This window comes from Streptomyces smyrnaeus (genome assembly GCF_017676345.1).
In the GTDB taxonomy this organism is placed as follows: domain Bacteria; phylum Actinomycetota; class Actinomycetes; order Streptomycetales; family Streptomycetaceae; genus Streptomyces; species Streptomyces smyrnaeus.
In genome coordinates, this window is record NZ_JAFFZM010000016.1 from 53,462 (window position 1) to 168,414 (window position 114,953).

104 protein-coding genes and 4 tRNA genes (1 of these 108 cut by a window edge) are annotated in these 114,953 nt (G+C 70.0%); 30 read left to right on the forward strand and 78 right to left on the reverse strand.

All coding sequences use genetic code 11. The features are described 5' to 3' along the window. Positions 1-28: 28 nt before the first annotated feature. The 4 genes from rplW to rpsJ are packed head-to-tail and all read right to left on the reverse strand — an operon-like array spanning position 29 to position 2,073. Positions 29-451 carry a 50S ribosomal protein L23 gene (rplW, locus tag JW613_RS24560; RefSeq protein ID WP_209213111.1) on the reverse strand — a complete coding sequence of 141 codons (423 nt, stop codon included), beginning with the start codon at positions 449-451 and terminating at the stop codon, positions 29-31. Beyond that, on the reverse strand, positions 451-1,098 hold the full coding sequence (gene rplD, locus JW613_RS24565; RefSeq protein WP_099883471.1) for a 50S ribosomal protein L4: 648 nt from the start codon (positions 1,096-1,098) through the stop codon (positions 451-453). Before rplD ends, rplW begins: the two co-directional genes overlap by 1 nt. Before the next feature lie 7 nt (positions 1,099-1,105). Further along, complete coding sequence (gene rplC / locus JW613_RS24570) at positions 1,106-1,750, reverse strand: 50S ribosomal protein L3 (RefSeq protein WP_099883470.1); 645 nt, start codon at positions 1,748-1,750, stop codon at positions 1,106-1,108. Positions 1,751-1,764: 14 nt separating this feature from the next. Continuing rightward, positions 1,765-2,073 (reverse strand): 30S ribosomal protein S10, encoded by a 309-nt coding sequence (gene rpsJ, locus JW613_RS24575; protein ID WP_016473429.1) that lies wholly within the window; start codon positions 2,071-2,073, stop codon positions 1,765-1,767. 602 nt (positions 2,074-2,675) lie between these two features. Here rpsJ and JW613_RS24580 point away from each other — a divergent pair. From JW613_RS24580 to JW613_RS24605, 7 genes are all read left to right on the forward strand, one after another. After that, positions 2,676-3,107 carry an SseB family protein gene (locus JW613_RS24580; protein ID WP_209213112.1) on the forward strand — a complete coding sequence of 144 codons (432 nt, stop codon included), beginning with the start codon at positions 2,676-2,678 and terminating at the stop codon, positions 3,105-3,107. Then, positions 3,107-3,751 carry a hypothetical protein gene (locus JW613_RS24585; RefSeq protein WP_209213113.1) on the forward strand — a complete coding sequence of 215 codons (645 nt, stop codon included), beginning with the start codon at positions 3,107-3,109 and terminating at the stop codon, positions 3,749-3,751. The genes JW613_RS24580 and JW613_RS24585 overlap by 1 nt, the downstream gene beginning before the upstream one ends. Further along, positions 3,751-8,277 (forward strand): putative T7SS-secreted protein, encoded by a 4,527-nt coding sequence (locus tag JW613_RS24590; protein ID WP_245226232.1) that lies wholly within the window; start codon positions 3,751-3,753, stop codon positions 8,275-8,277. Before JW613_RS24585 ends, JW613_RS24590 begins: the two co-directional genes overlap by 1 nt. Further along, entirely contained in the window at positions 8,274-8,594 is a 321-nt protein-coding gene (locus JW613_RS24595) for a hypothetical protein (RefSeq protein ID WP_209213114.1), read from the forward strand. The genes JW613_RS24590 and JW613_RS24595 overlap by 4 nt, the downstream gene beginning before the upstream one ends. A gap of 259 nt (positions 8,595-8,853) precedes the next feature. After that, the gene (locus tag JW613_RS36900) at positions 8,854-9,024 is read left to right on the forward strand and encodes a DUF6881 domain-containing protein (RefSeq protein ID WP_372447995.1); all 171 of its coding nucleotides are present in this window, start codon (positions 8,854-8,856) and stop codon (positions 9,022-9,024) included. After that, complete coding sequence (locus tag JW613_RS24600; RefSeq protein ID WP_209213115.1) at positions 9,021-9,545, forward strand: hypothetical protein; 525 nt, start codon at positions 9,021-9,023, stop codon at positions 9,543-9,545. Before JW613_RS36900 ends, JW613_RS24600 begins: the two co-directional genes overlap by 4 nt. A 292-nt stretch (positions 9,546-9,837) precedes the next feature. Further along, on the forward strand, positions 9,838-10,047 hold the full coding sequence (locus JW613_RS24605; RefSeq protein WP_209213116.1) for a hypothetical protein: 210 nt from the start codon (positions 9,838-9,840) through the stop codon (positions 10,045-10,047). Positions 10,048-10,568: 521 nt separating this feature from the next. Here the strand turns inward: JW613_RS24605 and JW613_RS24610 are convergent. The 4 genes from JW613_RS24610 to JW613_RS24625 form a co-directional block, all read right to left on the reverse strand. Further along, positions 10,569-11,234, reverse strand: coding sequence for a hypothetical protein (locus JW613_RS24610; RefSeq protein WP_209213117.1), 666 nt, complete (start codon positions 11,232-11,234; stop codon positions 10,569-10,571). A gap of 500 nt (positions 11,235-11,734) precedes the next feature. Then, the gene (locus JW613_RS24615; RefSeq protein WP_209213118.1) at positions 11,735-11,923 is read right to left on the reverse strand and encodes a DUF397 domain-containing protein; all 189 of its coding nucleotides are present in this window, start codon (positions 11,921-11,923) and stop codon (positions 11,735-11,737) included. An 87-nt stretch (positions 11,924-12,010) separates the two neighbouring features. Next, a complete protein-coding gene (locus JW613_RS24620; protein ID WP_209213119.1) occupies positions 12,011-12,217 on the reverse strand; it encodes a DUF397 domain-containing protein in 207 nt (68 codons plus the stop codon). Beyond that, the gene (locus JW613_RS24625; protein ID WP_209213120.1) at positions 12,214-13,053 is read right to left on the reverse strand and encodes a helix-turn-helix domain-containing protein; all 840 of its coding nucleotides are present in this window, start codon (positions 13,051-13,053) and stop codon (positions 12,214-12,216) included. The genes JW613_RS24620 and JW613_RS24625 overlap by 4 nt, the downstream gene beginning before the upstream one ends. A 191-nt stretch (positions 13,054-13,244) precedes the next feature. Here JW613_RS24625 and JW613_RS24630 point away from each other — a divergent pair, with 191 nt between their 5' ends. The 4 genes from JW613_RS24630 (at position 13,245) to JW613_RS24645 (ending at position 16,615) form a co-directional block, all read left to right on the forward strand. Beyond that, complete coding sequence (locus tag JW613_RS24630) at positions 13,245-13,754, forward strand: ATP-binding protein (RefSeq protein ID WP_307866024.1); 510 nt, start codon at positions 13,245-13,247, stop codon at positions 13,752-13,754. 204 nt (positions 13,755-13,958) lie between these two features. After that, a complete protein-coding gene (locus JW613_RS24635) occupies positions 13,959-14,909 on the forward strand; it encodes a hypothetical protein (RefSeq protein ID WP_245226233.1) in 951 nt (316 codons plus the stop codon). 45 nt (positions 14,910-14,954) lie between these two features. Beyond that, positions 14,955-15,545 carry a Uma2 family endonuclease gene (locus JW613_RS24640; RefSeq protein WP_209213121.1) on the forward strand — a complete coding sequence of 197 codons (591 nt, stop codon included), beginning with the start codon at positions 14,955-14,957 and terminating at the stop codon, positions 15,543-15,545. Between the two features lie 119 nt (positions 15,546-15,664). Then, positions 15,665-16,615, forward strand: coding sequence for an NAD(P)H-dependent flavin oxidoreductase (locus JW613_RS24645; RefSeq protein WP_209213122.1), 951 nt, complete (start codon positions 15,665-15,667; stop codon positions 16,613-16,615). A 93-nt stretch (positions 16,616-16,708) separates the two neighbouring features. Here JW613_RS24645 and panD read toward each other — a convergent pair whose 3' ends face one another. The 16 genes from panD to JW613_RS24725 form a co-directional block, all read right to left on the reverse strand. Then, positions 16,709-17,131: an aspartate 1-decarboxylase gene (gene panD / locus JW613_RS24650; RefSeq protein WP_209213123.1), complete on the reverse strand. Its 423-nt coding sequence runs from the start codon at positions 17,129-17,131 to the stop codon at positions 16,709-16,711. A gap of 204 nt (positions 17,132-17,335) precedes the next feature. Next, positions 17,336-18,529 (reverse strand): elongation factor Tu, encoded by a 1,194-nt coding sequence (tuf, locus tag JW613_RS24655; protein ID WP_209213124.1) that lies wholly within the window; start codon positions 18,527-18,529, stop codon positions 17,336-17,338. Positions 18,530-18,800: 271 nt separating this feature from the next. After that, positions 18,801-20,924: an elongation factor G gene (gene fusA, locus JW613_RS24660; protein WP_209213125.1), complete on the reverse strand. Its 2,124-nt coding sequence runs from the start codon at positions 20,922-20,924 to the stop codon at positions 18,801-18,803. A gap of 39 nt (positions 20,925-20,963) precedes the next feature. Continuing rightward, positions 20,964-21,434, reverse strand: coding sequence for a 30S ribosomal protein S7 (gene rpsG / locus JW613_RS24665; protein ID WP_019354980.1), 471 nt, complete (start codon positions 21,432-21,434; stop codon positions 20,964-20,966). 2 nt (positions 21,435-21,436) lie between these two features. Beyond that, positions 21,437-21,808, reverse strand: a complete 372-nt coding sequence (gene rpsL / locus JW613_RS24670) for a 30S ribosomal protein S12 (RefSeq protein WP_003948652.1) — start codon at positions 21,806-21,808, stop codon at positions 21,437-21,439. Between the two features lie 357 nt (positions 21,809-22,165). Next, positions 22,166-22,633 carry a DUF1707 and DUF4190 domain-containing protein gene (locus tag JW613_RS24675; RefSeq protein ID WP_209213216.1) on the reverse strand — a complete coding sequence of 156 codons (468 nt, stop codon included), beginning with the start codon at positions 22,631-22,633 and terminating at the stop codon, positions 22,166-22,168. Positions 22,634-22,908: 275 nt separating this feature from the next. Next, positions 22,909-26,808, reverse strand: a complete 3,900-nt coding sequence (locus tag JW613_RS24680; protein ID WP_209213217.1) for a DNA-directed RNA polymerase subunit beta' — start codon at positions 26,806-26,808, stop codon at positions 22,909-22,911. Positions 26,809-26,900: 92 nt separating this feature from the next. Then, complete coding sequence (gene rpoB / locus JW613_RS24685; RefSeq protein WP_209213126.1) at positions 26,901-30,383, reverse strand: DNA-directed RNA polymerase subunit beta; 3,483 nt, start codon at positions 30,381-30,383, stop codon at positions 26,901-26,903. A 560-nt stretch (positions 30,384-30,943) separates the two neighbouring features. Next, complete coding sequence (rplL, locus tag JW613_RS24690; protein ID WP_099883455.1) at positions 30,944-31,333, reverse strand: 50S ribosomal protein L7/L12; 390 nt, start codon at positions 31,331-31,333, stop codon at positions 30,944-30,946. Between the two features lie 134 nt (positions 31,334-31,467). Continuing rightward, positions 31,468-32,040 (reverse strand): 50S ribosomal protein L10, encoded by a 573-nt coding sequence (rplJ, locus tag JW613_RS24695; RefSeq protein WP_099883454.1) that lies wholly within the window; start codon positions 32,038-32,040, stop codon positions 31,468-31,470. A gap of 328 nt (positions 32,041-32,368) precedes the next feature. Beyond that, the gene (locus JW613_RS24700) at positions 32,369-33,256 is read right to left on the reverse strand and encodes an SCO4651 family lipoprotein (RefSeq protein ID WP_209213127.1); all 888 of its coding nucleotides are present in this window, start codon (positions 33,254-33,256) and stop codon (positions 32,369-32,371) included. Positions 33,257-33,564: 308 nt separating this feature from the next. Continuing rightward, positions 33,565-34,287: a 50S ribosomal protein L1 gene (gene rplA, locus JW613_RS24705; RefSeq protein WP_209213128.1), complete on the reverse strand. Its 723-nt coding sequence runs from the start codon at positions 34,285-34,287 to the stop codon at positions 33,565-33,567. A gap of 79 nt (positions 34,288-34,366) precedes the next feature. Continuing rightward, a complete protein-coding gene (gene rplK, locus JW613_RS24710) occupies positions 34,367-34,801 on the reverse strand; it encodes a 50S ribosomal protein L11 (protein ID WP_099883451.1) in 435 nt (144 codons plus the stop codon). Between the two features lie 180 nt (positions 34,802-34,981). Then, complete coding sequence (gene nusG, locus JW613_RS24715) at positions 34,982-35,869, reverse strand: transcription termination/antitermination protein NusG (RefSeq protein ID WP_209213129.1); 888 nt, start codon at positions 35,867-35,869, stop codon at positions 34,982-34,984. A gap of 73 nt (positions 35,870-35,942) precedes the next feature. Next, positions 35,943-36,224, reverse strand: coding sequence for a preprotein translocase subunit SecE (gene secE, locus JW613_RS24720; RefSeq protein WP_099883449.1), 282 nt, complete (start codon positions 36,222-36,224; stop codon positions 35,943-35,945). Between the two features lie 109 nt (positions 36,225-36,333). Further along, positions 36,334-36,406 (reverse strand) — tRNA-Trp (locus JW613_RS24725). 214 nt (positions 36,407-36,620) lie between these two features. Between JW613_RS24725 and JW613_RS24730 the strand changes: the two genes are divergently transcribed. Together JW613_RS24730 and JW613_RS24735 are read left to right on the forward strand one after the other, a co-directional pair. Further along, a complete protein-coding gene (locus tag JW613_RS24730; protein ID WP_099883448.1) occupies positions 36,621-37,847 on the forward strand; it encodes a pyridoxal phosphate-dependent aminotransferase in 1,227 nt (408 codons plus the stop codon). Between the two features lie 166 nt (positions 37,848-38,013). Further along, a complete protein-coding gene (locus JW613_RS24735; RefSeq protein ID WP_209213130.1) occupies positions 38,014-39,051 on the forward strand; it encodes an adenosine deaminase in 1,038 nt (345 codons plus the stop codon). Here JW613_RS24735 and JW613_RS24740 read toward each other — a convergent pair. Beyond that, entirely contained in the window at positions 39,048-39,695 is a 648-nt protein-coding gene (locus tag JW613_RS24740; RefSeq protein WP_209213131.1) for a TetR/AcrR family transcriptional regulator, read from the reverse strand. The two genes, JW613_RS24735 and JW613_RS24740, sit on opposite strands and share 4 nt — an antisense overlap. 59 nt (positions 39,696-39,754) lie before the next feature. Between JW613_RS24740 and JW613_RS24745 the strand changes: the two genes are divergently transcribed. Further along, the gene (locus JW613_RS24745; protein ID WP_209213132.1) at positions 39,755-40,390 is read left to right on the forward strand and encodes an NAD(P)-dependent oxidoreductase; all 636 of its coding nucleotides are present in this window, start codon (positions 39,755-39,757) and stop codon (positions 40,388-40,390) included. A 31-nt stretch (positions 40,391-40,421) separates the two neighbouring features. On the opposite strand, the gene JW613_RS24750 is transcribed toward JW613_RS24745, so the two are convergent. The 6 genes from JW613_RS24750 to JW613_RS24775 all read right to left on the reverse strand — a co-directional run bounded on the left by JW613_RS24750 (position 40,422) and on the right by JW613_RS24775 (position 43,275). Then, positions 40,422-41,495, reverse strand: a complete 1,074-nt coding sequence (locus tag JW613_RS24750; protein ID WP_209213133.1) for a UDP-N-acetylmuramate dehydrogenase — start codon at positions 41,493-41,495, stop codon at positions 40,422-40,424. Between the two features lie 154 nt (positions 41,496-41,649). Continuing rightward, positions 41,650-42,084 (reverse strand): MaoC family dehydratase, encoded by a 435-nt coding sequence (locus JW613_RS24755; protein WP_209213134.1) that lies wholly within the window; start codon positions 42,082-42,084, stop codon positions 41,650-41,652. 5 nt (positions 42,085-42,089) lie between these two features. Continuing rightward, positions 42,090-42,578: a MaoC family dehydratase N-terminal domain-containing protein gene (locus JW613_RS24760; RefSeq protein WP_209213135.1), complete on the reverse strand. Its 489-nt coding sequence runs from the start codon at positions 42,576-42,578 to the stop codon at positions 42,090-42,092. 256 nt (positions 42,579-42,834) lie between these two features. Beyond that, entirely contained in the window at positions 42,835-42,999 is a 165-nt protein-coding gene (gene rpmG / locus JW613_RS24765) for a 50S ribosomal protein L33 (RefSeq protein WP_019354206.1), read from the reverse strand. A 90-nt stretch (positions 43,000-43,089) separates the two neighbouring features. Continuing rightward, positions 43,090-43,162 (reverse strand) — tRNA-Met (locus JW613_RS24770). Positions 43,163-43,202: 40 nt separating this feature from the next. Next, a tRNA-Thr gene (locus tag JW613_RS24775) sits at positions 43,203-43,275 on the reverse strand. 227 nt (positions 43,276-43,502) lie between these two features. Here JW613_RS24775 and JW613_RS24780 point away from each other — a divergent pair. Both JW613_RS24780 and JW613_RS24785 read left to right on the forward strand, forming a co-directional pair. Next, complete coding sequence (locus JW613_RS24780; RefSeq protein WP_209213136.1) at positions 43,503-44,822, forward strand: amidohydrolase family protein; 1,320 nt, start codon at positions 43,503-43,505, stop codon at positions 44,820-44,822. Positions 44,823-45,064: 242 nt separating this feature from the next. Further along, positions 45,065-45,745 (forward strand): SDR family oxidoreductase, encoded by a 681-nt coding sequence (locus JW613_RS24785; protein ID WP_209213137.1) that lies wholly within the window; start codon positions 45,065-45,067, stop codon positions 45,743-45,745. A gap of 56 nt (positions 45,746-45,801) precedes the next feature. Here the strand turns inward: JW613_RS24785 and JW613_RS24790 are convergent. Continuing rightward, positions 45,802-45,883: transfer RNA gene (locus JW613_RS24790), tRNA-Tyr, on the reverse strand. 261 nt (positions 45,884-46,144) lie between these two features. On the opposite strand from JW613_RS24790, the gene JW613_RS24795 reads away from it, so the two are divergent. Further along, the gene (locus tag JW613_RS24795; RefSeq protein WP_099883441.1) at positions 46,145-46,633 is read left to right on the forward strand and encodes a YajQ family cyclic di-GMP-binding protein; all 489 of its coding nucleotides are present in this window, start codon (positions 46,145-46,147) and stop codon (positions 46,631-46,633) included. A 140-nt stretch (positions 46,634-46,773) separates the two neighbouring features. Here JW613_RS24795 and JW613_RS24800 read toward each other — a convergent pair whose 3' ends face one another. The 12 genes from JW613_RS24800 to JW613_RS24855 form a co-directional block, all read right to left on the reverse strand. After that, on the reverse strand, positions 46,774-47,178 hold the full coding sequence (locus JW613_RS24800; RefSeq protein ID WP_099883440.1) for a YccF domain-containing protein: 405 nt from the start codon (positions 47,176-47,178) through the stop codon (positions 46,774-46,776). Then, positions 47,175-48,041: a zinc metalloprotease HtpX gene (gene htpX / locus JW613_RS24805; RefSeq protein WP_209213138.1), complete on the reverse strand. Its 867-nt coding sequence runs from the start codon at positions 48,039-48,041 to the stop codon at positions 47,175-47,177. The genes JW613_RS24800 and htpX overlap by 4 nt, the downstream gene beginning before the upstream one ends. A 152-nt stretch (positions 48,042-48,193) precedes the next feature. Beyond that, on the reverse strand, positions 48,194-49,750 hold the full coding sequence (locus JW613_RS24810; RefSeq protein ID WP_209213139.1) for an NADH-quinone oxidoreductase subunit N: 1,557 nt from the start codon (positions 49,748-49,750) through the stop codon (positions 48,194-48,196). After that, positions 49,747-51,333 carry a complex I subunit 4 family protein gene (locus JW613_RS24815; RefSeq protein ID WP_209213140.1) on the reverse strand — a complete coding sequence of 529 codons (1,587 nt, stop codon included), beginning with the start codon at positions 51,331-51,333 and terminating at the stop codon, positions 49,747-49,749. Before JW613_RS24815 ends, JW613_RS24810 begins: the two co-directional genes overlap by 4 nt. Position 51,334: 1 nt before the next feature. Further along, on the reverse strand, positions 51,335-53,431 hold the full coding sequence (locus JW613_RS24820) for an NADH-quinone oxidoreductase subunit 5 family protein (protein WP_209213141.1): 2,097 nt from the start codon (positions 53,429-53,431) through the stop codon (positions 51,335-51,337). Continuing rightward, positions 53,428-53,868, reverse strand: coding sequence for an NADH-quinone oxidoreductase subunit NuoK (gene nuoK, locus JW613_RS24825; protein ID WP_209213142.1), 441 nt, complete (start codon positions 53,866-53,868; stop codon positions 53,428-53,430). The genes JW613_RS24820 and nuoK (JW613_RS24825) overlap by 4 nt, the downstream gene beginning before the upstream one ends. Then, positions 53,868-54,551, reverse strand: coding sequence for an NADH-quinone oxidoreductase subunit J family protein (locus JW613_RS24830; protein ID WP_372447996.1), 684 nt, complete (start codon positions 54,549-54,551; stop codon positions 53,868-53,870). The genes nuoK (JW613_RS24825) and JW613_RS24830 overlap by 1 nt, the downstream gene beginning before the upstream one ends. Next, positions 54,548-55,078: a 4Fe-4S binding protein gene (locus tag JW613_RS24835; protein ID WP_209213218.1), complete on the reverse strand. Its 531-nt coding sequence runs from the start codon at positions 55,076-55,078 to the stop codon at positions 54,548-54,550. The genes JW613_RS24830 and JW613_RS24835 overlap by 4 nt, the downstream gene beginning before the upstream one ends. 107 nt (positions 55,079-55,185) lie before the next feature. Beyond that, a complete protein-coding gene (locus tag JW613_RS24840) occupies positions 55,186-56,142 on the reverse strand; it encodes a complex I subunit 1/NuoH family protein (protein ID WP_372447997.1) in 957 nt (318 codons plus the stop codon). Further along, positions 56,142-57,290, reverse strand: a complete 1,149-nt coding sequence (locus JW613_RS24845) for an NADH-quinone oxidoreductase subunit C (RefSeq protein ID WP_209213143.1) — start codon at positions 57,288-57,290, stop codon at positions 56,142-56,144. The genes JW613_RS24840 and JW613_RS24845 overlap by 1 nt, the downstream gene beginning before the upstream one ends. After that, positions 57,287-57,976, reverse strand: coding sequence for an NADH-quinone oxidoreductase subunit B (locus JW613_RS24850; RefSeq protein ID WP_209213144.1), 690 nt, complete (start codon positions 57,974-57,976; stop codon positions 57,287-57,289). The genes JW613_RS24845 and JW613_RS24850 overlap by 4 nt, the downstream gene beginning before the upstream one ends. Beyond that, complete coding sequence (locus JW613_RS24855; RefSeq protein ID WP_099883431.1) at positions 57,967-58,338, reverse strand: NADH-quinone oxidoreductase subunit A; 372 nt, start codon at positions 58,336-58,338, stop codon at positions 57,967-57,969. The genes JW613_RS24850 and JW613_RS24855 overlap by 10 nt, the downstream gene beginning before the upstream one ends. 412 nt (positions 58,339-58,750) lie before the next feature. Between JW613_RS24855 and JW613_RS24860 the strand changes: the two genes are divergently transcribed. The 5 genes from JW613_RS24860 (at position 58,751) to rarD (ending at position 65,374) form a co-directional block, all read left to right on the forward strand. Continuing rightward, positions 58,751-60,052 (forward strand): sensor histidine kinase, encoded by a 1,302-nt coding sequence (locus JW613_RS24860; protein ID WP_245226235.1) that lies wholly within the window; start codon positions 58,751-58,753, stop codon positions 60,050-60,052. 149 nt (positions 60,053-60,201) lie between these two features. Further along, positions 60,202-60,861: a response regulator transcription factor gene (locus JW613_RS24865; RefSeq protein ID WP_209213220.1), complete on the forward strand. Its 660-nt coding sequence runs from the start codon at positions 60,202-60,204 to the stop codon at positions 60,859-60,861. Positions 60,862-61,061: 200 nt separating this feature from the next. Next, positions 61,062-62,987, forward strand: coding sequence for a 2-oxoacid:acceptor oxidoreductase subunit alpha (locus JW613_RS24870; RefSeq protein WP_209213146.1), 1,926 nt, complete (start codon positions 61,062-61,064; stop codon positions 62,985-62,987). A gap of 112 nt (positions 62,988-63,099) precedes the next feature. Then, complete coding sequence (locus tag JW613_RS24875) at positions 63,100-64,116, forward strand: 2-oxoacid:ferredoxin oxidoreductase subunit beta (protein WP_245226260.1); 1,017 nt, start codon at positions 63,100-63,102, stop codon at positions 64,114-64,116. 250 nt (positions 64,117-64,366) lie between these two features. Further along, on the forward strand, positions 64,367-65,374 hold the full coding sequence (rarD, locus tag JW613_RS24880; protein ID WP_209213147.1) for an EamA family transporter RarD: 1,008 nt from the start codon (positions 64,367-64,369) through the stop codon (positions 65,372-65,374). A 23-nt stretch (positions 65,375-65,397) separates the two neighbouring features. Here rarD and JW613_RS24885 read toward each other — a convergent pair whose 3' ends face one another. The 4 genes from JW613_RS24885 to JW613_RS24900 form a co-directional block, all read right to left on the reverse strand. Further along, positions 65,398-66,348, reverse strand: a complete 951-nt coding sequence (locus tag JW613_RS24885; protein WP_209213148.1) for an ABC transporter permease — start codon at positions 66,346-66,348, stop codon at positions 65,398-65,400. Then, positions 66,335-67,297 carry an ABC transporter ATP-binding protein gene (locus tag JW613_RS24890; RefSeq protein WP_209213149.1) on the reverse strand — a complete coding sequence of 321 codons (963 nt, stop codon included), beginning with the start codon at positions 67,295-67,297 and terminating at the stop codon, positions 66,335-66,337. Before JW613_RS24890 ends, JW613_RS24885 begins: the two co-directional genes overlap by 14 nt. 46 nt (positions 67,298-67,343) lie before the next feature. Beyond that, positions 67,344-68,609, reverse strand: coding sequence for a LolA family protein (locus JW613_RS24895; RefSeq protein ID WP_209213150.1), 1,266 nt, complete (start codon positions 68,607-68,609; stop codon positions 67,344-67,346). A gap of 461 nt (positions 68,610-69,070) precedes the next feature. Beyond that, entirely contained in the window at positions 69,071-70,084 is a 1,014-nt protein-coding gene (locus tag JW613_RS24900; RefSeq protein WP_209213151.1) for a polyprenyl synthetase family protein, read from the reverse strand. Positions 70,085-70,522: 438 nt separating this feature from the next. On the opposite strand from JW613_RS24900, the gene fahA reads away from it, so the two are divergent. After that, positions 70,523-71,728: a fumarylacetoacetase gene (gene fahA, locus JW613_RS24905; protein WP_209213152.1), complete on the forward strand. Its 1,206-nt coding sequence runs from the start codon at positions 70,523-70,525 to the stop codon at positions 71,726-71,728. Between the two features lie 244 nt (positions 71,729-71,972). Here fahA and recQ read toward each other — a convergent pair whose 3' ends face one another. Continuing rightward, positions 71,973-73,862: a DNA helicase RecQ gene (recQ, locus tag JW613_RS24910; protein WP_209213153.1), complete on the reverse strand. Its 1,890-nt coding sequence runs from the start codon at positions 73,860-73,862 to the stop codon at positions 71,973-71,975. A gap of 194 nt (positions 73,863-74,056) precedes the next feature. On the opposite strand from recQ, the gene JW613_RS24915 reads away from it, so the two are divergent. Together JW613_RS24915 and JW613_RS24920 are read left to right on the forward strand one after the other, a co-directional pair. Further along, entirely contained in the window at positions 74,057-74,608 is a 552-nt protein-coding gene (locus JW613_RS24915) for a hypothetical protein (protein WP_209213154.1), read from the forward strand. A 101-nt stretch (positions 74,609-74,709) separates the two neighbouring features. Next, positions 74,710-75,276: a hypothetical protein gene (locus JW613_RS24920; RefSeq protein ID WP_209213155.1), complete on the forward strand. Its 567-nt coding sequence runs from the start codon at positions 74,710-74,712 to the stop codon at positions 75,274-75,276. A gap of 97 nt (positions 75,277-75,373) precedes the next feature. On the opposite strand, the gene JW613_RS24925 is transcribed toward JW613_RS24920, so the two are convergent. From JW613_RS24925 to JW613_RS24995, 15 genes are all read right to left on the reverse strand, one after another. Then, a complete protein-coding gene (locus JW613_RS24925) occupies positions 75,374-75,757 on the reverse strand; it encodes a cupin domain-containing protein (RefSeq protein WP_099883419.1) in 384 nt (127 codons plus the stop codon). A gap of 167 nt (positions 75,758-75,924) precedes the next feature. Further along, the gene (gene nuoN / locus JW613_RS24930; protein WP_209213222.1) at positions 75,925-77,604 is read right to left on the reverse strand and encodes an NADH-quinone oxidoreductase subunit NuoN; all 1,680 of its coding nucleotides are present in this window, start codon (positions 77,602-77,604) and stop codon (positions 75,925-75,927) included. 5 nt (positions 77,605-77,609) lie between these two features. Beyond that, a complete protein-coding gene (locus JW613_RS24935) occupies positions 77,610-79,316 on the reverse strand; it encodes an NADH-quinone oxidoreductase subunit M (RefSeq protein ID WP_209213156.1) in 1,707 nt (568 codons plus the stop codon). A gap of 3 nt (positions 79,317-79,319) precedes the next feature. Beyond that, positions 79,320-81,266: an NADH-quinone oxidoreductase subunit L gene (gene nuoL / locus JW613_RS24940; protein WP_209213157.1), complete on the reverse strand. Its 1,947-nt coding sequence runs from the start codon at positions 81,264-81,266 to the stop codon at positions 79,320-79,322. A 13-nt stretch (positions 81,267-81,279) separates the two neighbouring features. Beyond that, on the reverse strand, positions 81,280-81,579 hold the full coding sequence (nuoK, locus tag JW613_RS24945) for an NADH-quinone oxidoreductase subunit NuoK (RefSeq protein WP_019354175.1): 300 nt from the start codon (positions 81,577-81,579) through the stop codon (positions 81,280-81,282). Beyond that, positions 81,576-82,505, reverse strand: a complete 930-nt coding sequence (locus JW613_RS24950; RefSeq protein ID WP_209213223.1) for an NADH-quinone oxidoreductase subunit J — start codon at positions 82,503-82,505, stop codon at positions 81,576-81,578. The genes nuoK (JW613_RS24945) and JW613_RS24950 overlap by 4 nt, the downstream gene beginning before the upstream one ends. Positions 82,506-82,522: 17 nt before the next feature. Then, positions 82,523-83,149 carry an NADH-quinone oxidoreductase subunit NuoI gene (nuoI, locus tag JW613_RS24955; protein WP_221506749.1) on the reverse strand — a complete coding sequence of 209 codons (627 nt, stop codon included), beginning with the start codon at positions 83,147-83,149 and terminating at the stop codon, positions 82,523-82,525. A gap of 37 nt (positions 83,150-83,186) precedes the next feature. Further along, on the reverse strand, positions 83,187-84,623 hold the full coding sequence (nuoH, locus tag JW613_RS24960) for an NADH-quinone oxidoreductase subunit NuoH (RefSeq protein WP_209213158.1): 1,437 nt from the start codon (positions 84,621-84,623) through the stop codon (positions 83,187-83,189). Continuing rightward, positions 84,620-87,130, reverse strand: coding sequence for an NADH-quinone oxidoreductase subunit G (locus JW613_RS24965; protein ID WP_209213159.1), 2,511 nt, complete (start codon positions 87,128-87,130; stop codon positions 84,620-84,622). Before JW613_RS24965 ends, nuoH begins: the two co-directional genes overlap by 4 nt. Further along, entirely contained in the window at positions 87,127-88,524 is a 1,398-nt protein-coding gene (gene nuoF, locus JW613_RS24970; RefSeq protein ID WP_372447998.1) for an NADH-quinone oxidoreductase subunit NuoF, read from the reverse strand. The genes JW613_RS24965 and nuoF overlap by 4 nt, the downstream gene beginning before the upstream one ends. Beyond that, positions 88,521-89,255, reverse strand: coding sequence for an NADH-quinone oxidoreductase subunit NuoE (gene nuoE / locus JW613_RS24975; protein ID WP_209213160.1), 735 nt, complete (start codon positions 89,253-89,255; stop codon positions 88,521-88,523). The genes nuoF and nuoE overlap by 4 nt, the downstream gene beginning before the upstream one ends. Next, positions 89,252-90,580 carry an NADH-quinone oxidoreductase subunit D gene (locus JW613_RS24980; RefSeq protein WP_099883412.1) on the reverse strand — a complete coding sequence of 443 codons (1,329 nt, stop codon included), beginning with the start codon at positions 90,578-90,580 and terminating at the stop codon, positions 89,252-89,254. Before JW613_RS24980 ends, nuoE begins: the two co-directional genes overlap by 4 nt. Then, positions 90,580-91,347: an NADH-quinone oxidoreductase subunit C gene (locus JW613_RS24985; protein ID WP_209213161.1), complete on the reverse strand. Its 768-nt coding sequence runs from the start codon at positions 91,345-91,347 to the stop codon at positions 90,580-90,582. The genes JW613_RS24980 and JW613_RS24985 overlap by 1 nt, the downstream gene beginning before the upstream one ends. Then, a complete protein-coding gene (locus JW613_RS24990; RefSeq protein WP_099883410.1) occupies positions 91,344-91,898 on the reverse strand; it encodes a NuoB/complex I 20 kDa subunit family protein in 555 nt (184 codons plus the stop codon). The genes JW613_RS24985 and JW613_RS24990 overlap by 4 nt, the downstream gene beginning before the upstream one ends. Positions 91,899-91,909: 11 nt before the next feature. After that, the gene (locus JW613_RS24995) at positions 91,910-92,269 is read right to left on the reverse strand and encodes an NADH-quinone oxidoreductase subunit A (RefSeq protein WP_019354165.1); all 360 of its coding nucleotides are present in this window, start codon (positions 92,267-92,269) and stop codon (positions 91,910-91,912) included. Positions 92,270-93,023: 754 nt separating this feature from the next. On the opposite strand from JW613_RS24995, the gene JW613_RS25000 reads away from it, so the two are divergent. Then, the gene (locus tag JW613_RS25000; protein WP_209213162.1) at positions 93,024-93,827 is read left to right on the forward strand and encodes a C40 family peptidase; all 804 of its coding nucleotides are present in this window, start codon (positions 93,024-93,026) and stop codon (positions 93,825-93,827) included. A gap of 147 nt (positions 93,828-93,974) precedes the next feature. Here JW613_RS25000 and JW613_RS25005 read toward each other — a convergent pair whose 3' ends face one another. The 8 genes from JW613_RS25005 to JW613_RS25040 all read right to left on the reverse strand — a co-directional run bounded on the left by JW613_RS25005 (position 93,975) and on the right by JW613_RS25040 (position 105,111). Next, entirely contained in the window at positions 93,975-95,198 is a 1,224-nt protein-coding gene (locus tag JW613_RS25005; RefSeq protein WP_209213163.1) for a hypothetical protein, read from the reverse strand. A 116-nt stretch (positions 95,199-95,314) separates the two neighbouring features. After that, complete coding sequence (locus JW613_RS25010; protein ID WP_209213225.1) at positions 95,315-96,565, reverse strand: geranylgeranyl reductase family protein; 1,251 nt, start codon at positions 96,563-96,565, stop codon at positions 95,315-95,317. Positions 96,566-96,755: 190 nt separating this feature from the next. Then, positions 96,756-99,266: a serine/threonine kinase C-terminal domain-containing protein gene (locus tag JW613_RS25015; RefSeq protein ID WP_209213164.1), complete on the reverse strand. Its 2,511-nt coding sequence runs from the start codon at positions 99,264-99,266 to the stop codon at positions 96,756-96,758. Positions 99,267-99,710: 444 nt separating this feature from the next. Beyond that, complete coding sequence (locus JW613_RS25020; RefSeq protein ID WP_209213165.1) at positions 99,711-100,607, reverse strand: RNA polymerase sigma-70 factor; 897 nt, start codon at positions 100,605-100,607, stop codon at positions 99,711-99,713. Between the two features lie 255 nt (positions 100,608-100,862). Further along, entirely contained in the window at positions 100,863-102,068 is a 1,206-nt protein-coding gene (locus tag JW613_RS25025) for an NAD(P)/FAD-dependent oxidoreductase (RefSeq protein WP_209213166.1), read from the reverse strand. Between the two features lie 92 nt (positions 102,069-102,160). Next, positions 102,161-102,859: a demethylmenaquinone methyltransferase gene (locus JW613_RS25030; RefSeq protein ID WP_209213167.1), complete on the reverse strand. Its 699-nt coding sequence runs from the start codon at positions 102,857-102,859 to the stop codon at positions 102,161-102,163. Positions 102,860-102,900: 41 nt separating this feature from the next. Then, on the reverse strand, positions 102,901-104,106 hold the full coding sequence (gene mqnC / locus JW613_RS25035; protein WP_307843654.1) for a cyclic dehypoxanthinyl futalosine synthase: 1,206 nt from the start codon (positions 104,104-104,106) through the stop codon (positions 102,901-102,903). 153 nt (positions 104,107-104,259) lie between these two features. Beyond that, a complete protein-coding gene (locus JW613_RS25040) occupies positions 104,260-105,111 on the reverse strand; it encodes a menaquinone biosynthetic enzyme MqnA/MqnD family protein (protein WP_209213226.1) in 852 nt (283 codons plus the stop codon). Positions 105,112-105,372: 261 nt separating this feature from the next. On the opposite strand from JW613_RS25040, the gene JW613_RS25045 reads away from it, so the two are divergent. Continuing rightward, on the forward strand, positions 105,373-105,576 hold the full coding sequence (locus JW613_RS25045) for a cold-shock protein (protein ID WP_019354156.1): 204 nt from the start codon (positions 105,373-105,375) through the stop codon (positions 105,574-105,576). Positions 105,577-105,714: 138 nt separating this feature from the next. Here the strand turns inward: JW613_RS25045 and JW613_RS25050 are convergent, their stop codons facing one another. From JW613_RS25050 to JW613_RS25070, 5 genes are all read right to left on the reverse strand, one after another. Further along, a complete protein-coding gene (locus JW613_RS25050; protein ID WP_209213168.1) occupies positions 105,715-106,215 on the reverse strand; it encodes a ribose-5-phosphate isomerase in 501 nt (166 codons plus the stop codon). 24 nt (positions 106,216-106,239) lie between these two features. Further along, positions 106,240-107,988, reverse strand: coding sequence for a dihydroxyacetone kinase family protein (locus tag JW613_RS25055; RefSeq protein WP_209213169.1), 1,749 nt, complete (start codon positions 107,986-107,988; stop codon positions 106,240-106,242). Between the two features lie 165 nt (positions 107,989-108,153). Continuing rightward, positions 108,154-109,608, reverse strand: a complete 1,455-nt coding sequence (locus JW613_RS25060; RefSeq protein WP_209213170.1) for an FGGY-family carbohydrate kinase — start codon at positions 109,606-109,608, stop codon at positions 108,154-108,156. Then, positions 109,605-110,696 (reverse strand): 2-hydroxyacid dehydrogenase, encoded by a 1,092-nt coding sequence (locus JW613_RS25065; protein WP_209213171.1) that lies wholly within the window; start codon positions 110,694-110,696, stop codon positions 109,605-109,607. The genes JW613_RS25060 and JW613_RS25065 overlap by 4 nt, the downstream gene beginning before the upstream one ends. Then, complete coding sequence (locus tag JW613_RS25070) at positions 110,693-111,364, reverse strand: HAD family hydrolase (protein WP_209213172.1); 672 nt, start codon at positions 111,362-111,364, stop codon at positions 110,693-110,695. The genes JW613_RS25065 and JW613_RS25070 overlap by 4 nt, the downstream gene beginning before the upstream one ends. 148 nt (positions 111,365-111,512) lie before the next feature. Between JW613_RS25070 and JW613_RS25075 the strand changes: the two genes are divergently transcribed. Further along, complete coding sequence (locus tag JW613_RS25075) at positions 111,513-112,298, forward strand: DeoR/GlpR family DNA-binding transcription regulator (protein WP_209213173.1); 786 nt, start codon at positions 111,513-111,515, stop codon at positions 112,296-112,298. 158 nt (positions 112,299-112,456) lie between these two features. After that, a complete protein-coding gene (locus JW613_RS25080; protein ID WP_209213174.1) occupies positions 112,457-113,779 on the forward strand; it encodes an MFS transporter in 1,323 nt (440 codons plus the stop codon). Positions 113,780-113,916: 137 nt separating this feature from the next. On the opposite strand, the gene JW613_RS25085 is transcribed toward JW613_RS25080, so the two are convergent. Next, entirely contained in the window at positions 113,917-114,324 is a 408-nt protein-coding gene (locus JW613_RS25085; RefSeq protein WP_209213175.1) for a DUF3224 domain-containing protein, read from the reverse strand. 108 nt (positions 114,325-114,432) lie between these two features. On the opposite strand from JW613_RS25085, the gene JW613_RS25090 reads away from it, so the two are divergent. Beyond that, a protein-coding gene (locus JW613_RS25090; protein WP_209213176.1) for a helix-turn-helix transcriptional regulator crosses the window boundary here: on the forward strand, positions 114,433-114,953 show its 5' portion. It continues 472 nt past the right edge of the window; only the first 521 of its 993 coding nucleotides appear in the window; it begins with the start codon at positions 114,433-114,435; its stop codon lies beyond the right edge, outside the window.

The following is a 114,953-nucleotide window of genomic DNA, read 5'->3' on the forward strand; positions in this document are numbered from 1 at the left end:
TCAGGACTTCTGAACGACCTGGCCCCCGTCAGGAGGCCGGGCCGCCGAAGATGTCGATACGGTCGCCCTCGACAAGGGTCACGATGGCGCGCTTGGTGTCTGCGCGCTTGCCGTAACCGGTGCGGGTGCGCTTGCGCTTGCCCTGGCGGTTGATCGTGTTGACCCCGGCGACCTTGACCGAGAAGACCTCTTCGACGGCCTGCTTGATCTGGGTCTTGTTCGCACGCGGGTCGACGATGAACGTGTACTTGTTCTCGTCCAGCAGCGCGTAGCTCTTCTCCGAGACGACCGGCCGCAGCAGCAGGTCGCGCGGGTCGGAGAAGGTCTTGCTCGGGTCGGCCGGCGCAATCGGGCCCGGACCGTCGGCCGCACGGCGGGCGGCCTTGGCGACGCGGGCGGCCTTCGCGGCCTTCGCTGCCTTGGAGGCAATGCTCGGGTGTCGCGTAGCCATCAGGCGTCGCTCCCTTCGGTGTGGGCCTGCGGGCCAGCAACGAAGGACTCGAGCGCGGCCCGGGTGAAGACCACGTCGTCCGAGACGAGCACGTCGTAGGTGTTGAGCTGGCCCGGCTCCAGGATGTGCACCTGGGGCAGGTTGCGGGCGGACAGCCAGGCGGCCTCGTCGGTGCGCTCGGCGACCAGCAGCAGGTTCTTCCGCTCGCTGATCTTGCCGAACAGGCCCTTCGCGGCCTTGGTCGAGATCTCGCCCTCGACCACGCCGGAGACGACGTGGACGCGGCCGTGGCGGGCCCGGTCGGAGAGGGCACCGCGCAGCGCGGCGGCCTTCATCTTCTTCGGGGTCCGCTGCGAGTAGTCGCGCGGCACTGGGCCGTGCACGACGCCACCGCCGGCGAACTGCGGCGCACGGGTCGAGCCCTGACGGGCGCGCCCGGTGCCCTTCTGGCGGTACGGCTTCTTGCCGCCGCCGCGGACCTCGCCGCGGGTCTTGGTCTTGTGCGTGCCCTGGCGGGCCGCGGCCAGCTGGGCGACGACGACCTGGTGGATCAGCGGAACGCTGACCTGCGCGTCGAAGATCTCCGCGGGGAGCTCGACGGTCCCGGTCTTGTCGCCGGCCGGCGAAAGGATGTCAATGGTGCTCATCGGTTCCTCAAGCCCCCTTGGCCGCGGTACGGACCAGGACGAGGCCGCCGTTCGGACCGGGGACTGCGCCCTTGATGAGCAGCAGGCCCTTCTCCGCGTCAACGGCGTGGACGGTCAGGTTCTGGGTGGTGACCCGCTCGTTGCCCATCCGGCCGGCCATCCGGGTGCCCTTGAAGACACGGCCCGGGGTGGCGCAGCCACCGATGGCGCCCGGCTTGCGGTGCACACGGTGGGCACCGTGCGAGGCCTTGCCGCCGTGGAAGCCGTGGCGCTTCATGCCACCGGCGAAGCCCTTGCCCTTCGACTTGCCGGTCACATCCACCTTGACGCCGGCCTCGAAGGTGTCCGCGTTCAGCTCCTGGCCGAGCGTGTACTCGGACGCGTCGGAGGTGCGCAGTTCCACCAGGTGGCGGCGGGGGGTGACGTCGGCCTTGGCGAAGTGGCCCTTGAGGGGCTTGTTCACCTTGCGCGGGTCGATCTCGCCGAAGGCGATCTGGACGGCCTCGTAGCCGTCCCTGTCTGCGGTGCGGACCTGGGTCACGACGTTCGGCCCGGCCTTGACGACGGTCACGGGGACAACGCGGTTGTTGTCGTCCCAGACCTGGGTCATGCCGAGCTTCTCGCCCAGGACGCCCTTGATCTGCTTAGCCATCTCTACGACACCCCTCAGAGCTTGATCTCGATGTCGACGCCGGCCGGAAGGTCCAGGCGCATCAGCGAGTCAACGGTCTTGGGGGTCGGGTCGAGGATGTCGATCAGACGCTTGTGGGTACGCATCTCGAAGTGCTCGCGCGAGTCCTTGTACTTGTGCGGCGACTTGATGACGCAGTACACGTTCTTCTCTGTGGGCAGCGGCACCGGGCCGGCGACCGACGCGCCAGTACGCGTCACCGTCTCGACGATCTTCTTCGCCGAGTTGTCGATGACCTCGTGGTCGTAGGCCTTGAGCCTGATGCGGATCTTCTGTCCCGCCATGGCTACTTCGTAGTCCTGTCTCTCGTAACGCTCTGGAACCCCGTTGGCTTCACAGCCCCCGACCCTGTACTCGACGCTCGACCCACGCGGTCGGGCGTGTCGGCTTCCTTCTCATACGGATGCGTACGCGCAAAAGTGCGCCCCCTCAGGGCCGTGGCGGACCTCAGGGGTTCCGTGAGAGGAGAAGCCGGGGGAGGAAACCCACCGGGTGCCTGGTTGGAAGCCCCTCCTACGCTTCCCGGAAGATTCCCGTACTTCCGCCCCTGATGAGAGGCGACGAATACCTGGGACTCGCTTCCGGTCCTCCCGGCGGGAGGCGCGCAGCATCGGCACTCAACCGAGCAACCTGGACAGTGTGCCATAGAGGGCAGAGCGGTCGCCAATCGGCCCTCTAGCACACGAGCCGCCCTCACGCACGGACCGATTCACCGATATCTGCTCTCCGCCCCATTATCACAGACACCCCGGCTGACGTGCGCAAATGAGGGAAAGATCACTTACCGGCGCCGCAGCGTGGCGTTGCGTGACGGCCCCGGGTCCTGCTTGAGTGAAAAGACCGGTCGGTATCGAGGGGGAGCGCACACGACGAGGGGGGACCGGGGATGGAGCTTCGGGAAGAGATCGCCGCGACGCGCGAGGGGACCGGGGACCCCGGCGCGCTGGTGGGCGAGTTCCGGCGCGCGGCGGTACTGGTGCCGCGGGCGGGCTCGGACGCGGCTGCGGGGGAAGAAGGCGAGCGGCTGCTGACCCGCTCCTTCGGCGGGGTGCGCTGGATCCTCGCGTTCACCGACGAGGCGGCGCTGGCCCGGTTCACGGCTCAGCCGGGCAGCGGCGGCACACCCGGCCAGGAATGGGAGTACGTCTCCGTGCTCGGCGCCCGGCTGCTCGACGCCGTCGTGCCCGCCTTCGACGGACCCACGGGCGTCGCCGTCGACATCGCGGACGAGGACGGCTCCATGCTCTTCCCGCCCGCGCCGGGCATCGTCCCGGACGAGGCGGCCGTGGGCGGTGCCGACAAGGGGGAGGGCGCCTGATGGGCGACAGCAAGAGCGCAGACGGCATCAAGTGGAACAAGGAGTCCCTCGATCTGATCGAGAAGGGACTCAAGGGCGCCATCGACGAACTCAAGGAGTCCGGCAGCTCGGCCACGTCGTCCCTGCAGGGAGCGGGCTTCGAAGAGCTGTCCCTGACCGGGATGGAGATGGGCCACCACGGCCTGTCGGCCGACTTCGAGGACTTCTGCGAGAAGTGGGAGTGGGGCGTACGCGCCCTGGTGCAGAACGCCAACGCGCTGGCCCAGAAGCTCGGCCTGTCGGCGGGCATGGCGCACGAGGAGGACCAGTACGCGGCCGGAGCGCTCAAGGTCGGCCTCAACTCGCTCACCGGCAACCCGCACGCCACCGAGGAAGAGATCGTCAACAGCGACTGGGGCGACTTGGTGGCGCCGTACAAGCCGGACTACAGCATGGACTCCCTGCGCCAGGCCAAGGAGGACATCGGCCAGGACTGGCAGGACACCGCGCGTGAGCTGACCACCAAGGGCCGCGGCGGCATGTACACGGACATGGCCCAAAGCGCCACCGGAATGAGCGACGAAGAGGTCGAGGCCAAGCGCGACGCGTGGTTCGGCCCCTCACCCGAGGAGCGGGCAGCACAGCAGCAGGGGGGCCAGGGCTGATGGGCTGGCGGGATTTCGTACCCGACTCCATCGAGGAGAAGGGCGAGGACCTCGTCGAGGGCGCGGGCGACCTGGTCGAGGGCGGCGGCAACTGGACCGCCGACCGGATGGACGACATCGGCTGGGAGAGCGGCGCCGACTGGACGCGGGACAAGACCCGCTCCGCGGCGAACGCGATGGGCGCGGAGACGGCCGAGTTCCAGTTGGACGAGACCGAGGACCCCAAGAAACTGATCTTCGGCAGCCCCAGCAAGATCCGCTCCACGGCCAAGCATCTCAAGGACTTCCAGACCGCGTTCGACAACGTCGCCAAGGGGCTCAAGAAGCTGCCCCAGGGCACGTTGAAGGGCAAGGCCGCCGACGCCTTCTGGGAGAAGGTCGGCCTGGAGCCCGCCAAGTGGTCCAAGGCCGCCGACGCCTGCGAGAAGGCAGCCGGAGCGCTGGAGGACTTCGCCCACACCGTCGAGCGGGCCCAGTCCCAAGCCCGCGAGGCGATCGCCAAATACAAGGACGACAAGAAGGACGAGGCCCAAGAACAGCTCTCGCGGGCCCGCACCCAGCGCAACACGGCCGCGGGCGTCGCCCAGAAGGCGGTCCAGGCGGCCCGCGACGCGGCCCCGCCCAAGCCTGACTACTGGGAACAGGCCGGCGACGGCCTCACCGGGCTGCGCCTGGACGCCGTCCACCTCTCGGGCGGCATCGTCAAGGGCACCGCGGGGCTGGTCAGCTTCGTTCGCAGCGTCAACCCGACCGACCCCTACAACATCACCCACCCCGCCGAGTACGTCACCAACCTCAACTCGACCGTCACCGGCATCATGCGCGCCGCCAACGACCCCGTCGGCACGGGCAAGGCCATGCTGGACGCCTTCAAAAAGGACCCCGCCGAGGGATTGGGCCGCCTCATCCCGGAACTGCTGGGCACCAAGGGCGTGGGCGCGGCGACGAAGGCGGGGCGCGCGGGAAAGGTGGCGAAGGAGGCGGCGGAGAGTCGCAGGGCGCTCAAGGAGAAGGGCCCGAACGAGTCCGCCCGGAACGGCGACGAGACGCCCTCCGGCGGGACCGACCCGGTCGACCTCGCCACGGGGCGGATGTATCTGCCGCAGACCGACCTGTCCCTGCCCGGCTCCCTGCCCCTCGCCTTCACCCGCCGCGTCGAGTCCGGCTACCGGCTGGGCCACTGGTTCGGCCCCTCGTGGTCCTCAACGGTGGACCAGCGGCTGGAAGTCGACGCGGAGGGTGCCGTCTTCGTCGCCGAGGACGGCCGCCTGCTGTCGTACGCACATCCGGCTCCCGGTGTCCCCACCCTCCCCTCGGCGGGCTCGTCCCGTATGCCGCTGGAACGCACCCCGGACGGCGGCTACACGCTGACGGAGCCCGATACGGGCTGGGTGCGGCACTTCGCGCCCCCGGAGGGCGGCGCGTCCGAGGACGGTACGGCCCGGATCGAACAGATCACCGACCGCAACGGCAACAGCATCACCTTCGAGTACGACCCGGAGACCGGCGCTCCCTCCCGCCTCGTGCACAGCGGCGGCTATGTGGTGAAGCTGACGGTCGAAGGCGACCGCGTGACAGCACTGACCCTCGCCGGCGCGGACGGCGACACGACAGTGCTGCGCTACGGCTACACGGACGGCAATCTGACCCAGGTCGTCAACTCCTCCGGTCTCCCGCTCAGATTCGAGTACGACGACGAGGACCGGGTCCTCGCCTGGACCGACACCAACGACCGCCGCTACGACTACGTCTACGACAACCTGCACCGCGTCATCGCCGAAGGCGGCACGGCCGGCCATATGCAGGTCCGTATCGACTACGACGGCGTGGACGAGGCGACCGGCCACAAAGTCACCACGGTCACGAGCGCCGCTGGTCATACGACCCGCACCCTCTTCGACGATCGTGGCCTGGTCGTCGGCGAGATCGACCCCCTCGGCCACCGCACCAGCACCGAGCGCGACTCGTACAACCGCCCACTGGCCCACACGGACGCACTGGGCCGTCGTACGACATTCACCTACGACGAGGCGGGGCGCCTGGCATCGGCGACGCGCCCGGACGGTTCAACTGTCGCTGTCGAACGCAATGAGTTGGGTCTGCCGGTCACCACGAGGGACCCCGACGGCGCGGTCTGGCGCCAGGAGTGGGACGACCACGGCAACCGCACCTCACTGACGGACCCCGCAGGCCACACGACGCGCTTCACGTACGTCGGCCAGGGCCACCTGACGGCAGTGACGGACGCCCTCGGCGCGACGACGCGAGTTCGCTGCAACGCTGTGGGCCTCCCGGTGGAGATCACCGACCCGTTGGGCGCGACCACCCGATACGAACGCGACGCGTTCGGCCGCCCGATCCGGGTGATCGACCCGCTGGGCGCTCAGACGACCCTGACCTGGACGCCAGAGGGCCACCTGGCCTCCCGCACCACCCCCGACGGGGCGACGGAGCGCTGGGAGTGGGACGGCGAGGGCAACTGCACCCGCCACATCGACGCCGCCGGGGGCGAAACCCGCTACGAGTACACCCACTTCGACATGGTGGAGGCCCGCACGGGCCCGGACGGCGTCCGCTACGAGTTCACCTACGACGCCGAGCTGCGGATGACGCGGGTGACCAACCCGCAAGGCCTGACGTGGGACTACACCTACGACCCCGCGGGCCGGCTGGTCGCCGAGACGGACTTCGACGACCGCACGCAGCGGTACGAGCTGAACGCGGCGGGCGAGCTGGTCAAACGGACCACCCCGCTGGGCGAGGAGATCACCTACGAGCGAAATGCCCTGGGCCGCACGACCCGCAAGGACGCGGCAGGCGCGGTGACGACGTACGCCTACGACCCGGCAGGCCGCCTGGTGGAGGCCGTCGGCCCCGACGCCGAACTGCGCTACCAGCGCGACAAGCTGGGCCGCGTCAAAACGGAACTGGTCAACGGCCGTGCCCTCACCCACACCTACGACGCGCTGGGCCGCCGCACGCGCCGGGTCACCCCCACGGGAGCCGTCTCCACCAGCACGTACGACGAGGCGGGCAACCGCACCTCGCTGACGGCCTCCGGCCACACGCTCGACTTCACCCACGACGCGGCGGGCCGCGAAACCGAACGCCGGATCGGCGGCGGGGGCCTCACCCTCAGCCAGGTGTGGGATCCAGCAGGCCTCCTGATATCTCAGTGCCTATCGGCGCAAGAAACGATTCAGCAGCGCAGCTACGTGTACCGTTCCGACGGCTGTCTGACGAGCGTTGACGACCTTTTGGCAGGCCGCGCGGCCTTCGACCTCGACACGGTCGGCCGCGTGACCGCCGTCCACGCCCGAGGCTGGACCGAGCGCTACGCCTACGACGAGGCGGGCAACCAGACGGAGGCGAGCTGGCCGACGACTCACGCCTCCCCCGAGGCAATCGGCCCCCGCACCTATGAGGGAACGGCGATCAAGACGGCGGGCAAAGTCCGCTACGAATACGACGACGCCGGCCGCACCACCCTCCGTCAGAAAACGCGCCTCTCCAAGAAACCGGACACCTGGCGCTACACCTGGGATGCGGAAGACCGTCTCACCCAGGTCATCACCCCGGACGGCACCGTCTGGCGCTACGAATACGACCCGTTGGGCCGCCGCACGGCCAAGCACCGCATGTCAGGCGATGAGCCGGCGGAATCTGTCACCTTCACCTGGGACGGCCCCACCCTCATCGAGCAGACAACCGTCGCCCCCAGCCTCCCCCACCCGGTCACCCTCACCTGGGACCACCAGGGCTTCACCCCGCTGTCGCAGACGGAACGCCTCACCAACGCCTCGACTCAGCAGGAGATCGACTCCCGCTTCTACGCCATCGTCACCGACCTCGTCGGCACCCCCACGGAACTGGTCTCGGAAGACGGCGACATCGCCTGGCGAACCCGCTCCACCCTCTGGGGAACCACAGCCTGGCACACCGACAGCACCGCCTACACTCCACTCCGCTTCCCCGGCCAGTACTACGACCCCGAAACCGGCCTCCACTACAACTACTTCCGCCATTACGACCCTCAATCTGCCAGGTACCTGACGCCCGACCCTCTCGGGCTGTCCCCGGCTCCAAACCCGGCTGCTTACGTACCGAACCCCCACACCACTACCGATCTTCTCGGCCTCGCCCCCGGGCCTTGCCCCCCTACAGATGAAGACGCCATGCCTGGCGTCGTCTTCCGCCGGTTGGCACCGAACGAAGACCCCGCCCTCGGCCTGACGGCCCGCGCCCCGGATGTCGATGTCACTGAGGTGGAGCCCCACAACCATGTGGCTGGTAAGCGCGACAGCCCATGGATCTCCACCACCAAGCTCCCCAGCGTGGCCTTCGACAAATACAGCGGCTCAAATGGTGTTGTGGCAATAGACTTGTCAAAGGTCCCCGGCACAGTTGCAGATATATCAGGAGGACTTCCCGGGAAAGGCAGATTCCATTACTATGCGATGCGTGACCAGGAAGTTCTGATACACCGACACATACCAGCAGACGCAATCATTGGGTACTGGCCGTGAAGCATTCATCAGCCGAAGCGCTTGAAGCGCTCGACCTCGCATGGGACCCAGAACGCGGAGTCCTCGGAAAACTACGGGACGGAATCTACGACGCCGAGCTCGCGCAAGAATACATCACACTACTCGAAAGTATCGAAATCGAGGAGGGTGAGCATCTGCACCCGGACTTCGTACGACTCCTGTGGTTTTCACCGATCTTCTCGGAATGGCAAAGCAAAAGAATCGCCGAATTTGGTAGCGAGTCTGACAAATTGGACTCCATGAATTTCGCAAACAAAGTCCTTTCCCGCGTCGAGCGGATCCTCGGAATTCCTTGACAACGGCCGCTACCGGCCGATCTACCACGCCGCTCGGCCGGACAGCGTCGCGCTTCAACAGACTGAGTGTCGCGACAAGCACGGTGCGACGCCGCTGTCCCGGTCTCTTGGAGACGGGGACAGCGGCGCGCAGGGACGGCTGACTCGGTCGATGTGGCGCATCCCGAAGCATGCTGGCCTCCGAATGAGTGGGGGCGAAGAGAGACAGCACAGGACCACAGCGGTGGTTTTCGGTCTCGGAGGGGCATGCCATGCGGGGATGAAGTGCTGGAGAGTTCACTGGCATCACGACTTGGATGACGAGCCGGTGGTCATCTACAGCGAGATCGGGGTCGACGACCACGAGGTGCGGAAAGTGAAAATCCTCCCAGGTGTGCCCAAGGACACCTGGGGAACTGGTCATCATCGGTGGGGAGTCGGAGAAGCATGAGGCTTTTGGACCGCACCGAGATGAAACTCACCGTCGACTACGGCACCTTCGGCATCGTGGACATGGCACCTGTCCCCGATGCCCATGGCCTGGTCGCGTCGGCGGAGGGTAGTTGGCTTCGGACCCGGCGGGGTATGGCCTACCCCGACCTGGTCTCGAACGTCGCCTTCATCCGGCTGCGGCTGGAGAACTGGGGCCCCGGGGGACCGGGTACCGAGCCGCCGTTGGAAGGGGACTTGGCTCGGGTCGACGAGGCTGACGTCGAGATGCCCAGCGGTGTGCTCGGGATCGAGGTCATCGCCGCCGGTCTGGACGAGGAGGTCTTCTCGCTTCCCGGCCCCGGGCAGTACCGGATACGGGTCGCATTCTGCGTGGCTCCCGATGTCGATCCGGTTCCTCTGCGAAAGAGTCACGCGCCGATCGAACGGGCTTGGCAGGGGCGGGAAAAGGAGTTGGAGGACGTGGACGAGTTCTTCCTCGTCCAGTTCTGGAGCGTGGAGGACATCAAGAACAACGGCTGAGCCAGGACCCCGTCCGCGTCTGGCATAGCACCTGGGAGCCGTGACACCACCGCGCCAAATCGTCCTGCTGATCACCGTCACCCTGGCACTGGTCCTTGCGTCCTGGCTGTGGGCATCGGCTACCGCCGTGCGAGCCGCTGAACGGTTCGCTCCCACCGGGGACTGACCGCACAAGCACATGCAACGCCGCTGCAACGCCGCTGCAGCGGCGCCACAGCGATGAAAGGAGAACACACACATGCCGCCCCTCCCTAAGACAGGACCCAACGGACGGCGCACAGTCGGGCGCTGGATGCTGACAGTCGGCGTCGCGGGAACCGCCCTGGTGCTCGTCTGGGCAACCGGCGCCGGCCCCTACCCGCCCGCCCCCGACGTCAAGGAGCACGCCCTCAAATGGGTCGTGACCGCCACCGTGCTGCTGGCCGGCGTCGGCGGGGCTCTCCTGTGGTCGTCAACCGATCAGGGAGCAGATCGCAACGGCAACAACCGGACAGGGCCGTGACAGCCCTGTCCGGCGTGATCGATCGTCCACTTCGCCCGTAGGCCGACGGCAGCCAGCGGTCCGTCAGCGAGGCTGCGGCCCGCCTCGGACAGCTCGTCCTCAACCGGCACCGGCTCGCGAGGTATCGGGGGTCGTGCCCTCCGGCGCCGTCCAGCCGGCCAGGCGCGTAGGCCTGGGCAGTCTCGTAGCCCGGTTCGACGTTGTCGACGCACAGGGCCTGTGTCCGTATCGCCGGGTGTCTGGAGGGACTCGTGGGAGAAGCGCAGGTCGCCGACGAGGGATGGTGATAGCGCTTGGCGCCGTGGGTGCGGCGCAACACCCGGTGGTCGTTCCATCAGGCAGGGGCTTCCAGGCGCTTGAGTGTGAGTCCGCCGACGAGGGCGGCGAGCTCCCAGTCGTGGGTAGCGGCCTGTTTCAAGCCGGAGGATGGTCACCGTCTCCACCACGATCCGCTCCCAGCCGCCCCACCCGATCTCGGATCTAGGGACCGGCCGCCCGACAGCCCCATCGGCGTGGACCCATCAGCTTCGCGCGCGGCGGTACCCGGCATAGGCCAACAGAGTAAGGACGAGCAGAACGACGCCGAACCCCAAAGGGACGATCATCTGTTGCCAGCCTTTGTCCCAGTCGTACCCCTGGGCGTTGCCGGTGGCTGTCAGTACCAGGCCGACCTGGGCCAGCGTCGGGCCGGCGTCGAGGGCGACCTGGGCTTTGGGAGAGTCGACCCTCTCGTACGTTTCGCGCTTGTCGCCTGCGAAGAGGACGATCACCGCTACGGTGAAGATCGTCATGCTCCAGAACAGGTAGTAGAACGCGAGAAACAGGTACGCAGCAAGAAGTGCCCGGTCAGTGGTGCTGTATGCCGCCACCTCCTCCGCGAAGAGCGCCGACTCCGGAGAGGTCGTAGCACTGCCGACCGCGAGGACCGCGTTTAACCCGATCACCACGATGCTGGCCCGGTGGTACCAGGACCGCCGCCTGCGCAGCACATAGACCTCGAACGGGATGGACAGCAGCGCCATGAAGAGCACCAGTGGTATGGCGAGACCCGTCATCAGCTCCGTCAACACCGCGTAGCCGTCCTGGTCGATCTCCCGAAGCACCTCACCTCTGCGCTGGCCCCACATCATCATCACGCCGATGGTCCCGATGGCGGCGAGCAGCCGAAAATAGACCCAGAATCGCACGTAGTTTCCCCTCCCCCGTTTCGCACGACGATCAAGGTGGGAATCGCCCTGCTTTTCACGAGGGTACGTAGGAACTGATTTCGGCGTAAGGGGCTTGGATTTCTGTGGCCCTTTGATGAGCGATTCCGCGATTCCCTCGGGACCTTGGGTACCGGGGGCTCCCGAACATCGCAGTGCCGAGCTCGGCCTTGGGGACGGCCCTCTTCCGCTCGCGGACTGGAACGGCCAGATGCTTGCCGAGGATGGCGAAGGCCGGACGGGGGATTCGCCGTGCTGGATGCCGTGGACGGCTGGCGCAGCCGGTAGAGGTCGAGCCAGGTGAGGACCGGTCGCGGGCGGGGTGGTGGTAAACGTCACCGGCCAAGGGGGTGACGTTTTTGGAGGGGGTGCCGGTGGGCCCTCGTCTCGGCGCGGGAGGACCGTCGTCACGCCGCAAATATTACGACGGACCGACCCCGGGCCCCCGCCTTGTCGAGACGGGGGCCCGGGAGGGGTGCACGTCAGTTGGTGGTGGCGGCGTACGAGACGAAAGCGGCCCAGGCGGTCGGCGTGACGGTCAGCTGCGGGCCCGCCACGTTCTTGGAGTCGCGCACGTGGACCGTGCCGGGGAATGCCACCTCGACGCAGTCGGGACCGTCGTCGCTGCTGTAGCTGCTCTTGACCCATTGCGCATCGAGCCTCAACGGCATGCCGTTCACTCCTTCTCGGTGAGACGTCACGGACGGACCGATCCCCGGCCCCCGCCTTGTCGAGACGGGGGCGCGGGAGGGTGCACGTCAGTTGGTGGCGGCGTACGAGACGAAGGTGGCCCAGGTCGCCGGGGTGACGGCCAGCTGCGGGCCCGGCTTGTTCTTGGAGTCGCGCACGTGGACCGTGCCGGGGGTCGCAGCAACCTCGACGCAGGCGGGGCCGTCGTCGCCGCTGTAGCTGCTCTTCACCCACTTCGGCGTGGAGCCGTCTTCGGCGGAAAGCTTCAACGTCATGTCTCTCCCAGCACTTTCTCAATGAAGGCCAGCGACTCACGCGGAGTGAGCGCCTGTGAGCGCAGCATGCCATACCGCAACTCAAGGATCTGCGCCTCTTTCGGGTCGGAGATCAGACGACTCGTGAGCTGAGCTTCCGTGTGCCCGAGGGTCTTACCGTCGGCGAATTTCAGTACCCGGTGCCCACCCATCATGCCTGCGTGTTCCTCACAGGCCGTTGGCATGACCTGGATCGTCACGTGGCGCAACTGAGCAACCTCCAGCAGGTGTTCGAGTTGCTGACGCAGCACTACCCTGCCGCCGATCGGCCTCCGCAGCGTCACCTCCTCCTGAACGAAGGTGAACGTGGGCGTCGGCTGTCGTTCGAGAATCTGCTGCCGAGCCATGCGAGCAGCGACGTTGCGGTCGACCTCTTCCTCGCTGTACGCAGGGCGCCTCTGCACGAACAAGGCTCGTGCATATTCCTCGGTCTGCAAGAGCCCCTCGACGTTGCGGTCACCGTAAGCACCCAGCTCAACAGCCTTCGCTTCCAACTTGGCCAGGTCGCGGACCTTCTTCGGGTACCGGGCCTGCTTGACGTCCTCCTTCATCGCGGAGAGCTTGCCGTCCGCGCCCAGTGCTTGGTCCGCGCCGTCGAGGAACTCCGGCTTGGGGAGCCGTTTGCCGCGCTCGACGGCGGAGACCATCTCTTCGCCGTAGCCGATAGCCGCGCCCAGTTCGGGCTGCGTCATTCCGGCTGCCTCGCGCCAGAGCTTGATCTGACGGCTGACCGCTCGGAGTACGGCGCTGGAGTCGTCCTCCAGCCCCGCCTCCCATTCGTCGTCGTGTTCGGCCATGCGTAACCGCCTCCGTCCGCATTCGGTACGCATACCGTAGGAGCGGCTGGCGATGGTTTGTCACAGAATTCGTAAAACTGCTCCGGTTACGGCGTACAAGCCGTACTATTCCGCCCGCACCCCCGGACAACCTCCGCTCGTGCGCTCGTCTCGTCTGTCCAGAGCGGATACTTCCGGCCACGCTGAGTGACGTGACCAACGAGACCACCACTACTCCAGCGCTTCAACTCCTCGCCTCTGGCGTGGACTTCACCGTTCTGCTGTCCCCCACCCGGCGCGGGGCGCGTCTCGCACGCCTGCTCACGGTCGCCGAGCTCGGCTCGCGCGGGCTGCCGACGGAGTCCGCCGCGCAGGTCGTCGCCGAACTGGCCGCCAACGCCGCGCTGCACGGCCGGGTTCCGGGGCGGAGCTTCCGGCTCAGGGTGCGCGCCGTTGACGCCCCTGATCTCCTCCGCGTCGAAGTGTCGGACACCCGGAACGAGCGGGCTCCGGAGGCCGTGTCGCCGCCCCAGCCGCCCGCCGCCGACGCGGAGTCGGGGCGCGGGCTGCTGCTCGTCGCGGCGTTGAGCGAACGGTGGGGCGTGACGTATGGGCCGCCGCCCTGCAAGACGGTGTGGGCCGAGGTCCCCCTGCGAACCGGCGCGGGACTCACCGGGTCGCGGTCCGCCGCGACCCGGTGGCCCGCGACATCAAGGGCGTAAAAGAACCCGCGAAGCACCTCACCAAGCCCCACCGACCTCCCGTCACCCACACGAGTGAACGAGGCCAACTCGGCTGGCTGTTTGGCACGTTGGCTGGCATAGGCTCCAGCCGAGTACCGCACGACAACCGCACATGCGACGGCCCCCGGCCGGGACTGGCATCCCGATCGAGGGCCTGACCACCAAGGAAGAAAGCCCTTCCCGATGGCTGTTCAGCAGTTTAGCGCGCCCGCGCCACGCTCCGGCGTTGTCCACATCAAGTTCCGTCACCGCGAACGCTTCACGGTCGTCGGCAACCACCTCGCCCAGCATCGCGAGCTGTCCCTCCTCGCGATCGGGCTCGCCGTCCACATCCAGTCCGTGCCGGACGGTACGAGGGTGGACATCAAATCGCTGACCGCCCGCTTCCCCGAGGGCGAGGCCCGCATCGGCGCCGCCCTGCGCGAGTTGGAGGCGTACGGCTATCTGGCGCGGACCGCGCGCCGCACACCGGACGGCCGGATCGTCACCCGGACGGTGTCGTACGCCAACCCGGAGGCCCCGGACACCCAACCGCCGCCCCCACCATCACCACTGCAAGCCTCCAAGCCGGCGCCCAAGACGAAGCCGACACCGACACCAACACCGGCACCGACACCAACACCGGCACCGGCATCCGCACCGACACCGCCCGCACCCGGCACCACCGCACCGCCCGACCCCGTACGGCAGGCGACCGCCACCGCCCTCCTCGCGGCGCTGCGCCGCGACGACGAACGACTCCTGCTCTCCGAACGGGACGTGGCCCGCCTCTCCCCCGCCGTCGCGGTCTGGCTGGAGCGCGGCACCGGGTCGGAGGCCGTCCGCCGCGCCCTGACCGCGAACCTCCCGTCCGGCCCACTGCGCAGCCCGGCCGCCCTGATCGCCCACCGACTCACCGCACAGCTGCCGCCGCCCCTGCCCGCCACCCCGCACCCGGACCGCCCGCACCCCTTCCAGGAGTGCCCCGAGTGCGAGCGCGCCTTTCGCGCCCCCGCTCCCGGCCGCTGCCGGGACTGCCGGACCGCCGCACCGGACGGACCCGCGAACACCTCCGACCACACCCCGGTTCCCACCCCCACCACGCCCCGTTCAGGCCGCCCTTCGGCCAGGGCGCAGCCCCAGGTACCCGGCTAGCATGAGTGGACCGGACTCCGTCCACCGCAGAAGGGAGCGCGCGCCGTGACGATCACCCCGCACCACGCAGAGCACGACGCGGTTCAGTACCAAGCGATGCGGGACATCGTCGAGCGCATGCAGAGCAGCGTGCCCGGCAAGCTGGAGATCACCAGGGAAGGAATCGTTCACGACATGATGTCGCCGGGGGGACCGCACGAACTCACGGCGGCGCGCGTCAGTCGTCGTCTGGAGAAGGTGATGCCGGAGGGGCTGCTCGCCCACACCGGCACTCCTGATGTGGAGGACGCGCAGCAGGGCGTCGTTCGGCACCCCGACATCATGATCATCGCTGAGGCCGACATGGAGGTCGAGGGGCCGTTCGATCCGCGCAGCCTCCTCGCCGCCATCGAGGTCGTCTCCCGGTCCAACCCGGACAACGACTGGACGGGCAAGATGCGGGACTATCCGCTGCTCGGCATCCCGGTGTACGTGATCTTCGACCCTCGCACGGGCGAGGGAGCCGTTCTGTCGGACATCCATCCCACCCCGACCGGCCCCCGCTACGCCACGCGCAAGGACTTCGTCTACGGCGAGGACATCACCATCGGCGAGTGGACTGTCTCCACAGCTGGGCTCCCGCGCTACGCCCCCTGAACAGCAGGCCGGGCGTCCGAAGGAGTGGTCCGGGCGCCGAGGTTGCTCAAATGCGACCCGAGCCACAGAGGCGGCGCCAGCATCGAGGGATCGACCACGAACGTCCTGGAGGTCCCACCATGCTCCGTACCCCCCTCTGCGAGACGCTCGGCATCGACGTGCCGGTGATCGGCGCGCCGTTCGGGCCGTTCGAGGAGGTGGAGGTGGCGGCAGCCGTCTGCCGGGCGGGCGGGCTGGGATCTGTCGGCACCGGAGGGCCGCTGCCGGCCCTCCGGGAGCAGTGGACGCGGCTGCGGCAGCTGACCGACCGGCCGTTCGCCGTGAACCACACGATGCGACCGTTCAACGAGGAGGCGTTCCAGGCGACCATCGAGGAGCGGCCCGCAGCGATCTCCTTCCATATGAGCGTGCCCGCCGATCTGGTGGCACGCGCGCACGAGGCCGGAATCCTCTGGGTCCAGCAGGTTCAGGACGTGCGCGAAGCGGAGCAGGCGGTCCGGGCCGAGGCGGACGTGATCGTCGCACAGGGCGGCGAGGCGGGCGGACACGGTGGGGAGGTCAGCACGATGGTGCTGGTGCCGCAGGTGGTCGATGTGGCCGGGGGCGTTCCCGTCGTCGCGGCGGGCGGTATCGCCGACGGGCGCGGGCTGGCCGCCGCACTGGCGCTCGGCGCACAGGGCGTCGCACTGGGCACCCGGCTGCTCGCCTCGGCGGAGATGAACATCAGCGAGGAGTGGAAGCAGCGGATCGTGGCGTCGGACGGGCGGGACGCGGTCAAAGTGACCCAGCACGACCGCGTCCTGCCGCCCTTCTCCCGGCCCGGCTGCCACAGCGTGCCGCGCTCGCTGCGTACGCCGTTCCTCGACGAGTTGGAAGAGCACCCCGAACGTGTCGATCCGGCCCTCGCCGGGCCCCAGTTGATGCAGGCCGCGCGCGAGGGGCGGATCCACGCGTACCTGCCGATGGCCGGGCAGTCGGCAGGGCTCATCCGTGACGTCCGGCCAACCGCGGAGATCGTGCGGGATGTCGTGGACACGGCGGAGCGAATTCTTCACGGGGAGGTCGCCTAGCCGGAGAGGGGCTGCCCCTGGCGGTGCATCGCGGGCTGCGGGTGAGTCGTGGTCCTCGCGCAGCTCCCCGCGCCCCTTCGGGGCGCGCCCGGTTCAGGGGTGCGGCACCGCATACGGTGGCCGTTCCGCGTCGGAGCCGAGCGGCGGCTCGCTCGCGTCGGCGCCCAGCGCCACGATCCGGTTCTCCGCGTCCACATGGACGACGCGGGGCCGCATCGCACGGGCCTCCGCGTCGTCCACCTGGGCGTAGCTGATGACGATGACCAGGTCCCCGGGGTGGACGAGGTGGGCGGCGGCGCCGTTGATGCCGAGGACTCCGCTCCCCCGCTCGCCCTCGATGACGTAGGTCTCCAGCCGGGCGCCGTTGGTGATGTCGACGATGTGGACCAGCTCGCCGGGGAGCAGGTCCGCGGCGTCCAGCAGGTCGGCGTCGATGGTCACCGACCCGACGTAGTGCAGATCGGCCTGGGTGACCGTGGCCCGGTGGATCTTGGACTTGAACATGGTGCGCAGCACAGTTCACTCCGTATGAGGAAAAAGGGTCGCGCCCCCGTCGGTCAGGGGTGCGCGCCGACCCGTCCATCGTACGAGCGCAAGCCGCGCATACGAAGAGGGTCCGTACGCGCGCATACGAAGAGGGCCCGTACGGCTTCGCAGCCGTACGGGCCCTCTTCTCGGCCGAGGCCGACGCGCGAGCGTTCGCGCGCTGGTCGCGCTAGGTCACTTGATGATCTTGGTGACCTGGCCGGCGCCCACGGTCCGGCCACCCTCACGGATGGCGAACTTGAGGCCCTCTTCCATGGCGACGGGCTGGATGAGCTGGACGCTCATCTCGGTGTTGTCGCCCGGCATGACCATCTCGGTGCCCTCGGGGAGGGTCACCACGCCGGTCACGTCGGTGGTGCGGAAGTAGAACTGCGGGCGGTAGTTGTTGAAGAACGGGGTGTGACGGCCACCCTCGTCCTTCGACAGGATGTACGCCTGCGCCTCGAACTCCGTGTGCGGGGTGACCGAGCCCGGCTTGATGATGACCTGGCCGCGCTCGACGTCCTCGCGCTTGATGCCGCGGAGCAGGAGGCCGACGTTCTCACCGGCCTGGCCCTCGTCGAGGAGCTTGCGGAACATCTCGATACCGGTGACGGTGGTCGAGGTCTTGGTCTCCTTGATGCCGATGATGTCGACATTCTCGTTGACCTTGAGGGTACCGCGCTCGATACGGCCGGTGACGACCGTACCGCGACCGGTGATCGTGAAGACGTCCTCGATCGGCATGAGGAACGGCTTGTCGGTGTCGCGCTCCGGAGCCGGGATCGCCTCGTCGACAGCGTGCATCAGCTTGACGACGGACTCGCCCCACTCCTTGTCGCCCTCGAGGGCCTTGAGCGCGGAGACCTTGACGACCGGAACCTCGTCGCCCGGGAACTCGTACTCGGAGAGCAGCTCACGGACCTCGAGCTCGACGAGCTCCATGATCTCCTCGTCGTCCACCATGTCGGCCTTGTTCAGGGCGACGACGATGTACGGAACGCCGACCTGGCGGGCCAGGAGCACGTGCTCCTTGGTCTGCGGCATCGGACCGTCGGTGGCGGCGACCACGAGGATGGCGCCGTCCATCTGGGCAGCACCGGTGATCATGTTCTTGATGTAGTCCGCGTGACCCGGGCAGTCGACGTGGGCGTAGTGACGGTTCTCCGTCTGGTACTCGACGTGCGCGATGGAGATGGTGATACCGCGCTGGCGCTCCTCGGGCGCCTTGTCGATGTTCTCGAAGGCCGAAGCCTCGTTCAGGTCCGGGTACGCGTCGTGCAGCACCTTGGTGATCGCCGCGGTAAGAGTGGTCTTGCCGTGGTCGATGTGACCGATGGTGCCGATGTTGACGTGCGGCTTAGTCCGCTCGAACTTCGCCTTCGCCACTGGGGTCCTCCTGTGGACTGGTGCTGTACACCCTCCACATTTTGCGGAGGGGTTCAGGTGGTCGTACCGAACCGGTCAGGACCCCTAGGGGGACGCCCTTGACCTGTTCGCTTGGGGTGGGCCGGCGGCCGGAGCGCCCCGGTACAGTCCGCTCGATGACCGAGCGATCTGTACCGGAGTGCCCCGAATGCCTTTGCTCCAGCCTAAGGGGTGAGTGCGGATGTCCCGCTCGCCCCTGGACGAGTGGCTCACTCGCCCCTGAGCGAGTGGATTACTCGCCCTTGGCCTTCGCGATGACCTCCTCGGCGACGCTCCGGGGAACCTCGCCGTAGGAGTCGAACTGCATGGAGTACGTGGCACGGCCGGAGGTCTTGCTGCGCAGGTCTCCGACGTAGCCGAACATCTCCGACAGCGGTACCAGACCGGTGACGAGCTTCGCGTTGCCGCGGTCGTCCATCGACTGGACCTGGCCGCGCCGCGAGTTGATGTCGCCGATGACCTCGCCCATGTAGTCCTCGGGCGTGGTCACCTCGACCTTCATCAGCGGCTCCAGCAGGGCCGGGCTCGCCCTCCGGGCGGCCTCCTTGAACGCCATGGAACCGGCGATCTTGAAGGCCATCTCGGAGGAGTCGACGTCGTGGTAGGCACCGTCGAGCAGCGTCACGCGGACGCCGGTCAGCGGGTAGCCCGCCAGCACGCCGAACTCCATGGCCTCCTGGCAGCCCGCGTCCACGGACGGGATGTACTCCCGCGGGATACGGCCACCGGTGACCTGGTTGACGAACTCGTAGCCGTCGCCCTCGAGCGGCTCGACGTCGATCTGCACCTTTGCGAACTGACCGGAACCACCGGTCTGCTTCTTGTGGGTGTAGTCGACCTTCTCGACCTTCTTGCGGAGCGACTCGCGGTAGGCCACCTGCGGCTTACCGACGTTGGCCTCGACCTTGAACTCGCGCTTCATGCGGTCGACCAGCACGTCCAGGTGCAGCTCGCCCATGCCCGCGATGATCGTCTGGCCGGTGTCCTCGTTCGTCTTGACCTGGAAGGACGGGTCCTCCTCGGCCAGCCGCTGGATCGCGACGCCCAGCTTCTCCTGGTCGCCCTTGGACTTGGGCTCGATGGCGACCTCGATGACCGGGGCCGGGAAGTCCATCGACTCCAGGATCACCGGGTTGCTCGCGTCGCAGAGGGTCTCACCGGTGGTGGTCTGCTTGAGACCCATGACGGCGACGATGTCGCCGGCACCCACCGACTCGATCTCCTCACGCTTGTTCGCGTGCATCCGGTAGATCTTGCCGATGCGCTCCTTGCGGCCCTTCACCGAGTTCATCACCTGGGTGCCGGTGTGCAGGCGACCCGAGTAGACACGCAGGAAGGTCAGCTTGCCGAGGTGCGGGTCGCTGGCGATCTTGAACGCCAGCGCCGACATCGGCTCCTCCTCGGAGGGACGACGCTTGATGATCTCCTCGGCGTCCTTCGGGGACTGGCCCTCGATGGCCTCGACGTCCAGCGGGGACGGCAGGTACCGCGCGATCGCGTCGAGCAGCGGCTGCACCCCCTTGTTCTTGAACGCGGTGCCACAGAAGACCGGCGTCACCGTGACGACGTCCTCGCCACCGGTGGAGGCGAGGGTCACCCGGCGGATCGCCGCCATGAGCTGCTCCTCGGTGGGCTCCTGGCCCTCCAGGTACAGCTCCATCATCTCTTCGTCGTTCTCCGCGACGGCTTCGAGCAGCTTGCCGCGCCACTCCTCGGCCGCCTCGGCGTGGGTGTCCGGGATGTCGACGGTGTCGTACATCTCGCCCATCTTGGCCTCGGGCGACCAGACGAGGGCCTTCATCGACACCAGGTCGACGACGCCCTTGAAGTCCGCCTCGGTGCCGATCGGCAGCTGCATGACCAGCGGAATCGCACCCAGGCGGTCGCTGATCATGTCGACGCAGCGGTGGAACTCCGCGCCGGTACGGTCGAGCTTGTTGACGAAGCAGATACGCGGAACGCCGTAGCGGTCGGCCTGCCGCCACACCGTCTCGGACTGCGGCTCCACACCGGCGACACCGTCGAACACCGTCACGGCACCGTCGAGCACGCGCAGCGCACGCTCCACCTCGACGGTGAAGTCGACGTGGCCCGGGGTGTCGATGATGTTGATGGTGTAGTCGACGCCGTTGAGCGGCCAGTGAGTGGTCGTCGCGGCGGACGTGATGGTGATGCCGCGTTCCTGCTCCTGCTCCATCCAGTCCATCGTGGCAGCGCCGTCGTGGACCTCACCGATCTTGTAGCTACGACCGGTGTAGAAAAGGATCCGCTCGGTGGTCGTCGTCTTGCCCGCGTCGATGTGCGCCATGATCCCGATGTTGCGGACCTTGGCAAGGTCAAGTGAAGTGGTAGCCATAAGGCTTCAGTCTTCTCTCGGTCTCGATGGGGGTAGCGACTACCAGCGGTAGTGCGCGAAGGCCTTGTTGGACTCGGCCATCTTGTGCGTGTCCTCGCGCTTCTTCACGGCGGCGCCGAGCCCGTTGGAGGCATCGAGCAGCTCGTTCATCAGACGCTCGGTCATGGTCTTCTCGCGGCGGGCGCGGGAGTACCCCACGATCCAGCGCAGCGCGAGCGTGGAGGAGCGGCCGGGGCGGACCTCGACCGGAACCTGGTAGGTGGCGCCACCGACACGACGGGAGCGGACCTCAAGGGTCGGCTTGACGTTCTCCAGGGCACGCTTGAGCGTGATGACCGGGTCGTTGCCGGTCTTCTCGCGCAGCCCCTCCATGGCGCCGTAGACGATGCGCTCAGCGGTGGAGCGCTTGCCGTTCAGCAGCACCTTGTTGATGAGGGAGGTCACCAGAGGAGAGCCGTAGACCGGGTCGATGATGACCGGGCGCTTCGGGGCGGGGCCCTTACGAGGCATTCTTACTTCTCCTTCTTGGCGCCGTAGCGGCTGCGAGCCTGCTTGCGGTTCTTGACGCCCTGCGTGTCGAGGGAGCCGCGGATGATCTTGTAGCGAACACCCGGCAGGTCCTTCACACGGCCACCACGCACGAGCACGATGGAGTGCTCCTGCAGGTTGTGACCCTCACCCGGAATGTAGGCGGTCACCTCGATCCCGCTGGTCAGGCGCACACGGGCGACCTTACGCAGGGCCGAGTTCGGCTTCTTCGGGGTGGTCGTGAACACACGCGTGCAGACGCCTCGACGCTGGGGCGAGCCCTCAAGTGCGGGCGTCTTGTTCTTCTCGACCTTGTCCTGCCGGCCCTTGCGGACCAGCTGCTGGATCGTAGGCACCGTTTCTCCGGTTTCTGTGTGCCAGTCTCGGTAAAGCTAACCTGGGCCATACCCGACCCACGAGGTCGGGTGTGTCGAAGGCTGCAGATCTCCGCCGAGGGCGGAGGACTTCTCCATGGTGAGAAGCATGCAGATTCGGTGTCTCATGCTGCGCGCACCGTCGCCGCAGTTGCGGGTACCACATCCGCGGGGGACAACAGCGCAGGGGACACCCCAGGCACAGAGATTGAGGGTACCTACCTCATCGGCTGGGGTCAAAACAAATGGACCGGCCACCATAGCGCCCCCGACCTGCGAGAAGAAGGGCACACAGGACAGCTCGCCACCGCCCGGCGGGACGGGCCGCCGCCCGTCCCGTCAGCTCGACGCCACGATCACCCCGAAGATGATCGCCAGGACGGTCCCGATGGCCAGCCAGCCCAGCACCAGACCGGCCGTGGCAAAGCCGTCCCCCTGCTCACCGGTCCTGCGGATCTCCGCCTTCGCCTTGTGCCCGAGGATCACCGCCGGGATCGCCGTCAGCCCGTACATCGGCGTCAGGATCCCGCAGACCAGCGCACCGATCGCCGAACCGTTGGTGCTCGGCGGCGGCGCCGGCAAGAAGGTGCGCGGCACCACCGGATAGGTGGGCTGCGGCGCCGGTACCGGCACGGGCACCGGGCCCTGCGGCAGATCCGCGATGAGCACGCTCAGGTCCGCGTACGTCTGCGCCTGCGACGCCCGCGCCAGCCGCTGCTCGTACTCCTCCTGACCCAGCCGGCCTTCGCTGAATCCGGCCTTCAGGACGTCGATCGCCCGCTCCCGGTCGGTGTGCGAGGCGCGCATCGCCCCCATCTGCGGCTGACTTTGCACGGGCACACCGCCAGGGGGCTGCCCGGGCTGCCCCTGCTTCGAGACGAGCCCGGGGTTGTACCCCTGGCCCGGGGCACCTCCAGGATTCCACGGTCCGAACGCCACCGGCCCCCACCTCCCAGCTCGAACTTGCCGTCTCCCCCCATCATCCATGACGCAGGCCGTCCGTGGCCGGTTCACAGCCCTACGGATACGACCGCGGGGCGGCCCCCCGTGAAGGGAGACCGCCCCGTGGCGTTGCGTCGGACTCAGGCGTTGTAGGGCCCGTAGTCGTAGTCCTCCAGCGGAACCGCCTGGCCGGAGCCGGTGCCGAAGGGCGAGTAGTCGATGTCGTCGTAACCGACGGCCGAGTACATCGCGGCCTTCGCCTCCTCGGTGGGCTCGACCCGGATGTTGCGGTAGCGGGACAGGCCCGTACCGGCCGGGATGAGCTTACCGATGATGACGTTCTCCTTGAGGCCGATCAGGGAGTCCGACTTGGCGTTGATCGCCGCGTCGGTCAGCACCCTGGTCGTCTCCTGGAAGGACGCCGCCGACAGCCAGGACTCGGTGGCCAGCGAGGCCTTGGTGATGCCCATCAGCTGCGGACGGCCGGAGGCCGGGTGGCCGCCCTCCTGCACCACGCGCCGGTTCTCCGACTCGAACTTGGTGCGCTCCACCAGCTCACCGGGCAGCAGCTCGGCGTCGCCGGACTCGATGATCGTCACGCGGCGCAGCATCTGCCGAATGATGATCTCGATGTGCTTGTCGTGGATCGACACACCCTGCGAGTTGTAGACCTTCTGGACCTCGCCCACCAGGTGCACCTGCACCGCGCGCTGGCCGAGGATGCGGAGCACGTCGTGCGGGTTCTCCGTACCGACGGTCAGCCGCTGGCCGACGGCGACGTGGTCGCCCTCGCCCACCAGCAGGCGCGCCCGCTTGGAGACGCTGTAGGACGTCTCGTCCGAGCCGTCGTCGGGGGTGACGACGACCTTCTTGGTCTTCTCCGTCTCCTCGATCCGGACCCGGCCGGCCGACTCCGAGATCGGCGCGACGCCCTTGGGCGTACGGGCCTCGAACAGCTCGACCACACGCGGCAGACCCTGGGTGATGTCGTCACCGGCCACACCACCGGTGTGGAAGGTACGCATCGTCAGCTGGGTGCCGGGCTCACCGATCGACTGGGCGGCGATGATGCCGACGGCCTCGCCGATGTCGACCAGCTTGCCGGTGGCCAACGAGCGGCCGTAGCACATGGCGCAGGTGCCCACGTGCGACTCGCAGGTGAGGATGGACCGCGTCTTGACGGTCTCCACACCGTGCCGGACCAGCTCGTCGATGAGCACGTCGCCCAGGTCGGTACCGGCCGGGGCCAGCACCATGCCGTCGACGACGATGTCCTCGGCCAGGCAGCGCGCGTACACGCTGGTCTCGACGTCCTCCGCCTTGCGCAGCACGCCGTCCTCGCCCTTGGAGGCGATCGTCAGCTTGAGGCCGCGGTCGGTGCCGCAGTCCTCCTCGCGGATGATCACGTCCTGCGAGACGTCGACCAGACGACGGGTGAGGTAACCCGAGTCGGCGGTACGCAGGGCGGTGTCGGCGAGACCCTTACGGGCACCGTGCGTGGAGATGAAGTACTCCAGCACGGAGAGACCCTCGCGGAACGACGCCTTGATGGGCCGCGGGATGGTCTCGTTCTTCGCGTTCGACACCAGACCGCGCATACCGGCGATCTGACGCATCTGCATCATGTTCCCTCGGGCGCCCGAGTCCACCATCATGAAGATCGGGTTCGTCTTCGGGAAGTTCTCGTTCATCGCCTCGGAGACCTCGTTGGTCGCCTTGGTCCAAATGGCGATGAGCTCCTGCGTGCGCTCGTCCTTGGTGATCAGACCGCGCTCGTACTGCTTCTGGACCTTCTCGTCCTGCGCCTCGTAACCGGCGATGATCTCCGGCTTGGCGTCCGGGACGACGACGTCCGTGATCGCGATGGTCACACCCGAACGGGTCGCCCAGTAGTAACCGGCGGACTTCAGGTTGTCCAGCGCCGCCGCGACGACGACCTTGGGGTAGCGCTCGGCCAGGTCGTTGACGATCTGGGAGAGCTGCTTCTTGCCCACGGTGTAGTCGACGAACGGGTACTCCTCGGGCAGCAGCTCGTTGAAGAGCGCACGGCCCAGGGAGGTACGCAGCCGGAACGGGTCACCGGGCTGCCACTCGGGCTCGCCCTCCTCGGGCGCCGGCGGGGTCCAGCCCAGCGGCGGAGTGGTGCCGGCCGGGAACCGGATGTCGATCTTCGCCTGGAGCGACAGCTCCCCGGCGTCGAACGCCATGATCGCTTCCGCGGTGGAGTTGAACGAGCGGCCGTCGCCCTTGGTGACGCGCTGCTCCTCGTCCGTGGTGAGGAAGAACAGACCCAGGACCATGTCCTGCGTCGGCATCGTCACCGGCCGGCCGTCGGCCGGCTTGAGGATGTTGTTCGAGGACAGCATCAGGATGCGGGCCTCGGCCTGGGCCTCGGCCGACAGCGGCAGGTGCACGGCCATCTGGTCACCGTCGAAGTCCGCGTTGAACGCGGTGCACACGAGCGGGTGGATCTGAATGGCCTTGCCCTCGACCAGCTGCGGCTCGAAGGCCTGGATGCCGAGGCGGTGCAGCGTCGGTGCACGGTTGAGCAGCACCGGGTGCTCCGCGATGACCTCTTCCAGCACGTCGTAGACGACCGTGCGGCCGCGCTCGACCATGCGCTTGGCGCTCTTGATGTTCTGCGCGTGGTTGAGGTCCACCAGCCGCTTCATCACGAACGGCTTGAACAGCTCCAGCGCCATCGCCTTGGGCAGACCGCACTGGTGCAGCTTGAGCTGCGGGCCGACGACGATCACGGAACGGGCCGAGTAGTCGACGCGCTTACCCAGCAGGTTCTGCCGGAAGCGGCCCTGCTTGCCCTTGAGCATGTCGGACAGCGACTTGAGCGGACGGTTGCCCGGACCGGTGACCGGACGGCCGCGGCGGCCGTTGTCGAACAGCGCGTCGACGGCCTCCTGCAGCATCCGCTTCTCGTTGTTGACGATGATCTCGGGCGCACCGAGGTCGAGAAGCCGCTTCAGGCGGTTGTTGCGGTTGATGACACGGCGGTACAGGTCGTTCAGGTCGGAGGTCGCGAAGCGGCCACCGTCCAGCTGCACCATCGGACGCAGGTCCGGCGGGATGACCGGCACGCAGTCCAGCACCATGCCCTTGGGGCTGTTGCTGGTCTGCAGGAACGCGGAGACGACCTTGAGCCGCTTCAGCGCACGGGTCTTCTTCTGGCCCTTGCCGGTGCGGATGATCTCGCGGAGCCGCTCGGCCTCCTCGTCCAGGTCGAAGGTCTCCAGGCGCTTCTGCAGCGCGGCAGCGCCCATGGAGCCGTCGAAGTAGGTCCCGAAGCGGTCGCGCAGCTCGCGGTAGAGCAGCTCGTCGCCCTCCAGGTCCTGCACCTTGAGGTTCTTGAAGCGGTTCCAGACCTCGTCCAGCCGGTCCAGCTCGCGCTGGGCGCGGTCGCGGATCTGCTTCATCTCGCGCTCGGCGCCCTCGCGCACCTTGCGGCGCACGTCCGCCTTGGCGCCCTCGGCCTCCAGCTCGGCCAGGTCGCTCTCCTGCTTCTTGGCGCGGGCCTCGAGGTCGGCGTCACGGCGCTGCTCGATCTGCTGGCGCTCCACACCGACATGCGCCTCCAGGGAGGGCAGGTCGCGGGTGCGGCGCTCCTCGTCGACGTACGTGATCATGTACGCCGCGAAGTAGATGACCTTCTCCAGGTCCTTGGGCGCCAGGTCGAGCAGGTAGCCCAGGCGGGAGGGAACACCCTTGAAGTACCAGATGTGGGTCACGGGAGCGGCAAGCTCGATGTGGCCCATCCGCTCACGGCGCACCTTGGCGCGGGTCACCTCGACGCCGCAGCGCTCGCAGATGATGCCCTTGAAGCGGACGCGCTTGTACTTGCCGCAGTAGCACTCCCAGTCCCGGGTGGGGCCGAAGATCTTCTCGCAGAAGAGTCCGTCCTTCTCCGGCTTGAGGGTGCGGTAGTTGATGGTCTCCGGCTTCTTGACCTCGCCGTGCGACCACTGACGGATGTCGTCAGCGGTGGCAAGGCCAATTCGCAGTTCGTCGAAGAAGTTGACGTCGAGCACTCTCGTCAATCCCTCTCAGGGTCGTATGTCAATGGTCTGAACGGGGTCGCGGGGAAGGCCGGGACGCGGGGAGCGCGCCCCGGCCGACTCCGTCAGACCTCTTCGACGCTGCTCGGCTCGCGCCGGGACAGGTCGATTCCGAGCTCCTCCGCCGCGCGGAAGACGTCCTCGTCGGTGTCGCGCATTTCGATCGACATGCCGTCCGAGGACAGCACCTCGACGTTGAGGCAGAGCGACTGCATCTCCTTGATGAGCACCTTGAAGGACTCGGGGATGCCCGGCTCGGGGATGTTCTCGCCCTTGACGATGGCCTCGTAGACCTTCACGCGGCCGGTGACGTCGTCGGACTTGATGGTGAGCAGCTCCTGCAGTGCGTACGCGGCGCCGTACGCCTCCAGGGCCCACACCTCCATCTCACCGAAGCGCTGGCCACCGAACTGGGCCTTACCACCCAGCGGCTGCTGGGTGATCATGGAGTACGGACCGGTCGAACGGGCGTGCAGCTTGTCGTCGACCAGGTGGTGCAGCTTGAGGATGTACATGTACCCGACCGAGATCGGGTCCGGGAACGGCTCGCCGGAACGGCCGTCGAACAGCTGCGCCTTGCCGGAGGGCTGGACCATGCGGTCGCCGTCCCGGTTCGGCAGCGTGGCCTGGAACAGACCGGCGATCTCGTCCTCACGGGCACCGTCGAAGACCGGCGTGGCCACGTTCGTCCTGGGCGCCACGTCGTCCGCGCCGATCGCCTGGAGGCGCTGCATCCACTCCTCGGAGCCCTCGACCTTCCAGCCCTGGGAGGCCAGCCAGCCCAGGTGGATCTCCAGGACCTGGCCCGGGTTCATCCGGGAGGGGACACCCAGCGGGTTGAGGATCACGTCGACCGGGGTGCCGTCCTCCAGGAACGGCATGTCCTCGACCGGCAGGATCTTCGAGATGACGCCCTTGTTGCCGTGCCGGCCCGCGAGCTTGTCACCGTCGGTGATCTTGCGCTTCTGCGCGACGTAGACGCGCACCAGCTGGTTGACGCCCGGAGGCAGCTCGTCGCCCTCCTCGCGGTCGAAGACGCGGACGCCGATGACCTTGCCGGTCTCGCCGTGCGGCACCTTCAGCGAGGTGTCACGGACCTCACGCGCCTTCTCACCGAAGATCGCGCGCAGCAGCCGCTCCTCGGGGGTCAGCTCGGTCTCACCCTTCGGGGTGACCTTGCCGACGAGGATGTCGCCCGCCTCGACCTCGGCGCCGATGCGGATGATGCCGCGCTCGTCGAGGTCGGCCAGCACCTCCTCGGAGACGTTCGGGATGTCCCGGGTGATCTCCTCGGGGCCCAGCTTGGTGTCGCGGGCGTCGACCTCGTGCTCCTCGATGTGGATCGAGGAGAGGACGTCGTCCTGCACCAGCCGCTGGCTGAGGATGATCGCGTCCTCGTAGTTGTAGCCCTCCCACGGCATGAAGGCCACGAGCAGGTTCTTGCCGAGCGCCATCTCACCTTCGTCGGTGGACGGGCCGTCGGCCAGCACCTGGCCCTCGATGACGCGGGCGCCCTCGTCCACGAGCACCTTCTGGTTGAAGGAGGTGCCCTGGTTGGAGCGGGTGAACTTGGCCACCCGGTAGGTGGTGTACGTGCCGTCGTCGTTGGCCACCGTGATGTAGTCGGCGGAGACCTCCTGGACGACACCGTCCTTGTCGGCCTTGATGACGTCACCGGCGTCGACCGCGCAGCGGTACTCCATGCCGGTGCCGACCAGCGGCGACTCGGCCTTGATGAGCGGCACGGCCTGCCGCATCATGTTCGAGCCCATCAGCGCGCGGTTGGCGTCGTCGTGCTCCAGGAACGGAATCATGGCCGTGGCCACCGACACCATCTGGCGCGGCGAGACGTCCATGTAGTCCACGTCGTCGCCCGGGATCAGGTCGACCTCGCCGCCACGGCGGCGGACCAGCACCCGGTCCTCGGCGAACCGCATCTCCTCGGTGAGGGGAGCGTTCGCCTGGGCGATCACGAAGCGGTCCTCCTCGTCGGCCGTGAGGTAGTGCACCTCGTCGGTGACGGTGCCGTCGACGACCTTGCGGTAGGGCGTCTCGACGAAGCCGAACGCGTTGACGCGCCCGTAGGAGGCGAGCGAGCCGATCAGACCGATGTTCGGGCCTTCCGGCGTCTCGATCGGGCACATCCGGCCGTAGTGCGAGGGGTGCACGTCACGGACCTCGAAGCCGGCCCGCTCACGGCTCAGACCACCCGGGCCGAGCGCGTTGAGACGGCGCTTGTGGGTGAGCCCGGAGATCGGGTTCGTCTGGTCCATGAACTGGGACAGCTGGCTGGTGCCGAAGAACTCCTTGATGGAGGCGACGACCGGCCGGATGTTGATCAGCGTCTGCGGCGTGATCGCCTCGACGTCCTGGGTGGTCATCCGCTCGCGGACGACGCGCTCCATACGGGCCAGACCGGTGCGGACCTGGTTCTGGATCAGCTCGCCGACGTTGCGCAGGCGGCGGTTGCCGAAGTGGTCGATGTCATCGGTCTCGATGACGATCTCGTCGCCCTCGGCGGAGGTGGACTCCGTCTCACCCGCGTGCAGCTTCACCAGGTACTTGATCGTGGCGACGATGTCGGCGGTGGTCAGCACGCCGGAGTTCAGCGGCTCGTCGCCGCCGAGCTTCTTGTTGACCTTGTGCCGGCCGACCTTGGCCAGGTCGTAGCGCTTCGGGTTGAAGTAGAGGTTCTCCAGCAGCGTCTGCGCGGCCTCGCGGGTCGGGGGCTCGCCCGGACGCAGCTTGCGGTAGATGTCGAGCAGCGCGTCGTCCTGACCCTGGGTGTGGTCCTTCTCCAGGGTGGCGCGCATGGACTCGTACTGGCCGAACTCCTCCAGGATCTGCTCGGAGGTCCAGCCGAGGGCCTTGAGCAGCACGGTCACGGACTGCTTGCGCTTGCGGTCGATGCGCACACCGACCATGTCGCGCTTGTCGATCTCCATCTCCAGCCAGGCGCCGCGAGACGGGATGATCTTGGCGGAGTAGATGTCCTTGTCGGAGGTCTTGTCGATGGTCGAGTCGAAGTAGACACCCGGCGAGCGGACGAGCTGAGTGACGACGACACGCTCGGTGCCGTTGACCACGAAGGTGCCCTTGTCGGTCATGAGCGGGAAGTCGCCCATGAAGACCGTCTGGGACTTGATCTCACCGGTTTCGTTGTTGGTGAACTCAGCCGTGACGAAGAGCGGCGCGGCGTACGTGAAGTCGCGCTCCTTGCACTCGTCGATCGAGTTCTTGGGGGGCTCGAAACGGTGGTCGCGGAAGGTCAGCGACATCGACCCGGAGAAGTCCTCGATCGGGGAGATCTCCTCGAAGATCTCTTCCAGACCGGACTTGGTGGGGACGTCCTGTCCACTGTCCAGCGCGGCCTCGACGCGAGCCTTCCAGGCGTCGTTGCCGAGCAGCCAGTCAAAGCTCTCGGTCTGGAGCGCAAGGAGGTTCGGAACCTCGAGGGGCTCCTTGATCTTCGCAAAAGAGATACGCAGCGGGGCAGTGCTGGCGCCGTTGTTCGAATTGGCAGTCGAGGCAGTGCGCGAGGCGGCCAAGAGGGGGTCCTTCCGAGGGCTCGGACTCTCTACACGCATACCGGTGCCCCTGGTGACGGGCAGGGGGCAGCTAATAGGCAGCGCAAAGGGTCAGTGTAGCCACAAGGCCCACTGATGTCCAGAAAGGATTACGGGAAACCGGCTCACGCCCCGGTCTCCACCTCCTGTGATTGTTCTTCTCGTTTCCGCCCCCGTCCCCGGCGGCCTCGATACGCCAGGGCGGACGTGCTGCTGCGGCTCCTCGTGCCTGCCGCAACACTTCCCGCTTCGCCGCCGATCCATGCCTCGGAGTTCGGATCGATGTGACGACGCGTCCCGAGAATTGCGCGCTGTGTGCCGTTCGTCAAGGCCCCCAGGAGCAACGAAGATCACCATACCCGCCGTCACCCACGCAGTACGCGACCGTCCAGCAACGGCGAAGGGCGACCACCCGTCTGGGTGATCGCCCTTCGCACCACGGCTACCCGCGCGGGGTAGCCGACGGTCTACCGCGATGACTCCGCGAGCCGACGGCCGAGAGGGCCGGCAGCTCGCCGAGCCGGTGACTCATCGAGTCGGGGTCACTTGACCTCGACCGAGGCGCCGGCGCCCTCGAGGGACTCCTTGGCCTTGTCGGCGGCGTCCTTGGCGACCTTCTCGAGGACCGGCTTCGGGGTGCCGTCCACGAGCTCCTTGGCCTCCTTCAGGCCGAGCGAGGTCAGCTCGCGCACGACCTTGATGACCTGGATCTTCTTGTCGCCGGCGCCGGTCAGGATGACGTCGAACTCGTCCTGCTCGGGCTCGGCCTCGGCGGCGGCACCCGGGGCACCCGGGGCGGCGACGACGGCGGCGGCCGGGGCGGCGGCCTCGACGTCGAACTTCTCCTCGAACTTCTTCACGAAGTCCGACAGCTCGATGAGGGTCATCTCCTCGAACTGGGCAAGCAGTTCGTCCTGGCTGAGCTTCGCCATGGTTGTGGTCCTTCCACTTCGGTCGGCTGGTGCCGGATCAATATGTCGGCGGGCTTACGGCCCGCTGTGACCGAGTACGCTGAGTTACCGGTCGCTGCCGGTCACCCGTTGTCACGGGCCACCGGTCACGGTCCTTACTCGGACTCGGTCTCGGCGGGAGCCGTGGTGTCGGCACCGCCCTGCTCTTCGACCTTGCTGCGAAGCGCGTCCGCGGTGCGGACGAACTTCGAGAGCGGGGCCTGGAAGGTCGCCGCGGCCTTCGCCATGGACGCCTTCATGCCACCGGCCAGCTTGGCGAGCAGCACCTCGCGGGACTCGAGGTCCGCGAGCTTCTTGAGGTCGTCGGCGCCGTACAGCGCGCCGTCGACGATGCCGCCCTTGATCACGAGGGCGGGGTTCTCCTTGGCGAAGTCACGAAGACCCTTCGCCGCCTCGACCGGGTCACCGGTCACGAAGGCGACAGCCGAGGAGCCCGTCAGGAACTCGTCGAGCTCGTTGATCCCGGCCTCGTTGGCCGCGATCTTGGTCAGCGTGTTCTTCACCACTCGGTACTGAGCGTTGTCACCGAGCGCACGACGCAGCTCCTTGAGCTGAGCCACGGAGAGTCCGGTGTACGCGGTGACCACAGCGGCGTTGGAGCCACGGAACTTGTCCGTGATCTCGTCGACGGCTGCGATCTTGTCGGGAGCGACCTGTTCCCTCGCCATGGGCCTCGGCCTCCTTCCGGGTGATGAGGACCGCTCGGAAGGGGCTGAACACGACAAACGCCCCAGCGCAGGCGCATGGGGCGTCGACTCGACCGAAATGCGGGCAGCACCTCGGGAGTTCTTCCTCAATCACCTGCGCGGGTCGTCCGCAGCGAGCGGATCCTTCGGCCGTCGGCGCTCTGAGTGCGCACGACGACGACCAGCGGTCTTTGGCTTCGTATGGAGACTACGCGAACGGGCCCGGGACCGGCAAATCCGGTCCCGGGCCCGTTCCGGCCGGCCCGTGCGCTCAGCCGGGCCGGTCGGGCTGTCGGGCCGACTCAGGCGGTCAGCTGCGGGCGCCGCCGTTCTGCGTCATCAGTCCCGCGGCGTCCGTCGTCTCGCCGGCGGGCGGGGCGGTCACCTCCACGGAGGTGCCGTAGTCCGTGTAGTAGTTGGTGGCGTCGATGCCGGTGGCGCCGTCGGTGCTCTTGGCGACCTCGTGCTTCTTCACCAGCAGGTCGTTCTCATCGATCCACAGATCGATCTTCTCCTTCTTCAGACCCTGCTGCTTGAACTGCTGCTCAAGGGCCTGAAGGTCCTTCTCCGAGAGGTCCTTCGACTGCATCCGGGCCAGCTCGGAGACGGAGATCGTGCCGGAGTAGTGGGTGGTCTTCTTGCCCCGCACCGTCTCGGTGCCCAGGGCCTTGACCTTGCCCGAGGCCAGCACGAGCTGGACCGAGCGCGCCGGGTTGTTGTTCTGCATCTGGTCCTTGAGCATGGCGCCCGAGGCGCCGCCCTTCTCGGCCAGCGTGTCGTAGTCGTACTTCATCCACTTCTTGCCGCCGGGCACTCCGGTCGCGGGCTGGACGAACATCGCGTCGGGCAGGTAGATGGCCTTCGCCGACTGGGCACCGCCGCCCATGGTGAGATCGGCCTCACCCTTCATTCCACCGCCGGACCAGTCGAAGGCGCCCTTCATCCTGGTGCTCATGGTCCTGCCCTGGGACGTCTGCTTGTTGACGCCCTCGACCTTGGCGGAGTGCTGCTCGTCCGTGGCCGTCGACGCCTTCTTCAGCGCTGCCAGGGCCCCCTGCAGCGCCGAGCCGCCGCCCTTGGCCTCCTTGCCGCCGCCCCCGCTGCCGTTGCCGCCGTCCGCCTTCTCGCCGCCGCACGCCGTCAGCCCGGCTATCAGCGCGATACCCGCGGCGGTCGCCGCCATCCTGGTCTTCCGCATGGGACTCAGCCCCCCTGTTGCTGGACGGGCCCGGAACAGGGCCCCCGTTCTTTACCCGCACCTTACGCAACAGCGGAGACGCAGCCCACACCGGTACGGGTTCCGCCGACTGCCCAGAACGGCAGGTCTCGACAGGACACGGCGACGGACGGAGATCGCACGCGGACGACAGACGTCCGGACGCATGAACGGCGAACGTCCGAACGCATGGACAACAGACGTCCCGGCCGCACGGACAACGGCGAAGGCCGGTGCCCACCCCCGAGGGGGCGGGCACCGGCCTTCGGTGCCTGCGGGCCGGTCGCGGATCAGGCCGCGGCCGGGTCCTCCTCGACGAGGAGGTTGCGGGTGCGGTTCGGGTCGACCGGGATGCCGGGGCCCATCGTGGTGGTGAAGGAGGCCTTCTTGATGTACCGGCCCTTCGCCGCCGCGGGCTTCAGCCTGGTGATCTCCTCAAGGGCGGCGGCGTAGTTCTCGACGAGCTGCTGCTCGTCGAAGGACGCCTTGCCGATGATGAAGTGCAGGTTGGCGTGCTTGTCGACGCGGAACTCGATCTTGCCGCCCTTGATGTCGCCCACGGCCTTGGCCACGTCGGGGGTGACGGTGCCGGTCTTCGGGTTCGGCATCAGACCACGCGGACCGAGCACCCGGCCGAGACGGCCGACCTTGCCCATCAGGTCCGGGGTGGCGACGACGGCGTCGAAGTCGAGACGACCGCCGGCGACCTCCTCGATGAGCTCGTCGGAGCCGACGATGTCGGCCCCAGCGGCCTCCGCCGCCGCAGCACGGTCGCCGGTCGCGAAGACCAGGACCCGGGCGGTCTTACCGGTGCCGTGCGGGAGGTTGACGGTGCCGCGGACCATCTGGTCGGCCTTGCGCGGGTCGACACCCAGGCGCATGGCGACCTCGACGGTCGCGTCGAAGCTCTTCGTGGAGGTCTCCTTGGCGAGACGGACGGCCTCCAGGGGCGCGTACTGACGCGTCCTGTCGATCTTCTCGTCCGCTGCGCGGAGTGTCTTGCTGCGCTTCACTGCTGCTCCTGACGGTATGGAGTCGTGGTGCGGGCCAGCGCTTGGCCCTGCCACGGGGGTGGGAACGGGTGCCGGGGGCTCAGCCCTCGACGGTCACACCCATGGAACGGGCGGTACCGGCGATGATCTTCTCCGCCTGGTCCAGGTTGTTGGCGTTGAGGTCGGGCATCTTGGTCGTGGCGATCTCGCGCACCTGGTCACGGGTGATCTTGGCGACCTTGGTGGTGTGCGGGGTGCCGGAGCCCTTCTCGACGCCCGCGGCCTTGAGGATCATCTTGGAGGCCGGCGGCGTCTTGGTGATGAAGGTGAAGGAGCGGTCCTCGTAGACCGTGATCTCCACCGGGATCACCCAGCCACGCTGCGACTCGGTCGCGGCGTTGTAGGCCTTGCAGAACTCCATGATGTTGACGCCGTGCTGACCCAGCGCCGGGCCGACCGGCGGCGCCGGGTTGGCTGCACCGGCCTGGATCTGGAGCTTGATCAGCCCCGCGACCTTCTTCTTCTTGGGAGGCATGTTCTCTCCGGGTCCTGGTGAGTTGCGACTCTCCCCCACCCTTCACCCGGGCGGAGGCATACCGCACAACGATAGCCCGTACCGTTCCGCGGCTTGAAACCGAGCAGGTCAGGAAGGACGCGAGTGCCCTTCCTGACCTGTCCGGAAGCTGGTTTTCCCGCCCGTGGGGGCAGGGTGGGATCAGTTCTTCTGGATCTGGTCGAAGCTCAGCTCGACCGGCGTCTCGCGGCCGAAGATCTCGACGAGGCCCTTGACCTTCTTCGAGTCGGCGTTGATCTCGTTGATGGTCGCCTGGAGGGTGGCGAACGGGCCGTCGGTGACGGTGACCGAGTCGCCGACCTCGAAGTCGAGGACCTGGACCTCCACCTTGCGCCCCGGACCGCCGGCCGGCTTGCCCTCCTCGTCGGCCGCGGCGGCCTTGGCGGCCTTCTCCTCGGCCTCGGGGGCGAGCATCTTGACGATCTCGTCGAGGGTCAGCGGGTACGGGTCGTAGGCGTTGCCGACGAAGCCGGTGACACCGGGGGTGTTGCGCACGACGCCCCACGACTCGTTGGTCAGGTCCATCCGGACCAGCACATAGCCGGGCAGCTTGTTCTGCCGCACGGTGCGGCGGTCGCCGTTCTTGATCTGGACGACCTCTTCCTGCGGCACCTCGGCCTGGAAGATGAAGTCCTCGACGTTGAGCGAGACGGCGCGCTGCTCCAGGTTGGTCTTCACCCGGTTCTCGTAGCCGGCGTAGGTGTGGATCACGTACCACTCGCCGGGCAGGAAGCGCAGCTCCTCGCGGAGCTGGGCGACGGGGTCGACCTGCTCCTCCTCGGTCCCCTCGCCTTCCTCGGCCTCTGTCGCTACGGCCTCCTCGGCCTCGGCTTCGGCGGTCTCCTCGGCGGAGGCTGCGACCTCGGCGTCGCCCTCCTCGCGGACGGCGGCCTCCTCGGCGGGCTCACCGGCAGCGGTCTCGGCGGCTTCCGCCCGGTCGACGCTGCTGTCCGCTGCCTCGACGATGTCGCGCGCCGTGTCGTCACCCTCGGCGGGCTCGACGGCATCGTTCATGTTCGGCTCAGACACGGTGGCTGCTTCTTCCTGGCTACAAGGGGTCGAACATGCGGAAAGCCCCGCGGAGGGGGCTCTGCGCGGAGGGTCAGCCGAAGACGTGTTTCATGACTTCGGTCAGCCCATAGTCAATCACGAACACCAAAGCGATGATGATGATGACAAAGACGATCACCACGCTCGTGTACGTGGAGAGCTGCTGCCGCGTCGGCCAGACGACCTTCCGAAGCTCCGCGACGATCTGGCGGTAGAAAAGAGCGAGCCGGGCCACCGGCCCCTTCTTCGCCCGCTTTCCGCCCTTACGGGGCTTCTTGCCTTCGGACGACCCTCCGGGCTCGGGGACCTCGGTGGTGTCCGTGATCTCCGTCACTCGTCCTCACCTGATCCGGGTCGTTGCCCTGCGGCGTCCGGCCCGGCCGCACGGCGGTGCAATTAAGTGCAGTTCCATACATACGCAAGCACACAGCCGGTGTGTGTAGCAGGGCCGGAGGGACTCGAACCCCCAACCGCTGGTTTTGGAGACCAGTGCTCTACCAATTGAGCTACGACCCTTTGTCTTCCCCTCAACCTACCGCATCCATGCAGTCGCATGGAGTGCGCGGCAAGAACACGCTGTGACTGACGGTTGAAGGCCAACGACGTGAGAGTGTACGTGCTCTGCGGCCGGGCGTCGAACAGGATGCGGTCCGCCCGCCGCCGCGTGCTGTGATCCGGCCGCCGCCAAACCCCCGTGCCCCGCGGCTGCCGGGTCTGGGAACATGCCTCTATGAGCGCAGCGACTCCCCCTGCACAGTCCCCGTCCGAGCGACGTCTGTCGGCCCGTATCAGCGCGATCTCCGAGTCCGCGACGCTGGCCGTGGACGCCAAGGCCAAGGCGTTGAAGGCCGCCGGGCGCCCCGTGATCGGGTTCGGCGCCGGCGAGCCCGACTTCCCGACGCCCGACTACATCGTCGAGGCGGCCGTGAACGCGGCGCGCGACCCGAAGAACCACCGCTACTCCCCCGCGGGCGGACTCCCCGAACTGAAGTCCGCCCTCGCCGACAAGACGCTCCGTGACTCCGGTTACGAGATCGACGCGTCCCAGGTGCTCGTCACCAACGGCGGCAAGCAGGCGATCTACGAGGCGTTCGCCGCGCTGCTCGACCCGGGCGACGAGGTCATCGTGCCCGCGCCCTACTGGACCACCTACCCCGAGTCGATCCGGCTCGCGGGCGGCGTCCCGGTCGAGGTGACCGCGGACGAGACCACCGGATACCGGGTCTCCGTCGACCAGTTGGAGGCCGCGCGCACCGAGAAGACGAAGGTGCTGCTGTTCGTCTCGCCCTCCAACCCGACCGGCGCCGTCTACCCGCGCGAGCAGGTCGAGGAGATCGGCCGCTGGGCGCTGGAGCACGGGCTGTGGGTGCTCACCGACGAGATCTACGAGCACCTGGTCTACGGCGACGCGCAGTTCACCTCGCTGCCTGCCGTCGTGCCCGAGCTGCGCGACAAGTGCGTGGTCGTCAACGGTGTGGCCAAGACGTACGCCATGACCGGGTGGCGCGTCGGCTGGCTCATCGGCCCGCAGGACGTGATCAAGGCCGCGACGAACCTCCAGTCGCACGCCACCTCCAACGTCAGCAACGTCTCGCAGGCCGCCGCGCTGGCCGCCGTGTCAGGCGATCTGGACGCGGTGGCCGCGATGCGCGAGGCGTTCGACCGGCGCCGCCGCACCATCGTGCGGATGCTCAACGAGATCGACGGCGTCTTCTGCCCGGAGCCGGAGGGCGCGTTCTACGCCTACCCGTCGGTCAAGGCGCTGCTGGGCAAGGAGATCCGCGGCAAGCGGCCCGCCACCACCGTCGAGCTGGCCGCGCTGATCCTGGAAGAGGCCGAGGTCGCGGTCGTACCGGGCGAGGCCTTCGGCACCCCCGGCTATCTGCGGCTGTCCTACGCACTGGGCGACGAGGACCTGGTGGAGGGCGTCTCGCGGATCCAGAAGCTGCTGAGCTAGCCGCGCGGGGACCGGTGCGGGGCCCGTCCCGCCACCTCCTCCCCACTCTCGGCTCCCTCGGCGAAGCGGGGCCCGGGCACGGCCCGGGCCCCGCTCGCGTTTTCGGGAGCACCCCCTTACGAGAACCGGCTACCTCCCCGGCGCCCGGATACGGCAGGATCTTGGGATGTTGCACTCTTCCGGAGAGCGGGACCTGCGTACGCTGCCGAAAGCCCATCTGCATCTGCACTTCACCGGGTCGATGCGCCCCTCCACGCTGCTGGAACTGGCCGACAAGTACGGCGTGCACCTGCCCGACGCGCTGAGCGGGGGCGAGCCTCCCGAGTTGCGGGCTACCGACGAGCGGGGCTGGTTCCGGTTCCAGCGGCTGTACGACATGGCGCGGTCGTGCCTGCGGGAACCCGAGGACATCCAGCGGCTGGTACGGGAGGCCGCGCAGGAGGACGTACGGGACGGTTCGCGCTGGCTGGAGATCCAGGTCGATCCCACCTCGTACGCGCCCCGGCTCGGCGGTCTGACCCCCGCGCTGGAGATCATCCTGGACGCGGTGGAGTCCGCCTCCCGGCAGACCGGGCTGGGCATCCGGGTACTGGTGGCGGCGAACCGGATGAAGCACCCGCTGGACGCCCGTACGCTGGCCCGGCTCGCGGTGCGCTACCGGGACCGCGGCATCGTCGGTTTCGGGCTCTCCAACGACGAACGGCGCGGCTTCGCGCGCGACTTCGACCGCGCCTTCACCATCGCCCGGGAGGGCGGGCTGCTCGCGGCGCCGCACGGGGGCGAGTTGTCCGGGCCGAGCAGCGTACGGGACTGCCTGGACGATCTGCGCGCCTCCCGCGTCGGCCACGGGGTGCGGGCCGCCGAGGACCCCTGGCTGCTGGCGCGGCTGGCAGAACGGCAGGTCACCTGCGAGGTCTGCCCCGCCTCCAATGTGGCGCTGGGCGTCTACGACAAGGCGGAGGACGTACCGGTCCGGACGCTGTGGGACGCCGGCGTGCCGATGGCGCTCGGCGCCGACGACCCGCTGCTGTTCGGCTCGCGGCTGGCGGAGCAGTACGAACTGGTACGCCGGGTGCACGGCTTCTCGGACGCCGAGCTGGCGGAACTGGCCCGGCAGTCGGTGCGGGGCGCCTCCATGCCGCAGAACCTGCGGGACGAGGTGCTGGCCGACATCGACGCCTGGCTGGCGGCCGAGCCGGGCTAGCCCGCGGTGGAGCCGCCGGCCCGGGCCGGGACCAGTGCGTGCAGCAGGGTGCTCACAAGACCGCGTACGAACTCGCCCAGCGGCTGCTCGGGGCGCTCCCCGTCGGCGAAGTCGTAGAGGAAGGCGCGCTGCGAGCAGGCGCCGAGCAGCAGGGCGGCGGCGGCGTCGACGTCGGCGTCCGGTCGCACGGCCCCGCGTTCCCGCTCGGCCCGTAGATAGGCGGCCAGGGCGATCAACGGCGTGCGGGGGCCCACGCCGAGCTCGCGTACGCCTTCGAAGTGGCGCCGTTTGAGGGTCGGCTCGGCGAACAGGGACGCCGCGATGGGAACGCTCTGCTCGTAGAAGAGGGCCGCGTGCTCGGCGACCTCGGTGAGGTTGCGCTCCAGTCCGCGCTCCCCGGCGTCCTTGGCGAGCTCGTTCAGCAGCGGGTTGAGGCGGGGCAGCCGGTCGTGCAGGACGCGTACGAAGATCTCCTCCTTGCCGGAGAAGTGCTTGTAGAGCGCCGCCTCGGAGCAGCCGGCCGCCCGGGCGATCTCCTTCGTGGTGGTGCGGGCCAGGCCGATGGTGCGCAGCAGTTGGGCGGCGGCGTCGAGGATGCGCTCGCGGGTGGGCCGCGTCTGCTGGGTTGACTTGTGAGTGGGCATTCACCCACTCTAGCGGTAAGTGAATACTCACTTACCACTCAGTGGAGAGGCACAGCGGCATGCGCTACACGATCTTCGGCGCCACCGGAGGCACCGGACAGCAGTTGGTACGGCAGGCGCTGGACGCCGGCCACAAGGTGACAGCCGTGGTGCGCGACCCCGGTCGGCTGCCCGTACGGCACGACCTGCTGGAGGTCGCCACCGCCGACGTCCGCGACCCCGAGGCGTTGCGCCCCCTGGTCGCCGGCGCCGACGCGGCGCTGTCGGGACTCGGCGCCCCCGGCAACAAGGGCGCGGGCATCGCCTCCGCCGGAACCCGCGCCATCCTGCGCGCGCTGGAGGCCGAGGGCGTGGAGCGCTACATCGCGATCAGCGCGGCACCGGTCGGCACCCAGCCGCACGACGAGGGCCGGCTGCACCGCGCGGTGGTGCTGCCCTTGGTGCGTCGCGCCTTCAAGGACGTCTACGCGGACCTGGCCGTGATGGAGGAGGAGATTCGCGGCAGCGCGCTGCGGTGGACCGTCGTACGTCCGCCGCAGCTCACCGATCGGCCCGGCACCGACCACTGGCAGCTGCGCGAGGGCACGGCCGTACCGGGTCGGCTGCGCATCACACGGACCGACCTGGCCACCGCGATGCTGGCGATGGTGGGCGACACGACCACCGAGAGGAAGATCATCGGCGTGGCCAACTGAGCGGCGCCCCGGGGAGGGCCGCCGGCAGCGCTCACAGCGCGCAGCCGACCATCACCGGCTCGTTGGTGAGGGTGATGCCGAAGGCGGCCCGCACCCCTTCGCGCACCTCGCGGGCCAGCACCAGCAGGTCGGCGGTGGTGGCCGAGCCCCGGTTGGTCAGCGCCAGGGTGTGCTTGGTCGAGATCCGGGCCGGGCCGCTGCCGTACCCCTTGGTGAAGCCCGCCTTGTCGATGAGCCACGCCGCCGAGGTCTTCGTCCGCCCCTCCCCCGCCGGAAAGGCCGGGGGCGCCACCTGGGGCCCGAGCCGGTCGCGCACCCGGTCGACGAAGGCGGCGAAATCGGCGTCGTCCAGGATCGGGTTGGTGAAGAAGGAGCCGGCCGACCAGGTGTCGTGGTCGTCGGCGTCGAGCACCATGCCCTTCCCCGCACGCAGCCGCAGTACGGCCTCGCGCGCGGTGGCGGCCGGCACCCGGTCCCCCGGCTCGACACCCAGGACGCGGGCCGTCTCGCCGTACTTGATCGGCGCGGACAGCCCCTCCGCGTCCTCCAGCTCGAAGCGCACCCGCAGCACCACATGGCGTGCGGGGTCCGCCTTGAAGCGGCTGTGCCGGTAGGAGAAGTCGCACTCGGCGTTCGTGAGGGTCACCGTCTCGCGGGTCCGCCGGTCGTAGGCGACGACCTCGGTGAGCGTGCTGGAGACCTCCTGGCCGTACGCGCCCACGTTCTGGATCGGCGTGGCGCCCGCGGAGCCCGGGATACCGGCCAGGCACTCGATCCCGGCCAGCCCCGCCTCCACGGTGCGCGCGACGGCGTTGGACCAGTTCTCGCCCGCCGCCAGCTCCAAGCTGGTACCGGAGAGCGAGAAACCGCTGGTCGCGATGTGCAGGACGGTGCCCTCGAAGCCCTCGTCCGCGATGACGAGATTGCTGCCGCCCGCGATGATCAGCAGCGGAGTGCCGCTGTCGTCGGCCTCGCGGACCGCCGCGACCACCTCGTCGTCGGTGGTCGCCGTGACCAGCCGCTGGGCCGGCCCACCGAGGCGCAGCGTCGTCAGCGGGGCGAGCGAGACCAGAGGGACACCGGAGTCAACGTAGAGTTCCTGCACGGACACCAGCGTACGGGGACGTACGCGCCGCCCCACCGCAGGCCGGGCGGGACCCCGGCCCGGGAGCGGCTCGGACCGGCTCAGGGCCGGCCTGGGAGTGCGTCCTCGAAAGGGCACGGTCCGGGACTTCTCGGGCTCGGTCCGGCAGCCCGCCTCAGCCGAGCGCGACCACGGCGCGGGACATGCCCAGCACCTTGCTGCCCGCACTGGTGACCGTCAGGTCCACCTGCACCGTACGGGCCTGGTCGTCGAGCTTCTTGGCGACCTTCGCCGCCACCTCGATGACCGCGCCCTTGCCGTCGTCCGGGACCACGACCGGCTTGGTGAAGCGCACGCCGTACTCCAGCAGCGCACCGGGGTCACCCGTCCAGTCGGTGATCACCCGCGCGGCCTCGGCCATGGTGAACATGCCGTGCGCGATGACATCCGGCAGGCCGACTTCCTTGGCGAAGCGCTCGTTCCAGTGGATGGGGTTGAAGTCCCCGGAGGCTCCGGCGTACCGAACCAGCCGGGCCCGGTCCACGGGAAAGGTGCGGAGGGGCAGCTGAGTGCCCTCCTCGACATCGGCGTAGGCGATCTGCGCTGTCATCTCCGTCACTCCCCTTCGGCCGCTTCGCCCGCTCCGCCGGTTCCGCCTGCTTCGACCGCGCGTGCCACCAGCTTGGTGTGCACGGTCACCACCGGCTGCCCCTCCGCGTCCTGGACCTCACCGCGGATGTCGAGCACCTCGTTGCCCGCCAGGGACTTGATGGACTCGATGGTGGAGGTGACCGAGAGCACGTCCCCGGCGCGGACCGGGCGGTGGTAGGCGAACTGCTGGTCCCGGTGGACCACCCGGGCGTAGTCCAGGCCCAGCTTCGGGTCGCGCACCACGCTCTCCGCCTCCTGGTAGGAGACGGAGAAGACGAAGGTGGGCGGCGCGATCACATCCGGGTGACCGAGCGCCTTGGCGGCCTCGGCGTCCCGGTAGGCGGGGTTGTCGTCACCGATGGCCTCCGCGAACTCGCGGATCTTCTCCCTGCCGACCTCGTACGGTCTGCTGGGCGGGTACGTACGCCCGACGAAAGACTGATCGAGTGCCATCGGCGGCGCCTCCTGCGGCAGTGCGGCGGTTTCACGGCGGTACGGCTGCGCGGCGGTACGGCTTCGCGAGCCGTGGCCCCTGGGGCCCGGCCGGACCCCACCGGACCCAGGAGTCCCCAGGGTCCACGGCCGGGCCAGGCCATCGGGATTCCGAAGCCGTGCCAGCGGCTCGGGCTTCCGGAGCGGAACCAGAGGTTCCGGACACAGCACGAGGCCGACCCCGACAAGCGGGGACGGCCTCAGAGCATGAGAGGAATCAGCGCGTCTCGCGGTGCACCGTGTGCCGGTTGTCGCGCGGGCAGAACTTCTTCATCTCAAGCCTGTCCGGGTTGTTGCGCCGGTTCTTCTTCGTAATGTAGTTCCGCTCCTTGCACTCCACGCAGGCCAGCGTGATCTTCGGGCGGACGTCTGTGGCAGCCACGTGAGTGCTCCTTGACGAACGGACGGGTTTTAACGCAGAAAGAGTAGCCGATCGGAGGACCGACCCCACAACCGGCTACTGTCGGTGAAGTAGCGGTGACCGGACTTGAACCGGTGACACAGCGATTATGAGCCGCTTGCTCTACCGACTGAGCTACACCGCCACGATGCGGCGACCTCCCGACGGAAGATCTCTCACATCAGAGCCCCAAAACGGAATCGAACCGTTGACCTTCTCCTTACCATGGAGACGCTCTGCCGACTGAGCTATTGGGGCGAGCGATGAAGACATTACACGTCCCGCCGCCAAACGTGAAATCGGTATTGGGCGCCGCCGCCGGTCGCCGATCCCGCCCCGATCGGGCCGCGCACGTACCTCCACACGTACCCCGCAATGGCCGTCCCAACCAGCTCCGGCACCACACCGGTACGACTATTCGCCTCCTCCCCGCCGCCGCTCACGGCGCGTCATACGCTCATCCCCGGATGCGACGTGGGAGCCAGATGACCGACAGCGAGCCGCAGGAACCGGGAAAGGCGGGGCGGGATTTCCGCGATGCCGCCGCCCGGCATTCCACCCGCCCGGCACGCTCCCTCGTACTGTGCGGCGCGCGACTCGCGGACGGCCGCACCGTCGACGTACGGCTGGTGGGCGAACGCATCGAGGCCGTCGGCACCGCCGGCAGCCTCGGAACCGGACAGGACGGCGCCACCCGTATCGACCTGTCCGGCTATCTGTTGCTCCCCGCCCCCGCCGAGCCCCATGCGCACTACGACACCGCGCTGACAGCCGAGCCGCCCGGCCGACCCGATCTCGACCACCGCACCGACGGCACCGACCCCGCCGACCCCGCCGCGGTGGAAGTCCAGCGGCGTACGACCGAAGCAGCGCTCCTCCAACTCAGCCAGGGCGCGACCGCGCTGCGCACCCATGTGCACATCGGCGACGTCGCCGGACTGCGCTCCCTGGGGGCGGTGCTGCAGGCCCGCAGGTCGCTGCGCGGCCTGGTCGACCTGAGCGCCGTCGCCGTGCCCCGGCTGCTGACGGGCGCCGCCGGCGCCGAGGGGCTGTCGATACTGCGGGACGCCGTGAAGATGGGCGCCGCGGCCGTCGGTGGCTGCCCCGACCTCGACCCCGACCCCGGCGGCTACGTCGAAGCGGTACTGGAGGTCGCCGCCGAACACGGCTGCCCGGTCGACCTGCACACCGACGCCGGCGACCCGGCGCGCCTCGCCCGGCTCGCGGCGGCGGTGGGCGGGCTGCGGCCCGGCGTCACCATCGGCCCGTGCGGCGGCCTGGCCCGACTGCCGCACCAGGCCGCCCAGCGCGCCGCGGGCCAACTGGCCGCCGCCGGGGTGACCGTGGTGTGCCTGCCGCAGGGCAACTGCGGCGTCCTGGAGCGCCCCACCTCCACCGCGCCCTCCCGGACCGCACCCGTTCGAGTACTGGCAGCGGCGGGAGTCAGGGTCGCCGCCGGCAGCGGAGCCCTGCGGGACGCCGCCAACCAGGTCGGCCGGGGCGACCCGCTGGAAGCCGCCTATCTGCTCGCCTCCCACGGCGAGGCCCGCCCCTACAGCGCCTACGAAGCGGTCAGCACCCGAGCGCGCGCCGCGATGGGACTGCCCGAGGTACGCGTCGAGGCCGGCTTCCCCGCCGAACTGCTCGCGGTCCGCGGCAACGAGTTGGCCGGTGCGCTCTCGCTCGCCTACAGCCGGATCGTCGTCCACCGGGGGCGCGTGGTGGCGCGCACCAGCGCCGTACGGGAGTACTGCGACCTGGTCGGAGCACGGGAGTTGGGGCTGCCCCGCCAATCGCAGGGCTGACGTACGGGTGGCGGGGCCACCTGCCGCTCGCCGGGGCGACCGGTCGGGGCGATCCGCCCGGGCAACCCGTTGGAGCGACCGGTTGGGGCGACCGGTTGGGCGACCAGCCGGGTTGCGCGGATCCCCGCCCGAAGGGCTGCCGCCTGCGCGGGCCGCCTCGGCACGGACCGGGCCGTGCGCGGGCCGGGGCCTGCGTGGGCCGGGTGCGCGGATGGCCGTCGCGGTGGGCGTACGGTCGAGGCATGCGCACAGTTATCGCTGGTGGACACGGTCAGATCGCGTTGCGGCTGGAGCGGCTGCTCGCCGGGCGCGGGGACGGAGTGGCGGGCATCGTGCGCCGCCCGGAACAGGCGAGCGACCTGTTGGCGGCGGGTGCCGAACCCGTCGTGTGCGACCTGGAGACGGCGAGCGTCGAGGAGGTCGCACGGCATCTGGAGGGCGCCGACGCGGCCGTCTTCGCGGCCGGTGCCGGACCGGGCAGCGGCGCCGCCCGCAAGAAGACGGTCGACCACCAGGCAGCCGTCCTGTTCGCGGACGCCGCACAGGCGGCGGGCGTACGGCGCTATGTGATGGTCTCCTCGATGCGCGCCGACGCCTCCCTCGAAGGAACACCCGAGGGCATGGACCCCGTCTTCGCCGACTATCTGCGAGCCAAGGGCGCCGCCGACGACGACCTGCGGGCCCGCGACGGCCTCGACTGGACCGTACTGCGCCCCGGCCGCCTGACCGACGACCCGGGCACCGGCCGCGTCCACCTGGCCCCCGAGACCGGCCGCTCCGAGGTGACCAGGGACGACGTGGCGGCCGTCCTCATGGCACTGCTCGACGAGCCTCGCACCGCCGGACTGACCCTGGAACTGGTGGGCGGCAGCATGCCGATCCCCGAAGCGATCGACGAGGTGGCCGGGGTCGAAGGCAGCTGACGTCACACACCAGAAGCGGCCCCCTCGCACTGAAGCGAGGGGGCCGCTTTCGACTGTGGCGGCGCTAGGATTCGAACCTAGGAAGGCTGAGCCGGCAGATTTACAGTCTGCTCCCTTTGGCCGCTCGGGCACACCGCCTGGGATTGCTGCCCGACACCCCGCTCGGGGCGGTGCGCCGTGGCAACGGTGTAAACCATACCCGATGGCCGGGGGTGGTTCGCCACCCGATTGATCAGTCGCGTCCGACCCGCCGCAGTGATCCATCGCACGGCCCCCCGAGGTACTCCGCGCGACGCCCTCGCCGGCCAGGGCCGGACCGCCGTTGCGGGTGGCTAGGCTTTGCGCACGGCCCTCGGGGGCCGTTTTCTGCCGGATCTATGTACGAGGAGCCAACTCACCATGGCCGACTCCAGTTTCGACATCGTCTCGAAGGTCGAGCGGCAGGAGGTCGACAACGCGCTGAACCAGGCCGCGAAGGAGATCTCCCAGCGCTACGACTTCAAGGGTGTGGACGCTTCCATCGCGTGGTCGGGCGAGCGGATCGAGATGCGGGCGAACTCGGAGGAGCGGGTGAAGGCCGTGCTCGACATCTTCCAGTCCAAGCTGATCAAGCGCGGCATCTCGCTGAAGGCGCTGGACACCGGGGAGCCGCAGGCCTCCGGCAAGGAGTACCGCATCTCCGCGTCGCTCCAGGAGGGCATCTCCCAGGAGAACGCCAAGAAGGTCGCGAAGGTCATCCGGGACGAGGGCCCCAAGGGCGTCAAGGCCCAGGTGCAGGGCGACGAACTGCGGGTGACCTCCAAGAGCCGGGACAGCCTGCAGGAGGTCATCAGCCTGCTGAAGGGCAAGGACTTCGACTTCGCCCTGCAGTACGTGAACTTCCGCTAGACCGGAGCCCGCCGAGGAGTACTCCTGTGGAGGCGTACCTCCTGTCAGGTCCGCACTTCTGAGCGGGCCGCGGCCGGGCGGGCGGGGTGGGCCTCACCCCTGGAAACGGGTGGGGCTCACTGGTGCGGACGGGTGAGTGGTCACCAGCGGTAGCCCGGGTAGGCCCCGGGCGCGCCGGTGGTCACGATCTCGCGGCCGAGCGGCATCAGCGAGACCGGGACCATCTTGAAGTGGGCCAGCCCGAAGGGGATGCCGATGAGGGTCACGCAGAGCGCCACACCCATGGTGAGGTGTCCGAGTGTGAGCCAGATCCCCGCGAAGACGAGCCAGACGATGTTCCCGGCGCCGGACGCGGCGCCCGCGTCCGGGCGCTGTACGACGGTCCGGCCGAACGGCCACAGGGCGTACGCGGCGATGCGGAAGCAGGCCAGGCCCCAGGGGATCGTGATGATGAGCACACAGCAGACGAGTCCCGCCAGGACGTAGCCGAGTGCCATCCAGAGGCCGGAAAAGATCAGCCAGAGCAGATTGAGGAGGGTCTTCACCCTCGCCAGCCTGCCATCTTCTCCAGCCGGGCGACACGCTCAGCCATCGGTGGATGGGTGGAGAAAAGTTTCGTCATGCCGCCCTCGCCCCTGCGGAACGGGTTGGCGATCATCATATGGCTCGCCGTCTCCAGCCGTGGCTCGGGCGGCAGCGGCAGTTGTGCCGTACCCGCCTCCAGTTTCCGCAGGGCGGAGGCGAGCGCCAGCGGGTCGCCGGTGAGCTGTGCGCCGGAGGCGTCGGCCTCGTACTCCCGGGAGCGGGAGACGGCCAGCTGGATGAGGGAGGCGGCGAGCGGGCCCAGCAGCATGATCAGCAACATGCCGACCAGGCCCGGCCCCTCGTCGTCGTCGGAACGCCCGAAGGGGACCAGCCAGGCGAAGTTGACCAGGAAGAGCACCACCGAGGCGAGCGCGCCCGCGATGGAGGAGATGAGGATGTCCCGGTTGTAGACGTGGCTCAGCTCGTGGCCCAGGACACCGCGCAGCTCACGTTCGTTCAGTATGCGAAGGATGCCGTCCGTGCAGCACACCGCGGCGTTGCGCGGATTGCGGCCGGTGGCGAAGGCATTGGGCGCCTGGGTGGGCGAGATGTACAGCCGCGGCATGGGCTGCCGGGCGGCCGTGGACAGCTCGCGGACCATGCGGTACAACTGCGGGGCCTCGAACTCGCTGACCGGGCGGGCACGCATGGCGCGCAGCGCGAGCTTGTCGCTGTTCCAGTACGCGTAGGCGTTGGTACCCAGCGCGATCAGCAGCGCGACGACCAGGCCCGTGGTGCCGAAGAAGCTCCCGATGACGAGGATGAGGGCGGACAGCCCTCCCAGGAGCAGAGCTGTCCTCAGCCCGTTGTGCCGGCGGTGCACGGTACGCCCTCCAGATGGTGCCGCGGAGCCCTGAGCCGGGCAGACCTTCCGCCCTCAGCAGCCCCGTCCAGTGGACCCTCCCTCAGCGTCAACGGGGAGTGGGCGTTGTCAGTTCCCTCGGCGTTGTCCGGGCGTTCCCCGGCGCGAATCGCTCAGAAGAGTGCCGTACCGGCGAACCGCAGCACGAGCTGCGGCGCTCCGGAGGCAGCCAGGGCGAGTGCCCCGGTCAGTGCGACGGTCGCGGTCAGCGGCGCGGAGAGCCGCGGAAGGGCGGGGGCGGCGGTCTGCTGCTCGCTCGCGGCGGCGGCCTGCTGCGGTGCGGCGGGGCGGAAGAGCAGCGCCGTCCATGTGAGGTAGTACACGAGCGCGATCACGACGTTGAACGCCATCACGACGGCGAGCCAGCCGAGCCCGGCGTCCACGGCCGCCTGGAAGACGGTGACCTTGGCGAACAGGCCGATGATGCCCGGGGGCAGCCCGGCCAGGCACAGCAGGAAGAACGCCAGCGCGGCAGCGGCCAGGGGATGCGTACGGACAAGCCCCCGGTAGTCGTCCAGCCGGCCGTCCGATCCGTGCGGCTGGAGGGCGGCTACGACAGCGAAGGCCCCCAGGTTCACAACGGCGTACATCAGCGCGTAGGCGAGCGTCGCACCGACCGCGTGGTCCGGCTCGTCCGCGTAGCCGGCGGCGGCGATCGGGACGAGCAGATAGCCCGCCTGTCCGACCGACGACCAGGCGAGCAGGCGTACCGCCCCGTGTGCGCGGTCGGTCCGCTGGCGCAGCGCGCCCAGGTTGCCGACGCTCATGGTCAGTGCGGCGAGCACCGCGAGCGCCGGGCCCCACGCGTGCGCGTACGCGGGGAAGGCCCGCACGGTGACCAGGATCAGTCCCGAGAAGCCCGCCGCCTTGCCGATGACGGACAGATAGGCGGCGACCGGCACCGGTGCGCCCACATAGGTGTCCGGCACCCAGAAGTGGAACGGTGCGGCAGCGGTCTTGAAGGCGAAGCCGACCAGGGTGAGCGCCACGCCTGTGGCGGCGAGGGTGCTCAGCCGGCTGTCGACACCGGGCAGGGCCTCGGCGACGGTGCTCAGGTGCATGCTGCCGGTGGCGGCATAGACGAAGCTGACGCCCAGCAGCATCACGGCTGTGGCGGCGACGGACGACAGGAAGAACTTCAGCGCCGCCTCGGACGAGAGCCGCTCGCCGCGCCGCAGTCCTACCAGTGCGAACGCCGGGAGGGAGGCGACCTCCAGGGCCACGACAAGTGTCGCCAGGTCACGTGCGGCGGGCAGCAGGGCCGCCCCGGACGCCGAGGAGAGCAGCAGGAACCAGAACTCCCCCGCCGGCAGCCGTTCCCGGCGTACGGCGGTCATCGACAGCAGCGCTGTCACGAAGGCACCGCCCAGGACGAGCAGCTGCACGGTGAGGGTGAAGGTGTCGGCGACGTAGCTGCAGGAGCGCGTCCCGGAGGTGAGACAGAAGGTGGCGCGGTCGTCACCGACGAGCGGGGCGAGCGCCAGCCCCGCGAGGCCGAGCGCGGCGGCGGACAGCCAGCCGAGCAGGCCCTTGTGGCGCTCGGCCAGGAACAACTCGGCCACCAGGACGACCAGCGCGGCGACAGCGGCGATGGCGGGCGGCGCGACGGCGGCCCAGTCGATGCTCTGGACGAGGCTGTGCGCGCCCTGTGGGGCGGTGAGCGCTGTCATCGGGTCACTCCTGGCAGGAGGCTCTGCACGGCCGGGTCCATGAGCCCGAGGAGGGCCCCGGGCCACAGTCCGGCGACGACGGTGAGGACGACCAGGGGCGTCCAGGCGGCGAACTCGAAACCGCGCACGTCCGTGACCGTCGCGAGGCGTTCCGGGCGGGTCTCCGCCGGGTCGCCCATGCAGACACGGCGTACGACGACGAGCAGATAGGCGGCGGTCAGCAGGGTGCCCAGGGCGCCGAACACCAGGAACACCATGAAGGCGGGCCTGCTGAGCCCTGCTGCCGGGTGGTAGGCGCCCAGCAGCGCCAGCAACTCGCCCCAGAACCCGGCCAGTCCCGGCAGCCCCAAGGAGGCCACTGCGCCGAAGGCGAGCAGGCCGCCCAGCCGTGGTGCCCTGCCGTAGAGCGCGCCTCCGGTGGCACCGGCCAGCGTGTCCAGGTCGCTGGTGCCCGTCCGGTCCTTCAGGGCGCCGACGAGGAAGAACAGCAGGCCGGTGATCAGGCCGTGCGCGAGGTTCGCATAGAGGGCACCGTTGACACCCGTGTGGGTGAGCGTGGCGATGCCCAGCAGCACGAAGCCCATGTGCCCGACCGAGGAGTAGGCGATCAGCCGTTTGAGGTCGCCCTTGGCGCCCTTGCGCGCGAGAGCGAGACAGGCGAGCGATCCATAGATGATGCCCGCGACGGCGAAGGCCGCCAGGTACGGCGCGAAGGTGTGCGCCCCCTCGGGAACGCCGGGCAGCAGGATCCGGACGAAGCCATAGGTGCCCATTTTCAGCAGCACGCCGGCCAGCAGGACGGAGCCCACGGTGGGTGCTGCCGTGTGCGCGTCCGGAAGCCAGCTGTGCAGCGGCCACATGGGCGCCTTGACGGCCAGCCCGATGCCGATGGCCAGGGCGGCGATCAGCTGGGTGGTGTGACCGAGACCCGAGCCGTGTGCGTCGGCGAGCCGCACCATGTCGAACGTGCCGGCGTTCAGCCCGAGCACCAGCAGTCCGAGCAGCATCACGACGGAGCCGAGCAGTGTGTACAGGACGAACTTCCAGGCCGCCGGGCCCCTGCCCTCGCCGCCCCACCGGGCGATGAGGAAGTACATCGGGATGAGCACCATCTCGAACGCCAGGAAGAACAGCATCAGATCGAGCACCGCGAACGTGGCGAGGGTGCCGCACTCCAGCAGGAGCAGCAGTGCCACGAACGCCTTGGGGCTCGGCCCTTGCGGCATTCTGACGTAGCTGTAGAGCGCGCACAGGAACGTCAGCAGTGCGGTGAGGACCAGCAGCGGCAAGGAGATGCCGTCGGTGCCGAAGTGCAGCCGTACGCCCAGCGCGGGGATCCAGGCGACGTTCGTCTCGGCCTGCATGCTGCCCGGGCGGTCGTGGTCGAAGCCGAGCGTCAGCACGACGGTGAGGGCGAGCACGGCGCCGGTGACCGTCACCCCGTGCCGCAGTACCGCCTGGTCGGGGCCGCGACCGCGCAGTCCGGGCGGTGCGGGCAGCAGTGCGGCGACCGCGCCGAGCAGCGGTAGGGCGACGACGGCGAGCAGGAGCGCCTGCAGGACGGTCTCGTCGAGCGGGATCACGTCACGCCCCTCCGTTTCCGGTCACGGCCACGACGGCGATGACGGCGAGCACCAAGGAGCCCGTCAGCAGGGCGCCGAGGTAGGTCTGCACGTTGCCCGTCTGGGCGCGCCGGACAGCCGCGCCGAGCAGCCGCGAACCGCGCCCGGCACCCGCCACGTAGGCGTCGACGACCTCCCGGTCCAAGAAGCGCACCAGCCTGGCGGCGCCCTGGACGGGGCGTACGACAGCGGTGCTGTAGAGGGCGTCCAGGTGGAAGCCGGCTGCCGCGTGCCGGTGCAGCGGTCCGAGCAGCAGCACTCCCGGGTCGGCGTCGTGTTCGGGGTGGAGCGCGGCGAGGGCGCTGCTGTGCCGCCAGGTCGCGTAGGTGAGGAGGCCGCCCACCAGTGCCACACCGGTGGCGAGCACGGAGGTCGTCAGGGTGGGGCTGAGGGAAGCGTCGTCGAACCAGTCGGGCAGTACGAGAAAAGCGAGCCCCAGGACGAGGGACGGCAGCGCCAGCACCCACAGGACGGCGGTCATCACGACGGGCGCGGGCTGGTGGGCGTGTCCGGGCTGATGGCCGTGTCCGGGCCGATGGGCGTGCGTATCGCGCTCGTCGGGGGCGTGTGCGGGGCCGGGGGTGGCGAGGTCCGTTTCGGGTGCCTGCTGCGCCACCTGTTCGGGTACGTGTTCGGCGGCCTTCTCGCCCTTGACCGCGAGCGGGGCCACGGCGGGCGCTCCCCGGAAGGCCAGCAGCCACAGCCGGGCCGCGTAGGCGGCGGTCAGCAGCGCGGTGACCAGGCCTGCGACGAGGACGATCCAGCCCGCGCCCGCGGGCGCCGCGTGCGCTCCCTGGAACGGGGCGTGGGCGTCACCGAAGGCGGCGTGTTCGGCCGCGGCCAGCACGGCTTCCTTGGAGAAGAACCCGGAGAACGGCGGCACGGCGGCCAGCGCCAGCAGCGCGATCGTCATCGTCCAGTAGGCGTCGGGCGCCCGCTTGGCGATACCGCCGGTGCGGGCCATCAGGGTCAGGGAGTTGGTGCCGGCGGCGTGGATGACGACTCCGGCCGCCAGGAAGAGCAGCGCCTTGAACGCCCCATGGGTGAGCAGGTGGAAGACGGCGGCGCCGCGGTCGGCGACGGCGAGTGCGGCGGCCATGTAGGCGAGCTGGCTGATGGTCGAGTAGGCGAGTACACGCTTGATGTCGTCCTGGGCGAGCGCGGCGAGCGCCGAGCCGGTCATGGTGAGCGCGGCCAGCACCGCGAGGACGACCAGCGCCGCGGTGGAGGCCGTGAAGACGGGCAGCAGCCGGGCGACGAAGTAGATGCCCGCCGCGACCATCGTGGCGGCGTGGATCAGCGCGGAGACCGGCGTCGGGCCCGCCATCGCGTCCGGCAGCCAGGAGTGCAGCGGCAGCTGCGCCGACTTGCCCGCGACCCCGGCGAGCAGCAGCAGCGCGACCAGCGTGGGATGTGTCAGTTCGAAGCCGGAGAGGCTGGAGGTGAGGCGGGTGACGACGGTGCTGATGCGGAAGCTGCCCGTCTCGGACGCCAGCGCCAGGATGCCGATGAGGAACGGCACGTCCCCCAGCTTGGTGACGAGGAACGCCTTGAGGGAGGCGGCGCGCGCGGCCGGGGTCTCCCAGTAGTGCCCGACCAGGAAGTACGAGCAGATGCCCATGACTTCCCAGCCGACGAGCAGCACGATCAGATCGTCGCTGTAGACCACGAGGAACATCGCGGCGGTGAACAGCGAGACCAGCGCGGCGTACGAGGCGTAGCGCGGGTCGTCGCGCAGATAGCCGGTGGAGTAGAGCTGCACACAGGTGGCGACGAGGCCGACGAGCACGGCGACGAGCACGGCGAAGCCGTCGAGGTTGAGCGCCAGTTGGATCGGCAGCGCGTCGTTGCCCGTCGGAGCCAGCTCCGTGGCCGCGCGCACCGGGGCGCCGCCGCCCTGGCGGACCGCGACGGTGACGGCGAGCGCCGCGGCGGCGAGGGTGGGCAGGACCGCGAGCGGCCGTACGAAGCCCGGGGCGCGGCGGCCGAGGAGAAGCCCGGCGAGGGCGCCCAGCGCCGGGAGTACGGGGACGAGCGCTGCGAGGGTCGTGGTGCTCACGCGTGCCGCCTCCCTGCGGCCGGACCCTGGACCCGCTGGTCAGAGCCGCTCCCGGCGTCGTTGTCAGTGGCGGGTGCCACACTCTTCTCATCGCGTGAACCGCCGCTGGAGTCGCCCCCTGGAGGGCCGTCGCTCTCGCGGAGGTCCCTGAGTCTGTCGATGTCGGAGCTGCCGCGGTTGCGGTAGACGAGCAGGACGATCGCCAGACCGATGCCGATCTCGGCCGCGGCGATCGCGATGGTGAAGAGGGTGAGCGCCTGGCCCGCGTGCAGGGTGTCGCGGAGCCAGACGTCGAAGGCGACGAGGTTGAGGTTGACGGCGTTGAGCATCAGCTCGACGGCCATCAGGACGAGGATGGCGTTCCTGCGCGCGAGGACGCCGTAGAGGCCGACGCAGAAGAGGAGGACGGCGAGCACGGCGGGATAGGCGAGGTGCATCAGCTCTCACCGGCCTTGTTCCGCCTGGCGGGGACGGAATCGGTGCTGCCGGGCCGGGAGCCGGAACCGGAGCCGGCGTCGCTGTTCCGCTTGGAGAGGACGATCGCACCGACGAGTGCGGCGAGGAGGAGGACGGACAGCGCCTCGAAGGGCAGCACCCAGTGCCGGAAGAGTGCTGTGCCGGTCACCTCGGAGGAGCCCTGGCCCGGACCGGTGCGCTCCTCCAGGTCGATCCAGGTGGCGCGGAAGGCGTCGACGACGACGGTGACGAGGGTGGCCGCCGCCGCGAGGGAGACGACGAGCGCGATCCAGCGGTTGCCGGAGTCGGCGTCCGGCGAGCGCCCGATGGGGGCCCTGGTGAGCATGAGACCGAAGAGGATGAGGACGACGACGGAGCCGACGTAGATCAGCACCTGTACCCAGGCGATGAACTCGGCGGTCAGCAGCAGGTACTCGACGGCGATCCCGCCGAGCGCGACCACCAGCCACAGTGCGGCGTGCACGAGCTGTCTGGTGGTCACGGTGACCAGTGCGGCTCCGAGGGTGACGAGCCCGACGAGGACGAAGACGATCTCGACCCCGGAGGGTGAGAGGAAGCCGGGGTGACCGGCGGCGAGGCCGGTGTGGGCCGGGGCCGCCCCGGTGTGGCCGCCGACGAGCGGCTGGACGAGGAGGGCGCTCACTCGGCACCGCCTTGTGCGTCCTGGCCGGAGCCTCGCGTCGGCTTCCCGCCCGGCTCCTCGGCGGTCTGAGCGGCCTTGTCGGCGCTCTTGCGGGCGGCGGCCAGTTCCTTGGCCTCCTCGGCGGCGTCGTCCAGCGGCGGCGGTTCGGGCACGGTCCACATCCACTCGCGGAGCTTGTCCCGCTCGTGGGTCAGCTCATGGATATCGGTTTCCGCGTACTCGAACTCCGGCGACCAGAAGAGCGCGTCGAAAGGACACACCTCGATGCAGATACCGCAGTACATGCACAGGGCGAAGTCGATGGCGAACCGGTCGAGGACGTTGCGGCTGCGCTCCCGTCCGCCCGGCGCGGCCGGAGGCACCGTCTCCTTGTGGGAGTCGATGTAGATGCACCAGTCCGGGCACTCACGGGCGCACAGCATGCAGACGGTGCAGTTCTCCTCGAACAGGCCGATGACCCCCCGGCTGCGGGGCGGCAGTTCGGGCTGCGCGTCCGGGTAGTGCTCGGTGACCGACCGCCGGGTCATCGTGCGGAGGGTGACGGCCAGACCCTTGGCCAGGCCGGAGCCGAACACTCCGCGCCTGGCGCCGGACCGCTCGGCGGGCGTGCCCTCGAAGTGGGCGTGGGACACGGCTACATCACCACCTTGACGACGCCGGTGAGGGCGATCTGGAAGAGGGCGAGCGGGACGAGCGCCGTCCAGGCCAGCCGCTGGATCTGGTCCTCGCGCAGCCGGGGATAACTGACCCGCAGCCAGATCACACCGAAGGCGAGGACACCGGTCTTGAGCAGCATCCACAGCCATCCCAGACCCTCGGCGAAGGGACCGTGCCAGCCGCCGAGGAAGAGCACGGCGGTGAGCGCGGAGAGCACGACGATGCCCGCGTACTCGGCGAGCAGGAACAGTGCGAAGCGCAACCCGGTGTACTCGGTGTAGGCGCCGAAGATGATCTCCGAGTCCGCAATCGGCGCGTCGAAGGGGGGCCGCTGCAGCTCGGCGAGGCCGGCGACGAAGAAGACGACCGCCCCCACCAGCTGCCACGGCAGCCACCACCACTCCCACACCCCGAGGATGCCGGGGAGGGAGAGGGTGCCGGCGGCCATGGCGACGGAGGCGGCGGCCAGCAGCATCGGCAGCTCGTACGCCAGCAGCTGGGCCGCCGTGCGCAGTCCGCCGAGGAGGGAGAACTTGTTGGCCGAGGCCCAGCCGCCCATCAGCGAGCCGAGGATGCCGACGCCCATCACGGCCAGTACGAAGAAGATCCCGGCGTCCAGCGCCTGCGCGACACCGCCGCCCGGTGCGACGGGGATCGCCACCAGGACGAGCAGATACGGGATCAGCGCGAGTGCGGGCGCGAGCTGGAAGACGCGCCGGTCGGCGCCGTCGGGGACGACGTCCTCCTTCTGCGCGAACTTCACTCCGTCGGCAACCAGCTGGGCCCAGCCGTGGAAGCCGCCCGCGTACATCGGGCCGACGCGCCCTTGCATATGGGCCATGACCTTGTGCTCGGTCTGCCCGACCAGCAAGGGCAGCAGGAGGAAGGCGAGCAGTACGGCGAGGATCCGGACGGTGACATCGAGGGCGTCCATCAGGCTCCGTCCCCCTGTTCACCGTGCCGGTTCTCCCCCGGGCCGCCGCTCGATTCCTCGCTCGGTTCCTCGCTCGATTCCTTGCTCGGGCGGTCGCTCCCGTCAGCGGCGCTCGGGCCGTCGTCGGGGGCGTCGGCGGCCGGCCGGTCACCGGAGCCGTCCGCGCCTTCGTCGGCGGGAGGGGCGTGGTGCCAGGGAGCGTCGGTGGAACGCGGCGTCCTCGGAGCTTCCCTCCCCGGGCGCTCGCCCGAAGCGGCGCGCTTCTCGTCGGCCGGGGTTTCCTTCGGCGGTGCGGCCGGCTCCTCCGGGGTGGGCTGCTGCGGCGGCTCGGTCGGCTCCTGCTCGGGGGGCTGCTCCTGCGGGGTGGGCTGCTCCGCCGCAGCGCGCTGGGAGGCCGACCCGGCACTGGCGCTGCGGGCGCGGCGGGGCCTGCGCGGGGTGGGCTCGGCCGCCTCCGTCTCCTGCTGGGAGGCGGAGCCGGCACTGGCGCTGCGCGTGCGGCGCGGGGTGTCACCGGAGGCGCGGCGGGAGCGTTCACGGGTGGGCGCGGGGGGCAGCTGACCCTTGAGGGGTCCCCATTCGTTGGGGTCGGGGACGCCCGGCGGGAGCATCTGGCGGCGCTTGGGGCCGCCGTGCCCGGATTCGCCGGGCTCCTTCGCGCCGGGCCACGCCTTGGCCACGCGGGCCGCGAGCACGAAGTCCTTGCGCAGCGGATGCCCCTCGAAGCTGTCGGGTAGCAGCAGCGGGAGCAGGTGCGGATGGCCCGGGAAGTCGACGCCGAACATCTCGTGCGTCTCCCGCTCGTGCCAGGCCGCGCCCGCGTAGACGCCGGTGGCGGTGGGCAGGGCGGGAGCCTCGTGCGGGACGGTCGTACGCAGCACCAGGCGGCGCACTCCGGTGTCCGCGCCGGGCAGCGCCACCAGATGTGCGCAGATCCGGATGCCGGTGCCCGGCTCGTCGACGGCACTGAGCCAGTCGAAGTAGGTGCAACCCAGCTCGTCGCGGGCCGCGGTCAGCGCGGGGGTCCAGGAGTCGGCGGCCACATCGACAGTGAGCAGCCCGAAGGCGTCCTCGGCTGTCGCGCCCTCACCGAACAGTTCGTCGACCGGGCGGGGCAGCCAGCCCGGGTGCTGGGGCGGCTCGGTCACCGTCCGTCCTCCTCGGTGTCACCGTCCGGGCCCTTGTCCGTCGCCGGCGGTGTCGTCGGCGCGGGGGAGGGCGGCGGGGACTGCTGGGCCTCCGGCGGGCCGACCAGACCGCTGGTGAGGGCCGCGGCCGAGGGGGCGCCGTTGGCACCGCTTCGCGCGTAGCGGTCCGCGGTGGACTCGGCGGCGATCTTCTCCTGGAGCTTCAGCACGCCCTGGAGCAGCGCCTCGGGGCGAGGCGGGCAGCCGGGCACATAGACGTCGACGGGAATGATCTGGTCGACGCCCTTGGTGACCGCGTACGAGTCCCAGTAGGGGCCGCCGCAGTTGGAGCAGGCGCCGAAGGAGATGACGTACTTGGGCTCCGGCATCTGCTCGTACAGGCGTTTGACGGCGGGGGCCATCTTGTCGGTGACCGTGCCGGAGACCACCATCAGATCGGCCTGCCTCGGGCCGGGCGCGAAGGGGATGACGCCGAGCCGGATGAAGTCGTGCCGTGCCATGGAGGCGGCGATGAACTCGATGGCGCAGCAGGCCAGGCCGAAGTTGAAGACCCAGAGGCTGTAGCGGCGGCCCCAGTTGAGGACCACCTTCATCGGTTCGGGCGCCAGCCGGGAGAGCAGGCCGAGCTGGGGGCGTCCCTCGGCTCGCGCTGCTGCTGCGGGAGTCGGGGTGTTCGTTACGTCCATTCCAGGACGCCCTTCTTGTACGCGTACAGCAGGCCGACGGCCAGGAAGCCGAGGAAGACGAACATCTCCGCGAGCGTGGTCCCGCCGTAGCCGGGTGCGGCGAAGACCGTCGCCCAGGGGAAGAGGAAGACCGCGTCGACGGCGAAGATGACGTACAGGAACGCGTAGACGTAGTAGCGGATCTGCGTGTGAGCCCAGCCCTCGCCGACCGGGTCGACCCCGCACTCGTACGTCAGCATCTTCTCGGGGGTGGGGACCACCGGCCGCAGCAGACGGCCGGCGGCGAAGGCCACGCAGACGAAGAGCACACCGACGACGGCTACCAGCCCGACGACTGCATAGCCGTGGAAGTAGTCCGGCACGCCTGCCCCGTCCTGTGTCGGTGTGTACGTTCGACGATCTGTACGCACGGAGTGTAGGCCCTGGGGGACTCGCTGAGGACAGCCGCGTCACACTCGCGGGCTCCGCGAGCGCGCGGCGGCGGAAGCCTCGTGACTTCTACAGGGCCGGGCCCGTGACTTCTACAGGGCCGGGCCCGTGACTTCCGCACGGTCGGCCTCATGGCTTCCGCACGGCCGCCTCGTGGGCCTCGGGCCCCGGCCAGCAGATCTTGGGAGCCGCAGGGGTAGGGACAACCCCCGTATCAAGACTCCAGCTGGCGCGATTACCGACGGCGCCTCCGCGGGCGATGCTGGATCCATGACAGGCGAAGCGTCTTCCCTTGCTCCTGCTGCCCCTCCGGTTCCCGCTGCGCGGCGGCCGTGGTGGCTCGTGATGCTGCGGGCTCCACTGGCCCGGCAGTCGATGTACGAGCTGGCGTACGTCGTCACGGGGCTGCCGCTGGCAGCCGCCGCCTTCTGTTACGCGTTCGGGGCGCTGATGTTCGGCACGGCGCTGCTGATCACCTCGCTGGGGCTTCCGATACTGGCAGCCGGGCTGGCCGGGTGCCGAGTGCTGGGGCACCTGGAGCGGGGCAGGGCGCGGGTGCTGCTGGGTCTGCGGGTGGGAGAGCCGGAGCCGGTGCGGACGCAGCGGCGCTCGGACAGTCTGATGTCGTGGATGGGGGCACTGCTGCGCAGTGGGGTCTCCTGGCGGCATCTGCTCTATGCGCTGCTGTTTCTGCCGTGGGCGGTCTTCGGCGGCGGCATAGGGGTGGCGACCTGGTGTGCCGGCTGGCTGATGTTCACGCTCCCCGTGTGGGAGTGGATGTCCCCCGGCGAGTATGTGCACCTCCCCCCGCTGCAGGCCGGCAGCAACGGGCTGACCTCCGTCTCCGCCTCGCAGGACGGCGTGGTGCTGGAGCCGGGGTTCACCCTGACGCTCGTCTCGGCGCTCGGCCTGGTGACCATTCTGCTGACCCCATGGCTGATACGAGGGTTGGTACAGGTGGACAAGCTGCTGGTCAGTGGGTTGCTGGGGCCGTCCCGGCTGGCGGTTCGGGTGTCACAGCTGGAGACGGACCGCGGGGTGGTCGTGGACACGGCGGCAGCCGATCTGCGCCGCATCGAGCGCAACCTGCACGACGGTGCACAGGCGCGCCTGGTCTCGCTGGCCATGGAGCTGGGGTTGGCGAAGGAGAAGCTGCTGGACGATCCGGAACCGGACCCCCAGGCCGTCGCTGCGGTGATCGACGGGGCGCACGGCGAGGTGAAGCTCGTCCTTCAGGAGCTGCGGGACCTGGCCCGGGGCATCCACCCGGCGATACTGACGGACCGGGGCCTGGGTCCGGCGCTCTCCGCGCTGGCCGCCCGCTGCACGTTGCCGGTCTCGGTCACGGTGGAGCTGGAGCAGCGTCCGGTCGCCGCGATCGAGGGGATCGCCTACTTCACCGTCTCCGAGCTGCTGCAGAACATCAGCAAGCACAGCGGGGCGCGGTGTGGGTCGGTCGAGATATGGCGCAGTGAGCAGCGGCTGCTCATTCAGGTGACGGACGACGGCAAGGGGGGTGCCCGGGTCGAGGACGGCTCCGGTCTCGCCGGACTCGCAGACCGACTGCAGGCAGTGGACGGGCTGCTGGCCCTTCGCTCCCCGGTGGGTGGGCCGACGACGGTGACGGCGGAGCTGCCCTGGCGGTGACCGTTCTGGGATGCTGACGGCCCGGACCAAGGGCGGCGCAGGTGGGGGAACACGTGGGAGAGCATGTGACAGACGGGGCACACGGGGGTTCCGAGGCGGGTGAGGCACGCGGGCCGCAGGGCGGACGTGGGGCGTCGGCGGGGGCCGGGGTGCGGGTGGTGATCGCGGAGGACTCCGTTCTACTGCGCGAGGGGCTGACCCGGCTGCTGACGGACCGGGGGTACGAGGTGGCCGCCGGGGTCGGGGACGGCGAGGCGCTGGTGAAGGCGGTGGGCGAGCTGGTCGCCCGGGGCGAGGCCCCGGATGTGGTGGTGGCTGATGTGCGGATGCCGCCGACGCACACCGACGAGGGGGTACGGGCCGCGGTACGGCTGCGGGCGGAGCACCCGGCGGTGGGGGTGCTGGTGCTGTCGCAGTACGTGGAGGAGCAGTACGCCACGGAGCTGCTGGCCGGGTCGAGCCGAGGGGTGGGGTATCTGCTCAAGGACCGGGTGGCCGATGTGCGGGAGTTCGTGGAGGCGGTGGCCCGGGTGGCGGCGGGCGGTACGGCGCTGGACCCGGAGGTGGTGGCCCAGCTGCTGGGGCGCAGCCGGAAGCAGGATGTGCTGGCCGGGCTCACCCCGCGGGAGCGGGAGGTGCTGGCACTGATGGCGGAGGGACGGACGAACTCCGCGATCGCCGGCCGGCTGATGATCAGTCCCGGTGCGGTGGAGAAGCACGTCAGCAGCATCTTCGTGAAGCTGGGACTGTCCCAGAGTGACGCGGATCACCGCAGGGTGCTCGCGGTGCTCAGATATCTGGACTCCTGAGCAGGCCCGAGGGCCCGAGCTCCTTCGAGGAGCCCTCCAGCACAGGGGCGGAACGTGGAAGACACGGTGTGCACCGTGGCGAGGGCAGCGGGCACAGTTGTCTCAGAAATCTGTCCACGATGGGAACAGCCAGGGGAAGGCAACCCTTAGCAACGTACGATGGCAAGCGAGCCGCCGCCTTGAGGGAGGTCCGATCCACCGTGACCAGTCAGGTCAGTAGCCCAGCCGGGCAGTCCGGCCCCGGAGGGGGCCAGGACAGCGGACGGGACAAGGAGGTCCGGCGCCTGGACCGGGTCATCATCCGGTTCGCGGGAGACTCCGGCGACGGTATGCAGCTCACCGGAGACCGCTTCACATCCGAGACGGCTTCGTTCGGCAACGATCTGTCGACGCTGCCGAACTTCCCGGCGGAGATCCGTGCCCCCGCCGGCACCCTGCCGGGCGTCTCCAGCTTCCAGCTGCACTTCGCCGATCACGACATCCTCACCCCGGGTGACGCGCCCAACGTACTGGTCGCGATGAATCCGGCGGCTCTGAAGGCGAACATCGCGGACGTGCCGCGCGGCGCCGAGATCATCGTGAACACGGACGAGTTCAACAAGCGGGCGATGGCGAAGGTGGGCTACGACGCCAGCCCGCTGGAGGACGGCTCGCTGGACGGCTACAGCGTGCATCCCGTGCCGCTGACCACCTTGACGGTCGAGGCGCTCAAGGACTACGACCTGGGCCGCAAGGAGGCCGGTCGGTCGAAGAACATGTTCGCGCTGGGCCTGCTGTCGTGGATGTACAACAGGCCGACCGAGCAGACCGAGGCGTTCCTGCGGTCCAAGTTCGCGAAGAAGCCGACGGTGGCCGAGGCGAACATCGCGGCGTTCCGCGCCGGGTGGAACTTCGGCGAGACGACGGAGGACTTCGCGGTCTCCTACGAGGTCGCGCCGGCCTCCAGCGCCTTTCCGCCGGGGACCTACCGGAACATCTCCGGCAACCTCGCGCTGTCCTACGGACTGGTCGCCGCGTCTCAGCAGGCGGATCTGCCGCTGTTCCTCGGCTCCTACCCGATCACCCCGGCCTCCGATGTGCTGCACGAACTGAGCAAGCACAAGAACTTCGGGGTGCGCTCCTTCCAGGCGGAGGACGAGATCGCGGGTATCGGTGCGGCGCTCGGCGCGGCCTTCGGCGGCTCGCTGGCGGTCACCACGACCTCGGGGCCCGGTGTGGCGCTCAAGTCGGAGACCATCGGCCTGGCCGTCTCCCTGGAGCTGCCGCTGCTGATCATCGACATCCAGCGGGGCGGTCCCTCCACCGGTCTGCCGACCAAGACCGAGCAGGCCGATCTGCTGCAGGCGATGTACGGGCGCAACGGTGAGGCGCCGGTGCCGATCGTGGCGCCGGCCACCCCGGCGGACTGCTTCACGGCGGCGCTGGACGCGGCACGTATCGCTCTCACGTACCGGACGCCGGTGTTCCTCTTGTCGGACGGTTATCTGGCCAACGGCTCCGAGCCGTGGCGGATCCCTGAGGTGGACGAGCTGCCCGATCTGCGGACACAGTTCGCTTCGGGGCCCAACCACGAGCTGGACGACGGCACCGAGGTCTTCTGGCCGTACAAGCGCGACCCGCACACCCTGGCCCGCCCCTGGGCGGTGCCGGGCACCCCGGGGCTCGAACACCGCGTGGGCGGCATCGAGAAGCAGGACGGCACCGGCAACATCTCCTACGATCCGGCCAACCACGACTTCATGGTCCGCACCCGCCAGGCGAAGGTGGACGGCGTCGAGGTGCCGGACGTGGAGGTCAGCGATCCCGGCGGAAACGCCGAGCTGCTGGTACTGGGCTGGGGATCGACGTACGGACCCATCACGGCCGCCGTGCGCCGTATCCGCAACGCCGGGGGCGAGATCGCACAGGCGCATCTGCGACACCTCAACCCGTTCCCGCGGAATCTCGGTGAGGTCCTGCGGCGTTACGACAAGGTCGTCATTCCCGAGATGAACCTCGGCCAGCTCGCGACCCTGATCCGCGCCCGATACCTGGTCGACGCACAGTCGTATACGCAGGTCCGCGGCCTGCCTTTCAAGGCCGAGCAGCTCGCGACCGCACTCAAGGAGGCCATCGCACATGGCTGAGACGTCCCACGGTCTCGCTCCGGAGACCGCCCGGGCCCAGCACAACGGCTCCCCCGCAGCTCCCACGTCCGAGGCACTGTCCCTGGTGCCCAAGGCGGTGGCCAAGCAGACGATGAAGGACTTCAAGTCCGACCAGGAGGTGCGCTGGTGCCCCGGCTGCGGTGACTACGCCGTGCTCGCGGCCGTCCAGGGCTTCATGCCGGAGCTGGGGGTGGCGAAGGAGAACATCGTCTTCGTCTCCGGCATCGGCTGCTCCTCCCGATTCCCGTACTACATGAACACCTACGGGATGCACTCCATCCATGGGCGCGCCCCGGCCATCGCCACCGGTCTGGCAGCCTCGCGGCGCGATCTGAGCGTGTGGGTGGTGACCGGTGACGGGGACGCGCTCTCCATCGGCGGCAACCATCTGATCCATGCGCTGCGGCGCAATGTGAACCTCAAGATCCTGCTGTTCAACAACCGGATCTACGGGCTGACCAAGGGCCAGTACAGCCCCACCTCGGAGGCCGGGAAGATCACCAAGTCCACACCCATGGGGTCGTTGGACACGCCGTTCAACCCGGTGTCGCTGGCGCTGGGTGCCGAGGCGTCGTTCGTCGCCCGTACGGTCGACTCGGACCGCAAGCACCTCACCAGCGTGCTGCGCGCCGCCTCCGACCACCCGGGCTCGGCGCTGGTGGAGATCTACCAGAACTGCAACATCTTCAACGACGGCGCCTTCGAGGTCCTCAAGGACAAGGAGCAGGCGCAGGAGGCCGTCATCCGGCTGGAGCACGGTGAGCCGATCCGCTTCGGTGCTCCCGCCGAGGACGGTCTCGGCTCCCAGGGCGTCGTCCGTGACCGCGCGACCGGCGATCTGCGCATCGTGGACGTCCGCGAGGAGGGGACGGCCGAGGTTCTGGTGCACGACGCCCATGCCGCCTCGCCGACCACCGCGTTCGCCCTCTCCCGGCTCGCCGACCCGGACACCCTGCACCACACCCCCATCGGTGTGCTGCGCGATGTTCGGCGTCCGGTCTACGACACGGAGATGGCCGATCAGCTCGAACGCGCGGTCGAGCAGAACGGCAAGGGCGACCTGTCCGCGCTGCTGCACGGCAACGACACCTGGACGGTCGTCGGCTGACGGCGCTCCCCGCGGACGCCCGACCTCCGACGATGTGGCCTCTGCGGACGCCCGATGCCCTGCGGCGGCCCGCTGCCGTGAGGTCAAGGCCCGGCACCCTCTGGGTGCCGGGCCTTTGCGTGGCGTGAGGCCGTGACACCGCTCGACCGGCGACAGGACCATAACTCGGAACGGGAATGACAACAGGGGACGCGTCCCGTTACCTTCAAGGGGCCGGCACACGGATCCGGGACAGAAGGCAGGGAGGGTCATGCAGACACCGAGTTCACAGCGCACGGGGCTGCTGTTCGGCTTCGCGGCGTACGGGATGTGGGGGCTGCTGCCCCTGTACTGGCACGCCCTCGCCGACATCGGCGCCGGAGAGGTGCTCGCCCACCGCATGATCTGGTCGCTGCCGACAGCGCTGCTGATCGTGGTGCTGATGCGCCGCTGGTCCTGGGTGACCGCGCTGGTGCGCGAGCCGAAGAAGCTGGGCCTGGTGGTGCTGGCCTCGGCGGTGATCTCCCTCAACTGGGGCCTGTTCATCTGGGCCGTCAGCGCCGACCGGGTGCTCGAATCCTCCCTCGGCTACTTCATCAACCCGCTGGTCTCCATAGCCTTCGGCGTCCTGCTGCTGCGTGAGCGGCTGCGCATCGCCCAGTGGACCGCCGTCGCCATCGGTGCCACCGCCGTCGTGGTGATGACCGTCGCCTACGGCAAGCTGCCCTGGCTCTCCCTCTGCCTGGCGTTCAGCTTCGCGACGTACGGGCTGATCAAGAAGCACATCAAGCTGGACGGCGTGGAAGGCTTCAGCGCGGAGACCGCGGTGCAGTTCCTGCCCGCGCTCGGCTTCCTGATCTACCTCGGCTCGCGGGGCGACTCCTCCTTCACCTCCGACGGCCTCGGCAACGCGCTGCTTCTGGCCTGCGCCGGGGTGGCGACCGCGTTGCCGCTGATCTTCTTCGGCAGCGCCGCGGTACGGCTGCCGCTCTCCACCATCGGGTTGCTGCAGTATCTGGCCCCGGCCTTCATGTTCGTCCTCGGCCTGACCGTCTTCCACGAGGAGATGCCGCCCGAGCGGTGGGCCGGGTTCGCGCTGGTGTGGGTGGCGCTCACGATTCTGACCTGGGACGCGCTTCGCACCGCCCGCCGGGGCCGCGCGGAGTTGCGGGCTGCGGCGCGGCGGGCCCGCGAGGAGACCGCCAGTGCCGCCGCCGCGGTCGCCCAGCCACCCGCAGGGGCCACCGACTCACCCGTGGCAGGGGCGACCGACCGCTGAGGCATCCCGCGCCCCAGCGGCCCCTACGCCGTCACGTCCCGGTTGGTGAAGCGGGCCCAGGCCGCTGAGCCGAAGACACCCGCGTAGAGGGCCTGCAGGCCGAGGTTCTTCAGGATGTCGTCCCAGTAGACGGGGTCCCGCAGCAGATCGGCGAAGCTCAGCCAGTAGTTGGGGAACAGGAAGGGGTGGAACGCGTCCAGCTGCGGAATGGCGTTGAGGATCTGCACCGTGATCAGCAGCCCCACCGTGGCGGCCATGGCGGCGATACCGCTGTTGGTGAGGGTCGACACGAACAGGCCCAGCGCCGCCAGGCCGAGCAGGCTGAGGGCGACGACCGCGGCGATGGCCACAGCCCGCAGCAGTCCGTGGCCGAAGGAGACCGTGGTGCCGGACAGCAGCGTGACCTCGCCGGTGGGGAAGAGCAGTGCTCCGGTCACCAGCGCCGAGACGGCCACCGTCATGGTCGCCGCCAGACAGAAGGCCAGCACCGTGGTGAGCTTCGCCAGCAGCAGCCGGGTACGGCCGGCCGGGGCGACCAGCAGATAGCGCAGGGTGCCCGCGGCGGCCTCTCCGGCCACCGCGTCCCCCGCCACCACACCGATCGCCATCGGCAGGAAGAACGGGAGGGTGGCGGCCAGTGAGGTGAAGACCAGGAACAGACCGTTGTTGGTGACCTGGGAGATGAAGGCCGGGCCCTCTCCCCCACCGTCGCCGATCGACCCGCCGTCGCTGGTCTCGACCCGCACCGCGATGCCCACCACGATCGGGACGGCGGCCAGCACGGCGAGCAGCGCCAGCGTGCGCCAGCGCCGGAAGGTGACGACCAGTTCGCTGCGGAACAGCCCCAGCGTCCACAACGGTCCCGCGGTACGCGGCCCGCCCGGCGATTCAGCCCGCGATTCCGTCTGCGGCCCGACCGGTGGGTCAGCCCGCGATTCCGTCTGCGGCTCAGCCGGTGAGTCAGCCCGCGACATCGAAGCCCTCCCCGGTGAGTGAGACGAACACGTCCTCCAGCGAAGCGCGCCGCACACCGAAGGAGCGGACCCGGACTCCGGCCCGGACGAGGGCGGCGTTGAGCTCGGCGAGGTCGCCGGGTGGCGGATCGCCGCTCAGCTCCTCCCTGTCGGTGATCAGGTCGGCCACGCCGTTCTCCTTCAACACCCGGGCGGCCTCGCCCGGGTCGGGGGTGGTGACGGCCAGCCTGCCCCGGGCGCCCGCCGACATCTCGGCGACGGTTCCCTGGGTGACGAGTCGGCCTTGGTGCATGACGGCCGTATGGGTGCACACCTGTTCGATCTCGTCCAGCAGGTGGGAGGAGAGGAACACGGTGATGCCGCCACCGGCCAACTCCCGCACCAGTGAGCGGATCTCCCGCATGCCCTGGGGGTCGAGTCCGTTGGTCGGCTCGTCCAGGACGAGCAGCTCGCGCGGCTGGAGCAGCGCGGCGGCCAGCCCCAGGCGCTGCTTCATACCCAGCGAGTAGGCCCGCGCCTTCTTGCCCCCGGCCGCCGAGAGCCCCACGCGTTCCAGCGCCCGGTCCACCCGGGCCGCACGGGTGCGCGGGTCGGCTGTGGGGTCGGCCGCGTCGTAGCGCAGCAGGTTCTCCCGACCGGAGAGGAAGCCGTAGAGCGCGGGCCCCTCGATGAGCGCGCCCACTCTGGGCAGCACCCGCCGCACCGAGCCGGGCATCGGCTCGCCCAGCAGCTGGGCGGTGCCGCCGGTGGGCTCGATGAGGCCGAGCAACATCCGGATGGTGGTGGTCTTCCCCGAGCCGTTGGGCCCCAGGAAGCCGAAGACACTGCCCCGTGGGACGGACAGATCGAGAGCGTCGACGGCGAGCTGACCGCCGCGGTAGCGCTTGGTGAGCCCGTGGGTCGAGATCACCGCGCTGTCGTCCTCCGCCACGGCGGTCTGCTCGGTCATATGCCCCCTTCGCCGTCCTTTCCGTACTGCCCTGCCGGGTGCGGTGCTACTTGGCTGCCTGGTCCTGGTTGGCGGCCTTGACCAGGCCGTCCTTGGTGACGGCGCCGACGTAGACCTTGCCGTCGTCGGTCATCAGAGCGTTGACCAGACGGGTGCTGAAGACCCGTCCGGTGCCGAAGTCGCCCTTGACCTCGTCGGTGAAGCTGTCCAGCAGCTTCGTGGAGCGCTCGTCGCCGCCGCCCGGGTTCTGGCCGCCGAGTCCGCCGGGCATGCCGGTGTCGAGCCTGGCCACCTTGCCCCAGTCGCTCGCGGACTTGTTGACGACCTCCAGCCCCGAGCCGGAGAGCCCGGCCGGCCCCTTCGGTCCCTGTTCGCCGCTGTCGCCGGTGCCGTGCTTGGACTCGGCCTCGGTGACCTTGGTGCCCTTGGGCGGGGTGAAGTCGAAGCTGCTCGCGTCCGGCTTGCCGAAGTCCACCTTGGTGTAGGCGACATCGATCGCCGGCTTGTCCCCCTCCTTCGGGGTGAGGGTGAAGCGCAACGGCAGACCCTTGTCCGCGTCCACCGCTATGCGGACCGACTCGACGGTGGAGTGCGGAGCACCCTTGGGCTTGACGACCAGCTGGTAGGCGTCGCGGCCGGCGACCTTCGCGGTGCCGTCGACCGTCACGGACGTGGACTTGTCGACGTCCTTGAGCGCCTGCTTCGCCGCCTCCTGCGGGGTGACCGCGTCCGGCTTGCCGTGCCACCGCTCGGCCGACTTGCCGTGCGAGCCCTTGGCCCCCTCGGGGGCCTTGGCGTGCCAGGCCGTGTTGCTGCCGCTGTCGTACGCCCACAGGTCGCGTCCGTTGTGGACGAGGCTGTACTCGGCCGCGTCCTCCATCACCGAGAGGCGCTGCTTGTCGGGACCGTCGGCGGCGAAGCGGAGCGTGTGCTCCCCGGAGGCCAGCTCGGCAAGCTTCTTGCCCGGAGAGGCGTCCGGCTGCTCCTTGTCGCCGTCCTGGCCCTCGGAGCCGGCGGAGCCGTGCGGTCCGCCTCCGAAACCGCCGCTCCCACCACCGCTGCCACCACCTCCCGGGAGGGAGGGCAGGCCGAGATCGGTGCTCACCTTGACCGTGCCGGACATGTGGTCGACATCGGACTTGGCCACCTTGGCGACCAGCTCCTCGGCCGTGACCTTCGGCAGGTCAGGATCGCCGGAGCTGGCGAGCGCGGGCACCAGGCCGACGGTCGCGGCGGCGACCCCGGCGACAGCGACCGGTACGCCGTACCGGACCGCCTTGCGCCGAGGGTTCCTCGGTTGGATCTGTGCCATCTGTCTGTCCTACCTCCGTGATCGGCGGCGGCTTCAAAGGTCGCACTCGTCCACCCCTTGCCGCCATTCTCACCCGAATCGGTGTGGGGTGGGTGCTTCCATGGCATCAAATCCCCCGCTATGGCGCGTCAGCCGACGGAGGCACATTGCGCTACTCCCCCGGGATGACTGTCCCTCCGCCTCCGGGTTGGTACGGCGCGGATCGGCATGGGGGACGCGCCCTTCCAGCCATCTCCTGGCGGACCCGCCGCAGTTCGCCCCGCGCGCACGATTCGGTCCGGGGGCGCGGCACGAAGGCGAAGAGGGCGGGAGTGCGCCCGAACGCGCGGAGGTGCGGGGAGCGCGCGGAGGTACGACGAGCACGCGGGGACAGGACGTCGGCCCCGCGGCAGGACCTCGGCCCGGCGGTCGCCCAGCGGCCGGACGGCGGTCGCCCAGCGGCCGGACGGCGGTCGCGCTCGTCAGCCCGCCCGGTCCACCACGGCCGTGCACAGCCCGGACAGTGCGGCCTTGGCCGCGTTGTCGGGCAGCGGCGCCAGCATCTCGCGGGCCTCGTCGGCGTACCGGACGGTCGCACGGCGGGCCTGCTCCAGCGCGGGGTGGGCGCGCAGCGCGGACAGCGCTTCGGCGAGCCGTCCGTCGTCGGCGAGGTCACCGTCGAGCAGGGCGCACAGTTCGCGGTCCTCGCGGGTGGCGTCCGGGCTCGCCGCACGGGCGCGCAGGTAGAGCACCGGCAGCGTGGCGATGCCCTCCCGCAGGTCGGTGCCGGGAGTCTTGCCGGACTCGTGTTCGTCGCTGGCGATGTCGAGGACGTCGTCGGCGAGCTGGAAGGCGACACCGACGCGCTCGCCGTACTGGGTGAGCACCGAGACGGTCCGCTCGTCGGCGCCGGACATCATGGCGCCGAAGCGGCCGGCGACGGCGATCAGCGAGCCGGTCTTGCCCCCGATCACATCCAGATAGTGGTCGATGGCGTCGTGGCCGTCGGCGGGGCCCGCGGTCTCCATGATCTGACCGGTGACGAGCCGTTCGAACGCCTGGGCCTGGATGCGGACGGCTTCCGGTCCGAGGTCGGCCAGTATGTGCGAGGCGCGGGAGAAGAGGAAGTCGCCGGTGAGGACGGCAACCGAGTTGTCCCAGTTGGCGTTGGCGCTGGGCACCCCGCGCCGCACATCGGCCTCGTCCATGACATCGTCGTGGTAGAGGGTGGCGAGGTGGGTCAGTTCGACGACCACGGCAGCCGGGACGACTCCGGGCGCGTGCGGATCGCCGAACTGGGCGCCCAGCATCACCAGCAGTGGCCGAAACCGTTTGCCACCGGCCCGTACGAGGTGCTGCGCCGCCTCCGTTATGAAGGGCACGTCGCTCTTGGTGGCCTCGATGAGGCCCTCCTCGACGGCCGCCAACCCGGCCAGGACATCGGCTTCCAGAGCCTGGTCCCGCACGCTCAGCCCGAAGGGCCCGACGACGGTCACGAGGGGTACTCCTGTCTGCGTACGTGGAACGAACGGGTAGCGGGGGGTGGTGAGGCGCCGATCGGCGGCGCCGGATCCTGCGGTGTGGCTCTGTCTGCTCGGCGTCTCGGTTGCGGCTGTTGGCGTCCTTTGAGCTTCTCTTCGCGACTTCTCGACCGGATGTCACCCGTCTGTCGAGTGCACCCTCCTGTGGCAGCGTAACCGGTCACATAACGATCACGGTCGGCGCCCGCCCAGCAGAACACTCTTGGCGTGCCATGCCGGTATATACCGGATAGAGGGCAAGTCACGCATTGGGCGCGTTCTGCGCTGAAGCCTTCGTCCGGACCCCGCGCTTCCGACCGGAACCGCTCGCCGTGGATTCTCCGTCGGCGAAGGCCGATCTTTCGTGGAAAGAGGTAGGGCCAGGGCAGGGGCCCGGCACTTAACCTGACCCTCATGAGTGACAGTGCCCTTTTCGGCCCGGACAACCTTCCGTACGGCCTCTTCAGCACCCCGGACCAGCCCGGCCACCGCCGGCTCGGTGTCCGGTTCGGCGACGACGTGCTCGACCTGGGCGCGGCCGCCGCCGCGTTCGGCTCCCCCCACGCCGACGTGCTGCGAGCGCCCTCGCTCAGTCCCCTGCTGGCCGCCGGCCGGCCGGTCTGGCAGGAGGTGCGCAGCGAGCTGCGCGACTGGCTGACCGACGACACGCACCGCGCGACCACGGCGCGCCATCTGCTGCCACTGTCCGACCTGCGGCTCCACCTCCCCTTCGAGGTCGCCGACTACGTCGACTTCTACGCCAGCGAGCACCACGCCACCAACGTCGGCCGGATCTTCCGCCCCGACGGGGAAGCCCTCACCCCCAACTGGAAGCATCTGCCTATCGGTTACCACGGGCGCGCGGGAACCGTCGTCGTCTCCGGTACCCCGGTGGTGCGCCCGCAGGGCCAGCGCAAGCCCCCGAACGAGTCGGTGCCCGTCTTCGGCCCCTCCCGGCGGCTGGACATCGAGGCGGAGGTCGGCTTCGTCGTCGGCGCCCCGAGCGAGCTGGGCAGCCCGGTCGGGCTGACCGGTTTCCGCGACCACGTCTTCGGAGTGACGCTGCTGAACGACTGGTCGGCACGGGATCTCCAGGCGTGGGAGTACGTGCCGCTCGGCCCCTTCCTGGGCAAGTCGTTCGCCACCTCCGTCTCGCCGTGGATCACCCCGCTGGACGCCCTGGACGCCGCCCGGGTGCCGCCCCCGGAGCGGGACTTCCCGCTGCTGCCCTACCTGGACGACTCGGCGGAGGGGATCGAGCCGGGCGGGTACGACCTGCGGATCACGGTGGAGCTGAACGGGCACGTCATCGCGGAGCCGCCGTTCGCCACGATGTACTGGACGGCGGCGCAGCAGCTGGCGCACATGACGGTGAACGGTGCTTCGCTGCGTACGGGTGACCTGTACGCGTCCGGCACCGTGAGCGGGCCGGAGCACAAGCAGCGCGGCTCCCTGCTGGAGCTGACCTGGGGCGGACGCGAACCGCTCGCCCTCCCCGAGGGCGAGCGGGCTTTCCTCGAAGACGGCGACGAGGTCGTCCTCACCGCCTGGGCGCCGGGCCCTGGCGGGGGCCGGATCGGGCTGGGCGAGGTGCGGGGGCGGGTGGAGCCGAGCGCGTAAGTGAGGGCCGCGCCGCTGGGGCACCCCCTCCCGTTGCTGCCGGGAAAGGGGGTGCTCCTGCCCGTCGTCCGCGGGCTGCCGCCCGGCTGTGGCTGGTCGCGCAGTTCCCCGCGCCCCTGAATTGCACCCCGCAAGCTTGGGCAGTCTGCGCCCTGGGGGTACCTCCCTGGGGGCACCGCCCGGCCGGAGGCTGGGGGAGGAGTCTGGGGGAGCAGGGTGGGCAAGCGCAGCCCCCGAGAGGGGCTCACGCCGCGAGGGCGGCCAGCACCCCCTCCCCATACGTCGCCAGCTTCTTCTCGCCCACGCCTGGGACGGTGCCCAGCTCCTCAAGGGTGCTGGGCCGCCGGACGGCAATCTCGCGGAGCGTGGCGTCGTGGAAGACGATGTACGGCGGGACGCCCTGTTCCCGCGCCTGCTCGGTACGCCAGGCCCGCAGGGCCTCGAAGAGCGGCCGGGCCTCCTCGGGGAGGTCCACCGGGGCGGCGCCCTTCCCGCCGCCCCGCGCGCCGGAGCCCGCGGCGGCGGCCGGGCGGGGCGCCTTCACCGGCGCCGGGTCCTTGCGCAGCGGCACCTCACGCTCGCCGCGCAGCACCGTGCCGCTCGTCTCGGTGAGGACCAGGGTGCCGTGCTCGCCCTCGATCTCCAGCAGTCCCTGGGCGATCAACTGGCGGATGACGCTGCGCCATTCGGCCTCGCCCAGTTCGGTGCCGATCCCGAAGACCGACAGCGCGTCGTGGTCGAACTGGATGACCTTGGCGGTCTTGCGGCCCAGCAGGATGTCCACGAGCTGGCCGGAGCCGAACTTCTGGCCGCGCTCCCGCTTGAGCCGTACGACGGTGGAGAGCACCTTTTGCGCGGGGACCGTGCCGTCCCAGGACTCGGGCGGGGTCATACAGGTGTCGCAGTTGCCGCACGAGGTCTCGGCGGCGCCCTCCTGCGGCTCCTGGCCGAAGTAGGCGAGCAGCTGCCCGCGCCGGCAGCGCACCGTCTCGCACAGCGAGAGCATCGCGTCCAGATGCATCCGGGCCCGGCGCTGGAAGGCCGGGTCGCCCTCGCCGCTCTCGATCAGCTTGCGTTGCTGGACGACGTCCTGGAGGCCGTAGGCGAGCCAGGCGGTCGACGGCAGGCCGTCGCGCCCGGCGCGGCCGGTCTCCTGGTAGTAGCCCTCGACGGACTTGGGCAGGTCCAGGTGGGCGACGAAGCGCACGTCCGGCTTGTCGATGCCCATGCCGAAGGCGATGGTGGCCACCACGACCAGGCCCTCCTCGCGCAGGAAGCGCGACTGGTGCGCGGCACGCGTGCCCGCGTCCAGGCCCGCGTGGTACGGCACCGCCTCGATGCCCTGGGCGCACAGGAACTCGGCGGTGCGCTCGACCGCGTTCCGCGACAGGCAGTAGACGATGCCCGCGTCGCCCTGGTGCTCCTCCTTGAGGAAGCGCAGCAGCTGCTTCTTCGGGTCGCGCTTGGGCACGATGCGGTACTGGATGTTGGGCCGGTCGAAGCTGGCGACGAAGTCCCGCGCCCCTTCCAGTCCGAGTCGCTGGACGATCTCCTGGTGGGTGGCGCGGGTGGCGGTGGCGGTCAGCGCGATGCGCGGCACGTCGGGCCAGCGCTCACCGAGCATCGACAGGTTCAGGTAGTCGGGCCGGAAGTCGTGACCCCATTGAGCGACACAGTGCGCCTCGTCGATGGCGAAGACCGACACCTTGCCGCGCTCCAGGAGTGCCGTCGTCGCCTCCAGCCGGAGCCGCTCGGGGGCGAGGTAGAGCAGGTCGAGCTCACCCGCCAGGAACTCGGCCTCCACCACCCGGCGCTGGTCGAAGTCGAGCGTGGAGTTGATGAACCCGGCGCGTACGCCCAGCGCCCGCAGCGCGTCCACCTGGTCCTGCATCAGGGCGATGAGGGGGGAGATCACGACGCCCGTACCCGGTCTGACCAGTGCCGGGATCTGGTAGCAGAGGGACTTGCCGCCGCCGGTCGGCATCAGTACGACCGCGTCACCGCCGCTTGTGACGTGTTCGATGGCGGCTTCCTGCTGCCCGCGGAACGCGTCGTAACCGAAGACCCTGCGCAGTACGCGCAGCGTCGCCGTCTCGGACGCCCCGCCTGACCCCTCGGCACTCTCCTGAAGCATGCCCGCCACCTTAGGCGGCGCCGACGACATCGGTGGCCGGACCTGTGGACGGCCCCGCCTCACTTCGCACTCAGCGCCAACTTGCGCCCGATTCACCCCTGTACGTCCCGTATATCGCCCCTTCCTCTGCTAGCTTGACGTGGCCCTGTCGATCGATACAGCGGGGGCCGAGAGAGTGACGGAGGGGGATGTACGTGCGCACGTCAGCGCGGATTCCGGGGGTGGTCGCCGCGGCGGCGATCGCGCTGCTGGTGGGCGGCTGCGGCAGTGACGACGACGGGAACAGCGGTAGCCCGGGCGGGAGCGGCGTCGAGGTTCACGACCCCGGCGACAAGCGGCCCGACCCGGACGACGAGCCCGGCGGCGACGGACCTCCCGCCGGCGAGGACAGCGGCGGCTCCGGCGGGAGCGGGGGCTCCGTCGATCCGGCCGCGCTGACCGGGTCCTGGACCACGCACCCCATGGTCGAGGGCGACTCCGTCGTCTTCGACGTCACCGAGGACAAGCGCGTGTCCATGATCATGCCCGCGCGTTGCAAAGGCACGCTGAGCGGCAAGACCTTCGACCTCAGCTGCACCGAGGGCAAGAAGGGCTACACCCACGGCGTCGTCAAGAGCGCCTCCGGGAAGAACATGACCGTCTCGTGGAGCAACGGCCGCACGCTGAAGATGCAGCGGATGAAGTCGAACCTGCCCGACGCCCCCGAGCCGCCCTCCGACTTCCCCTCCGCCGAGGACCCCTTCTGACCGTCCCGCCATCGGGCCGGGACCGGCCCGCAACACTCCCCTGCTAGGTTGTCGTGACCCTGCGGAAATCATCACCAGGGCACGACGATCGAGGAGGGGAAGTGCGCACGTCAGCGCGGATGACGGGGGCAATGGCCGCGGCGGCGGCGATCGCGCTCCTGGTGAGCGGCTGCGGCAGCAGCGACGACGGCAAGGACGACGGCAAGAAGGACAAGAAGGCCGAGGCGGAGCAGGACAAGTCCGCCGAGCCCACCCCGACTCCCAGCGAGCGGCCCGCCGGCAAGGCGGAGCTGCCCGGCGTATGGTCGACGCAGGCGGACGGCGGAAAGCTGACACTGACCGTCGTCGGCGACGCCGCTTCTCTGCTGCGGGAGAAGAAGATGTGCAACGGCCGGGTCATGGACTCGGGCAGCGACAAGTCGCTCGTGCTCAAGTGCCCCGGCGGCACCGGTGAGGACCGCACCAACGGCACGGTCGAGAAGGTGACGGCCAAGTCGTTGCAGGTCTCCTGGAACGGCGGCGCGACCGACACCTACACCAAGGTGGCCAAGGCCCCGGCGAAGCTGCCCACGGACCCCGGCGACCTGGGAGAGGTGCCCGACCTCCCGGACAAGCTGAAGAAGATCACCGAGGAGCCCGGCAAGGTCCGGGAGTACCCCGGCAACTGAGCCCCGGGGCGTGACGCATCGCGCCGCGCCCCGGGCCTGCCGGGTTCACGCGGCGGGAGCCCCGGGCCCGCGGACGCCGCGCCGCGGGCCCGCCTCTTCAGGGGTCGCGCGGCGAGAGCAGATGCACCGACTCCTGTTCGCGGGGGTCGGTGCGCGCCACCACGACGGTGACGGGCTCCTCGCCGGTGACCGGCATGTGCGGCATGTTCGCGGGGACGTAGACCATGTCACCCGGGTGGAGGGTGTCGCGGTTCGAGAGGTCCTCCCCGTGCCAGATCTCGTGCGCCCCGCTGACCACGTATATGGCCGACTCGTGTCCCGCGTGCAGATGGGGCTCGCCCCGGGAGTTCGCCGGGATGTGCAGGACGTGCAGGCACAGCCCCTTGGCACCCACCGACTCGGCCGAGACCCCCTCGGTGAAGATCCCGCCTTGCTTCCCCTCGTAACCGCCGTTCTCACGGCGGAGAATCACACAACCCATGCCTTGAATTCCTACCGTTTCAGCGCACTTGTTGTCACCGGTACCTCACAAGAGGCCGCCAGAGGCCCGGTCGTGGGTCTCTGGCGGCCTCCCGATGAGCATTGCGACCGACATCTACGACGCGGAACGGCGGGCCGGCCGGGGCCGTTGCATGGTCACCGTCTTCGTCACCGTACGAACACCCCCGCTTGCCCTGCCAGATCCAGGAAGTACTGCGGCGCCACACCGAGCACGACCGTGACCACCACGCCGAGCGCGATGGCCGAGGTCGTCATGACGCTCGGCACGGCCACACTCGGCCCGTCGGCCTGCGGCTCGCTGAAGAACATCAGGACGATGACCCGCAGATAGAAGAAGGCCGCGATGGCCGAGGCGATCACGCCGACCACGACCAGCGCACCCGCTCCGCCCTCGGCCGCCGCCTTGAACACCGCGAACTTCCCCGCGAAACCGGACGTTAGAGGGATACCCGCGAATGCCAGCAAGAAGACAGCGAACACGGCAGCCAGTAGCGGCGAACGCCGCCCCAGCCCCGCCCACTTGGACAGATGCGTCGCCTCGCCCCCCGCGTCCCGCACCAGTGTGACCACCGCGAAGGCACCCAGCGTCACGAACGAGTAGGCGCCCAGATAGAACAGCACCGAGGAGATGCCGTCCTCGGAGGTGGCGATGACACCCGCCAGCAGGAAGCCCGCGTGCGCGATGGAGGAGTAGGCCAGCAGCCGCTTGATGTCCGTCTGGGTGATGGCCACCACGGCGCCCCCGAGCATCGTCAGGATCGCCACTCCCCACATCACCGGGCGCCAGTCCCAGCGCAGCCCCGGCAGCACCACGTACAGCAGCCGCAGCAGCGCGCCGAAGGCCGCCACCTTGGTGGCCGCCGCCATGAAGCCGGTGACCGGCGTGGGCGCGCCCTGGTACACGTCCGGGGTCCACATGTGGAAGGGGACGGCGCCGACCTTGAACAGCAGCCCCATCACCACCAGCGCGCCGCCGATCAGCAGCAGCGCGTCGTTGCCCGTCGTGTCGGCCAGCACCGGGTCGCTGGTGGCGTCGGCACCGGAGACGACGCGGGCGATGGCCGAGTAGTTGACGGTCCCGGCGTAGCCGTACAGCAGCGCGGTGCCGAACAGCAGGAACGCCGAGGAGAACGCGCCCAGCAGGAAGTACTTGACCGCCGCCTCCTGGGACAGCAGCCGCCTGCGCCGGGCCAGCGCGCACAGCAGATACAGCGGAAGGGAGAAGACCTCCAGCGCGATGAAGAGGGTCAGCAGATCGTTGGCGGCCGGGAAGAGCAGCATGCCGCCGACCGCGAACATCAGCAGCGGGAACACTTCGGTGGTCGTCCAACCCGCCTTGACGGCCTGCTGCTCGCCCTCACCGCCGGGCACCGCGGCCGGCTGCGCGGCGAAGGAGTCCACCCGGCTGCCGTTCGCGGCCGGCTCCAGCCTGCGCTCGGCGAAGGTGAAGGCGCCCACGATGCCCACCAGCAGCAGGGTGCCCTGCAGGAAGAGCGTCGGCCCGTCGATGGCGAGCGCGCCCATCCCGGCGATCTGCGCCTTGGTGGTGCCCACTCCGCTCGCCGCCAGGCCGATGACGGCGGCGAACGCGGCGGCCAGCCCCGCCAGTGTGACGAACAGCTGGGCGCTGTAGCGGACCTTGCGCGGTGCGAAGGCGTCGATGAGGACGCCGAGCGCGGCGGCACCGAGGACGATCAACACCGGGGACAGCTTGCCGTACTCGATGCTGGGGGCCTGGAGCTTGTCGCCCGCCTCGGCCGCGACTGTCCACAGGCTGGGGATACCGGATGCTCCCGGCCCGCCTCCCGTCGACGCCACGTCTGTCATACCGGTCACTCGTGGTCACCTCCGCCGTGTCCAGCCGGCTTGTAGTCGAACCACGCCGAGGGATCAGCGTGGTCGGCGACGGGATGCTGCGGCTTGGGGTCCTTCTTCTGTACATCCGAGAGGGTGTGCTCCACCGCGGGGTTCACGATCTCGCTGAGCGGCTTGGGGAAGACGCCGAGGAGGACCAGCAGCGCGACCAGCGGCGCCACCACGGCCAGCTCCCGCACCTTCAGGTCGGGCATCCGCTCGATCTCCGGCTTGCGCACCGGGCCCGTCATCGTGCGCTGGTAGAGCACCAGCACATACAGCGCGGCGAGGATGATGCCCGCGGTGGCGATGATCCCGACCACCGGATAGCGGCTGTAGGTGCCCACCAGCACCAGGAACTCGCTGACGAACGGGGCGAGTCCGGGCAGCGAGAGCGTCGCCAGGCCGCCTACCAGGAAGGTGCCCGCCAGCACCGGGGCGACCTTCTGCACTCCCCCGTAGTCGGCGATCAGGCGCGAGCCGCGGCGGGAGATGAGGAAGCCGGCGACCAGCATCAAAGCGGCGGTCGAGATGCCGTGGAAGACCATGTAGAGCGTCGCGCCGCCCTGGCCCTGGCTGGTCATCGCGAAGATGCCCAGGATGATGAAGCCGAAGTGCGAGATGGAGGCGTACGCCACCAGCCGCTTGATGTCCCGCTGGCCGACCGCGAGCAGCGCCCCGTACAACACGCTCACCAGCGCCAGGCCGAGCACCACGGGAGTGGCCCACTCGCTGGCGTTCGGGAACAGGCCCAGGCAGAAGCGGAGCATCGCGAAGGTGCCGACCTTGTCGACGACCGCCGTGATGAGCACCGCGATCGGTGCCGTCGCCTCCCCCATCGCGTTGGGCAGCCAGGTGTGCAGCGGCCACAGCGGAGCCTTGATGGCGAAGGCGACGAAGAAGCCGAGGAACAGCAGCCGCTCGGTGCTGGTCGACATGGTCAGCTCACCGTCGGCCCGCGCCCTGAGCAGCTCGGGCAGCGAGAAGGTCCCCTCGCCCAGGCTGTCCGAGCTGACGACGAACAGCCCGATGACGGCCGCCAGCATGATCAGCCCGCCGGCCAGGTTGTAGAGCAGGAACTTCACCGCGGCGTACGACCGCTGCTTGGCGCCCTCCTCCTCACCGGCCGCGTGCGCCCGGTCTCCGAAGCCGCCGATGAGGAAGTACATCGGGATGAGCATGGCCTCGAAGAAGATGTAGAAGAGGAAGACGTCGGTGGCGGCGAAGGAGACCAGCACCATCGCCTCGACGGCGAGGATCAGCGCGAAGAACCCCTGGGTGGGCCGCCAGCGGCTGGTGTCCACGGCGGCGGAGCCGCGGACATTGGGGTCTCCCCTGCTCGAAGAGCTTGGGGAAGGGTCGGGGTCGGCGTCGTGCCAGCCGGCGCCGATGACGAACGGGATCAGCAGCGCCGTCAACGCCATCAGCGCCGCGCCGATCCCGTCGACGCCCAACTCGTAGCGGACCCCGAAGTCGGAGATCCAGGCGTGCGATTCGGTCAGCTGGTAGCGGGCGCCGTCCGGGTCGAAGCGGACCAGCACCACGGCGGCCAGCACCAGCGTGGCCAGCGAGAACACCAGCGCCAGCCACTTGGCGGCGGTGCGCTTGGCCGCCGGGACGGCGGCAGTGGCAACGGCCCCGACGGCGGGCAGCGCTGCCGTGACCGTCAGCAAGGGAAATGACATAACTCAGACCGCCCTCATCAGCAGGGTCGCGGCGATCAGCACTGCCGCGCCGCCGAACATCGAGACCGCGTACGAGCGGGCGAAACCGTTCTGGAGCCGCCGCAGCCGTCCGGACAGACCCCCGAAGGTGGCGGCCGTGCCGTTGACGGCGCCGTCGACGACCTTGTGGTCGACGTAGACCAGGCTGCGGGTCAGATGTGTACCGCCGCTGACCAGCACCACATGGTTGAAGTCGTCCTGCAGCAGATCGCGGCGGGCGGCGCGGGTGAGCAGATTGCCGCGCGGGGCCACGGCCGGCACCGGCTTGCGCCCGTACTGGAACCAGGCGGCGCCCACCCCGATGACCAGCGCCACGACCGTCGCCGTGGTCACCGTGGCGGCCGAGACCGGGGAGTGCCCGTGCTCGAACGCGGTCACCGGCTCCAGCCAGTTCACGAAGGACTCCCCGGCCTTGAACAGGCCGCCCGCGAAGACGGAACCGAAGGCCAGCACGATCATCGGGATCGTCATGATCTTCGGGGACTCGTGCGGGTGGGGTTCGGCGTGCTCGCCCCGCGTCTCGGCTGCGGGCTCCACATCCGGCCGGTCCGGGGAGGGGGTGGCCGCCTTGCGCCAGCGCTCCTCGCCGAAGAAGGTCATCAGCATCACCCGCGTCATGTAGTACGCGGTGATCGCCGCGCCCAGCAGGGTGACCGCGCCCAGGATCCAGCCCTCGGTGCCGCCCTTGGCGAAGGCGGCCTCGATGATCTGGTCCTTGGAGAAGAACCCGGACAGACCCGGGAACCCGATGATGGCCAGATAGCCCAGCCCGAACGTGACGAAGGTGACGGGCATGTACTTCCGCAGCCCGCCGTAGCGCCGCATGTCGACCTCGTCGTTCATGCCGTGCATCACCGAACCGGCGCCGAGGAAGAGCCCGGCCTTGAAGAAGCCGTGGGTGACCAGGTGCATGATGGCGAAGGCGTAACCGATCGGGCCCAGCCCCGCCGCCAGGATCATGTAGCCGATCTGCGACATGGTCGAGCCCGCCAGGGCCTTCTTGATGTCGTCCTTCGCACAACCGACGAGCGCACCGAACAGCAGCGTGACCGCGCCGACGACGACCACCACCAGTTGGGCGTCCGGAGCGCCGTTGAAGACGGCACCGGAGCGGGTGATCAGGTAGACGCCCGCGGTCACCATCGTCGCCGCGTGGATGAGGGCGGAGACCGGGGTCGGACCCTCCATCGCGTCACCGAGCCAGGACTGCAGCGGCACCTGCGCCGACTTGCCGCACGCCGCCAGCAGCAGCATCAGCCCGATCGCCGTCAGCTTGCCCTCGCTCGCCTCGCCGGCGGAGGAGAGGACGGGCGCGAAGGCGAAGGTGCCGAAGGTGGTGAACATCAAGAAGATGGCGATGGCCAGGCCCGCGTCACCGACCCGGTTGACCAGGAACGCCTTCTTCGCCGCGGTGGCCGCGGTCGGCTTGTGCTGCCAGAACCCGATCAGCAGATACGAGGCGAGACCCACGCCCTCCCAGCCGACGTACAGCAGCAGGTAGTTGTCGGCGAGGACGAGCAGCAGCATCGCCGCCAGGAACAGGTTGAGATAGCCGAAGAAGCGCCGCCGCCCCGGGTCGTGCTCCATGTAGCCGACCGAGTAGAGGTGGATGAGCGTGCCCACACCGGTGATCAGCAGGACGAACGTCATCGACAACTGGTCGAGCTGGAAGGCCACATCGGCCTGGAAGCCCTCCACCGGCACCCAGGAGAACAGCTTGCTGTGCATGGCCCGGTGCTCGGCGTCCTCCCCCAGCATGGAGAAGAACAGCACCGCGCCGATCGCGAAGGAGGCCGCGGCCAGCAGTGTGCCCAGCCAGTGCCCCGAACGGTCCAGGCGCCGCCCCCCGCACAACAGCACGGCGGCACCCAACAGGGGCACCCCGACGAGCAGTCCGATCATTGACTCCACTGGTTCGTACCCCTTACAGCTTCATGAGGCTGGCGTCGTCGACCGAGGCCGAGTGGCGGGCGCGGTAGAGCATGACGATGATCGCCAGACCCACCACGACCTCGGCGGCGGCGACGACCATGACGAAGAACGCCATGATCTGGCCGTCGAGGTTGCCGTGCATCCGGGAGAAGGCGACCAGCGTGAGGTTGGCGGCGTTCAACATCAGCTCGATGCACATGAACACCACGATGGCGTTGCGCCGGATCAGGACGCCGGCGGCGCCGATGGTGAACAGCAGCGCTGCCAGATAGACGTAGTTGATCGGGCTCACTTGGCGGCCTCCTCGCGCTCGGTCCCGCGCCCGGTGGTCGTCTCCTCGTCGTCCGGCGTCCCCTCCTGCGACCGCTCCGCCGCCGCGTCGCGTTCGAGGGCGCGTTCGCCGGGGTCCTTCGGGCCGGGGTAGGTGGACCGGCCGTGGTATTCGGCGGTGCGCTGCTCGATCGCGGCGAGCTGGGCCAGCTGTTCGGCGTTGACCTCGCGGATCTGGCCGCGCTTGCGCAGGGTGGGGTTGACGCTGAGCTCGGCGGGTGAACCGTCGGGCAGCAGCGCGGGGCGGTCGACCGCGTTGTGGCGGGCGTAGACACCGGGCGCGGGCAGCGGCGGCAGCTGCTTGCCGGCGCGTACCCGCTCGATGGCCTGCTCGCGCTGGGACTTGATCTTCTCGACGCGCTCGCGGTGGGTGAGCAGCGTGGCGCCGACCGCCGCGACGGTCAGCAGCGCGCCGACGACCTCAAAGGCGACCACGTACTTGGTGAACAGCAGCGAGGCGAGCGCCGGGACGTTGCCCTGGGCGTTGGCCGCCGCCAGTCCGTTGAAGCTGCCCACCGAGACCTGGCCGATGCCGGCGATCAGCAGGATGCCGAGCCCGAGCCCGCAGCCGGCCGCCATCCAGCGCTGGCCCTTGAGGGTCTCCTTGAGGGAGTCGGCCGCGCTGACGCCGACGAGCATCAGCACGAACAGGAACAGCATCATGACCGCGCCGGTGTAGACGACGATCTGGACGACGCCCAGGAAGTAGGCGCCGTTGGCGAGATAGAACAGCGCCAGGATGATCATGGTTCCGGCCAGGCACAGCGCGCTGTGCACGGCCCGGCGCATCAGTACGGTGCCCAGTCCGCCCAGCACGGCGACGGTGCCCAGCACCCAGAACTGCAGGGCCTCGCCGGTGGAGGTGGCGGTGGCCGCGAGATCGGTCATCGGAACGGCGAGGTCGGTCATCGTTCGCCCTCCCCGCTGCTGGTCACGACCCCGTGCGTCATACGCCCCGACGGCGCCGCGTCGAAGGTGGCGTCCCCCGCGGCGGCCGGTTCGTCGACGCCGAAGGTGTCCGCCGACTTCTGCGGCGCCCCGGTGTCGGTGGGTGTCTGCCGCACCGTGCCGGGCGCCGCCTCGGTGACCAGGCCCTGGTAGTAGTCCTTCTCCGTCATCCCCGGGTAGATGGCGTGCGGCGAGTCGACCATGCCGTCCTCCAGGCCGGCGAGCAGCTCCTCCTTGGTGTAGATGAGGGACTCGCGGCTGTCGTCGGCCAGTTCGTACTCGTTCGTCATGGTCAGTGCCCGGGTGGGGCACGCCTCGACGCACAGGCCGCACAGGATGCAGCGCAGATAGTTGATCTGGTAGACGCGGCCGTAGCGCTCGCCGGGCGAGTAGCGCTCCTCCTCGGTGTTGTCCGCCCCCTCGACATAGATCGCGTCGGCGGGGCAGGCCCAGGCGCACAGCTCGCAGCCGACGCATTTCTCCAGCCCGTCCGGATGCCGGTTGAGCTGGTGGCGGCCGTGGAAGCGGGGCGCTGTCGGCTTCTTGTACTCGGGGTACTGCTCGGTCAGCCGCTTCTTGAACATGTCCTTGAAGGTCACGCCGAAGCCGGCCACGGGGTTCTCAGGCACCGTCAGCCCCCTTGCTCTCGGTGGTTCCGTCTGTAGCGGTGGTCGATCCGCCCGCCTGGGCGCCGACGGGCTCGCGCTCGCGGTCCCGGTCGGCACGCGAGGGCCGCCGCGGCACCGGTGGCAGCGTCTGCCCGGGCAGGGGCGGTACGGGGTAGCCGCCCGCCATCGGATCGAACGGCTGTTGCGGGCCTGCCTGTCCGCCCTGCTGCTGTTCCTCCTCTTCCTCCTCGCCCCCGCGGAAGAAGTCCACGACGAAGGTGATCAGCAGCAGCACCAGGGCGGTACCCGCCACCCAGTAGACGACCTCGCTGTAGTCCCAGCCCTCGTTGCGCATGGCGCGGACGGTGGCCACGAGCATCAGCCACACCAGCGCGATGGGGATGAGCACCTTCCAGCCCAGCTTCATGAACTGGTCGTAGCGGGTGCGGGGCAGCGTGCCGCGGATCCAGATGAAGAAGAAGATGATCACCGCGAGCTTGGCGACGAACCACAGCATCGGCCACCAGCCGTGGTTGGCGCCCTCCCACCAGGTGGAGATCGGTGCCGGGGCACGCCAACCGCCCAGGAAGAGGGTGACGGCGAGCGCGGAGACCGTCACCACATGGATGTACTCGGTCAGCATGAACATCGCGAACTTGATCGAGCTGTACTCGGTCTGGAAGCCCGCGACCAGATCGCCTTCGGACTCCGGCATGTCGAAGGGCGCGCGGTGCGCCTCGCCGACCATGGAGACCAGATAGATCAGGAAGGAGACCGGCAGCAGATAGGCGAACCAGCCGTCCGCCTGCTCACCGACGATGGTCGAGGTGGACATGGAGCCGGAGTAGAGGAAGACCGCGGCGAAGCTGAGCCCCATCGCGATCTCGTAGCTGACGATCTGCGCGGTGGCCCGCACCCCGCCCAGCAGCGGATAGGTGGAGCCGGAGGACCAGCCGGCCAGCACCACGCCGTAGGCGGCGATGGAGGAGGTGGCCAGGATGTAGAGGACGGCGACGGGCATGTCCGTCAGCTGCATCGCCGTACGGTGCCCGAAGATCGAGACCTCGTTGCCCGCGGGTCCGAACGGGATGACCGCGATGGCCATGAAGGCGGGCACGGCACCGACGATCGGAGCGAGCAGATAGACCAGTCTGTCGCTGCCCTTGACGGTGATGTCCTCCTTGAGCATCAGCTTCACACCGTCGGCGAGCGACTGGAGCATGCCCCAGGGGCCGTGCCGGTTGGGCCCGACGCGCAGCTGCATCCAGCCGACGATCTTCCGCTCGAAGACGATCGAGAGCAGCACCGTCACCATCAGGAACGCGAAGCAGAAGACCGCCTTCAACGCGACCAGCCAGAAGGGGTCCGTGCCGAACATCGACAGGTCCTCGGCCGCCAGGCTCCGCGTTCCGGAGCCCAGCGTCCGCGCGCTCAGCGTCGTGGCGCTCATGCACCCACCTCCTGCGTGGTTTCGGGCGCGGCGGCGGCCGGTGCGACGCGCACCACGTCGCCGGGCAGCGCGCCCAGATCGGCCGGTACGCCGGAGCCGACCGAGTTGAGCGGCAGCCATACGACGCGGTCGGGCATCGCTGTCACCTGCAGCGGCAGCCGCACCTGGCCGCGCGGCCCCTGGACGGCCAGCACATCGCCGTCCTTGACGCCGACCTCGTCGGCGGTCGCGGCCGACATCCGGGCGAGGGCGGCGTGCCGGGTGCCGGCCAGCGCCTCGTCGCCCTCCTGGAGCCGGCCCTGGTCGAGCAGCAGCCGGTGTCCGGAGAGCACGGCCTCGCCCGCCTTCGGCTGCGGCGCGGTGCGTGCCGCGGGGACGGCCGCACTCGTGAGGGTGCCGTCCCGGCCGGGGCCGAGCCGGTCGATCTCGCCGCGCACCGTGCGTACGTCCGGCAGCCCGAGGTGGACATCGAGCGCGTCCGCGAGCATGTGCAGGACCCGGGTGTCGGGTTGGGTGTGGCGGCGTGTCATCTGGTCGGGCTTGAGCGCGGCCTCGAACTGCCGCACCCTGCCCTCCCAGTTGAGGAAGGTGCCGGACTTCTCCACAGCGGCGGAGATGGGAAGGACCACGTCGGCCAGCTCGGTCACCGCGCCGGGCCGCAGCTCCAGGCTGACCAGGAAGTCGACGGCCTCCAGCGCCTGCCGGGCGCGAGCCGGATCCGGCAGGTCCTCGACGCCGACCCCGCCGACGAGCAGCGCGGACAGCTCTCCTTCGGCGGCGGCCTCGATGATCTGCGAGGTGTCGCGCCCCGGCTGCGTGGGGAGTTCGGCGACCCCCCAGGCGCGGGCGACCTCCGCACGCGCCTCGGCGTTGTCGACCGACCGGGCCCCGGGCAGCAGCCCCGGCAGGCAGCCGGCCTCCAGGGCGCCGCGCTCACCCGCGCGGCGCGGCACCCACACCAGCGTGGCGCCGGTGGCGGCAGCGGTCCTCACGGCCGCGGTCAGCGCGCCCGGCACGGTGGCCAGCCGCTCACCGACCAGGATCAGCGAGCCCTCGCCGCGCAGCGCCTCGGCTGCCGTGGCGCCCAACTCGTCCAGCCCCACACCGCCCGCGAGCGCGTCCAGCCACTCGGTCTCGGTGCCGGGCACGGTCGGCAGCAGGGTGCCGCCCGCCTTCTCCAGGCCGCGGGTGGCGTGGCTCGCCAGCGCGAAGGTGCGCTGCTGGTGCTTGCGCCAGGCCTTGCGCAGCCGCAGGAAGACGCCGGGCGCCTCCTCCTCGGCCTCCAGCCCGGCCAGCAGTACGGCGGGCGCGGCCTCCAGTGCCGTGTAGGTGACCCCGGAGGCGTCCAGGTCGCGGCCGTGGCCCGCGACCTGGGAGGTGAGGAAGTCGGCCTCCTCGGCCGAGTGCGGCCGGGCGCGGAAGTCGATGTCGTTGGTGCGCAGCGCCACGCGGGCGAACTTGGCGTACGCGTAGGCGTCCTCGACGGTGACCCGGCCGCCGGTCAGCACTCCGGCCCGGCCGCGCGCCGGGGCGAGTCCGCGTGCGGCGGCCTCCAGCGCCTCGGGCCAGCTGGCGGGCGCCAGTCGGCCGTCCGCGCCGCGGACCAGCGGGGTGTGCAGCCGGTCGGGGCGCTGCGCGTAGCGGAACGCGAAGCGGCCCTTGTCGCACAGCCACTCCTCGTTGACCTCGGGGTCGTTCTCGGCCAGCCGCCGCATGACCTTGCCGCGCCGGTGGTCGTGGCGCACCGCGCAGCCGCCCGCGCAGTGTTCGCACACGCCGGGCGAGGAGACCAGGTCGAAGGGGCGGGAGCGGAACCGGTAGGCGGCCGAGGTGAGCGCACCGACCGGGCAGATCTGGATGGTGTTCCCGGAGAAGTACGACTGGAAGGGCTGGTCCTCGCCGGTGCCGACCTGCTGGAGCGCGCCCCGCTCCAGCAGCTCGATCATCGGGTCGCCCGCGATCTGGTTGGAGAAGCGGGTGCAGCGTGCGCACAGCACGCAGCGTTCGCGGTCCAGCAGCACCTGGGTGGAGACGGCGACGGGCTTTTCGAAGGTGCGCTTCTTGCCCTCGAACCGGGAGTCGGCGTTGCCGTGGGACATCGCCTGGTTCTGCAGCGGGCACTCGCCGCCCTTGTCGCAGACGGGGCAGTCCAGCGGGTGGTTGATGAGCAGCAGCTCCATCACACCGCGCTGTGCCTTGCTCGCGACCGGAGAGGTCAGATGCGTCTTGACGACCATGCCGTCGGTGCACTGGATGGTGCAGGACGCCATCGGCTTGCGCTGGCCCTCCACCTCCACGATGCACTGCCGGCAGGCACCCGCCGGATCGAGCAGGGGGTGGTCGCAGAAGCGGGGGATCTCGATGCCGAGCTGTTCGGCGGCGCGGATGACCAGCGTGCCCTTGGGGACGGAGATCTGGGCGCCGTCGATGGTCAGCGACACGAGGTCCTCGGGGGGCGGGGCGACCTCCCCTCCCCCTTGGGAGGTGCCAGCAGTGGTGACGGTCACGCGTTCACCTCCAGGTGAGCGGAGCTGGGGCCATCGGCCCACGCGGTGGACTTCTCGGGGTCGAAGGGGCAGCCGCGGCCCGCGAGGTGGGCTTCGTACTCGTCGCGGAAGTACTGCAGCGAGGAGAAGATCGGGGAGGCGGCGCCGTCACCGAGGGCGCAGAAGGACTTGCCGTTGATGTTGTCGGCGATGTCGGCGATCTTGTCCAGATCGGCGTGTCCCGCCTTGCCCGCCTCGATGTCGCGGAGCAGCTGGACGAGCCAGTAGGTGCCCTCCCGGCAGGGGGTGCACTTGCCGCAGGACTCGTGTGCGTAGAACTCGGTCCAGCGGGTGACGGCCCGCACCACGCAGGTGGTCTCGTCGAAGCACTGGAGCGCCTTGGTGCCGAGCATGGAGCCGGCGTTGCCGACGCCCTCGTAGTCGAGGGGCACATCCAGATGCTCGTCGGTGAGCAGCGGCGTGGAGGAGCCGCCGGGTGTCCAGAACTTCAGCCGGTGGCCTGGTCGCATACCGCCGCTCATGTCCAGCAGCTGGCGCAGGGTGATGCCCAGCGGCGCCTCGTACTGGCCGGGGCGCGCCACATGGCCGCTGAGGGAGTAGAGCGTGAAGCCGGGGGACTTCTCGCTGCCCATGGAGCGGAACCAGTCCTTGCCCTTGTCGACGAGGGCGGGAACCGAGGCGATGGATTCGACGTTGTTGACGACTGTGGGGCACGCGTACAGACCGGCGACGGCCGGAAAGGGTGGGCGCAGCCGGGGCTGTCCGCGGCGGCCTTCGAGCGAGTCGAGGAGCGCGGTCTCCTCACCGCAGATGTAGGCGCCGGCGCCCGCGTGCACGGTGAGTTCCAGGCCCTTGCCGGGTCCGAGCGCGTCCGGGCCGAGGTAGCCGGCCTCGTACGCCTCGCGCACGGCAAGGTGGAGGCGGCGCAGCACGGGCACGACCTCGCCGCGCAGATAGATGAAGGCGTGGTGGGAGCGGATCGCATGGCAGGCGATGACGATGCCCTCGATCAGCGAGTGCGGGTTGGCGAACAGGAGCGGGATGTCCTTGCAGGTGCCCGGTTCCGACTCGTCGGCGTTGACGACGAGATAGTGCGGTTTGCCGTCACCCTGCGGAATGAACTGCCACTTCATCCCGGTGGGGAACCCGGCGCCGCCGCGACCGCGCAGACCCGCTTCCTTGACGTAGGCGATCAGGTCGTCGGGGTCCATGGCCAGCGCCTTGCGCAGCGCCCGGTAGCCGCCGTGCCGCCGGTAGCCGGCCAGGGTGTAGGAGTCCGACTCGTCCCAGTGCGCGGACAGCACGGGGGTCAGCAGCTTCTGCGGGTCCGCCTCGCCGCCGGCCGGGTGCGCAGAGGTCTCGTCCTGCCCGCCGTCGTGTGTCACCGTCGTCACTTCCCCTCCTCGTCGGTTGCCGCTCCGCGCGGGGCGACGACGCCAGGGGCGCTCTCTCCCTTGGCCATCCGCAGCCCGGCGAGCGAAGCGTGACCGGCGCTGCCGGACGCTTCCACCGCACCGGCCCGCTCGTCGGGGAAGCCCGCGAGCACCCGAGCGGTCTCCTTGAAGGTGCACAGCGGGGCGCCGCGGGTGGGGGCGACCTCGCGGCCGGCGCGCAGGTCGTCGACGAGGGCGCGGGCGCTGTCGGGAGTCTGGTTGTCGAAGAACTCCCAGTTGACCATCACGACCGGCGCGAAGTCGCAGGCCGCGTTGCACTCGACGTGTTCGAGAGTGACCTTGCCGTCCTCGGTGGTCTCCCCGTCGCCCACCCCCAGGTGTTCGCGCAGCGACGCGTAGATGGCGTCACCGCCCATGACGGCGCACAGGGTGTTGGTGCAGACCCCGACCTGGTAGTCGCCGGACGCCTTGCGGCGGTACATGGAGTAGAACGTCGCGACGGCGTTGACCTCGGCCGTGGTCAGCTCCAGCAGCTCGGCGCAGAATCGTTGCCCCGTGCGGGTGACGTGCCCTTCCTCGGACTGCACCAGGTGCAGCATCGGCAGCAGCGCCGAGCGGCTGTCCGGATAGCGGGCGATGATCTCCCTGGCGTCCGCCTCCAGCCGCTCCCGTACCTCGGCGGGGTAGTCGGGCGCGGGCATCTCGGGAATGCCCATCTCGACGCTTGTCACCGGTCGACGCCTCCCATCACGGGGTCGATGGACGCGACGGCGACGATGACGTCCGCGACCTGGCCGCCCTCGCACATCGCCGCCATTGATTGCAGATTGGTGAAGGAGGGGTCGCGGAAGTGCACCCGGTAGGGGCGGGTGCCGCCGTCACTGACGACGTGCACACCCAGTTCGCCCTTGGGTGACTCGACGGCCGCGTACGCCTCGCCCGGCGGGACCCGGAATCCCTCGGTCACCAGCTTGAAGTGGTGGATCAGCGCCTCCATGGAGGTGCCCATGATGTTCTTGATGTGGTCGAGGGAGTTGCCGAGCCCGTCGGGGCCGAGGGCGAGCTGCGCGGGCCAGGCGATCTTCTTGTCCTCGACCATGACCGGGCCCGGCTCCAGCCGGTCCACGCACTGCTCGATGATCCGCAGCGACTGGCGCATCTCCTCCAGCCGCACCAGGAAGCGCCCGTAGGAGTCGCAGGTGTCGACGGTGGGGACGTCGAAGTCGTAGGTGTCGTAGCCGCAGTAGGGCTGTGCCTTGCGCAGGTCGTGCGGCAGCCCGGCCGAGCGCAGGATCGGACCGGTGGCGCCCAGCGCCATGCATCCGGCCAGGTCGAGGTAGCCGATGTCCTGCAGCCGGGCCTTGAAGACCGGGTTGCCGGTGGCGAGCGCGTCGTACTCCGGCAGGTTCTTGCGCATCTTCTTGATGAACTCGCGCAGCGCGTCCACGGTCCCGGGCGGAATGTCCTGGGAGAGCCCGCCGGGGCGGATGTAGGCGTGGTTCATCCGCAGCCCGGTGATCAGCTCGAACAGGTCCAGGACCAGTTCGCGGTCGCGGAAGCCGAAGATCATGACCGTGGTGGCGCCGAGCTCCATACCTCCGGTGGCGATGGCCACCAGGTGCGAGGAGAGCCGGTTGAGCTCCATCAGCAGGACACGGATGACGTTGGCGCGGTCGGGCACCTCGTCCTCGATGCCCAGCAGCCGCTCCACGCCCAGGCAGTACGCCGTCTCGTTGAAGAACGGCGTCAGATAGTCCATGCGCGTGACGAACGTGGTGCCCTGGGTCCAGGTCCGGTACTCGAGGTTCTTCTCGATGCCGGTGTGCAGGTAGCCGATGCCGCAGCGGGCCTCGGTGACCGTCTCGCCGTCGATCTCCAGGATCAGCCGGAGCACCCCGTGCGTGGAGGGGTGCTGGGGGCCCATGTTGACGATGATCCGCTCGTCGTCGCTCTTGGCGGCGTGCGCGGCCAGCTCGTCCCAGTCCCCTCCGGTGACGTCGTAGACGGTGCCTTCGGTGGTCTCCCGAATGCCTGCGGGTGCGTGGGTTGTGGACATCAGGTGTACGACCTCCGCTGGTCAGGAGCGGGAATCTGGGCGCCCTTGTACTCGACGGGAATACCGCCGAGCGGATAGTCCTTGCGCTGCGGAAAGCCCTGCCAGTCGTCCGGCATTATGATCCGCGTCAAGGCGGGGTGACCGTCGAAGATCAGCCCGAAGAAGTCGTACGTCTCGCGCTCGTGCCAGTCGTTCGTCGGATAGATGTCGACGATCGAGGGCACGTGCGGGTCCGCGTCGGGCGCGCTGACCTCCATGCGGATCAGCCGGTTGTGGGTGATCGAGCGCAGGTGGTAGACGGCGTGCAGCTCGCGGCCCTGGTCACCCGGGTAGTGGACACCGCTGACCCCGGTGCACAGCTCGAAGCGCAGCGCGGGGTCGTCGCGCAGGATGCGGGCGGTGCGGGGCAGGTGCTCGCGGGCGATGTGGAAGGTCAGCTCGCCCCGGTCCACCACCGTCCGCTCGATGACCTGCTCGGGGTCCAGCCCCTGCTCCTCCAGGGCGCCTTCCAGCTCGTCGGCGACCTCGTCGAACCATCCCCCGTACGGCCGGGGCGTGGCGCCGGGCAGCCGTACGGTGCGCACCAGCCCGCCGTAGCCGGAGGTGTCACCGCCGTTGCGGGCGCCGAACATGCCGCGGCGGACGTCGATGACCTCGCCCGGGTCCCCCTGCGGTACGGGCAGGGACTCCTCACCCCGCTGGGTGGGGTCGTTCTCGTTGGGGCCCTTGGGGCGGTCGGGCTCCTTGGGAGGGTTTCCGTTGTTCATCGAAGCAGCCCCTTCATCTCGATCGTCGGTACGGCCTTCAGGGCCGCCTCCTCCGCCTCGCGGGCCGCTTCCTTCTGGTTGACGCCGAGCTTTGAATTCAGAATCTTCTCGTGCAGCTTGAGAATGGAATCGAGCAACATTTCAGGACGCGGGGGGCAGCCGGGCAGATAGATGTCGACGGGAACGATGTGGTCGACGCCCTGGACGATGGCGTAGTTGTTGAACATGCCGCCGGACGAGGCGCACACGCCCATGGAGATGACCCATTTGGGGTTCGGCATCTGGTCGTACACCTGCCGCAGCACCGGCGCCATCTTCTGGCTGACCCGGCCCGCCACGATCATCAGGTCGGCCTGGCGCGGCGAGCCGCGGAAGACCTCCATGCCGAACCGGGCGAGGTCGTATCGGCCGGCGCCGGTGGTCATCATCTCGATGGCGCAGCAGGCGAGCCCGAACGTCGCCGGGAACATGGATGATTTACGTGCCGCACCGGCCATCTTTTCGACCGTGGTGAGCAGAAACCCGCTCGGCAGCTTCTCTTCAAGTCCCATTGCTTATGCCCCTAGTCCCATTCCAGGCCGCCGCGCCGCCAGTCGTAGGCGTACGCGATACCGATGAGGGCGACGAAGACCAGCATTTCGACGAGCCCGAACATCCCGAGTGAGTCGAAATGGACGGCCCACGGGTAGAGGAAGACGATTTCGATGTCGAAGATGATGAAGAGCATCGCCGTCAGGTAGTACTTCACCGGGAAGCGGCCGCCTCCGGCCGGCTGCGGCGTCGGCTCGATGCCGCACTCGTACGCCTCCAGCTTTGCCCGGTTGTAGCGCTTGGGGCCGACGATCGAGGCCACGACCACGGAGAAGACCGTGAACGCGGCCGCGATCGCTCCCAGTACGAGGATTGGTGTGTAGACGTTCACCGCTCCCGTCTCCTTCCAGGCGTCGACTCTGACTGCCGGCAGACCGCTGGGCCGCTGTGCACCCCCACGAAGATCGCTCCTATGTGAGGCAGTTCACAAGCCCTGTTCGCAGGCATCTTAAGCCCGCCCCTCTGTGATCTGCGACACGGGGGGCACCAACTGGTTTGTGATCTCCACCACCTGACGGCCAATCATCCGATCCGATGAGCGGAAATCTTCACACGCAAAGCCCCGAGATGATCACCAGAAGTGACATCCAGGCGTGCTCACACCCGTCGGAGGCGGGTCGCTGTACCAAGCATGTGACTGCACAGGCAAATTCGCGCTGGACGGTTTCACCTGCTATGCGCGAACCACTGGCGATCGTGCACTTGTGAAGCCCGGCACAAGCTCCGAGACCCCCGCGCGACCCCGCCGAGTCCGACCCGTGACCGAGCAGGATGGGCGATAGGGGGTCAACGTCCGCTTTGCACGAAGAGTTGAGTTCGCGAGCCGAGGGAAAGTGTGAGCTGCGCCACCCGCATTCCCGGCAGCCGCTGCCTTCTTTGCGCTCCCCTTTTCTCCGTGGTATGCGCAGCAGGGATTCCGGCAATGCGGACAACTACGTGGTCACGGCCCCGTAGTTGGGCAATGATCACGTCGCGGAAGGAGCCGTGAGGGGCGCACACAGGGCTCAAGTGGCCGTGTACGCGGCGACTGTGGCGCATCGCACGATTGTTGAGTCAAGCGATTGGAGCCTGCTAGGCATTCCCTCATGTCCCCGAAAGCTCAGATACCCAGCCACCGAAAGCCCCGCTCCAGCAAGATGAATACGGCGCTGCGTGCGGGTATGACGGGCGGCGTCATGGGCACCATCGCCTTCACCGCGGCGGCGGCACCGGCCCAGGCGGCCGACAAGAACGCACCGGCCGATACGGTGGAGCTGCCGGCCCTCTCCACGGCCGACTCCAGCACCCTCGCGGCCGAGTCCCTGCACCACACCGCTGAGCAGTACAGCCTCCAGCAGGCCCAGCAGGACGCCGCCGCCGAGGCCAAGAAGGAGGCCAAGGAGGCCAAGGAGAAGGCCGAGGCCGAGGCGAAGCGCAAGGCCGAGGCCAAGCGCAAGGCGGAGGCGGCCCGCAAGGCCGCCCAGCAGACCAAGGAGCGCGCCTCCCGCACCGCCGACCGCGCCTCCCTCCCCAGCACGGCCTCCGCGCCGCAGGGCGGCAACGTCGCCACCCTCCTCAACTTCCTGCGGGCCCAGGTCGGCAAGTCCTACGTCATGGGCGCCACCGGCCCCTCCGCGTACGACTGCTCGGGCCTGACGCAGGCCGCCTTCAAGCAGGTCGGCGTCAACCTGCCGCGCACCTCGCAGCCTCAGTCCACCACCGGCACCCCCGTCTCCCTGGACAACCTCCAGCCGGGCGACATCCTCTACTGGGGCAGCGCGGGCAGCGCCTACCACGTGGCCGTCTACGTGGGCGGCGGCAAGTTCATCGGCGCCCAGAACTCCTCCACCGGTGTCGTGGAGCGCCCGATGAGCTACGACCAGCCCACCGGCGCGGTACGAGTCCTCTGAGCACCGGACACCGCGCCACGCCGCGCCGACAGCGCCGTCAGCCCTGACAGCGCCGGCAGCCTGACATGTGAGGGGCCCCGCCACAGCGGCGGGGCCCCTCGCATGTGACCGGGCGCTGCCGGGCCTTTGCCCGGCGCCGCGGGAGCTTCAGCGCCTGCGCCACAGGAAGGCGTACACGTCGCCCCGCTCGCTGGTGGCGGTGCCGGAGACTTCCCCGCGGTCGGTCACGAAGGCCGCGCGGCTGGAGACATGGCCCTCCGGGGTGCCGAGCACATGCATCCGGCCGTCGCGCCACAGCACGGCGTGCGGGACTCCGCGGGCCGTCACGCTCCACCCGGCGACGTCCCCCCGCTCGTTGAGGACGACCGCCCGGTTGTCGCCGCCCGATCCGCCGCCCAGCTCCCGCGGGCGCCCGTGGGACCACAGCACCGCACGCAACTTGTCGGCCTGCGGGTCGTACACCGTCCCCACGGTGTCGCCACGCTCGTTGACGGAGTCCTGCCGCCGGGAGAGCGCGGGGTAACCGGTGCCGGGCAGCGGCGGGAGCGGGGTGACCTTCCCCCGCCACGCCAGGTACGGGCGGTGGCCCGAGGGGTCGGACGGGTCGCTCACCTCGGCCGCCACCAGGCCCCGCTCGGTGAACCCGGCAGGCAGGACCACCGCCTCCTCCCCCGTGCCGGGCGGGGTGGGCACCCAGCTGCTCGCGCCGTCCCGCCACACGAAGGTCCGCTCGGGGTGCGGCTGCGGTGCCGGGGTGAGCCGCGGGTAGGTGTTCGCCAGGACCTGGCCGCGGTCGTTGAGCTGGTATCCCTGAGTGGGCGCCGCGGCCTCGTCCGGGCCGGGTGGAGTGAGCGTCCGCAGCCGCTCGCCGTCCCACAGCAGATCGCGCTGGTGCGGTCGCCGGTCGATGAGGACCTGTCCGCGCTCGTTGAGGTCCTGCACGCCGACGATCCCCGTCGCCCCGAGCGCCCGCGGCCTGCCGTCCGCGCTCCAGAGCACGGCACGTCGGCTGCCGTCCGCCAGCTTGTCGTAGCCGGCGACCTGGCCCCGGTCGTTGATCGCCTGGAACTGCGGCTCGCTGCCGTCCGGAAGGGTCGGCGGGGCCGTCAGCCGCTCACCGTCCCACAGGAAGGAGCGCCACTCCGCGTCGGGAGTGACGCCCCAGCCGATGACCTGACCCCTGTTGTTGGTCCCGGTGACGACGTGCATGGATCCGACGGAGCCGGTCATCCGCTGCGCCGTCCACCGCGGGACGGATTCCGCTGCCGCCGCCGTCGCCGGTAACGCGGTGGCCATGAGTGCCGCCGAGACGGCCGCCAGCACCGCCCGTCGCGCTCCTGGTCTGCCGCCCCGTCCCGTGTCGCCTGTCATCGCCCCTCCCTCGCTCGGCCCTGCCCGGGCGCCTTCGGCCAACGGCCCTGAGGCGCCGGGCCATCGGCTGAAGCGTCTCGCCGTCGCGGCGGAAAGGGAACACCGGCGATGAGCCGTCAGGCGCGGGGCGTGACCTTGGCCAGGCCGTTGATGATGCGGTCCATGGCGTCGCCACCGGTGGGGTCGGTGAGGTTGGCGAGCATCTTGAGGGTGAAGCGCATCAGCACGGGGTGGGAGAGGCCGCGTTCGGTGGCGAGCTTCATGACCTTCGGGTTGCCGATGAGCTTCACGAAGGCGCGGCCCATCGAGTAGTAGCCGCCGTAGGTGTCCTTGAGGACCTTCGGGTAGCGGCGCAGGGCGAGTTCGCGCTGGGCCGGAGTCGCACGCGCGTGCGCCTGGACGATGGTCTCGGCGGCGATGGCGCCGGACTCCATGGCGTAGGCGATGCCCTCCCCGTTGAACGGGTTCACCAGGCCGCCCGCGTCACCGACCAGCAGCAGGCCGCGCGTGTAGTGCGGCTGCCGGTTGAAGGCCATGGGCAGCGCGGCGCCGCGGATCGGGCCCGTCATGTTGTCCGGGGTGTAGCCCCACTCCTCGGGCATGGAGGCGCACCACGCCTTGAGGACCTCGCGCCAGTCGAGCTCCTTGAAGGAGGAAGAGGTGTTCAGGACGCCGAGGCCGACGTTGGAGGTGCCGTCGCCCATGCCGAAGATCCAGCCGTAGCCGGGCAGCAGCCGGTCCTCGGCACCGCGCCGGTCCCACAGCTCCAGCCAGGACTCCAGATAGTCGTCGTCGTGCCGGGGCGAGGTGAAGTACGTCCGTACGGCCACCCCCATCGGCCGGTCGTCGCGGCGGTGCAGGCCCATCTTCAACGACAGCCGGGTCGAGTTGCCGTCCGCGGCGACGACGATCGGCGCGTGGAAGGTGACGGGCGTCTTCTCCTCACCCAGCTTGGCGTGCACACCGGTGAGGTGGCCCGTCCGCTCGTCGACGATCGGTTCCGTGACGTTGCAGCGCTCGTGCAGCCGGGCGCCCGCCTTCTGCGCCTGGCGGGCGAGCTGCTCGTCGAAGTCGTCGCGCTTGCGGACGAGCCCGTAGTCCGGGTAGCTGGCCAGCTCCGGCCACGGCAGCTGGAGGCGGTGGCCGCCGCCGATGATGCGCAGGCCCTTGTTGCGCAGCCAGCCCGCCTCTTCGGAGATGTCGATGCCCATCGCCACCAGCTGCTTGGTGGCGCGCGGGGTGAGGCCGTCGCCGCACACCTTCTCGCGTGGGAACGCCGTCTTCTCCAGCAGCAGCACATCCAGGCCGCTGCGGGCCAGGTGGTACGCCGTCGTGGAGCCCGCAGGCCCGGCACCGACGACGATCACATCGGCGGTCCGCTCGGAAGCGGTCGCCTCCGGCTGGTGCTGCGCCTGGGGCTCGGAGTGCGCCTTCGGTTGGGGGTCGGCCACGAGGACTCCCGCATGCTGGCTGATTGGGCTGACCGCGCCAGTCTATGCGGGCGTCGGACCGCCGCCTCGTTCCGGCCCCTCTCCCCTCCCGCCTCCCCGTCCGCCGTCAGGTGCCGTTCTCGTCCCAGCTGCTCAGCGCGGTGCTGAAGACCTGCTCGCGGTCCGCGTCCCACTCGTCGTGGCGGCTCTCGACGTAGATGCTGTATTCGGTGCCGTCCTCGCTGACATACGCCTGGTCGATGGCGTGGATGGTGCGGCCCGAGTCGTCCGAGGTGTAGACGAACTCCCAGCGCGCCCCCGGCCGTCCCCGGAAGGTGTTCTTCGTCAGTTCGAGGCGCTGGTAGCCGTCCCGCTTGCGGGCGCCCTTCTCCAGGTTGCGGAAGTTGTCGTACGAGGACTGGCCCGCGTTCTCGATGACGCCGATCCGCAGATAGTCGCCGCCGGTGGGTGCCTCGTAGTCGACCTGGGTGCCTTTCGCCCGGCGCTGCCAGCCCTCCATGACGCCCACGGAGAAGCCCTTGGGGTCGTCCCTCGTCGTGAAACCGTCGGGCAGTTCGGTGCTCATCGGGGTGCGCGGCGAGCCGCCCGCCCCGATGTCCGGGCCGCTGTCGTCGTCCGGGGCCGGATCGTCGCTCTGCTCGGAGCCGTCGGACGGTGCGGGCTTCGGCCCGGTGTCGCTCCCGTCGGGCCCGTCGGTGGACTGCTCGTCCTCGGGGGACTTGTTGCCGGAGCCTTCGGCGGACTCCTTGGACGCCGCCTTGCTGTCCCCCTTGCCGTCGTCGCCCGCCAGATAGAAGGCGCCCCCGGCCGCGGCGCCGCCGACCAGGAAGGCGGCGAGGATGAGTCCCGCCCAGGTCAGGCCGCGCCTGCGCTGCGGCGGCGGTACGGGACCACCTCCGCCCGGGCCCTGGACCTCGGGGCCGGGCGGGGCCTTTGCGGCGGGACGGGCGGCCCCGGGCTCGTCGGGCTGCTCGGGCTGCTCGGGCTGCTCGAACGGCGGCGCCGGCAACGGCGAAGCGGCGGAGCCGGGCGGAGCCGTCGGGGCGGGCGGGGTCGCAGGGGCGGCGGGTGCACCAGAGGCGACCGGGGCGTATCCCCCCGGCCCGTAACCGCCCGGCCCGTAGCCACTCGCTCCGTAACCGCCCGGCACGTGACCGCCGTACGCCGCCGCACCGTGGGCACCCGCGCCCAGACCGGTGCCGCCCAGGCCCGTCCCACCCGGACCGCCCTTGCCGAACTGGGCCCGCAGGAATGGAACCAGCAGGGTGCCGCCGTAGGACCACAGCAGCGCGAACAGCAGCAGCTCGGCGATACCGGCCGCGATCTCCCCGTGGGAGGAGAAGCTGTCACCGCCGCCGAAGTCACCGCCGTAGCCGCCTGAGTGGCCGCCGTCGTAGTCGTTCCCGTAGTCGCCGCCGTAATCGTTGCCGTAGTCGTCCCCGAGGCCGCCACCGCCGTCGATGCCGGGGGAGGGCTCGTGGAAGCGGGCCTCGAAGCCCACCCCGGCCACCGCGACGACCAGCAGCAGGCCCAGGACGAAGAACCCGGCCGCGAGCAGCTGTTCGCGGCGGTCGACGCTGCGCCGGGCCACCAGCGTGCCCAGCAGCAGCGCGCACACCAGGCCGCCCGCCAGCGCGCCCACCACCGCCCAGCCCTGGGCCAGGTCGCTCAACTCGCCGTAGCCGAACGACTCGCGCCCCGCGTCCCACTGGCTGATGTCCCACTTCACATCGATGGGAGCCCCCCAGGCCAGCGCGAGGCCGAACGCGCCGACGTTGGGCAGCAGCGCCACCAGCGCCCACACGCCACCGGCGTCGACGTCGTCCTCGGAGGCCAGCAGGACCACGAACATCACCACGGAGGCCAGCGCGAGCACGCACACCAGTGCCAGCCCCGCCGTCCGCAGCGCGCCCACCACCGCGCGCAGGCCGGGCCGTGCGGCCGACCAGGCGTCGGCCCCACCGCGCGTCAGCACCAGCGCCGCGACGAAGGTGGAGAGCAGGAAGGTCCACAGCAGGGTGAGTCCGGGCGAGGACTCCAGCTCCAGCCCCTCGTACGAGGGAGAGGCGTACAGCCCCAGCGCGAGGCCGCCCAGGCCGCACAGCGCGCCGATCCGCAGCGCCGCCTCGAACCCGGCCGAAGGCGGTGCCGCCGCCAGCCGGCGCCGCTCGACGCGGGAGGCGACGACGAGGGCGCCGATCCATACGGCGGTCACCAGCAGCGGAAGGCCGGAGATGTCCGCCTCCCCCGCGATGCGCTCGCCCTGGGTGGAGGTTGCGGAATCGGCCGAGATGCCGAACCCGCCGCCGACGCCCTGGAGCAGCGCGGCCAGTGCGACCCGCATCCTGGTGCCCCAGCCGATGTCCAGGTCGTCGAGGTCGTCGTTGGACCAGATGCCGAGCACGCAGGCTCCCACGAACACCAGGGCCAGTGGCCAGCCGGCGACGCGCAGCGCCCCCAGCCAGTCGCCCTTGAGGGTCCGCGTCAGGAACATCCCGAACGGCGTCGGCCGGGCGGGCCCGGCAGGCGGCGGCGGAGGCGGCGTATGACCGGGCTGCGCGGGCGGCGCGTACGCGGGCTGAGCAGGCGGGGCCGGCTGGAGCGGCTGCGCGGTCACGGTCGGTACATACGTGGGCGGAGCGGCAGGCGCGGGCGGTGCCTCGGGCGCGGGCGGTGCGGCCGGTGCCGCCGGTGCCTCGGTTGCCGCCGGGGCCGTGGGAGCGCCGCACGACATGCAAAAGCGTGCCTCGGCGGGGGAATCGGCGCCGCACTGCGGGCAGGGCGACGATGACGGCGGCGGCGGGGACGACATGGCGCTCCGATGCGGTTGCGTTCGGGTTCGGCGTTCGGCGTTCGGGGAGAAGACGAACCAGCGCGGCACACAGGGGCACCACGCGTGTGCGTACGGTACGAGGGACGGGGTACATCGTTCCGCCGAACGCCCCTGGTGTGAAGGAGATTTATCCAAGCGCAACCGGACATCGGGCCGTCGGGCCCGGGGAGGTCCCGGTGGCGGCCCCCGGGAGGTACGTAGGCCCTCCCGAGGCTCCGCCGCCGGGGTTCACCGCAGGGTGAGAGAGGTCTGGGATCCGAGGTGGGTCAGCTTCTCGGGATTGCGGACGAAGTAGAGGCCGGCAATACGGCCGTCCTCGACGCGGACGGCCATGACGCCCTCGATTTCGCCGTCCAGCCGCATGAAGAACGCCGGGTTGCCGTTGACCACGGTCGGGTCGCAGGTGAGCCTGCCCTCGACCTTGGCGGTGCCGCCGGAGTAGAAACGGACGACCTTCCGCGCTCCGACGACCGGATGCAGCGCGGCCTTCTTGACGCCGCCGCCATCGCTCAACAGAACGACCTGCGGGGCGAGTACGTCGAGGAGATGCTGGGGGTCCCCGGTGTTGAGCGCTTGCCGGAACGACTCGACCACCGCCCGGGTCTGGCTCGGGGAGACCGCCTGGCGAGGGCGGCGGGCATCGACGTGCCGGCGGGCGCGGTGCGCGATCTGCCGGACGGCTGCCGGACTCTTGTCGACGGCGCCGGCGATCTCGTCGTAGCCGATGTCGAAGGCCTCGCGCAGCACGAAGACGGCACGCTCGGTCGGCGACAGCGTCTCCAGGACGAGCATCATCGCCATCGACACGCTCTCGGCGAGCTCGACGTCCTCGGCCACGTCCGGTGTGGTGAGCACCGGCTCGGGCAGCCACTGGCCGACGTACGCCTCCCTGCGGCGCTTCAGCGAGCGCAGCCGGTTGAGCGCCTGCCGGGTCGTGATCCGTACCAGGTAGGCGCGCTGGTCCTGCACCTGCCCCAGGTCGACCTCGGCCCATCGCAACCAGGTCTCCTGGAGGACGTCTTCGGCGTCGGCCGCCGAGCCGAGCATCTCGTACGCGACGGTGAAGAGCAGATTGCGGTGGGCGACGAACGCGTCGGTCGCCGGATCGGTGGCGTGGTCGGTCATCTCTCGAACCCCCTCTTTCGCGGCCGCCCCGGGTTGCCGACGGCCTTTCGAGCGTGCATCCGCGGCAGAACCTCGCGGTGGGCGGTCGGCGGTCGCCGCGCCCGCCCCGGCTGTTCGGTGCGAGCGGGCCGGACCGCGACGACGGAACGACGGCACAGGTGAGGCGGCGCCCCGCACCACGGGGCGTCGCCTCAGGCCGTACGGCCCGGACCCGCCGTGAGCCGGCCGGGCGACCGGGCGGCCGGCAACTCCCGGTCAGGCCACGCGTTCAGCGGTGACGGGCGCCCCGCCGCGCTCGGCCCGCAGCAGCCGTCGGCGCTTGCCGCCTCCTGGGAGACGGTGCAGGCCGTACGAGCCGGGCTTGCCCGCCTCGTCCGACATGTGCTTGATGATGCCTTGGCACACGGCCTCCTTGAGCTTCGCGCCCGGGCGGCCGTCGATGGTGAGCCACACCGCGACGTCGGACCGGTTGGCGAACTGGAAGATGCCGTCGCGTCGGCCCAGGCTGATGCACTGGGCGGCGAACGACTGGTTGAGGGGCGCGGGCTGTTCACCCGCGATACGACTGAGCACCGTGTCGGCGGCCCGGGCGCCCAGCGGCATCGCGGCCTGGCAGCTCATACGCAGCGGCCGGTCCGACGGGGCGACCGAGTCCCCGGCCGCGACGATGCGCTCGTCGTCCACGCTCGTCAGTGTCTCGTCCGTACGCAGCCGGCCCAGGGCGTCGGTGCTCAGCCCGCTGCGGCCGGCCAGATCGGGCACACCGAATCCGGCGGTCCAGACGGTCACCCGGCTCGGCACCTCCCGGCCGCCGCTGAGCCGCACGGCGTCGCGGCTGACCGCCGTCACCCGCGTGTCGGGGCCGTCGAGCACGGTCACACCGAGCTTGGCCAGCCGCGCGGCCACCGAGCGCCGGCCCCGGGGGTGCAGATACGGGCCGAGCTCCCCTCCGCAGACCAGGGTCACCGCCCGGCCCGCCTCCGCCAGTTCGGCGGCGGTCTCGATGCCGGTCGGGCCCGCTCCGACCACGGTCACCGGGGCCGTCGCGGGAGTGGAGCCGAGGACCGGCAGCAGCCGCTGCACGTCCTCCAGGGTGGCGATCGGGTAGGCGAACTCGGCCGCTCCTGGCACCTGCGGGTCGGCGCTGCCGCTGCCCACCGCGTAGACCAGATGGTCGTAGCGGACCGTCCCGCCGTCCGCCAGCGTGACGCTGCGTCCGGCCGCGTCGATCCGCGTCACGGTGTCGACGATCCGGCGGACGCCTTCGGCCAGTACGTCCCGGAAGTCGACGACCGCCTCGTGGGTCCCGCCCACCAGTTGGTGCAGGCGTACCCGGTGGACGAAGGTCGGGCGCGGGTTGACCAGCGTCACTGTCACATCGTCGCGCCGCGTCATACGGTTGGCGGCCATGACGCCGGCGTATCCGCCGCCGATCACGAGGACATCGGTGTTCTCGGCCATGGTGTCTCCTCCGTTTCCAGGGGTTCGGCCTCAAGACACCGCGTCACCGAGCACTGTGACAGTTTGTGAGCCGGATCACACGCCGTGCGGCGTCAGCCCCTCGGGCGGAAGCCGCGGTGCAGGGCGACGATGCCGCCCGTCAGATTGCGCCACGCCACCCGGCTCCAGCCCGCCTCCTGCAGCCGGCCCGCGAGCGCCGGCTGGTCGGGCCACTCGCGGATGGACTCCGCGAGATAGACATAGGCGTCCGGGCTGCTGCTGACCCCCCGGGCGATCGGCGGCAGCGCGCGCATCAGGTACTCGGTGTAGACCGTCCGCAGCGGCGCCCAGGTCGGGTGGCTGAACTCGCAGATCAGCACGCGCCCCCCGGGCTTGGTGACCCGCCGCATCTCGGCGAGCGCCGCGTCCACGTCGCTGACGTTGCGCAGCCCGAAGGAGATGGTCACCGCGTCGAACGCGGCGTCCGCGAAGGGGAGCCGGGTCGCGTCCCCGGCGGTGAACGGCATCCAGGAGTGGCGCTGCTTGCCCTCGCGCAGCATGCCGAGCGAGAAGTCGCACGGCACCGTGAAGGCCCCCGCCTCAACGAACGGCAGCGACGAGGTTCCGGTGCCCGCCGCGAGGTCGAGCACCCGTTCACCGGGGCGCGCGTCCACGGCGGCGGCGACCGCCCGCCGCCACAGCCGGGCCTGGCCGAGCGAGAGCACATCGTTGGTGAGGTCGTACTTGGCCGCCACGTCGTCGAACATGGCCGCGACCTCGTGCGGCTTCTTGTCCAGGGATGCCCGCGTCACGTCTGGTGTTGTCCGTCCGGTCGTCAGTTCACGTCGAGTCGTCAGTTCACATCGATGAGCGCCAGTTCGGGGTGTGCCGTACCCCCGTCGATGGCGGTGGAGGACAGATGCGAGACGGCCCTGTCGTCCACCGGGTCCATCGCCGGGTCGTCGTGCACCACCAGGTGCTCGTACGTCGTCGCGCGCTGCGCCGGGACACGGCCCGCCTTGCGGATGAGGTCGATCAGCTCCATGCGGTTGGAGCGGTGCTTGGCACCCGCCGAGGAGACGACGTTCTCCTCCAGCATCACCGAACCGAGGTCGTCGGCGCCGTAGTGCAGCGAGAGCTGCCCGATGTCCTTGCCGGTGGTCAGCCAGGAGCCCTGGATATGGGCGACGTTGTCGAGGAAGATCCGCGCAATGGCGATCATCCGCAGGTACTCGAAGACGGTCGCCTGCGTCTGCCCCTTCAGATGGTTGTTCTCCGGCTGGTACGTGTACGGGATGAAGGCGCGGAAGCCGCCGGTGCGGTCCTGCACGTCGCGGATCATCCGCAGGTGCTCGATGCGCTCGGCGTTGGTCTCGCCCGTGCCCATCAACATGGTGGAGGTGGACTCCACGCCGAGGTTGTGGGCGATCTCCATGATCTCCAGCCAGCGCTCCCCGGACTCCTTGAGCGGCGCGATGGCCTTGCGGGGCCGGGCGGGCAGCAGTTCGGCGCCGGCGCCCGCGAAGGAGTCGAGACCGGCCGCGTGGATGCGCTCGATCGCCTCCTTCGGCGACACCCCGGAGATCCGCGCCATGTGCTCGACCTCGCTGGCGCCGAGGGAGTGGATGACCAGCTGCGGGAACGCCTTCTTGATCGCGGCGAAGTGCTCCTCGTAGTACTCCACCCCGAAGTCCGGGTGGTGGCCGCCCTGGAACATGATCTGGGTGCCGCCCAGCTCCACCGTCTCCGCGCAGCGGCGCAGGATGTCGTCCAGGTCGCGGATCCACACCTGGTCGCTCTTGGGCGAGGCGTAGAAGGCGCAGAACTTGCACGCCGTCACGCACGAGTTGGTGTAGTTGATGTTGCGCTCGATGATGTACGTCGCGATGTGCTCGGTCCCCGCGTACCGGCGGCGGCGCGCCTTGTCGGCGGCGGCGCCCAGCGCGTGCAGGGGCGCGTACCGATAGAGGTCGAGCGCCTCTTCGGGAGTGACGCGCCCACCGGTGGCGGCGCGGTCGAGGGCGGAGAGCAGGTCGGCTTCCGACACGTGCGCTGTCACCGTGGCGTCCCTCCAAAGGTCGCACATTCGACACATCTCGCCGCTTACCACAGCACAGCGGCGCCGGACCAGCCTACGCCAGGGCCGTCCGGCCGATCTTCCGAGTGCCCCGGGGCCCGGTCGCGGGGCCCGGCTGCGGGGCTCGATCCGGGTTCAGTCCCGGGACTGAGGACGGAGCATCTCCACCCGGACGTCGGGTGGGAAACCGGTCGTGGCGCCGGTACGGCGGGCGAACTCGGCGACGCCCTCCAGCTGCCGGGGGCCGAACCGGAAGTCGAGCGTGGTGAAGTACCGCTCCAGGACCTTCGGCTCGAAGATCTCGTAGCGTGCGGCGTGCTCGGCGACCTGGTCGACCTGCTCCATCGCCAGATCGCGGGAGGCGAGGAAGGCCCGGTGCGTCTCGTGCACCGTCTCCGGGGCCCGCTCCAGGAAGTCGCGGCGTACGGCCCACACGGCGAAGACGAACGGCAACCCCGTCCACTCCTTCCACAGCCGCCCCAGATCGTGCACCTGGAGATCCTCCTCGGGCAGCTGCCGCAGATAGGCACGCAGCCCCACGTCGCCGATGACGACGGCGGCGTCCGCCTCCTTCATCATCCGCTCCAGGTCGGGCGGGCAGCTGTAGTAGTCCGGCTGGACGCCGTACCGCTCCGCGAGCAGCAGCTGGGCCAGGCGGACGGAGGTGCGCGACGTCGAGCCGAGGGCCACCCGGGCGCCGTCCAGCTGGTCGAGGGGGACGCGGGAGACGATCTCGCACGACATGACGTCGCCGTCGCAGCCCACCGCGATGTCCGGGAGGGCGACGAGGTCGTTCGCGTTGCGCAGGAACTCCACCAGGGTGACGGGCCCCATGTCGAGCCGCCCGTCGATGATCATCTCGCTGAGCTTCTCGGGGGTGTCCCGGGTCAGGTCGAGGTCCAGCAGGGTGTGGGTGTGGACCAGGCCCCAGTACAGCGGCAGACAATTGAGGAACTGGATGTGCGCGACGCGGGGGCGGGTGCGCACATGCCTCGGTTTCGCAGTCACTCTCCGGAGAGTACGCCCCGGTCCGCATCCGGCCGCGCGGGGTCCCTCGGCGGGGTCGTGGGACATGATCCGCAACTCTTCCGCGCCGGCCACCACCGTGCTAGGCTCAGAGCCAAGTTGCAGTTTGGTTTCCCTTGCAGTACAGAGCCTGCGGAGCATGTGACCGCGGGCTCTCGTCGTTTTCAGGCTTCTTTGTGGGTTCTGGGAGCAGGGACACCCTTATAGGCCCAAGGAGGGCTTATGGCTACCGGAACCGTTAAGTGGTTCAACGCCGAAAAGGGCTTCGGTTTCATCGCCCAGGACGGCGGCGGTCCCGATGTCTTCGTCCACTACTCCGCGATCAACGCATCCGGTTTCCGCTCTCTTGAGGAGAACCAGATGGTGTCGTTCGATGTCACGCAGGGCCCGAAGGGCCCGCAGGCGGAGAATGTCACCGCGCAGTAGTCCCTGACTCTGCAGTATCCAAGGAGCCCCCGCCTCGGCGGGGGCTCCTGCCTTTTGTCCGCGCCCCGCTTCCGGAGCCCAAGCTCCGGTCCGGAGCCCGCGCCCCGTCCGGGGGCTCGCTCGCCGTCCGGCGGGCGGTCAGCAGCCCTGCTCGTAGCCCGCTATCGCGGCAACCTTCGCCGCCGAGGCCGAGCCCTCGTCGAAGTGCTGGTCCAGCCACTCGTCCAGCAGCGTACGGGCCAGTTCCAGGCCGATGACGCGCTGGCCGAAGCACAGGACCTGGGCGTTGTTGCTGAGCACGGAGCGCTGCACGGAGTAGCTGTCGTGCGCGGTCACGGCCCGGATGCCGGGGACCTTGTTGGCGCTGATCGCGACGCCCAGCCCGGTGCCGCAGACCAGCAGCGCCCGGTCGGCCTCGCCGTCGGCCACCCGGCGGGCCGCCTCGACGGCGACATGGGGGTAGGCCCTGCCGAGGTCGGAACTGCCGGCCCCGTCGCCGCCGACGCCGACGTCGAAGACCTCGGCCACCCGGGCGTCACCCAGCAGGTCCTTCTTGAGGGCTTCCTTGTAGTCGAGACCCGCGTCGTCGCAGCCCACGACGACACGGAACGGCCGGGGCGCTGCGGGGGTGCTGCTCATGGTGCGTTCCTCCTGGTGACGGGGTCAGAGGGCAGGTCGTACGGTGTCGGCCACGGCTCCCAGGACCATCGCCAGCGAGGTGGCGCCCGGGTCCGGGGTGCCGATGCTGCGTTCGGCGAGCGGCCGGGCCCGGCCCAGCCTCGGGCGCAGCTCGGCGGTGGCCTCGGCGGCGGTACGGGCCACATCGGCGGCGGCACCGAGGGCCTCGGCGGGCGGACTGCCCGCCTCCAGCCGCTCCTGGAAGGCGGTCACGAACGGGGCGAGCGCGTCGACCAGCGTCTTGTCGCCCGGCTCCGCCTTGCCGAGCGTGGTGACGGCCTCCAGCGCGGCCCGCGCGCCGTCGGCCAGTTCCGTCGGCGCGGGAGCGCGGTCGGCGGGGAGCGCGGAGCCGAGAGCGCGCAGCCCCGCGCCCCACAGCGCTCCCGAGGTGCCGCCCGCCTCGGCCGCCCACGCGTCCCCGGCCGCACCGAGCAGTGCGGCCGGTGCGGCCTCGGTGGCCTGCGCCTTCTCGGCGGCGGCGAGCGCCGCGTCCACGCCCTTGCACATACCGCGTCCGTGGTCCCCGTCCCCGGCGACGGCGTCGAGCCGGCCGAGGGCCTCCTCCTGCTCGTGCAGCAGGGTGTGGGCCGCTCGGAGGGCCCGTACGGCGGTGCTGCCGACGGTGATCGCCTCGCCGGTCGCGAGGGCGGGCTGTGCTGCCGCACGGCCGGCCGTCGCCGTGCGGGGTGCGCTCGCCGCCCTGCCGGTGGCGGTCGCTTCGGGGGCGGTCCCGCCGCGGCGGAAGGCGGGGGTGTCGGCGGGGGCGAGCCAGAGCCGTTCCAGCTCGTCGTCCAGCCAGGTGACGGTCAGCGAGCAGCCCGCCATGTCCAGTGAGGTGACCAGTTCACCGACCTCCGGACGGATCAGCTCCAGCCCCGCCTCGGTGAGCAGCCGCTCGACGGACGCCCACAGGACGTACAGCTCCTCGTACTTGGTGGCGCCCAGACCGTTGAGGAGGACCGCCACCCGGCGGCTGTCGGCGGCCTCGTCGGGCCGTTCGGCCAGCAGCCCCTCCACCAGGGTGCCGGCCAGCTCCTGAGCCGACGTCAGCTCGCTCTCGCGCACGCCGGGCTCCCCGTGGATGCCCAGCCCGAGGCCCAGCTTGCCCTCGGGCACGGTGAACAGCGGCTCCCGCTGGCCCGGGAGCGTGCAGCCCGCGAACGCGACACCCAGCGAGCGGGTACGGGCGTTGGTGTGCTCCGCGACCCGGACCACCTCCTGAAGGCTCGCGCCCTCCTCGGCCGCTGCGGAGGCCGTCTTGTAGACGGTGAAGCCCCCCGCTATGCCGCGGCGCCGGTCCGCCTCGGCGGCGGGGGCGCTGGCGATGTCGTCGGTGACGGCGAAGCAGCGGGCCGGTATGCCCTCGTCGGTCAGCCGCTGGGCGGCCTGACCGAAGTTCATGACGTCGCCCGCGTAGTTGCCGAACATGAACAGCACACCTGCCCCCGTCTCGGCCTCCGCCGCCACGGAGTACGCCTGCGCGGCGGACGGGGAGGTGAAGACGTTGCCTATCACCGATCCGTCGGCGAACCCCTTGCCGACCACCCCGCAGAAGGCGGGGTAGTGGCCGGAGCCGCCGCCGGTCAGCACGGCGACCTTCGCGGTGCCGGGGCGGTGCGCCCTGACGACACCGCCGCCGCCCGGGACTGCTCGGACGTGGTCGGGGTGCGCCGCGACGAAGCCTTGGACCATGTCCTCGGCGAAGCGGGCCGGGTCGTTGAATACGCGGGTCATGGAGGACTCCAGCAGTTCGTTGTGCCCTGGGACCGGACAGCGCCGAGCCGCGACCGGAGCGGGTCCCGGTGCCGGAAGGCGCGCGAGGGGCCGGGGCGGATTCACCAGGAGACGGGGTTGGCCGGGGGCGGGGTTCGCGGGGCGGGGTTCACCAGCAGGCGGGATTCACCAGGACTGGCGGGCTCTTTCCAAGGTGTCGAGATACCGGTGGTAGCCGTCCTCGTAGAAGGCGACCGCCGCGTCGTCGGCGCGGGCGACCCGGCCGCCGCCTGCGGCATCGGCGCTTCCGGCGTCGACGCCCAGCGCGCGCCACGCCACCCGAGCGGCGCCGCGGATGCCCACGGCGTCCTCGCGTACCTGCACGTCCCGCCCGAGCACACCGGCGAAGATGCGGCCCCATTCACCGGAGCGGGCTCCCCCGCCGCAGGCGGTGACGGCTCCGTCGACGCCGAGGGTCTCCAGGCAGTGCCGGGCCGAGTAGGCGACCGCTTCGCACAGGGCGCGGACCAGGTCGGCGCGGCCGGTCAGCGGAGAGAGCCCGTCCAGGCGCCCACGGGCGCGGGCGTCCACGAAGGGGGCCCGCTCACCGCTGGTGGACAGGAACGGCAGGGCCGTCACTCCGGCGGCGCCGTACGGGGACTGGGCCAGCAGCGCGTCGAGTTCTTCGATGCGCACGCCGAGCATCCCCAGCAGCCAGTCCAGCCCCGCGGTGCCGATCATGGCGGGCATCACCCGCAGATACCGGCCCTCGTAGGGGGTGGCCAGGACCATGCCGGCCGCCTCGTCGGCCGCGCCCGGTGCGGGGTCGTCGCTCAGCACCTGGCAGGCCAGCGTCGTACCGACGATGAGGTTGCCCTCGCCGACCTGCTGAAGGCCCGAGCCGAAGCCGCAGGCGGGGATGTCGAACGGGCCGGCGCTCACCGGCAGCCCGGCGGGCAGCCCCAGCTCGGCGGCCACCTTGGGCAGCAGTCCGAACAGCGCGCCGGGCGGTGCGGGTTCGGCCAGCAGTCCCCGCCAGCGGCCCAGTCCGCACAGCTCCAGTGCCTCGTCGTCGTAGCTGCGGCGTGCCACGTCCAGGAACGGCACCGAGGCGTCGGAGGCGTCCACCGTCCGTTCACCGGTGAAGCGCTGGGCGATGGCGTCGACGCAGTACCCGGCCACGTCGGCCGCGGCGAGCCGCTCGGGCTCGTGTTCGGCCAGGTGGGCCAGGAGCGGTCCGGCGGCGCCCGGGAACATACCGGCCCCGGTGCGCCGGTAGACCTCCCGCGCCGTGCCGTCGGCGGCCCACTTGTCCAGGACGGGTGCCGCGCGGCCGTCCATCCACGACAGCGCGCGGCCGACCGGACGGCCGCGGGCGTCCCGCAGCCACAGGCCATCGCCCTGACCGGTCAGGGCGAGGGCTTCGACGGGCTCGTTCGGGTCGAGCTGTGCGGCATCGGCGACGGCGGCCCGTACGACGGTGACGACCGTACCGATGACCTCGTCCATGTCCTGCTCGACGCGGTTGCCCGGCAGCGTGTAGAGCGTGCTGCGGGCCTCGTGCGCGGGGGTGGTGCGCCCGTCACGCGCGATGAGCTGGGCCTTGGTGACCGAGGTGCCGACGTCGACCCCGACGATCATGACTGCTGCCCTCCCCCGGCCGCTCCCGTGGTGTCGAACACCTCCGGGTTCACCACGAACTCGGGGCGCTCGCCGCGCAGATACGCGGCCGCCTGCGCCGCGGTGATGGCCGCGGCACGGTCGGCGGTCTGCCGGGTGGCGCCCGCCAGGTGCGGGGTGGTGATGACGTTGGGCGCCCGGTGCAGCGGCCAGTCGGCGGGCGGCGGCTCGACGTCGTACACGTCCAGGGCCAGCGCGCCCAGATGGCCGGACTTCAGCATCGCGGGCAGCGGGCCGTAGTCCATGAGTTCACCGCGCGCGGAGTTGACGAGCACCGCGCCCTTGGGGAGCAGCTTGAGGTTGTCGGCGTTCAGCATGTGCCGTGTCTCGGGGGTGACGCGGGCGTGCAGACTGACGACCGAGCTGCGGCGCAGCAGCTCTTCCAGGGCCACCAGCTCCACGCCGTCGGCCGCCGCCTTGGCCGGGTCGGCGTAGGGGTCGGCGACCAGCACCTCGGAGCCGAAGGCGCGCAGCACCCGGGCGACGATGGCACCGATGGCGCCGTAGCCGACGAGCCCGACGGTGGTGCCGTCCAGCTCGATGCCCGCGTTCTCGATGGCGTAGTAGTCGCCGCGCCAGGTGCCCTTCTTCAGCTCCGCGTCGGAGGCGGGGATCCGGCGCAGCGCGGCGAGCATCAGCCCGAGCGCGAACTCGGCGGCGGCTGCCGCATTGCGGCCGGGGGTGAAGGTGACGGGGATGCCGGCGCGGGTGGCGGCCTCGACGTCCACGTTGACGGGGCCGCCGCGGGCCACCGCGATCAGCTTGAGGTTCGGGGCCTCGCGAATGACGCGCTCGGTGAACGGCGCCATCTGGATGAGCGCCACCTCGGCGTCGCCGAGCGCTTCGAGCAGCTCGTCCTCGGTCCCGCTGGCCTCCTTGACGTTGCCGACGGGCCCGAAGGGGGTGTGCGGCCAGGGGGTGGTCTGGGTGCGGAAGTCCAGTGCGGTGCCCGGGGCGGCTTCCTTGAGCGCGTCGACGAACAACTGGGGGGCGATGAAGTGGTCGCCCGAGGCCAGCACCTTGATCGGGTCAGCTGTCGGGTCCGTCATGCCCGGTCACCTTCCTTGAGCTGGGAGAGCAGATAGCGGCGTACGTCGTCGTGGTCGCTCGCGCAGTGGGCGGCGCCCGCCAGTGCGTCGGCGGCCGGCGGATAGCCGGGGTTGGGGATGGCGACGACCGTCATCCCGGCCGCCGCGGCGGCGCGCAGCCCGTTGCTGGAGTCCTCGACCGCCAGACAGTCGGCCGCGGGGACGCCGAGCTTGTCGGCGGCCGCGAGGTAGACGTCCGGGCTGGGCTTGCCGCGCGGGACCTCTGCGCTGGAGACGGTGGCCTTGAAGTGGTGGTCGACTCCATGGTGCGCGAGGACGGCGTCGATCACGCGGCGCGGCGCGGAGGAGGCCAGCGCGATGGGCCCGCGCGCGGCGGCTTCGGTGATCATCTCGCGGGCGCCGGGCAGCAGCTCGATCTCCCCGTCCTCCAGCGCCTTGATCATGCCGTCCACGACGGTGCGCTCGGTGTCGGCGACGCTGTCGCCGCCGCCGGCGAACTCGGTGAGGAAGGCGGCCCATTCCGGGGCGCTCATTCCCTGGCAGCTCTTGGTCTGCTCGGGCCCCCACTGCTTGCCGCGCTCGGCGGCGAACGCGGTCCACAGCCGCTCCCAGAGATGCTCGCTCTCGACGAGCACTCCGTCCATGTCAAACACCACTGCATCGGCCACGGCCGGAACTCCTCACCTTCGGCTCCCAGCAAATTAACACTGCTTCTGTTATCTGTCACTCATGCGTTGATACGCCCACCACAAGCAATGTGAGGCTTCCGCCGATCCGGGGGCCGAACCGAACCGTACGGGGTGCAGGATGGTCCGTATGACCGCCCATTCAGCAGCGCGCGCCACGCGCCAGAAGCGTCAGCAGCAGATCGTCGACCACGTGCTGGCCAAGGGCGACGCCTCGGTGGCCGAGCTGACGGAGCTGACCGGCGTCAGCGTGATGACCGTGCACCGGGACATCGCCGAACTCGCCGATCGCGGCATCCTGCGCAAGTACCACGGCGGAGTCTCGGCCCAGCCCTCCACCGTCTTCGAGTCCAGCTCGGACTTCCGGCTGCACGCGCACACCGGCGAGAAGGAGGCGCTGGCCAGGGCCGCGCTGGAGTTCGTGACGCCGGGCATGTCGCTGATGCTGGACGACTCGACCACCGCTCTGGCCTTCGCGAAGCTGCTGCCGCAGGTGGGACCGCTGACCGTGGTCACCAACTACCGGCTGATCACCGAGGAGCTGCGGCCCGTGGAGGACGTACGGCTCATCGGGATCGGCGGCGAGTACTCGCGCACCCACGACTCGTGGATCGGGCTCTCCGCGCTGGAGATGATCAAAAGCTTCTCGGTGGATCTGACCGTCGTGTCCACCTCCGCCATCACCGGCACCATGACCTACCACCAGGAGCAGGAGATCGTCGCCCTCAAACGCGCGATGCGGGAGGCCGGCTCGGTGAGCGTGCTGCTGATGGACCACAGCAAGGTCGGCCGCAGCGCTCTGCACCGGCTCGACCCGGTGCGCGCGTTCGACCATGTGGTGCTGTCCGGCCCGGTGGACGACGAGCTGGTGGCGGAGCTGCGGAAGCTGACGGACGTACGGGTCGTGTCGGCGTAGCGCCCCTCCTGCGACAGGGGTCCGGCTACGCGAGGGATTCGCGCTGTTACGCGGTAGCGAACTTGACCGTTACTTTTAACATAGCTCTTGATATTTCTCGCAGGCGGGCTGAGGATCTGCGGTGCACCAACTGGTTACCTCAGAGCGGAGGCCCCCCGATGACGGATCCAGCGACCCGAGCCCCTGACGGAGGGCTACTCGATCGCATAGGGCTGCCGAAGCCCCTGGTCCTCGGATACATCGGCGTACTGCTGTTCATGATCGGCGACGGGGTCGAGAGCGGGTTCATCGCGCCCTACATGGCCGACCACGGCGCGGGCACCGATGTGAAGGCCGGCTACGTCATCACCGCCTACGGCGTCGCCGTGATGCTGGCCTCCTGGTTCTCCGGCGCGCTGTCCGAGGTGTGGGGCCCGCGCAAGGTGATGTGGGTCGGCCTGGGCATCTGGGCGGTCTTCGACGCGCTCTACCTGGTCTTCGCGCTCGGCACCGAGAACTACCCGATGATGCTGATCCTCTACGGCATCCGCGGCTTCGGCTATCCGCTCTTCGCCTTCGGCTTCCTCGTCTGGATCACCGGCACAGCGCCGAAGGCCCGGCTGGGCACCGCCGTGGGCTGGTTCTACTTCGCCTTCACCGGCGGCCTGCCCACCCTCGGCTCCCTGTGGTCCAGCTTCACCATCCCCGCCATCGGCGAGATGGGCACCCTGTGGAGCGCGCTCGGCCTGATCCTGCTCGGCGGCGCCGTCGCACTGGTGGGCGCCAAGCGGCGGGCGGGCGGCGAACGGCTGGCCGACCCCGGCGTGACCACGGGCCAGTCGCTGTTCAACAGCGTCTCGATCGTCTGGACCCACCCACGCGTCCTGGTCGGCTGCCTGGTGCGCATCATCAACACCGCACCCGAGTTCGGCATGCTCGTGTATCTGCCGCGGATCTTCTCCGACGACGTCGGCTTCGGCACCGACAAGTGGCTCCAGCTGCTGGCGATCATCTACGGCACCAACATCTTCTTCAACCTGATCTTCGGTGCCGTCTCCGACAAGATCGGCTGGCGCACCACCATCGCCACGTTCGGCGCCTTCGGCTGCGCGGTCAGTGTGACGGTGCTCTACTTCGTACCGACCTGGCTGGGCCCGGACTACTACTGGGTCGCCGTGCTCGCCGGCATGCTGTACGGCGCCACGCTGGCCGGCTTCGTGCCCATCTCCGCGCTGATCCCGAACATGGCCCCCGACAACAAGGGCGGCGCGATGGCGCTCCTCAACCTCGGCGCGGGCGGCGCCGCCTTCGTGGGCCCGGCCATCGCCTCGCTGTTCCTCCCGCTGGTGGGAGCGGGCGGCGTGACGATCGTCTTCCTGGTGCTGTACCTGGTCGCCATGGTGCTGACCTTCTTCCTCAAGATGCCCGAGGAGCAGGGCGGCTCCGGCTCCCCCGTCGCCGCCTCACCGCCTGGCAAGAGCTCGGCCCCCACACCTGCCTGAGGCTCCGCCGAGGGGGTGCCCCCGCCCGCCGCTCGCGGGCTGCGGGCGGCCGGTGGCCGGTGGCCGGTGGCCGGTGGCCGGCCGCGCTGTTCCCCGCGCCCCTTCGGTGGCGCGGGGAACAGCCGGTTCTGAGGGCGTCAGAGGTCGTAGGAGAAGGTCACCTTCACCTCCTGCTCCCCCTCGCGCACCTCGTAGGACCCCGTCCCGGCCAGGCCGGAGAGTTCTCCCGTGCCCGAGCCCGGGACCACCTCGAAGGTGCAGCGGATGACGCCCTCCTCGTCGAAGGTGCCCTGCTGCTGGACGGCGAAGGTGCCCTCGTGGCCGTCGACCGACCCGGTCAGCAGCTCCATCCCGCAGAAGGAGCCGCACTTTCCGACGGTGTAGGTCAGCAGGTACTGGCAGGTGGTGCCCTCCGCCTCGATGCCGCCCCTGTAGTTGTTGACGATGGCCGCGTGCGCCAGCCGCGGGCCGCGGTCGGAGTCGGTGACGTTCTTCTCGTCCCAGGTCGAGACGGTGAAAACGGCGTCGGTGGACTGCTGGGTCATATGAGGTGGCCTTTCGCTGCGGTTGCTGTTCGACGGCGTACCGGCATCCTTCCGGCCGTACCTGACACCCTGTGTCAGGTACGGCGCACCAGCCGCGAGAATGACGGCATGCGCGCCGACCGGCTCCTCTCGCTGCTCCTCCTGCTGCAAGGCCGCGGCCGGATGACGGCCCCCGAACTCGCCGCCGACCTGGGTGTCTCCGTCCGCACCGTCTACCGCGACATCGAGGCGCTCAGCTCCTCCGGCGTCCCGGTCTACGCCGACCGCGGCCCGGCGGGCGGCTACCGGCTGATGGACGGGTACCGCACCCGCCTCACCGGGCTGACCGGCCACGAGGCGGGCTCCCTCTTCCTGTCCGGACTCCCGGGCCCCGCCCAGGAGCTGGGGCTCGGCGCCGTACTGACCACAGCCCAGCTGAAGGTGCGCGCCGCGCTCCCCGACGCGCTCGCCGAGCACAGCCGACGCGTCCAGGACCGGTTCCACCTGGATGCGCCGGGCTGGTTCCGGGACGCGGACCCGGTGCCGTATCTGCCGCAGGTCGCCGATGCGGTGTGGGAGCAGCGGGTACTGCAGGTGCGCTACCAGCGCTGGCAGGGCGAGGTGCGGCGCGAGCTGCACCCGCTGGGCAT

Bases quoted from the DNA above. Each gene is read 5' to 3' on its own strand.
- rplW (WP_209213111.1), bottom strand. From the start codon at position 451: ATGGCTACGCGACACCCGAGCATTGCCTCCAAGGCAGCGAAGGCCGCG.
- rplD (WP_099883471.1), bottom strand. From the start codon at position 1,098: ATGAGCACCATTGACATCCTTTCGCCGGCCGGCGACAAGACCGGGACC.
- rplC (WP_099883470.1), bottom strand. From the start codon at position 1,750: ATGGCTAAGCAGATCAAGGGCGTCCTGGGCGAGAAGCTCGGCATGACC.
- rpsJ (WP_016473429.1), bottom strand. From the start codon at position 2,073: ATGGCGGGACAGAAGATCCGCATCAGGCTCAAGGCCTACGACCACGAG.
- JW613_RS24580 (WP_209213112.1), top strand. From the start codon at position 2,676: ATGGAGCTTCGGGAAGAGATCGCCGCGACGCGCGAGGGGACCGGGGAC.
- JW613_RS24585 (WP_209213113.1), top strand. From the start codon at position 3,107: ATGGGCGACAGCAAGAGCGCAGACGGCATCAAGTGGAACAAGGAGTCC.
- JW613_RS24590 (WP_245226232.1), top strand. From the start codon at position 3,751: ATGGGCTGGCGGGATTTCGTACCCGACTCCATCGAGGAGAAGGGCGAG.
- JW613_RS36900 (WP_372447995.1), top strand. From the start codon at position 8,854: ATGAAGTGCTGGAGAGTTCACTGGCATCACGACTTGGATGACGAGCCG.
- JW613_RS24600 (WP_209213115.1), top strand. From the start codon at position 9,021: ATGAGGCTTTTGGACCGCACCGAGATGAAACTCACCGTCGACTACGGC.
- JW613_RS24605 (WP_209213116.1), top strand. From the start codon at position 9,838: ATGCTGACAGTCGGCGTCGCGGGAACCGCCCTGGTGCTCGTCTGGGCA.
- JW613_RS24615 (WP_209213118.1), bottom strand. From the start codon at position 11,923: ATGCCGTTGAGGCTCGATGCGCAATGGGTCAAGAGCAGCTACAGCAGC.
- JW613_RS24620 (WP_209213119.1), bottom strand. From the start codon at position 12,217: ATGACGTTGAAGCTTTCCGCCGAAGACGGCTCCACGCCGAAGTGGGTG.
- JW613_RS24625 (WP_209213120.1), bottom strand. From the start codon at position 13,053: ATGGCCGAACACGACGACGAATGGGAGGCGGGGCTGGAGGACGACTCC.
- JW613_RS24635 (WP_245226233.1), top strand. From the start codon at position 13,959: ATGGCTGTTCAGCAGTTTAGCGCGCCCGCGCCACGCTCCGGCGTTGTC.
- JW613_RS24645 (WP_209213122.1), top strand. From the start codon at position 15,665: ATGCTCCGTACCCCCCTCTGCGAGACGCTCGGCATCGACGTGCCGGTG.
- fusA (WP_209213125.1), bottom strand. From the start codon at position 20,924: ATGGCTACCACTTCACTTGACCTTGCCAAGGTCCGCAACATCGGGATC.
- rpsG (WP_019354980.1), bottom strand. From the start codon at position 21,434: ATGCCTCGTAAGGGCCCCGCCCCGAAGCGCCCGGTCATCATCGACCCG.
- JW613_RS24675 (WP_209213216.1), bottom strand. From the start codon at position 22,633: ATGCGCGCCTCGCACACCGACCGGGAGCGGGCGATCGACGTCCTGAAG.
- rplL (WP_099883455.1), bottom strand. From the start codon at position 31,333: ATGGCGAAGCTCAGCCAGGACGAACTGCTTGCCCAGTTCGAGGAGATG.
- rplJ (WP_099883454.1), bottom strand. From the start codon at position 32,040: ATGGCGAGGGAACAGGTCGCTCCCGACAAGATCGCAGCCGTCGACGAG.
- JW613_RS24700 (WP_209213127.1), bottom strand. From the start codon at position 33,256: ATGCGGAAGACCAGGATGGCGGCGACCGCCGCGGGTATCGCGCTGATA.
- rplK (WP_099883451.1), bottom strand. From the start codon at position 34,801: ATGCCTCCCAAGAAGAAGAAGGTCGCGGGGCTGATCAAGCTCCAGATC.
- JW613_RS24730 (WP_099883448.1), top strand. From the start codon at position 36,621: ATGAGCGCAGCGACTCCCCCTGCACAGTCCCCGTCCGAGCGACGTCTG.
- JW613_RS24735 (WP_209213130.1), top strand. From the start codon at position 38,014: ATGTTGCACTCTTCCGGAGAGCGGGACCTGCGTACGCTGCCGAAAGCC.
- JW613_RS24740 (WP_209213131.1), bottom strand. From the start codon at position 39,695: ATGCCCACTCACAAGTCAACCCAGCAGACGCGGCCCACCCGCGAGCGC.
- JW613_RS24745 (WP_209213132.1), top strand. From the start codon at position 39,755: ATGCGCTACACGATCTTCGGCGCCACCGGAGGCACCGGACAGCAGTTG.
- JW613_RS24755 (WP_209213134.1), bottom strand. From the start codon at position 42,084: ATGACAGCGCAGATCGCCTACGCCGATGTCGAGGAGGGCACTCAGCTG.
- JW613_RS24760 (WP_209213135.1), bottom strand. From the start codon at position 42,578: ATGGCACTCGATCAGTCTTTCGTCGGGCGTACGTACCCGCCCAGCAGA.
- JW613_RS24780 (WP_209213136.1), top strand. From the start codon at position 43,503: ATGACCGACAGCGAGCCGCAGGAACCGGGAAAGGCGGGGCGGGATTTC.
- JW613_RS24785 (WP_209213137.1), top strand. From the start codon at position 45,065: ATGCGCACAGTTATCGCTGGTGGACACGGTCAGATCGCGTTGCGGCTG.
- JW613_RS24795 (WP_099883441.1), top strand. From the start codon at position 46,145: ATGGCCGACTCCAGTTTCGACATCGTCTCGAAGGTCGAGCGGCAGGAG.
- JW613_RS24810 (WP_209213139.1), bottom strand. From the start codon at position 49,750: ATGACAGCGCTCACCGCCCCACAGGGCGCGCACAGCCTCGTCCAGAGC.
- nuoK (WP_209213142.1), bottom strand. From the start codon at position 53,868: ATGCACCTCGCCTATCCCGCCGTGCTCGCCGTCCTCCTCTTCTGCGTC.
- JW613_RS24835 (WP_209213218.1), bottom strand. From the start codon at position 55,078: ATGACCCGGCGGTCGGTCACCGAGCACTACCCGGACGCGCAGCCCGAA.
- JW613_RS24840 (WP_372447997.1), bottom strand. From the start codon at position 56,142: ATGGACGCCCTCGATGTCACCGTCCGGATCCTCGCCGTACTGCTCGCC.
- JW613_RS24850 (WP_209213144.1), bottom strand. From the start codon at position 57,976: ATGGACGTAACGAACACCCCGACTCCCGCAGCAGCAGCGCGAGCCGAG.
- JW613_RS24860 (WP_245226235.1), top strand. From the start codon at position 58,751: ATGCTGCGGGCTCCACTGGCCCGGCAGTCGATGTACGAGCTGGCGTAC.
- JW613_RS24875 (WP_245226260.1), top strand. From the start codon at position 63,100: ATGAAGGACTTCAAGTCCGACCAGGAGGTGCGCTGGTGCCCCGGCTGC.
- rarD (WP_209213147.1), top strand. From the start codon at position 64,367: ATGCAGACACCGAGTTCACAGCGCACGGGGCTGCTGTTCGGCTTCGCG.
- JW613_RS24885 (WP_209213148.1), bottom strand. From the start codon at position 66,348: ATGTCGCGGGCTGACTCACCGGCTGAGCCGCAGACGGAATCGCGGGCT.
- JW613_RS24890 (WP_209213149.1), bottom strand. From the start codon at position 67,297: ATGACCGAGCAGACCGCCGTGGCGGAGGACGACAGCGCGGTGATCTCG.
- JW613_RS24895 (WP_209213150.1), bottom strand. From the start codon at position 68,609: ATGGCACAGATCCAACCGAGGAACCCTCGGCGCAAGGCGGTCCGGTAC.
- fahA (WP_209213152.1), top strand. From the start codon at position 70,523: ATGAGTGACAGTGCCCTTTTCGGCCCGGACAACCTTCCGTACGGCCTC.
- recQ (WP_209213153.1), bottom strand. From the start codon at position 73,862: ATGCTTCAGGAGAGTGCCGAGGGGTCAGGCGGGGCGTCCGAGACGGCG.
- JW613_RS24925 (WP_099883419.1), bottom strand. From the start codon at position 75,757: ATGGGTTGTGTGATTCTCCGCCGTGAGAACGGCGGTTACGAGGGGAAG.
- nuoN (WP_209213222.1), bottom strand. From the start codon at position 77,604: ATGACAGACGTGGCGTCGACGGGAGGCGGGCCGGGAGCATCCGGTATC.
- JW613_RS24935 (WP_209213156.1), bottom strand. From the start codon at position 79,316: ATGTCATTTCCCTTGCTGACGGTCACGGCAGCGCTGCCCGCCGTCGGG.
- JW613_RS24950 (WP_209213223.1), bottom strand. From the start codon at position 82,505: ATGACCGATCTCGCGGCCACCGCCACCTCCACCGGCGAGGCCCTGCAG.
- nuoI (WP_221506749.1), bottom strand. From the start codon at position 83,149: ATGTTCAAGAAGCGGCTGACCGAGCAGTACCCCGAGTACAAGAAGCCG.
- nuoH (WP_209213158.1), bottom strand. From the start codon at position 84,623: ATGAGCGCCACGACGCTGAGCGCGCGGACGCTGGGCTCCGGAACGCGG.
- JW613_RS24980 (WP_099883412.1), bottom strand. From the start codon at position 90,580: ATGTCCACAACCCACGCACCCGCAGGCATTCGGGAGACCACCGAAGGC.
- JW613_RS24985 (WP_209213161.1), bottom strand. From the start codon at position 91,347: ATGAACAACGGAAACCCTCCCAAGGAGCCCGACCGCCCCAAGGGCCCC.
- JW613_RS24990 (WP_099883410.1), bottom strand. From the start codon at position 91,898: ATGGGACTTGAAGAGAAGCTGCCGAGCGGGTTTCTGCTCACCACGGTC.
- JW613_RS25000 (WP_209213162.1), top strand. From the start codon at position 93,024: ATGTCCCCGAAAGCTCAGATACCCAGCCACCGAAAGCCCCGCTCCAGC.
- JW613_RS25005 (WP_209213163.1), bottom strand. From the start codon at position 95,198: ATGACAGGCGACACGGGACGGGGCGGCAGACCAGGAGCGCGACGGGCG.
- JW613_RS25020 (WP_209213165.1), bottom strand. From the start codon at position 100,607: ATGACCGACCACGCCACCGATCCGGCGACCGACGCGTTCGTCGCCCAC.
- JW613_RS25025 (WP_209213166.1), bottom strand. From the start codon at position 102,068: ATGGCCGAGAACACCGATGTCCTCGTGATCGGCGGCGGATACGCCGGC.
- JW613_RS25045 (WP_019354156.1), top strand. From the start codon at position 105,373: ATGGCTACCGGAACCGTTAAGTGGTTCAACGCCGAAAAGGGCTTCGGT.
- JW613_RS25050 (WP_209213168.1), bottom strand. From the start codon at position 106,215: ATGAGCAGCACCCCCGCAGCGCCCCGGCCGTTCCGTGTCGTCGTGGGC.
- JW613_RS25055 (WP_209213169.1), bottom strand. From the start codon at position 107,988: ATGACCCGCGTATTCAACGACCCGGCCCGCTTCGCCGAGGACATGGTC.
- JW613_RS25060 (WP_209213170.1), bottom strand. From the start codon at position 109,608: ATGATCGTCGGGGTCGACGTCGGCACCTCGGTCACCAAGGCCCAGCTC.
- JW613_RS25065 (WP_209213171.1), bottom strand. From the start codon at position 110,696: ATGACGGACCCGACAGCTGACCCGATCAAGGTGCTGGCCTCGGGCGAC.
- JW613_RS25075 (WP_209213173.1), top strand. From the start codon at position 111,513: ATGACCGCCCATTCAGCAGCGCGCGCCACGCGCCAGAAGCGTCAGCAG.
- JW613_RS25080 (WP_209213174.1), top strand. From the start codon at position 112,457: ATGACGGATCCAGCGACCCGAGCCCCTGACGGAGGGCTACTCGATCGC.
- JW613_RS25085 (WP_209213175.1), bottom strand. From the start codon at position 114,324: ATGACCCAGCAGTCCACCGACGCCGTTTTCACCGTCTCGACCTGGGAC.